The following is a 112809-nucleotide window of genomic DNA, read 5'->3' on the forward strand; positions in this document are numbered from 1 at the left end:
CAAGCCCGCTCCCACATTTAATGGGTGGTGGATTTAATACCCGCGTGAAAAATCCACTTCCCCACGCAACGCTTCGCCCGCCTGATACGCCCGCAGGTTTTCGACGAACAACTTCACCATCATGGGTGGCGAAGTCGGTGCCGAACTGTGCCCCGTCAGCAGCAGGCCCCACGCGGTCCAGAACGGATGGCGTTGCGGCAGCGGTTCCTGACGGCAGACGTCGATCACGGCCCCGGCCAGATGCCCTTCCTTCAAGGCTTCCACCAGATCCGCATCGACCACCGCCACGCCGCGCCCGACGTTGATGAACAACCCGGTCGGCTTGAACTGCTTGAACAGCGCGGCGTCGTACAGGTCATGAGTATTCGGGGTGTTCGGCAGCAGATTGATCACGTAATCCACTTCGCCGACCAGTCGCGGCAAGTCGCTCAGCGTGCCGACTTCTACAAAGGGCGCCTGCTCGCGGGCTTCGCTGGCGATGCCGTACAACTCGACACCAAATGGCACAAGGAACTGCGCCACGGTCTGGCCGATGTCACCGGTGCCGACGATCAACACCTTGCGTCCAGCCAGGCTTTGCCCTTGGCGACTGTCCCACTTTCGCTCGACCTGGCTCACCAACCGCGGCAGTACTTCGCGCTCGTGGCCTAGCATGTAAGTCAGTACGTATTCGGCCATGACCTGACCGAAAATCCCTACCGCGCGAGTCAGGCGATAGTGCCGTGGCAGCCCGTCGGCCAGCAACGGCGTGATGCCGGCCCAGGTCGATTGCAGCCATGCCGGCGTGTGGCCCTGACGCAACAGCGTCGCCAGCAGGTCCGGCTGGCCGAGCCAGACCTGGCACTCGGCCGCCTGACGGGCCAGTTCGGCGGAGTCGCCGCTGGTCAGTACTTCCAGATCAGGCGCTGCCTGACGCAACAGTTGGGCATACACAGGGTGGTCGTGTTCAGCAATCAGAACGCGCATGGTTCAAACCTTTCAAAAACAGTGCAGACGGCCGCCGACGGAGTATCACTCCATCGCCCTGGCCATCGCCAAAATCATTCCAGTGTTTCATAAAGGCTCTGAACAGAGCCTGTCTCGATTACATCGGGTCGTTGCGTCGCAGCAGTTCTTCCGGCAGATGCTCGATGTATTCGTCTTCGGCCGGCGGCATTTGCAGGTGATAGCCCTGCTTCTCGAGGTTTTCCAGCACCACGGTGATGTCTTCGCGCGACAGCTTGCGCTCGGGCGTCAGCACCAGATCGAAAGCGTGGTGCGGTTTGCCGAAGGCCGCCATCAGACTTTCCGGAACGCGCTCCAGTGCATCGCTTTTGAGCACATAGAGGTACATCTCGTTTTTCTTCAGGCTTCGATAGATGGAGCAAATACGTTTCAAGGCTGTTCTCCGGCGGTGGCCAGGCTGTCGAGCAGCGCCTGGCCCATCAATTCGCGGCGCCAGCCACGCAGCGAATCAGGCAATTGGTAAGGACCATTGGGGAAACCGCTCTTGAGCAGCGCTTCCAGGGTTTTCTTGCGCAGCATCAGTTCTGGGGCGATGTTCAGTCGCTCGGCTTCGGCCTGGCCGATCGCGCGCAGCTGTTTGACCAGCGCGGCGGCGTCCACCGGCAACGGCTCCGGCACTGCTGGCGGCCATTGATCAGGCGACACACTGCCAGAGCGCTTGATCAGATCAAGCAGAAATTCGCCGTCCTGACGCACGGTACGCGGGTGCATGTCTTCGATTTTCGCCAACGCGCCGAGGTTGTCCGGCTGCGTGCGCGCCAACGGCCACAGGGAATGTTCACGGATGATGCGGTTGCGCGGCAGATCACGGGCGCGGGCTTCGCGCTCGCGCCAGGCACAGAGCTCACGCAATACGGCGAGTTGCGCGCGGGACAGCTTCCAGGCCAGTTTGGCGTCGCGATAGACCTCATACGGGTCGACCTCGCGACGCAGATTGGCCACCAGCTCGGCACCGTCTTCCAGGACCCAGGCGTATTTATCGTCAGAAAGCTTCGGACGCAGCTGTACGAAAACTTCCGCCAGATGCAAGGCATCCTCGGCGGCGTAGCTGATCTGGGTGTCGGACAGTGGACGTTGCAGCCAGTCGGAACGGGTTTCGCCCTTGGGCAGGTCGATGCCGAGCACTTCCTGCACCAGCCGCGAATAACCCATGGAAAAACCCAGGTTCAGGTAAGCGGCGGCCAGTTGGGTGTCGAACAGCGGCGCTGGCAGGCTGCCGGTCAGACGCAGTAGCACTTCGAGATCTTCGCTGCACGCATGCAGGACTTTGACCACGGCCGGATTTTCCAGCAACGCGGCCAACGGCTGCCAATTGTCGATGGTCAGTGGGTCAATCAGGTAAGCGCGTACGCCATCGCCGATCTGCAGCAGGCCTGCGATCGGGTAAAAGGTGTCGACCCGCATGAATTCGGTGTCGAGGGCAACGAATGGCAGTTGCTGCCACTCGGCGCAAAACTGACCGAGGCTATCGTTGTCGCGAATCCAGTGAATATCGATGGCCACACGGCTCTCCCTTGAAGAATGGCGCGCAGTATATATCGCCCCCGGCAATTTCCGCGCCTCCACTGAACAAGAGCTTTAGCGAAAATACCTGCTGGATCGCAAGAATAGTCTGACAGGAGGAGACTAGCTGCCCTTACGCAGCACGTAGACCCGCATCCGCGCACAACCCGGCAGGAAGTCTTGATGGCTGAGCAAGCGGAAACCCGCCTGCCTGAACTCGGCCTCAAGCTCGGCCTTGCTCGCCTGTGGCTGGGACTGTGCACCGTTCACACCCGATTGGCGCAGTTTGAAATGCGCATCAACCCGCACCGCCACAATCACGGTATCGCGACTGACCCGATGGAACTCGCCCAGCAGGGCCAACCGATGCTCAGGACTGGTGATGTGTTGAAACAGTTGCATGCAAAAAATGCAGTCCACCGCGTTCGCCGACAAACCGATGGTGAAGGCTGAACTCTGAAAGGTCTTGATCCGCTCCAGCAGGTGCTGCGGATGGTGGGTGCGGGCATGATCGAGCATGTCCTGAGACGGATCGCTCGCAAGAATCACCCGATTCGCATGTTCGGCCAGAATCGACCAGAAGCGCCCTACACCGCAGGCAACATCAAGAATCAATCCCGGTTCGCCAGCGACCTGAAGCGCATTACGCACCAGTTGCTCGTCGCGCCAGAACGTCAAACGCCCCGCCAGCCCACGCGGTCGCGACTGAAGGCAGACGCGGGCATGTTCCTGATCGTAGCGCCGGGCGAACTCCAGTTCGATGGCGGATGGGGGCAGCGCGGACATGTGCAAGGGCTCTTGTTGGAATATCGACTGGCGGCAGGTTAACCACTGGCGCGTGAAAAAAAGGTCGACGGACTCATTTTTTGGCCAGCACACCGTCAATCACTGCGCCGCGGCAGCCGGCAAACATGTCCAGTCCCGGGTCATAGACCTTGCTGTTGACCTCCAGCAGGCCAAGCATGGAATGGAACAGGTTGTCCTGGCTCAAGGGCTTTTCGCGACTCAATTGCAGGCAATGAGTGTCCACCGAGAACGATTTTTGATAGCTGTCGGAGAACCACGCCAGCATCGCTACATGCTTCTGTTGTTCCGGCGCCAGCATGTAAGGCGTGCCATGAAGGAACAGGTTGTATTCGCCCAGGGATTCGCCGTGGTCCGACAGATAAAGCATGGCGGTATCGACTTTGTCCTGATTACTGCGCAACAGGTCGATCAGGGTCGACAGCACATGGTCGGTATACACCAACGTGTTGTCGTAGCCATTGACGATACTTTCGCGGCTGCAATTGTTCAGTGCATTGCTTTCACACACCGGGGTGAAGTGTTCGTATTCTTTCGGGTAGCGCTTGAAGTACTCCGGACCGTGACTGCCCATTTGGTGCAGTACCAGCACGGTGTCTTTATCCAGCGTGTCGATGAAGTGCTGCAAACCTTGCAGGAGAATTTCATCGCGGCACTCGCTATTGGCACACAACGCCGGGTCTTTCAGGTTACTCACGTCGTCGACAGTGACCCGATCGCAAGTACCTTTGCAGCCCGACTGATTATCCCGCCAGATCACCTCGAGACCGGCATGCTTGAGCACGTCCAGCAGACCTTCCTCGTTCTTTGCCTTGCTGGCGTTGTAATCCTTGCGGCCCATGTTGGAGAACATGCAGGGCACCGACACGGCCGTTTCCGTGCCGCAAGAATGCACATCGGTGAAGGCAATCAGGCCGGCTTCCTTATCCAGTTGGGGGGTGGTGTCGCGGTTATAACCCAGGATGCCGAAGTTCTCGGCCCGGGCACTTTCGCCCACCACCAGTACCGTCAGGGATTTACGGCCGTGGGTTTGCCAGACCGGGTTTTTCTCGGCATCTTCACCGAGTTTGACAAAGGGTTGCCGGGCAGAAACGACTTGCTCGCGCAGATAACCGAGCGAGGCACCGATGTAGTTGCTTGGCACCACCATCAGGCGCAATTCATGGTGATTGCGAAACAACGACGACAAGCCTTGATAGTTGACCAGGGCGACACCGCCGATCACCGCAACCGATGCGACACTCACCAGCACTTTACTTAATAACTCCCGGTGCCAACGACGGTAGTTGACAGGGATTTTCCACAACAACCACGACGGTAAGATCCCGAGAGCAACAATATAAACAAACAACTTCACGGACAGTAAGTCACGCACTTCTGTGGCATTGGTTTCTGCGAAGTTACGAAACATACCGGCATCGATCAATACACCGTATTGGCTCATAAAATAGGCCACGCCGGCACTGACCAAAAAGATCAGCGTCAACACGGGTTTCATCACAGATTGAAACGCCAGCAAGGTCAGCACAATGTTGAAGGCCGCCAGGATCATTACCCCGAATGCAACACGCATGGCGATGCCTTGACCGTCTGCCACGGTGATAACAAACAAGTGTTGCCAGAGTACTGAATTGAACCCAGCCAATAAAAAGGCACTGGCAATCAACGTCACCCACTCGGGGCGCACGGCTTTGAACTTCAACATGATGATTGGTTGTTCCTGAAAGAAGTGCCCGAGGCAAATGTGAAAATTTCATTTACCGCGACAACACAAATCTTAAGCAGCCAACCATCAATTTTTCGTGAAAAAGAAGCCAACGATTAGTTGGCTCATGGCATAAGGCTCAAACTTTCAATAATGCAGACTCGTTTCAGGCCTGATGCAGATACCAGCGCCAATCCTGCTCACCGACTTCACCCATGAACTGCCGGTACTCGGCACGTTTCACCGCCAGATACACACCAAGAAACTCACTGCCAAATGCTTCCCGCGCCCAGCTCGATGCCTCCAGTGCTCGCAACGTGGTCAACCAGTCGGTCGGCAACAACTCCGTGGCCTGGGCGTACCCATTGCCCTCGACCGGTGCACCAGGATCCATCTGCTCGCGAATGCCGCGATGAATCCCGGCCAGGATCGCCGCAGCCGCCAGGTACGGGTTGGCGTCGGCACCACAGATGCGGTGCTCGATATGCCGGGAGAATGCCGGCCCGCCGGGCACCCGCAAACTCACGGTGCGGTTGTCCACCCCCCAGGTGGCCGCCAATGGTGCGTAGCTGTTGGTCTGGAAACGACGATACGAGTTGGCGTTCGGACAGAACAGCAGCAACGAATCCAGCAACGTGCTGAGCATTCCGCCGACCGCTTGTTTAAGCAGCGGCGTGCCGTCCGGGGCTTCGCTGGCGAACAGATTATTGCCGTCCTTGTCCGCCAGGCTGACGTGCATGTGCATGCCGGTGCCGGCCAGATCATCGAAAGGCTTGGCCATGAAACAGGCCGCCATCCCGTGTTTGTGGGCCACGCCCTTGACCAGCCGTTTGTAGCGCACCGCTTCATCCATCGCCTGCAAAGCATCGGTGCGGTGTTCGAGGGTGATTTCCACCTGCCCCGGCGCGTATTCGGAAATCGCCGTGCGCGCCGGAATGCCCTGCAGTTTACAGGCGCTATAGAGATCGGCCAGAAACGGCTCGATTTGCTCCAGTTCACGTAAGCCATAGACCTGCGTGGCGCGTGGTCGCCCGCCATCAACATCCCGCGCCGGCTGCGGCCGACCGTTGCTGTCGCGCTGCTGATCCAGCAAATAGAACTCCAGCTCCGCCGCCATCACCGGGTAATAACCGTCGGCCTGCAAGCCTTCGATAACCTTGGCCAGCAGGTGCCGTGGGTCGGCGATGGTCGCGGGCATGCCCTCTTTTGGATGCATGCTGACCTGCACCGCCGCCGTGGGAATCAATCGCCACGGCATACGCTGCAAACTGCCGCTGATCGGGTAGGCCCGGCAATCGATATCACCGACGTCCCAGACCAGCCCGGAATTTTCCACGTCATCGCCATTGATGGTCAGGCCCAGAATGGTACTCGGCAGCGGCCGCCCGCTCTCGTACACCGCCAGCAATTCATCGCGATGCAGCAACTTGCCCCGTGGCACACCGTTGTTGTCGAGGATGAACAGCTCGAACATCTCGATATCCGGATTGTGTTCCAGGAAGGACAGGGCTTCTTCTTTCGTGGCGAAGGATGTCGTGGCACAGCTCATGGGAATTCTCGTCTATCCGCGTCAGGCAAACGCACAGGCGCCGCCGGTTTGATCCCGGCGCACGGCGCGGGACCTGTCAGAACAATCAGCGGGACAGGCAAGAATCCGGCGGGCGGGCGTGGCGGCAGTGCCATAACGCCCAGAAGGCCAGTTCGGAAGGGAGTGCGACCGGACAACCGTCCATAGAGAAGACCGCAGTAAACAGATGACCAGCAGCGTCACACGGGTGGTTAAGTCGTTAAATCGGGATTTGAAGAACTTTGGGTGTGGATTGGCTAAACATTCACTAAATACCTTAAGTGAACAAAATCTACCCGAACACTCCATACCCCCTGTGGGAGCGGGCTTGCTCGCGAAGAGGCCGTCACATCCGACATTTCTATTGACTGACACTCCGCTTTCGCGAGCAAGCCCGCTCCCACATTGGACCTGTGTTGCATCAAGCTATTTAATTTCTAAATACCGCTCCAGACTTTCTGATTTGCGGCCTCCGGGGCTCGCGCGCCTAATCGGCTCCTTGTTTTTGAAGGTCCGATTATGGAAAACGTTCGCGCAACCTCCCGCCCTGCCTTCTGGCTGATGTTCGGCATCATTCTTGTCGCCCTGAACCTGCGTCCATCCATGGCCGCTGTCGGTCCTTTGCTATCAGCCATTCGCGGTGATATCCCGTTGAGTTTCAGCCTGGCCTCGCTCCTGACAATGTTGCCAGTCATGGCCATGGGACTGGCGATGTTCTTCGGTATCGGTGTCAGTCAGCGGCTGGGCGAGCAACGCACCGTGGTGCTGTCGCTGCTGATCATCGGCCTGGCCACGGTGTCGCGGCTGTTCCTCGATTCTGCGGCGGAACTGATCTTGAGTGCCGTGTTGGCTGGCATCGGCATTGCGTTGATCCAGGCGATAATGCCCACCCTGATCAAGTCCCGTTTCAGCGACAACGTTTCCGTGTGCATGGGCCTCTACGTGACGTCGATCATGGGCGGCGCGGCAATCGCCGCGTCGTTTGCGCCGCTGGTGATGACCCGCACCGACAGTTGGCGAGTGGGTTTGGCGATCTGGGCGGCGCTGGCGCTGTTGGCATTGCTGTTCTGGTGCGCTCAACGCTCGGGAATGCCGACGCTGGATGCCAGATCATCAGGCAAAGAATCCTTTTTCACCCATTCCCGCGCCTGGTTACTCGCAATCTTCTTCGGCCTCGGCACCGCGTCCTACACCTGTCTGCTGGCCTGGCTGGCGCCGTACTACGTGGAAAAAGGCTGGAGCGAACAACAGGCCGGTTTGTTGCTGGGCTTTTTGACGGCCATGGAAGTGTTGTCAGGGCTATTGGTACCCGCCATCGCCAACCGCAGCCGAGACCGACGCCTGGTGCTGGTGGTGTTACTGACGCTGATCATGGCCGGTTTCTGCGGGCTGATTCTGAGCCCGCAATACCTGAGCCTGCTGTGGCCCTGCCTGCTCGGATTGGGCATCGGCGGGCTGTTCCCGATGAGCCTGATCGTGTCGCTGGATCATCTGGACAATCCCCAACGCGCAGGCGGGCTGACTGCCTTCGTACAGGGCATCGGTTACCTGATTGCCGGCCTCTCGCCGCTGATGGCCGGGATAATTCGCGATCAGTTGGGCAGTTTCGAATGGGCCTGGTGGTCACTGACCGGCGTCATGGCGTTGATGATTCTGATAGCTCTGCGCTTCAATCCGCGGCATTACGCCAAACACATTCACTGACCCGTAAACCCCATCATGAAACGCACAGGTTTTGCTGCGGCTCACGTCGGCATGCTGCTCTGGGCACTGTTGATTGCCGTCTCGTTTTCCGCGGCAGCCCAGGTCAGCCAGGCCATCGACCCGATTCTGCTGACCGGTTTGCGCTTGCTGTTTTGCGCCCTGGTATTTTTGCCCCTGCTAGTGTTCAAGGGCGATACCGCCATGAACATCCAGGGACTGCTCAGCCACGCTGTGCTCGGTATGCTGCTGGCGCTGTATTTCGGCTCATTGTTCGAAGCACTGCGCTACACCTCGGCGATCAACACCGGGACGATGTTCACTCTGGTGCCGTTGCTGACGCTGCTGTTCGAAGCCTTCCTGATGCCCGACAGCAGCCTGAAAAAGCGCGTATTGCCCATGCTGACTGCCGCAGCGGGTGCCGTGCTGCTGGTGTTGAAAGGTGCTGGCCCCGACGAACTGCCGTCGTTGTATGCGCTATCGGTGTACGGGATCGGTTGTTTGGCGATGGCGCTCTACTCGCCCCTGAGTCAACGGCTCAAGACCAATAGCCTCAAGGGTCGCGGCCCGGTGGGCATGACCTTCTGGAATATGCTGTTTGGTGCGCTGTTTCTATTGGCGTTCTGTGGGTTCAGCGGCGGCTGGCGATCGGCTTCGTTGCTGACCGCGAGCGATCTTTGGTGGTTGATGTACCTGGCACTGTTCGCCACGCTGGCGACCTTCTGGCTACTGCATCGAGCCATTGGCGTCATCGCCCCCTCCTCGGTCATTTCCTACATCTACCTGAGCACTCTGTTCATCACGCTATTCCACTGGTTCTGGCTACACGAGTCACCACTAACCCTGGAAATCATCGGCGCATTACTGGTGGGCATCGGCATGTTGGCGCTGCTAATATCCAGCCGCGACGCGATCCCCGCGCAGCCATCAGCGTTAAAGGCCTCTGGCCAGCTTTCAAGAGATTGAATTCATAGGTCGTGTTCGCAACATTTTCTGTCCCACAACTGACCATGAAAAATCCTACAAGGCATTCTCTTGGCACCATCGTTCCGTTAGGATCATTCGCACACGTTTGCGCACAGTCAGCGCAAGGAGCACAGCGAGACAGAACGGATGCTGAACAGTAACTTGCTTAGAAAGCTCGATATGCAGGACCTCATGGTGTTTGTCGCCGTGTATGAGCAAAGCAGCGTCACCGGTGTGTCGGAGGCGCTCTGCGTCAGTCAGTCCACCGTGAGTTACTGCCTGAAAAAACTGCGCACCAGTTTCGAAGACGAGCTATTCATCAATACCCGCATGGGTATGCGCCCCACCTACAAAGCCAGCACCATGCATACCCATGTGCTGAAAATCCTCGAAAGCATCAACCTGTGTCACGCCGGGACACCGACCTTCGACCCGACCTTGCAACCGGTCACCTTCAATATCTGCGCGCCGGAGTACTTCGAGCAGTTGATCCTGCCGCGCCTGTTGAAGAGCTTCGATTTCGCCGACCTGCCAGTAATGGTCAACATGCACAAGTTCGAAACCGACATCCCGGCCGAAGAACTGCGCGACGGCAGCCTCGACCTGGTGATCTGTTTCGGCCCGAATTTTCATCGCAGCCACACCGATTTCAACTCCAGGAGGCTGCTGGAAGATGACTTGGTCTGCGTCTTCGACAAACGCGCCACGCCGCTGGAACCGCGCTTGAGCCTGCAAGCATTCACTCAACGCCGGCATGTGTTCCCGACGCCTTGGACATCTACCACCAATATGGTCGACGGCTGGCTTGCTCAACAGGCCCACAAACGACAGATAGTCGCGCGTTCCAACAGTTATAGCGCGGCGCTGAAGATGATCACCGGCACCGATTTCATCCTGACCTTGCCTCGACGCATCCAGCAATTGCTGGCCAACGAGGCAATCTTCAATCACTGCGAAGCGCCCAACGGCTTGCCGGGCTTCACCCTGGACATGCAGTGGAGTCAAAGCGTCGATCAGGACAGCGCCAACACCTGGCTACGCGAGCAAGTGATCAAAGCCTGCGCCGGGCAGGAAATGGCCTGAAACTCAGTGGCCGATGGCGGTCTTGGTGTAGGACTCTCGATCGATGTCGAGGATTTCAACACACAGCTGGACCTGAACTTCTGCCGGCCACTCACACACATCCTGCACCACGGCCAGCAGGCTTTCAGACAACTGCTTTTTGATCTGCGGCGAGCGACCGCTCAACAGCGCCAGCTTCACATGCACGAACGCCCGCTCGCCCAGTGCAGTGCCCACCCTGAAAGTCTCGACCTTCACTGCACGAGACTTGATATCGAACTCAGCACCAAACTGGCCGGACGCGACCAACGCGTTGTTGAGTCGCATCAACGCCAGATCGGCATTCAACTCGGGCAAGTTGGCGGTGTATTCCATGTGCAGGTGGGGCATAACGGGGCTCCTGAAGATTGGCAGAAAGGTCGTACATATAACACAGAGCCGCCCTACTCACTGGGGCGGCGCAAGAGTCGCACGCTCACTCATGAACGCCTCCAGACGCGAGCGTAGCCAGCGCTCGGCCGGATCGCTGTCGACATGACTGAGCCAGACCATGGACAGGTCCAGTGTCGGCGTCTTGAACGGAAACGGCTCCTTGAACAGTTGGCCGGACGCGGCCATCGCCTCGGCCGTGTAATCCGGCAGGCTGGCGATCAGATCGGTGCCGGCAAGCAAGGCCGGCAACGAGCTATATTGCGGCACCGAGAGCACCACCTGACGAGTGCGGCCTATTTCCGCCAGCCACTCATCAGCGTAGCCACTGACATTCGCGGTATGGGACACCAGCACGTGCGGCCGCGAGCAATATTCATCCAGGGTCAGCGGTGTGTCCGAGGCGTCTGCGCGCAAAATACTGGGCTGGATGTGCCGCAGCAATTTGCGCTTGGCGTTGGCTGGCAGGCCGCGGGTCTGGCTGATACCAACGGTGATATCACCAGACGCCAGCAGGTCGGGAATGCGCCAGTAGTCGACATGCTGAACCACGAACACCACCTTCGGCGCTTCCTGGCGCAAAGCACGCAGCAGCGGCGGTAACAGGCCGAACTCGACATCGTCCGACAGCCCGATGCGAAACGTCATGGTGCTGCTGAGCGGATCAAAATCATGGGTCAGGCTCAAGGCCACCGACAGCGAGTCCAACGCCGGTGACAGGTGCCGAATAATCTCCTCGGCCCGCGCCGTCGGCTCCATGCGATGCCCGACCCGAATGAACAGTGGATCGTTGAACATCGTCCGCAATCGGTTCAGCGCCGCACTGATGGTCGGCTGACCGAGGAACAGCTTCTCCGCCACCCGTGTGACGTTGCGTTCGAGCATCAATGTCTCGAACACCACCATCAGATTGATGTCGGCCTTGCGCAGTTCATTGCGATTCATCCATTGCCCCCCGATCCCAGACGGCGGACAGTTTAGGGAGGTCTTGCGATCGGCGTCTATGCAGGTTGGCAAATGACCCGATCCCTAAAAATCCGGGGCACTTATACGAGCGTTCGGAAAAAAAAGAAGCTGCTCTGACTGAGCAGCTTCACCGCCCTGGAGTCTATATCTCCTTGACCGGGGTCTGATCATGAGTCCCTTTGATCAAACTGATGGCATGCACGCAATCAGACTTGTTGACGTAAGCCTCCCCACTGGCAATCGTTTCATGGTTCCCCGCCCGCAAACGCCAGCGCCATTGGCCCTTGCCAGTTTGTGCGATACCACGGGTTTGCCTGTAAATCTCAAAATACATTGATCGCTCCTTGCGACTGCTGATTACGACAGGTCAGTGACCTGCAGAACCAGAGTAGATGAGGAATTTTTGCGGCAATGTCTTTCAATGTGAGGGGATATTTCGAAGATAACTTCTTGATTCACGAAGCGATCAACAAATACAGGGGGTGGTAATTAAAGCGACTCAGTGGAGGTACTTTTCTTGGGAACAGGCATATTTTTCTTACGCTGTTGAGCTGATTTATCCGACACCAAAAACCTGGGAAAAAGTAGGGACGACCCCGAAAGTGGTCGATCGAAAAAAGCTGCACAAACGAAAAAGCCCCGTAGCTTATTCAGCTACGGGGCTTTTTCTATGTAATGGCGGAGAGATAGGGATTCGAACCCTAGGTACCGGTGAAGGTACAACGGATTTCGAATCCTATGAATTCATACTGCCGCACACAGAAAAAAACAAATTTATCCAATAAAAACAGTCAATTATACAAACATTTGTATAGTGGCGTAGCGCCATTGTATCCTGATGTGGAATGCTTTTGTGGGATCACAGTGGGATCATAGCTCGATCCCACACCCAACATCGATCCCAAGCCACCACGCAGGAGATCCAATGAAAACGCGACAGCAGATCGAGCTTCTTATCCGAAGAGAAAAGCCCAACCCATTAAAAAAGATACGAATAGCCTGCGGTGATGGGTTGTGCCTGGTCATCAACAAAGGTGGCTCGAAGATATTCACCAGCCGATACAGATTACCTAACCAAAAAAATGCAGAGGACTATTCTCACTCACCGCCCTATCCTGAGATAAGCCTCACGGAAGCATTTAAAAAACACTACATCCTAATGGAGAAGGTTAAAGAAGGAATCAACCCTAAACTCGAACAAAAGGAAAAAGCGCTAAAAGAAGCCTCAGAACCAACACTAAACGAGGTAGCAAAGGACTACTTCAGTAAGGCTTTACTCAGAGAGTCGACGTTGAACGACTACAAAACTCGTTACGAAAAATGGGTCTCATCAAAAATCGGCCAATTAAAATTAAAAAATATAGACTCAGCCGACTGCATAAACCACATCCAAATTGTTAAAAATGAGTCTGGGAAAGACTCCTACAACAAGGGCGATGGTACAAGAACTGCCAGCATCATAAAAACCATACTTTCTCAGATATTTATTCATGCAGTGCTAGATGGAAAACTAAAACTTTCCCGCAACCCCATGCTTGGGATAAGCAGTAAAATGCTTGGAATACAGCAGAAACACAACCAGAAAAAGAGGGTGTTGAGTCAATCTGAGATAGTGGAGACATGGAGAAAAATAACATTACACGAACAACTCGGCATGTTGCTACCTGCCTCCGCAGCATCGATTCATATCGCAATACTTACAGGAATGCGGCGCCAAGAAATTGTGGGTATGCAGCACGACGAATTACAGAAGCTAGAAGATGGATCAGCAATTTACCACGTACCCTCAACAAGAATGAAAGGGGGCGTTGACCACCAAGTATTCCTGTCTAAATTCTGCATGAACATTATTAACAGACTGCAAACGAACACCATATATGCCTTTCCATCTTCCAGATACGTAGACAGGCCAATAAACAAAGAAACAATGAACAATTCAATACGTTCCATATTTGGGGTTCGACGACCAAAGCCGCCTATAGAAATGATAATAGACATCCCTTGGTTTTCGCCCCACGATCTTCGGAGATCATTTTCCAGCGGATTAATGAATGTATTCAAAACACCAAAACCAATAATACATTCAATGATTGCACATGGAAATGATGATGACGATGACAGCGAAGGATTAGGCTATGACACAACCTTGGACAAAATCTACGTTATAGCCGATGAATTCAATGAAAAGAAGAGTTACTGGCAACAGTGGTCTGATCACATTGAACGCCTAGTCAGCCAACCCGACGAACGGTAGTCCGTACAAAAAACCAAATAACGTCAATAAAAACCTGACTAACATGCACTTTCACCGAACTTTTATTAAAAATCTCTAATTTTACAACCACATACAAGCCGATATAGGATAGCCCAACAACCTAACAAACAAGGAATACATCATGTCAAATCGTTTACTTAAATTCTCCCAAGTTTCAGAAAAGGTAGGACTATCGCGAAGAACAATTTACACAAGAATCAAAAATGGAACCTTTCCTAAGCAGCGAAAAATAGGGTACGCAAGCAGATGGCTTGAAATAGAAATAGAAACATGGATGGAGAGCCTGTAAATGGAGAATCTTATGAATCTAGAGATGAGACTATTACAGGATCGCTGCGGAACCAGAGCAATCATTGAACATTCAGAGCAAAATGCAGAATGGATATTTGAAAACCTCATTGAAAAAGGTGAGCAGTGGATTATCTCGGGCGCGCCTAAAGCAGGTAAATCAAGACTAGCGTTGCAGTTAGCACTTAGCGCCAGTGAGGGCGCTTCATTCTTGGATTTCAAATGCCCCAGAAAACAGAGAGTTTTATACGTTGACTTTGAGTTGAGCCCTAGAATTTCTGCACATCGAGTTTTGGATTTTTACAAAAACGATAGAGAAAAACTTATCATGAATAAGTCTTTCTACAAATGTAGCGATCACAAGATTATTGATGTGAACTCAACAAACCACTGTAATTTAATAAAAAATATCGTAGAAACTCTAAAACCTGACCTAGTGATCTGGGACGTCTTAGCGAGAATGCATTCCGCCGACGAGAACAACAATATTGCTATGACTCAAGTCATGCAAAATATTCGATTGCTAAGCTGCGGTGCCGCACATATCGTGGTACACCACGCCAGAAAGGAAATCTATGGTAATGGTGGGGCTAAATCTTTAAGAGGAGCATCCAGTATACACGGCGAGGCTGACGGGGTAATGGCTCTTGCACTCGAAAACTCAAAAATGAAAAGTTACAGTTTACTTTTCTCGACCCGAGCAATTGATGACCCAGGGAAGATATGGCTAAAAGGAGACGGATTAGGATTTATCAAGGTAACCAAAATAGCTGCCGATGAAAAAAACAAGAGTCAACTTATACTCGGAGAGATTTTTAAAGATCAGACAACAATCACAAAAGCCGCGCTTAAAAACTTCATCGAGGCATCATTGGAGATAAGGGATAGACAGGCCGAACGAAAAATTGATGAACTGGTTCTAAGTGGAAAATTGTTAAAAACAAAAAAAGGTCGGGAGATGCTATATAGCCATGTTAAATAAACATGGACTCTAAGGCCGACTCTTACACTACCGACATTTGCCATACCCTCATATATATAGTAAATGTCAGGTATGATCCCCCCTCTCAAACTCTCCCCCCTTTACGGGGTACCAAAAAAATTTGAAAAAAGCATACCCGACGCATTGCGTCGGAATATGACCAAGGGGAGAGCGAAGCGAAACCCGGTATAGCCTCTTAAATCTCTGAAGCCAATTATAAGCGACATGTCCCTACAGTCGAAAAACCTCCCGTAGTAGAGAATGCATGTGCCTTTCCATAAGGATACACTTCTCTTCATCGGACATCATCACAATGATTTTCTCGCTAATTGCTTCTGTGAACCCCATGTCAGTAAGAGTAAGGAGTACAGAAGAGTTCAGCAGTTCTTGGCTTGACACGTCTACAACCTTATTATTGCTTTCGTTTTGCATGTTGCTTCCTCGGGCATGGCTTTCGCCGATAGTGTTAAACTTTAGATGTAGTGAGCGTTTAAGCGGGCAAAGGGGAATAGACGTACGCCAACATGATGGACAAACCTTCGGAATTAAAAATTCCTAATTTTTTCCATCTCTCTTTTCGAACCCGATCTATTTAGGTTCCAGGCTGGCTAGATTCGACGGCGTCGGTATTTAGTGTCCTAATGGGTTCTGGCGTGATAACCCATTGTTTAAACTGATGACCATCGCTCTATACTGCCGTCTTGAAATCCAGCGAAGAAAACGCGCCGATGCTCTGGAAAATCATAGCCTTTATTAAAAAATATAATATCTTCCAGATGTGACGCCCCCGAGAGACCAGCTTTTCTTCCTCGCATATATATGGCTATTAGAGGTCGTATCAGGGATTTGCCTTTATTCGTATCGTGCAATCTTACTCTGGGCTTAAAAAGCAGAATTTTTTCTGGCATGAAATATGTCCATTCCTCTCTATATCGGCTGATTCGTCAACTGGACTATAGGATTCGATTTTCGACATGCCAAATAACTTTTTAGCATTAAAAAATGGTTTTTATATAGATTTATCCTATTGTCAATACCATTGACAATAGCGAAAGCCTATCCAGGCATGATTTCATGATATACTGGATATACATCCAGATCAGGACTGGAACAAGGCTACTCACTGCCCGTACTGCGTACGATTCGTGATGCCTCGCTAGGGTTTCACCCTAGAACCCCTACAAATGGGGATTCCCCATACCCCTATAAAAACAATAAAAACGGGTGAACCATGAAAATTGAAAGTCGCAACACGTCTGAGCGGATTGAGATCCGAGTAACGTCAGAGCTAAAGCAAATCCTCAAGAAAAAGGCGGCGGAGGCGTACATGTCCGTCTCTCAGCTACTAATCCAAAGCGCACTGCACTCGAGTATCAGGATTACGGTTTCGTCCAAACCAGAAAAGACGGCCGAGATTCTGAAGTTAACGGCTGCCGTCAATAAGCTTGGCGCTCAGCTCAACACGATTGCCAGGCACTGCAATTATCACAAAGCGGCATCAGACACCGACTTCATACTTCAGGGTCTGACTACAATCGAAGGCGAGATGCTGAAGCTCAGTCGCGCTGTACTGGGGGAGTCTGGCGATGCTGCACGGCTTTAGTAAATACGGCACCGGAGCTGGTGCAGGGCCTGTTGGGTACTTCCTGGACGAACAGGCATACGACAAGCAGCTCGGTCTTTGGTACAAGCGTGACCCGTTGCCTGAGGTCATTGAGGGCGATCCGCAGACGATGATTCAAATGATTGACGCCCTGCCTTACGTTCACAAATACACCAGCGGCGTCTTGTCATTCACTAAGGCGGACACAGAACGCCTTCAGGCTTTGGAGGGAACTCACTTCCACGAAGCTGTCTACGACATCACCTTACGCTTTAAGGACATGCTCTTCGCGGGCATCAAGGAAGAACACCGGCACATTCTGATTGTTGCCCAGATGCACCTCGGTCGACTTGAGATGCACTACGTCACCCCCCGCTGCAATTATGAGGCGGATAGAGCTTGGAACCCTGCACCACCGGGTAAGAAGAAATTCGAACAGATGGATGCCTTCGTTGACTTTGTAAATGTGAAGTACGGTCTTGATGACCCACGAGATCCACAAAGGGCAAGATTGCTCAACCTCCCGGATTGGCTACCAAATGGAGAGAAATATACTCGTGAGAAACTGCACAGCATTTTTATACAAGCGGTAATAGATGGAGTTATTGAAAGCCGTGCTGGATTATTGGAATTATCAAAAAAAGCTGGATTTGAAATTACGCGTGTTGGAAGCAACTACATATCAATGAAGCCGCCTGGAAGCGAGAAAGCATTTAAATTCAAAGGTTCAATATATGACGCAGGATTCACTAGCGATACTCAGTTTAAAAATACAACAAGAAAAAGCATTGATAGAGAAACGTATCTTGCAAAACCTAAAGTTGCTGCAAGATATAAACAGGCAGTCAGCGAACGTCGAGCGTTTGTCGAAAAGCGCTTCAAAAAAATACTCGCAACTGTTAGAGACGAAGAAAACTATAAAGCATTACAGCCAGAACAGCCTACGACACTTACAACTGTCAAAAGTCTGCCTGATTTTGAACGCAGCACTTTCGGCAATTTGCCTCGCAATATTTACATTCACAATGGAGGCAATAAAGTAACCCATGATAAGCGAGATGGTTTACAGCCAACATCTTCAGCAATAGCTTACCCATCGGACTATTTATTTATTCCATCTACACCCGCTGACATTGGAGGTGGTGGAGGAAGTATGGATAGCGGCGATTTTGAGGCCGATAAGATAATTAACACAAAGCGATCTGAGTTCGGGTCACTACACAACAAATTGCGACAAATAGAAGCGGCAAAGAAAAAGGACGGTGATAGCTATTCTCTAAGATGAGCCGTCGAAAATTACGCTATATAATAATAACAATAAGAGGCATGAAAATGATAAATAATTCACTAGAGTTGAATGTTGTTGAGTACGTCAAGACCGTCGAAGATATTTTTGAGCGACAGCTTAAGCTCATGGATGAACTCCGCGAGTCTTTTAGACTCATCGCAGAAGCTGTGCAAAAAAGCTTTCATGGTGAAGAGCTACCCCCACTGGAAGAAATTGGAGTTAACAATAATTACTTCAATGATAAAACTTCAAGTTCGGAAGTTCGAAAAAATAGACCAGACGAGGCCGCTCGCTCACCCCTAACAAGATAGATTTCAAATCTGCCTCTAAAAGCCAAAAGCTAATCATGCCTTGAAATGGTTGATTAGCAAATCGGCGATTATTTCTCGTATGCTCATCCATTATTCCATCGTACAAATAAATAGCCCTATCAAAAGACAGGGCTATGCACTTTACAATATATTTATATATTATCGAGCATGTTCAGCCATCTTGTTACGAAGGTCGGTCGCAACGGCTTTGTTCGCTGGATCAAGTTCATCCGCAACAGCAGAGGCTTGTGCCGCGCTGACCGGGCGACCGGAACAACCAGCCGCAGACAACAGAGTCAAGCTGAGGGAGACGATTAACAGCAGTAACTTAGTTTCTTTCATTTGACTCACCGTTTTCTTTTTTCGGCTCTTGAGCATCCGGTGGAGCTTGATAAAACCCAGGTCAGTTAGCTTGAGGAATTACCAAATGCTAGCCGTGCCTTGAAGTGATCCCTAACCATTAAATACGCCGCGCCGAGGCCAATAAAAATAAACACAAAAAGAGACGTTAATATTGAGTGCGTAGCTTTCAAAATCATGACAAATAAAGGACTCATCAACAATGCGATGGCAAGTCCAAACATGCAAACTATAAAAATCGGCCATGCCCTACTTCTGTTGATGACCTCGCCATTTTCAAGTCGAATTGCATAAAGAATATGCGTTCCGAAAAATCTGCGAACCAGCGCTAATTTTACCTTTACCCCAACCTTTAGAAATGACCTTGTATAGTCATCACAACTTACGTTTCTTATGCGCTCCCCGCTTATTTTCACAAACGATAACATGCGCTCACCTTTAACATACGAGGCGAGCCCAAGCTCCTCGATCATTCCATCCAAAATAACCAACGCCATACTACCTCCAGGCTTTTTAACAATTAGTTTAAATTACAGTGACTTTGTTAGTATCGTGGACTGAGTTTCTGCATCAACAACATCTACTCGCTGGGGGGCAATCAATACATAACGTTGCTCGCCCAGATTCCCGCCTAGTTTTTCCCGCTGAATTTCTTTGACGTATCCATAAATAGTGATACGAATGGAGTCGCGCATTGACTCAACTTTTTTTGCCAATGCCTCATCAGCAACTTCAAAAAAAATACTCGATCCGCCAGCAAAGCCAAGATAATAATTGTTTGGCCCCGGATTCACATAGCAACGAATTTTTTCTGCTTTAGCTAATAACGCAGGGTTGCGCTCTTCCTCTTCTGAATATGCAAGTTTGTCAGAAAGAAGACAGCTATCGATTGAAAAACCCTTTTTGACAAAGTCGTAACTACTAAGTGGCAATTTAACCCACTCATCGGACGTGAACTGAACCAGACTTTTATTTTTGACTTTATCTGCTTCGGCCATTGTTAGTGCATGAAGTTTTTCCGTCAGTTCGCGTTTTTTGAAAGTGTCCTGCGTCGAGATGCGCTCCAGAGCGAGACGGTAGAACTCTGGATTATCGCTCCGAGTTTTAATCGGATCTTGAACTGACTCTCCGAGATCATCAGCGCCTTCATCCCAACTGCGCTTGGCGTTGTAAAAGAGAAAGGGAACCATTGGATCTCTGGCGTTTAGGTACTCGCTCGGTATACCGATACCGGGGTTCTTGAATGTAACAGCTAAAGGTCTATTTTCCTCTTCTATCTGTTTTTTAACCGCTTCATTGGCTGCCGCTTGTTCCTCGGTGGTCTGCTGTCCAGAGTTTCTGACTCCACTGTTCTTAGCTGGCGTTGTATCTGCTTTGCTTCCGTCGGTACACGCGCTCAACGCAGCGAGGCTTAAGGACATTGCAACGGTAACCACAAGGCTTCGCAAGGTCGGGCTGTGATGGGGGGTCATGCAATCGCTCCTTATGCGTCCTACAGCGCGTATGAACGCCAACATTCATGGGATGGCCGACCAGTTCGCACATAGTGGCCATGCGCGATCATCACATAAAAACCCGTTTTGGGATAATCCTTTTTTAGGATTATTAAGAACGTCGGCCCACTAACCGACGACGCCCAGTGACCTCAACTTATTCAACCTCCTATCAGCTATTGCTTACCCAGCTTTTTGACGCACGCAAGAAAGCAGGGCTCACACAAACAATGCTCTCAGAGCGTTTGAGCAAACCCCAGTCATTCGTCTCGAAATACGAGCGAGGAGAACGCAGGCTGGATGTAATTGAGTTTTTAGAGGTCTGCCAGCTACTTGGGGCTGACCCTCACGAGATGATTCGGAATTTGGAGGATTTATCTTAAGCGGTTAGAGCGTGCGAAATTTCACTTCACCTGACCGCCGGATTGCATCGATACTGACCACTTGCTTGCATACTATCTGACCACCGATTGCATCGAATTTGACCAGCACACTTAATAATCATTATCGGCTGAGAGCTGCCATTGTCGCCGGTTGCGACAGGCAGAAATCGGCCGATTTTGTTGAAAAACTCGGATTTTCAGCTGAGCTGAACTCAGGCACGGCTACCCTGGAGAACCCCTTTTGGTCGGCCACTATTGCGTTGATGCAGTCTCTAGACAGCATTCAAGGAACCTAGTGATGGCGATACACGGAAAGTAGAAATAAGGATAGGTTATGCTAGATCTATATTCTGAAGAAATTGATGTGCTTTCGAACAAGCATATTGATGCGGAAGTACGCAACTTAGCACTAAAAAAAATACGGGAAAAGCTACCAACCTCAGAAAAAAAGCGACGTGAAATTCTGAAGTTTGCTACAGCCATTCTCCTCAACAATGTCCGAAACCGCGATTATAACGCTTCATTTGGAATGCTCAGGTTTACATTTTTTACAAACTTAGAAAAGCCTATTGCGGAAGCTCGGAAGCAGGGGGTTTTTAGGGCATCAAAAACAAATTTTAACCCAAAGCTAACTAAAGAACTTTTGGAAGAGCTGTATCGCAGCCAAACTTTAGCTGATGATGAGCTAAATTATATTAGATCCGTTAATGGTTTATTGAAACTCGCCCCTGACGTATTGGATTTCAAGAATAAAATCGCAACGGCGGCAAGCTCAAGGCGGTATTTTCTCAAAACAATACTTTCTATAGCTGAGACCAAGTATAGTGATTTGCTATCTCACTATGATGAGCGCCCCGAAATACCTTATATGGATATTCTTTTCCATAACAACAAAGAAAGCATCCTTACCTCGGCCTCGTACATAGTTCAGATCTATAGAGAAGTCACTTCAGGCTTAAAGCTTAAAGATAGCAACGGCATTGATGAAAACATTAGTCACGACTTTTATCACAATCTTCTCGAAGCCGCATTTGCAATAATAAATTATCTTGAGGCTGAAATTAAAGTCGACTTCTATGGCTATGGGGTTTGGTTTGACGAAGAAACTAGGAGCTTTAGTGTTGATAGCGTTGAATTCGAAACCGCTAAGAGCTATGGGTATGCGAAAGCTGACTTGAGAATGTATTCGCAAAGCCGAATCTATAACGAGGCTGCGAATTCAAAAAGTTACGCGGAGATGCTGAATGAGTTTTGGCTGAAGGATAGCCAAGAGGCGGAAAGTGTCGTACATGCCATTAAGAATGCTCCATTTGAACGAATTGTTTTAAAGACGTTTCATGTTGAATATGGGCATCAAGCAAACATTTTCGGTCACGACCGTCCTTTCAAAGAAGAACAAATGCAGCTTATGGCCTTGATGGATGAAAATTATAATGTAGATGTATTTGATACAAAAATTTACCGAGATTTTGCCTGCTTTGATATATTTAAACTGCAACGTTTTTTCGGATTTATAGCCTTCATTTATAAAAAAGCGTATGAAAAGTTGAGGGCAGAAGGACATTCCAATTCTGATTTAATAAGAAAGCGCTCAGTTCTTCCGGTTTTTGATAAGAAGGATCTAGTAAGGATATTCCAGAATACTACTGGCAAGTCACAAGCAGATTGTGAGGGTTTACTTGAAAAACTAACAAATGATAAAGTTACGGATTATGAGGTAATCGACCTCCAGTACAAGCCCATACTAACCATAGAACACAGGTATCTGGTGATGCCTACATTGTTCGCTTATTCAAATTTGTGTAGATCCTTAGCTATCGATGAGGGTGTACATTTTTCTGTTTCTGGAAAGTATGACTATATGGTCAAAAACGTATCAGACATTCTGAACGATCAAGGGTTTACTGTTCAGCATGACTTTCCGTTTGGTGACGATGAGATAGATATTGCGGCAGTGTACGGCGAGAATTTATTTCTATTCGAATGTAAAAACCCTTATCACCCCGTAAATGATTTTGAACTGCGAAACACATATGCCCATCTAGTGAAAGGTTTTTCGCAGATTGAGAAATTTCAGGAGCGTTTCAAGGATCGCCAAGTGCTTGATCAGTTTTTTAAAAAATCTAAAAGTAAACCCGAAAAACATAAAGAACATCCATTATGGAGTAATTAATGCGAATCGAGCCCTAACTGGACTTTCTAAAAATGGGGTGAAGGTATTTCATGCAAATGAACTAATGAACTTTATATCTACCGGAAAATTGATATCCGCAGGCCATGAATATCATAGTTGGAAATCAGAGACATTCCATGGAGAGGATCTTGTTGCATACATGACCGGAGAGGTAATTAGTGATGATATGGTCCGTCACAAACTGCCACTACCGTTTTCAATTGCGTTCCGAAGCGGAATAATGCATTTCAGAACCTATCAATATGATCTTGAAAAGACAAACGCACTAATTAAGACGAAGTATCGATATATCGGCCCTCACAAGTAGACTTCTAAACCGAAAAAACTCAAAGCAAATAATAACCTTGAGAGCTTTCATTCATGCTTGTATCTTCTGAGTTGCGAAATAGATTGTTGGCGCGGCGTGTAAACATTAAAAAAAGCGGCCGGTAGCCGCTTTTTTGTATTCTTGCTAGATCTAACAAAAATCTGTCTTATCGATAATTATTAACATGCGAAACTAATGTTTGCGCTATAACTTCTCCCAGCCTTACGGGAACTGCATTACCAATAAGCCGCCCCATTTTATTGAATCTGATTGGAGTACCTGAAGGTACAAATTGATAGTTTTGGGGAAAAGTTTGAAGCATTGCTGCCTCTCGAAGTGATATCGCCCGATTTTGTACTGGATGACCAAATCTGCCATTACCATATCCGAAACACTGCGTAGTTATTGTGGGACCTGGCTTATCCCATTCCATCCGACCATAGACGCTAGGATAAGTCGCCCCAGTAGACTTTTTGTGGCAGGCAGCCTGTAACGCTTCAGGCCAATCTCGCCAAGTACCACCCGGTACTGAGGCCTCTATCCTCTGAAGATTCAGTTCACTTAGTGAGGATGCGTAGTGAAGTGCATCGTTAGGATCCTTACCTCCTGCGGTTAATGCAGGCAGCCCCCCAATGACATCTCTCACTGTAACCGCCTTAGCATGAGTAGGTACCAGCTTCAGATCTTGGTCACCTAATCGTGAAGCGAGCAGCACAAGACGCTTACGCGTTTGAGGAATCCCATACAAAGAACAATCTACTACGCCCCACCATGTGTGATATCCAATCAGGCTATCTACAAAATCTTGAAAAACGGGATGATCCGCAAGCTGCGGCACATTTTCCATCGCAACCAAATCCGGCTTCAACTCATTTACCAGATTTCCGAAGGCTAAAGCTAAAGGCCACTGTGCTTCATATTGGCTATTTCGCCCACTTCGGCTGTAAGTCGAAAATGGCTGACAAGGTGCACATCCAGCTAACAGGGTGACCCCAGAGCCATTATAAAACGCTCTAAGGTCGTCTCCTTTTAGCTGACTGATATCACGTTCTAGAAAAACCGCTGAGTTATTTTTTTCGAATGGATATCGGCTATTGGGGTCGATATCAACGCCTGCCGTAACAGAAATACCACCATCAATTAGCCCACGCGTAAGACCGCCCACGCCACAAAATAAATCAATTGCGGTTATAACTGGAGTGCATACAGCGTTAAAATTAACTGACTGGTTCAAGCTGGGCGCCGCTCAGGAATAAGGAATTCATATCTTTCGACATAGCCGCCAAAGCAGACTATTACCTCTTTCAAATAATTAGCTGTCTTATCCTTTAGCTCTATTAGGCGAACAACCGTCTCCGCCTCCGCGCTTTCTGTAAAAGAAATCGATCCATGCGCGAGCATATTTCTAAGTTTTTTGACTAGACCAAGTGGGCCTAAATCGTCTCTAAATTTTCTCTTCACATCACTATAAACCCTTCGACTGACATTCAATCGAAAACCCAAACGAGTGGCCATAGCCTCGATTTCATTATCATCCCAGTTCCCACCACCACCTTTTTCGATGGAAAACTCTGTAAGCGGGCTTGCGGAAACTAACAAGCTGCAAAGAGTTAAAGCATGATCCAATCGATGCTCAGGTGTGAGTTCAGTGTGAGTCCTAGCAGTCAACCGTATCCACTCTCGAAACAGTGTCTGGCTTAAATCATTAGGTCGCCACGTAGCATCTTTGAAAGCGCTTTGAGCTATAAAATCTATGCATCTCGTCATTGTCGACTCGACGAGGTTGTACAGCTGCAAATATACACCTGCATAAAGAATTTTTTGCTGCTGGACATTTATGACCTGATCCGTCCCTGAAAATTTAGGCGGACCTGCTTGCATGCTGGCTTGCAGTAACTTGAGAAACTCCAGGTACTCCTCGACTTCGGCCAATCTCTCTTCGAAAGCAGCTCTCAGTTCTTCCATGATCAGTTGCCCAACAATCGCTGCTGCACAAAACCAATTCGCTCACGCAAACGAGCGACAGCGTTGGCCCCGTCAGACCCAGTGACTCTTTTGAACTCATCGCTATCCAGCCATCTTTGCACGTCGATGTTTTGAGCGTTATGGAGTGTTGGGTCGTCGTTGAGAGCCAATCTTGTTCCGATAGCTATTGCTTCGAATCTCGCTCTAGGAGTCGCCTTCGCGGTCTGAGTTTTCCTAAAACCATAAGGAAATACCCTCTCAACAAAACTCATAACCTGATCGAATTGACGGCGATACTCCTGAATTAGATTAGGGTCAGCAGCCACACGCTCATTCATACCTTTGACGTAACCAAAAAGGAATTCAGCCGGACGATCTTTGTAGCCCTGCAACCCGTCACCGTAAGCAAAAAGTCGGGTAACAAGATCTTCCCGCCCCCTTTCCTTCTCATCTTTGGTTGAAACCGGCGCGAGAGTTTTCAACCTAGGGTCCACGGCGAGTTCAATAATGAGGCTCATAAAATCACCTGCCAGTGCTCCCCTACGCACCTCAGCATGATTTGCGATTTTGCTACCAGTGTTAATCCGCTCAAACAGATCGAAGCGTGCTTGTTCATCAGCATGCTCATTCAAGACAATGCCTCGAATCGACCTATTATTGATTTTCCGTTTGCGAGACTCGGGCAGCTCAGCAAATGTAAAACTTGAAAGCTTCGTCAAGCTCTCAAGCTCTCCTAAGCGAAAATCATCATGCACGAATTCAGCAATGGTCCTCAGTCGCTGTGATCCATCAACGATTTCCAGCTTACCGTTTGGCATTTCCCAAAAAAACAGAAACGGGATTGGTAGGCCCAAAAGCACCGATTCTATAAATCGTGATTTTCGGTCGTCTTCCCATGTGAAGCTACGCTGATAGGGAGGGACTACAAATTCGCCATTCTTGACCTTGGCAGCCAAAAGCTCAATGGAGTATTCAGTAAGATAGAATTCAATTCGCTTCGATAGCTCAACAATCTGAGCCTCCGCACTCGCAATGTCATCCTTGGTTTTCGCAGCATGTTGCTTTGGAGGTCTCATAGGCTTCGTTGTTCTCTTTAGGTTCGCGCCCTGAACGCGCTGCTTTGCAGCTAACTAACTGAAAAATGTTTGGCCTACCGGCAGAGCAATTTGTCCCATCAGATAGGCATTTCCCAACGATACCACAAGGGCCGCAGTGGGTTTGAGAGCCAGCCCATATCTTGGCGCCTGAGCCGTACCGCCAAGACGCGGAGGGCAAGAACCAGCTTGATGTTACCGACCTTCCCGAAAAGCTCACTCACGCGCTCTGAGGACGCTTGCGGCAAACGGGGCGGGAAAGATGGGTAGACAGCAATAGGCAAACCGTCAGGACTAAGGTTCTCTGGTTACCCTTGGCAACGGAAAACAAAAAAGCCCGCAAGACGTTATCACGCCATGCGGGCTTTGTGGGATCACTGTGGGATCACCTTACTGCTGCTAGAAAAACTCTTTACATTACGTTTTCCGTAAGTGCCTGATTTCCTAGCTAAATATGGCGGAGAGATAGGGATTCGAACCCTAGGTACCGGTGAAGGTACAACGGATTTCGAATCCGTCCCATTCGGCCACTCTGGCATCTCTCCAACGGCGCGCATCATAACAACACTTTTGCCGGAAGCGAACCCCCTAAGCGAAATTTTTCCGTGCTATCAGATGCTTGCGTCGATTACAGCGGTACACCCAGACGATTGGCGACTTCTTCGTAAGCTTCGATGACGTCACCGAGGCCCTGACGGAAGCGGTCCTTGTCCATTTTCTTGCCGGTGGCCTTGTCCCACAGACGGCAGCCGTCCGGGCTGAACTCGTCGCCCAGGACGATGGAGCCGTCGGAGAAAACGCCGAACTCAAGCTTGAAGTCGACCAGCAGCAGGCCGGCGTCGTCGAACAGTTTGCTCAGGACTTCGTTGACCTTCAGCGACAGTTCTTTCATGCGAACCAGTTGCTCGGCGGTGCCCCAACCGAATGCCACGACGTGGGATTCGTTGATGAACGGGTCGCCCTTGGCGTCGTCCTTCAGGAACAGTTCGAAGGTGTAAGGGTTGAGCTTCATGCCCTCTTCAACGCCCAGGCGTTTGACCAGGCTGCCGGCGGCGTAGTTACGCACGACGCACTCGACCGGGATCATGTCGAGCTTCTTCACCAGGCATTCGTTGTCGCCCAGCAGTTTGTCGAATTGAGTCGGCACGCCGGCTGCTTCGAGTTTCTGCATGATGAAGGCGTTGAACTTGTTGTTCACCATGCCTTTGCGGTCGAGCTGCTCGATGCGCTTGCCGTCGAACGCCGAGGTGTCGTTGCGAAACAGCAGGATCAAGCGGTCAGCGTCATCGGTCTTGTAAACCGATTTGGCTTTGCCGCGGTAGAGTTCTTCACGTTTTTCCATGATGGGCTCCGCTTGCTAAGTAGGTGGGCTAGGCGATGTGTCGCCAGTCGAGCCCTGAATCTTGATCGGCCAGTTGCAGCCAGTCCGGGTCGCACCCGAGGGTGTCGACAAAACATTGCCGGGCCAGCTGCGGCAGGTTGTTCTTGCTGCTCAGATGGGCCAGGACCAGGTGTTGCAGGCCTTGCCAGCCCAACTCGGCCACCAGGAATGCCGCCTGATGGTTGTTCAAATGTCCCAATTCACCGCCCACCCGTTGCTTGAGAAAGTACGGGTAGTGACCGCGAGCCAGCATGTCACGGCAATGATTGGACTCGATCATCAATGCATCGAGGTCCCGGTAGCCGTCCAGCACCTTGTTGCAATATGAGCCCAGGTCGGTCAACAGGCCGAAACGCCGCTGACCGTCGCTGAAGACATACTGCGTCGGCTCCTGTGCATCATGGGCCACGGCAATGACGCCGATGCTCAGGTTACCGATTTGCAGTTGCTCGCCGCCAGCCAGAAAGCCTGCGGGTTCAATCGGTTTGCGCATCCCGCGCAGGGTCCCGCGACTGAGGTAGACAGGCAGATTGTAACGCCGAGACAGCAAACCCACGCCATGCACGTGGTCGGCATGTTCGTGGGTCACGAGTATCGCGCTCAGCTGCGAAGGGTTCACACCCAGTCGCAGCAGGCGTTTTTCGGTTTCTCGCAGGGAGAAACCACAATCCACCAGTACATACGTGTCGTCGCTGGCTATCAGCGTGCCGTTCCCTTGGCTACCGCTGCCGAGAACGGCAAAACGCATGTGATCAGCCCAGGTTGTCCTGAATCACGCTCAACACTTTGCGCGCCACATCTGCTGGCGCCACGGTGTTGATGTTTTTCTCGACGGTGACTTGCACGTTCTCGCCAACCTTGCTCAGGCGAACCTGATAACGCTCGGCGCGGGCTTCAACTTCTTCCTTGTCCGGCTTGCTGCCGAACAGACCGCTGAAGAAACCTGGCTTCTCGTCCTTTTTCTCGGCTTTTTCGGCGAGGTTGATGTAGTACAGGCCCAGGCTGCGGTTGATGTCTTCAACACGCCATTCGCCCTGTTCCAGCGCACGACCGACACTCGACCAGGCACGATCCAGATCGGAACCGACGTTGAGCACCGGGTTGCCGCTGCCATCTTCGGTCAGGCTGACACGACTTGGCGTATCGAAATCACGAGAGGCCAGCATGGAGACCGAACCGCCCTTCTCCGAGGTGCGGCTCATGCTTGCCAGCATGTCGTCGACCAGTGCTGCGTCCAGGCCGGTGTTAACCGAACGATTGGTGAAATCCACATTGGCGGTGCTGCCGGCAGGACGCTCGGCGCTGACCACGTAGACTTCACTGGTGTTGCGCTGCACGCCTGGCTCGATACGCACCCGCACACGGCTTTCACTGTCGGCGCCGACACCGGCTGCGCTCAAGCGCTTGGCCATTGCAGCGGACAGTTCGTCGGAACGCTGCCAGGTGGTGGTGAATTCGCCGGTTTGCGGGCGTTGCTCGTCCAGACGGAAACCGTTGTCCTGGAAGAACTGCACGGCCACGGGCCAGACTTCGGCCGGTGGGTGCTGGGCCATGACCCAACGCGAATCGCCGCTCTTCTGCAGGGTGTAGTCGCTGGCATCAGCCGCGGCCGACAGCGGCTGCGGACGAGGCACGATGTATTCGCCCTTGGCGGTGTCGTCAGCCACGTTGCGCGGGATCGGCAACAGCGGATCCAGACGCTTGGCGGTGCTGACGTCCGGTGGCAGTTGCATCGGTGCAGTCTGTTGCGCTTCCAGGTAGTCGCTACCACGGTCACGGAAATAACCTTCCGGGCCCCAGATCCATCCGCAGCCACTGGTGCTGGAGATAATCAAGGCAAGTGCGGAAAGTCCGGCCAATCGCTTCATGCGTAGTACTTCCTCAATTAAACCAGGACGCCGGACTGGCGCATGGCCTGCCGCAGCGGTTCGTGACAGGCAGCGCTGAGCCAGGTGAGCGGCAGACGGATACCGTCCGGCATCAAGCCCATTTCATGCAGTGCCCATTTCACGGGGATAGGGTTGGATTCGATAAACAGGGTTTTATTGAGCGGCATCAGCTTTTCGTGGATCGCCCGGGCTTTGACGGCATCACCGGCCATGGCCGCGGCACACAACTCGCTCATGGCGCGCGGTGCGACGTTGGCGGTCACCGAAATATTGCCCTTGCCGCCGAGCAGCATCAGCTCGACCGCGGTCGCGTCGTCACCGGAATACACCAGGAAGTCGCTGCTCACGCCGGCCAGGATGTCCTTGGCGCGCTGCAGGTCGCCCGTGGCTTCCTTGATGCCGATGATGTTCTTCACGGTCGACAGGCGGATCACCGTCTCGGCCTGCATGTCGCAGGCGGTACGGCCCGGCACGTTGTAAAGGATCTGCGGGATGTCGACGGCTTCGGCGATGGCCTTGAAGTGCTGGTACAGGCCTTCTTGCGTCGGCTTGTTGTAATAAGGGGTTACCAGCAGGCACGCGTCGGCGCCGGCGTTCTTCGCGTTGGTGGTCAGTTCGATCGCTTCGCGCGTCGAATTGGCGCCCGTACCGGCGATCACCGGAATACGCCCTGCAACCTGGGCAACCACGCGACGAATCACTTCGATGTGTTCGTTCACGTCAAGCGTGGCCGACTCACCTGTAGTGCCGACCGCCACGATGGCGTTGGTGCCCTCTTGCAGGTGGAAGTCCACCAGTTTGCTCAGGCTGTCCCAGTCGAGACGACCCTGTGCATCCATGGGTGTGACCAGTGCCACCATACTGCCCGCAATCATGCAACCGCTCCTGCCGGAAAAAGAGAGCGGTAATGGTACTGGCGCCAAGATGCTTGTACAAGCGAAGTACTGCGCTGCTGCCATTCCCCTTGGCGCTGCTTTTCGCTACCCTTCAGACTTTGATCGGTACTGATAAGCTCGTACGCCGCGTTCCAGCCTCCATTTTCGGCATCACAAGCCCCGATCCAGCGTTGCCACCCCTCGCTCTCGCCACTCTGGAGCACGTCGCAACCTTCGGCCGGGTTTTCTGAATTCGCATCCGCAGGCTCGTCCCGGTAAAAAAAGCCCATAAAAGTATCGACCGCTCATCGCTTTAGGAATGCTGCATGTCCACCCCCACAGTTCGCGAACAATTCCTTGTCATCAGTGCCCTCGGCGCCAACCCCATGGAGCTGACTAACGTCCTGTGCCGCGCCAGCCATGAAAACCGCTGCGCCGTGGTCACCTCTCGCCTGACGCGTCATGGCGAATGCAGTGCGTTGATCCTTGAAATCTCGGGCAGCTGGGACGCCCTGGCGCGCCTCGAGGGCAGCCTGCCAGTGCTGGCCAAACGGCACGCCTTCACCGTTAACGTGGTCCGCAGCGCAGCCCTGGAGAACCGTCCCCAGGCCCTGCCGTACGTTGCCTACGTCAGCTCGGCTTACCGTCCGGACATCATCAACGAGCTGTGCCAGTTCTTCATGGATCACAACGTCGAACTGGAGAACCTGACCTGCGACACCTATCAGGCCCCGCAGACCGGCGGCACCATGCTCAACGCCACGTTCACCGTGACCTTGCCGGCCGGCACCCAGATCAGCTGGTTGCGTGACCAGTTCCTGGATTTCGCCGACGCCATGAACCTGGACGCACTGATTGAGCCGTGGCGCCCACAAAACCCAATGTAAGGAAGCTTTCATGGCCGTAGCCATCGACCAACCGGTTGCCGACTTCGAAGCACCCGCCACCAGCGGGCAATCCGTCAGCCTCGCGGGCCTCAAAGGCAAGCAAGTGGTGATTTACTTCTATCCGAAGGACAGCACGCCGGGCTGCACCACCCAGGGTCAGGGTTTTCGTGATCAGCTTGACGCCTTTAAAGCCGCCAATACTGAAGTCTTCGGCGTGTCTCGCGATAGCCTGAAATCCCATGAGAACTTCAAGGCCAAGCAGGCGTTCACTTTCGAGCTGATCAGTGACAAAGAAGAAGCGCTATGCCAGCAATTCGACGTGATCAAACTGAAAAAGCTCTACGGCAAGGAATACATGGGCGTTGATCGCAGCACGTTCCTGATCGACAAGAACGGCGTGCTGCGTCAGGAATGGCGCGGTGTGAAGGTACCGGGGCATGTGGATGCGGTTTTGGCTGCTGCTCAGGCGCTGAACAAGGCCTGATTATTTGGGCGTCTGTCCGGACGCCTTCGCGAGCAAGCCCGCTCCCACAGTTGACCGAGTTACCTGGGCAAGCACGGTCTAATGTGGGAGCGGGCTTGCTCGCGAAGAGGCCCTCTGCCCCACCACAACCCCGCACCAACAATTAAAGCAGCGGTGCCACCACCGGTTCTTTGCGCGGCCAGGCATCCAGCACAGCCTTGAACAGCGTCGCCAGGGGAATCGCAAAGAACACCCCCCAAAAGCCCCACAACCCACCAAACAACAGCACCGCGCAAATGATCGCCACCGGGTGCAGGTTGACCGCTTCCGAGAACAGCAGCGGCACCAGCACGTTGCCGTCCAGTGTCTGGATGATCCCGTAGACCGCCATCAAATAGATGAACTGATCGCTCCAGCCCCACTGGAACAGTGCAATCAGCAGCACTGGCACGGTCACCACCACCGCCCCGACGTAAGGCACCACCACCGACACACCCACCAGCAACGCCAGCAGCGCCGAATAGTTGAGCCCCAGCGCCACGAAGGCGATGTAAGTCACGCCACCGCAAATGAAGATTTCGATGACCTTGCCACGAATATAATTGGCGATCTGCCGATTCATTTCCTGGGCGACCCGGGTAATCAGCGCCCGCTCACGCGGCAGATAACCGCGGACCCACTGGCCGATCATCTCCCGGTCCTTGAGAAAGAAGAACACCAGGATCGGCACCAGCACCAGGTAGATCATGATGTTCACCAGCAGCGGCAGGCTCGACAGCGAGAATGTCAGCGCCCACTGGCCGAACTTGCCGATCTCGCCCCGTGCCACTTCGATCGCCTGCAGCACTTGCTCATCCGACACCAGATGCGGATAGCGCTCGGGCAGCAGCAACAGCAGCGACTGCCATTTGGCGAGCATGCCGGGCAATTCGTTGAACAGCGTGATCAATTGGTGCCAGAGCAGTGGTACCACGATGATGATAAAAACCAGCAACAACCCCATGAATAACGCGAAAACCAGCCCCACCGCCGCGCCACCCGGCACGCGCAGGCGCTCGAGGGTCACTACCAGCCCCTGCATCAGATACGCCAGCACCATACCGGCCAGTACGGGCGCGAGCATTCCACCCAGGGTGAGCACCGCGGTAAATGCCAGAAACAGCAGCACCGCCAGCACCACGGCTTCTTCATCCGAGAAGTAGCGCTGAATCCAGTCGCGTAACACCTTGAACATCAATAATCCTTAGAAACGAACGCAGCAGGTTTCAGGCTTTTTTCAACCAATAGCGGTAAACACCCGCCTCATCTTCTTCACGAAGCAGCGTATGACCGGCCAATCGGGCAAAGGTGCGAAAGTCGCGCTGGGAACCTGCATCGGTGGCGATCACCTTGAGTACCGCACCGCTGGCCAGTCGGTTGAGCTCCAGTTTGGCTTTGAGCAACGGCAACGGGCAATTCAGACCACTGGCGTCCAGTTCGGCGTCGTGGGTTACTGTGTCAGTCATTGAATCACTCCGGGGCGGGGGTTAAGCCGCTTAGAATATCTGGTCCCAAGCGTAGTGTCCGGCTACAGTAAGGTCTTTGTCGACTAAGGCTTTGTGCATGACTTTTTTGCGCCCTACCCTGCTGACGCTCGCTTGCCTGCTCGCCTCACCGGGCTTCGCCGACGACTTGCCGTCACTTGGTGACGCCAGTTCTGCCATCGTCTCGCCGCAACAGGAACACCAATTGGGCCGTGCCTGGCTGGCGCTGTTACGCAGCCAGGTATCGCAGCTCAACGATCCGCAACTCAAGGATTACGTCGAATCCAGCGTCTACCGTTTGGTAGAAACCAGCCAGGTCAATGACCGGCGCCTGGAATTCATCCTGATCAACAGCCCGCAGCTCAACGCTTTTGCCGCGCCGGGCGGAATCGTCGGCGTCAACGGTGGCTTGTTCCTCAATGCCCAGACCGAGGGTGAATATGCTTCGGTAATGGCCCACGAACTGGCTCACTTGTCGCAGCGTCACTTCGCCCGCGGTGTCGAAGCGTCGCAACGCATGCAAGTGCCCATGATGGCTGCGCTGCTGGCTGGCATCGTGATTGCCGCGGCCGGTGCAGGTGATGCAGGGATCGCGGCCATTGCCGGTACCCAGGCAGCGGCGATTCAGGAACAACGACGCTTCTCGCGCCAGAATGAACAGGAAGCCGACCGTATCGGCATCATGAATCTGGAAAAGGCCGGTTACGACCCGCGCTCGATGCCGACCATGTTCGAACGGCTGATGCGCCAGTACCGCTTCGACGCCAAGCCACCAGAATTCCTGCTGACTCACCCGGTAACCGAATCGCGGATCGCCGACACCCGCAACCGCGCCGAACAGGCCAAGCCGGGCGGTATCGAAGACAGCATGCGTTACCAGCTGATTCGGGCGCGCGTGCAACTGATCTATGAAGAAACCCCAGGCCTGGGCGCCAAGCGCTTTCGGGCCCAACTCGATGAAAACCCGAAAAACGATGTCGCGCGCTATGGCTTGGCAATCGCCCAGATCAAGGGTGGCCAGCTAAATGAGGCTCGGGAGAACCTCAAGCTGCTGCTGGCCAAATCGCCGAACGAGATCATCTACAACCTGGCGCAGGTCGATCTGGACATCACCAATAATCGTCTGCCCGATGCTCAATCTCGGGTCGACCGAATGCTCACTCAATACCCCGGCAACTACCCGCTGAATCAGGTACGTGTCGACCTGTTGCTCAAGCAGAATCGAGCGGTCGAAGCGGAAAAAGCACTGGAGACCCTGCTCAAGAGCCGACCCGATGATCCGGACGTCTGGTACATGGTGGCCGAGACTCGTGGCCTGTCGGGCAACATCATCGGCCTGCATCAAGCTCGCGCAGAGTACTTTGCGCTGGTCGGCGACTATCGCCAGGCCATCCAGCAACTGGACTTCGCCAAGCGAAAGGCTGGCAGCAACTTCCCGCTGTCGTCGCGGATCGACGCACGGCAACGTGAGTTGATGGAGCAGGAACGCATGGTCAAGGACATGATGGGCTGACCGCTTCAGAAACAGAAAATCCAGGTACAAAAAAACCGCCTCTTTCGAGGCGGTTTTTTATTCAGCCGACAACCGGTTTATTCAGCAAGTTTGAAGGTGATGAAGCTGGCGCGACCTTGACGCAGAACCCGCATCGACACCGAGCGGTTCTTCGGCAGTGCCTTGGCAATGTCCGTGAACTCCTTGGAGGAGCCAATCGCCTGGTTGTTCAGGTGAGTGATCACGTCGCCCGGCTGCAAGCCGATCAGGGCAGCAGGGCCATCCTGAACTTCCTTGATAACCACGCCACCCTTGAGGTCGAGGGTTTTCTTCTGTTCTTCGGTCAACTCGGCCACGGAAACACCCAGGCGATTGCTGCTGCGCTCGACGCTGGATTTAGGCAGGGCTTCCAGCTCTTTGCCTTCCTCAGGGATAGCGCCGACGGTCAGCTCGACGTTCTTGCGCTTGCCTTCGCGGATCACTTCAAGATCGGCTTTCGAGCCAGCCTTCAGCGCGCCTACCAGGTGCGGCAGATCGGCGGACATGACGATCGGTTGACCGTTCATGCTGAGGATCACGTCGCCCACTTGCAGACCACCCTTGGCAGCCGGACCGTCATCCTGGATCTGAGCCACCAGCGCACCGGCCGGCTTCTCGAGACCGAACGACTCGGCCAGATCCTTGTTCACTTCCTGGATCACTACGCCCAACCAGCCACGACTGACTTTACCGCCGCTTTTCAACTGATTGGAAACGTCCATCGCCACATCGATAGGGATCGCGAACGACACGCCCATGAAGCCACCGGAACGGGTATAGATCTGCGAGTTGATGCCGACCACTTCACCGGCCAGGTTGAACAGCGGACCACCGGAGTTGCCCGGGTTGATCGGCACGTCGGTCTGGATGAACGGCACATAGTTTTCGTTCGGCAGGCTACGGCCGATGGCGCTGACGATACCTTGGGTCACCGTGTGATCAAAGCCGAACGGCGAACCGATGGCCACGACCCATTGGCCGGCTTTCAGGTCCTGCGACTTGCCAAGCTTCAGAACCGGCAGGTCCTTGCCTTCGATTTTCAGCAAAGCAACGTCGGAGCGCGGATCGGTACCGATCAGCTTGGCCTTCAACTCACTGCGATCGGCGAGGCGCACGAGAATCTCGTCGGCATCGGCAATCACATGGTTGTTGGTCAGGATGTAACCGTCGGACGAAATGATAAAGCCCGAGCCCAGGGATTGCGCTTCACGCTGACGATCGCCACGGGGGGAACGCGGCTGCTGCGGCATGCCCCGTTCAAAGAACTCGCGCAGCATCGGCGGCAAGCCTTCAAGGTCAGGCATTTGTTCGCTGGACACCTTACGGTCCGGCAACTTCTGGGTAGTACTGATGTTAACCACCGCGGGCGAGGCTTGCTCGACCAACTGCGTGAAGTCAGGCAACTCGACCGCTTGCGCAGCGACCGCCTGACCGAGCACTAGCACGGTGGCAAAAATGGAGAGATAAGACTTCAAGCGTGGTATCGACATACGGCTCCCGTTACGACGAGCATGGTTAAGCGATATGGAGCAAGGAACACCGGAAACGATACGCCGGTATTTTTGTTCCGGGAACAACAAACAAGGCCAGAGCCGAGGGGGCTCTGACCTATAAAAAATTTTCGGGATATTTGCAAATGAAAATGCTCGGCAAAACATTTCGAGACATTAATGGCGCGACAGCCATTACCGATCCCCGCTCCAACCAGCCCCAGATGGGCGAGGCTGATCAGCTCACTGCTTGCTGGTAGCCGCGGCATCGTTGCGCATAGACAGCGCAATCCGTTCGGCGGTGCCAATCGGTATTTCACCGACCACGGTCACCATCATCTCGCCTTGCGGTGTAGTCAATCGCCGGGAGACAGCGACGGTTGGCCCCAGCTGGGTGCGCGTGTCAGTGACTGTTGCGCCATTCAACGGCTCAAGGAACACCGAGAATCGGGCCAGACCGTCGTCGAACATCAGACTGTTGACCTGGGCTTTGGTCTCCGGGTCCTTGTGAGAGGTACTGCTGGTCAGCTCGAAACCTGGCGGTAACCAGTCCGAATGCCAGACCTGCGCAGTTTTGACGGCGGAAGCCTTGTCACTGTCGAGGGTAATGGTTTTGCAATCAGGGCCTGCCTGCAAATCGCTGTCGGAAGGCACCTCGGCAGTATCCAGTCGGGTGAACTGGAACCGCTCCAGCAGTTGCCCTTTGTCATTGAGCAACAATGACTTCAACGGCAAACCGGTTTCCTTGTCCAGATGCAGCTCAAAACCGTAACGATGCTGATCGCGAGGCTTTAACGACACGATCACCGCCGCACGCCCGGCCACACGCGACTTGCCAATGACGGCAAGGTCATACCAATTCTTTAGCTTTTGTGGATCGAGTGCACGAGCGGTGGAGTTGGGTGAGTCCCCCAGCCCTGCTATCAGGGTGCCGCTCACGCATTGAGTATGCCCATCAATGCGCACGACTTCCTGTGCCGAGCCGTCGAGCTGGAGTAAACGCTCGCGGACCTTGCCATCCTGGACGCGATGCCAGATGTTATGGGTAGAGAAACTACCGTTACGCTCGTAGACGAAAGTACCGTGGAAGCTCTGCGTTTGCTCCGCCTGTCCCAGACGCTTCAGCCAGTCCTGGGCTTCATCGGCGTGGGCTGGAACAACAAACCAGCCGCTGAGCAGAAGCGTAAGTAGAGGTATGGCGCGCATGATCCTCCTTAACGGTTTTCCAGACTTGCTGCACGAGCGTAAGGCAGAGCGCTCTCAGTACCTTTCAATGCAGCCTGTTGAGCATGTTGGCGCAAGTAACCTGGCAGACGCTGATCGTGCCAGCCTGGCTGACCTTGCAATACGCCGTTGGCCATAGGGCCAGTGGCTTCCGAACTCTCATTGTAGCCTGCCAATACAGCGGGACCTTTGACCTGAGGAGCGGTCAGACCCGGTTGACTGGATTGCTGGGCCAACTCGACACCGGCGATCTCATCCTGGTTATACAGACGAACACCTGCCAGCACGGCAACGGTCACCGAAGCAGCAACTGCCAGACGACCCAGGCTGCGCCATGGACCGCGAGAAGCTTTTGCCGGTACGGCTTCGTCAGCCAGCGCAGCAGAGACTGCCGCAGCGATGTCCAGACGAGGAAGCAACAAATCTTTGTGCATAACTGCCCGAGCGATCTGGTAACGAGCCCAGGTATCGCGGGTTTCAACATCGTCGAAGGCATTCAACACCCGACGCAATTCCAATTCGTCCGCTTCGTTATCCATCACTGCGGACAGCGATTCCTGCAGGGCTTCACGACTCATGGCGTTCCTCTCTTGGCTGTCGCCGCTGTCTCAGTTTTCCTGCAACAACGGCTGCAGGGCTTTATCGATGGCTTCCCGGGCGCGGAAAATCCGGGAGCGCACGGTACCCACCGGACACTGCATGACGCTGGCAATGTCCTCGTAACTCAGACCATCGAATTCACGTAAAGTTAACGCCGTACGCAAATCTTCTGGCAGTTGCTGAATGGTTCGATGGACGGTGCCTTCGATCTCATCCCGCAGCAATGCACGTTCTGGCGACTCGAGATCCTTGAGGCCATGATCGCCGTCGTAGAACTCTGCATCCTCGGAACTGACATCGCTATCCGGCGGCCGGCGGCCGCGTGAAACCAGATAGTTTTTCGCCGTGTTGATGGCGATGCGGTAAAGCCACGTATAAAACGCGCTGTCTCCGCGAAAATTACCAAGTGCACGGTATGCCTTGATAAAGGCTTCCTGTGCGACATCCTGGGCTTCATGGGTGTCGTGCACGAACCGCACGATCAACCCGAGAATTTTGTGCTGGTATTTCAGCACTAACAGATCGAAAGCTCGCTTGTCGCCGCGTTGAACGCGCTCGACCAGCTGCTGATCCTCTTCCTGGGTTAGCATGAACACTCCTCGATAAGCTCGAAGGAGGCTTGCATTACTGAACGACCAGACTTGCAAACATAGACTCGGGCTTTTCGCAAAAGTTCTCCCCCTTCAAGCAAGTTTCCGGCGCGCTCTGATTTGGCACGCACGAAAAGCGCAGCGCGGGATAACCCGGCTGCGCGAATAATCTTGTCATCGGATTCGTCAGCAAGGACCCAACCGCAAGTCCCGCACCGAAGCCGACACTGTCCCTTGTTTCAGGCAACCGTCTATTGATCTTGGGCCTTTGGCAAAAGTTCCATATTTATAGCTGCCCGAAACCGACATTGTGCAACCGTGAAGAGAAAAAGACTGTTAAATCCGCGATACAGTCCTCTTGTTGCCGAAGCCATCAAAAAAACTTCCGACGAAGCGTCCAGCCTTTTCCGTCACAGTAGTTTCACAATGCCATGTGAGCCCGGCTATTGTGCCGCTCCCCCCCTCTATATACTAGTGGGCTGTATGGCTGTCTTGACTCGCCGATCCAGCTGTCTTGCGCCAACCCCGTCCCGGGTCGCTTTGAGCGGAATCCTGAAATGAGCCAACAGTTTCAACACGATGTTCTGGTAATTGGCAGCGGTGCTGCCGGCTTGAGCCTTGCGCTGACCTTGCCCGGTCATTTGCGCATCGCCGTATTGAGCAAAGGCGACCTCGCCAATGGCTCAACCTTCTGGGCCCAGGGTGGTGTCGCTGCCGTTCTGGATGACACCGACACTGTCGAGTCCCATGTCGATGACACCCTCAACGCCGGTGGTGGCCTGTGCCATGAAGATGCTGTGCGCTTTACGGTCGAGCACAGCAGAGAGGCGATTCAATGGCTGATCGACCAAGGTGTGCCCTTTACCCGCGATGAACAGTCCGGCACCGAAGACGGTGGTTTCGAGTTTCACCTGACCCGCGAAGGCGGTCACAGCCATCGGCGCATCATCCACGCTGCCGATGCGACGGGCGCGGCGATCTTCAGAACCCTGCTCGATCAGGCCAAGCAGCGTCCCAACATCGAACTGCTGGAGCAGCGGGTCGCGGTCGACCTGATCACCGAAAAGCGCCTGGGTCTTGAAGGCGACCGTTGCCTCGGCGCCTATGTGCTCAACCGCGGTACCGGTGAAGTCGATACCTACGGCGCACGCTTCGTGATCCTTGCCTCGGGCGGTGCGGCAAAAGTCTACCTCTATACCAGCAACCCCGACGGTGCTTGCGGTGATGGTATCGCCATGGCCTGGCGTTCGGGCTGTCGGGTGGCGAACCTGGAATTCAACCAGTTCCACCCCACCTGCCTTTATCACCCGCAAGCCAAGAGTTTCCTGATCACCGAAGCCCTGCGCGGCGAAGGTGGCCACCTGAAGCTGCCCAATGGTGAACGCTTCATGCAGCGTTTCGACCCACGGGCCGAGCTGGCACCACGGGACATCGTCGCCCGCGCCATCGACCATGAGATGAAGCGCTTGGGTATCGACTGCGTCTATCTGGATATCAGCCACAAACCCGAAGATTTCATCAAGACGCACTTCCCGACGGTTTATGAACGCTGCCTGGAATTTTCCATCGATATCACCAAGCAACCGATCCCGGTGGTACCGGCGGCGCACTACACCTGCGGCGGCGTGATGGTCGATCAGCGGGGGCGCACCGATGTGCCAGGCCTGTATGCGATTGGCGAAACCAGCTTCACCGGCCTGCATGGCGCCAACCGCATGGCCAGCAACTCGCTGCTGGAGTGTTTCGTTTACGCTCGTTCGGCGGCGGCGGACATTCTTGAGCAGTTGCCAGAAGTATCGATTCCAACCGCCCTGCCCGTTTGGGACGCGAGCCAGGTCACCGATTCGGACGAAGACGTGATCATTGCGCACAACTGGGATGAACTGCGGCGTTTCATGTGGGACTACGTCGGCATCGTGCGCACCAACAAGCGCCTGCAACGGGCTCAGCACCGAGTGCAACTGTTGCTGGACGAAATCGACGAGTTCTACAGCAACTATAAGGTCAGTCGGGATTTGATCGAGCTGCGCAACCTTGCTCAGGTAGCAGACCTGATGATCCGGTCTGCCATGGAACGCAAGGAAAGTCGCGGCCTGCATTACACCCTCGACTATCCGAACATGTTGCCGGTCGCCCTGGATACTATTCTGGTGCCGCCCACCTACGCCGACTGAACTTGAGCCGAACCCGCAGGCGTCGGTGCACATCCGCCGCCTGCGAATCGCGCGGCACACAGATCGCCCTGACCCGTCGCTCATCGCGCAGACGAAAACGCAGTACCACAATCAATGGCACCGCCAGACTGTCCGGCCGCAGCTGCACGGGCTGCCAACCCACCGCCTGATTCCACAACTGCCAGCCATCGGCATCGCGACGCAAGCCGCTAAACGCCTGCGGGTGTGTCAGCAAAATCTGTCGCGGCAATGCCCAGACGCCATGAGCCAGACAGCAAAAAGCGCCGAGCAAACTGGCCCAGACCGGTATGGAAAGAAGAAACAACGAACCCAGCGCGAAAAGCTGGGCCAGAAGATACGCCGCCAGCAACTGCCGTGAGGCATGCCAGCGGCATTCGAACACGTTACTTGGGCTGGACACGATCCAGGATCATGCGAACCATGCGCTGAAGCTCCGGATCTTCCGACTCGGCACGCTCCATGAACCAGCCAAACATGTCCTGATCTTCGCATTCGAGCAGCCTGACATAGCATGCGCGATCAACTTCGTTGAGGTGCGGGTAAACCTCTTTCACAAACGGCACCAGCAACACGTCAAGCTCAAGCATGCCGCGGCGGCTGTGCCAGTAGAGGCGATTCAGTTCAACATCTTCGACCATGGAGCGCTCCTCAAATAGGCGGCAAGTATACAGCCCCGGGCCCGCTCGAACAGTCGGCTTTGGTCGCCCCCATCGATCCTTTGTGAACTACCCATTTCATGGGCGCCCCCTTATGATGTCCCTCGGACTCTTTACCCTGCGATGACCCATGGCCGATTCTGCTTTTTTTTGCACCCTGTCTCACGAAGGCGTTCTCGCGGTACGCGGCGCGGATGCCGGCAAATTCCTGCAAGGCCAATTGACTTGCAACCTTAATTACCTGAGTGACACCCAGGCCAGCCTTGGCGCGCGCTGCACGCAGAAAGGCCGGATGCAGTCGAGTTTCCGCATTCTGCTGGAAGGCGACGGCGTGCTCATGGCGATGGCCAGCGAGCTGCTGGAGCCGCAACTGGCGGACTTGAAAAAGTACGCGGTGTTCTCCAAATCGAAACTGACCGATGAAAGTGCCTGCTGGGTTCGCTTTGGCCTTGAGCATGGCGATGTAGCACTGACCAGTCTGGGCCTGGAACTACCGGCAGAAACCGACAGCGTCGCGCGCAATGACGGCCTGGTTGCCCTTCGCGTCTCGCCGGATCGCGCTGAACTCTGGGTTCGTGCCGATCAAGCCGACACCATCAAGGGCAAGCTGTCCGCTCTGTTGGCCGAAGGTGAACTGAATCAATGGCTGCTGGGCCAGATCCGCGCCGGGATCGGGCAGGTCATGCCGAGCACCCGCGAGCTGTTCATCCCGCAGATGCTCAACCTGCAAGCGGTCGGTGGCGTGAGTTTCAAGAAAGGTTGCTACACCGGCCAGGAAATCGTCGCGCGCATGCAGTACCTGGGCAAGCTCAAGCGCCGGTTGTATCGCCTGCAACTGGAGGCCAGCGAATTACCGGAGCCCGGTACCCAACTGTTCTCCCCGACCCACGGCAGTTCGATCGGTGAAGTGGTGCTGGCCGCCCGCGCCGAGCAAAACATTGAACTCCTGGCCGTGCTGCAAGCCGAAGCTGCAGAAGATGGCAACCTGCACCTTGGCACACTCGAAGGTCCGGGCCTGCATCTGCTCGACCTGCCTTACCAACTGGATCGCGATCGCGAAATCCAGCGTTAACAGCAGTACTTGTCGCAATACCCTAGAGAAAAGAAATGAGCGAGCTGGCGGATAAGGTCCAACAGGATTTGGTTGAGGCCATCGATAACGATGACCTGGTTCTGCCAACGTTACCGGAAGTGGCCCTGCAGATTCGCAAGGCCGCCGAAGACCCGGAAATCAGTGTCAGCACACTGAGCAAAGTGATTGGCCGCGATACCGCGTTGTCGGCGCGCCTGATCAAAGTGGTCAATAGCCCGTTGCTGCGCGCAACCCAGGAAGTGACTGATCTGCACACGGCCATCACCCGGCTGGGCGTCAATTACAGCAGCAACCTGGCCATCGGCCTGGTGATGGAACAGATCTTCAATGCCCGTTCCGAAGTGGTGGAACAGAAAATGCGCGAAGTCTGGCGCAAGAGCCTGGAGATCGCCGGCGTCAGCTATGCGCTGTGCCGCAGTTACACACAGCTCAAGCCTGATCAGGCCGCGCTCGGCGGGCTCGTGCATCAGATTGGTGTACTGCCGATCCTCACCTACGCCGAAGATCACTATGAATTGCTGTCTGACCCGGTCAGCCTCAACCATGTGATCGACCGGATTCACCCGCTGCTCGGCGATAAATTGCTCAGGGTCTGGGAGTTTCCGGAAATGCTGGTGCAATTACCGGGGCTGTATCTGGATTTCAAGCGGCAATCGGAACGGGTCGATTATGTCGATCTGGTGCAAGTGGCCAGCCTGTATTGCCACAAGGACACCGATCATCCACTGGCCCGTATTGATCCATTCAGCGTACCGGCCTTCAAGAAGCTGGGGATCGATCCGGAGAACAAGGCGATGTGCAAGGATCTGGAAGAGTCGCGCTCGATGTTTTATTAGTCGAGACCGCAGCGCCCCCTTCGCGAGCAAGCCCGCTCCCACAGTTGACCGAGTTCTTCATGGAGAATTGCGATCGAATGTGGGAGCGGGCTTGCTCGCGAAGAGGCCAGCCCAGACACAAAAAAAACTATCCTGCGATAAAACTCACCCGCACCTTCAACCCCGCCCGCTCGCCATCATGCAGGCTGATCTGCGCCAGGTGGGCGCGGCAGATCTCGCCGACGATGGCCAATCCCAGTCCCGATCCGGCCACCTGTTCGTTACGCCGATAAAAACGCTCGAACACCCGATCCCGCTCTTCAAGGGGAATTCCCGGGCCATCGTCCTCGACCTCCAGCACCGCTGGCGCCATGACCCGCAGGATCACATTGCCGCCCGGCGGCGTGTGGGCCAGCGCGTTGTCCACCAGGTTACTCAACAGTTCATTCAACAATGTCGGCTCGCCACGCAGCCACACCGGTTCGTCGGCTTCCAGCGCCAGCGCCACGCCACGCGCATGGGCCAGCGGCGCCATGGCCATGCCCAGCTCACGGGCCAACTGACTGAGGTCGAGCAACTGCGCGCCGCCCTCGGCGATTGCCCGGGCACCATTCTCGACCCGTGCCAGCGAAAGCAATTGATTGGCCAGATGGGTCAGGCGATCCGTGCCTTGGGCGGCGGTTTCCAGGGTGCTGCGCCAGGTTTCGGGTTCGTTCGACCGCATACCCAATTCGAGCCGTGCCTTGAGCGCCGCTAACGGAGTACGCAATTCGTGGGCGGCGTCGGCGATGAACTGCGCCTGGCGCTCGAACTGTCCGCGCAAACGCTCGGTAAAATGATTGAGCGCACGCACCAGCGGCCCCAACTCATGTTGCACTTCCACCAGGGGCAAGGGCCGCAAGTCATCGGGCTGACGTTCTTCCACCGCCGTGCGCAAGCGCTCCAGCGGACGCAGCGCCGCACTGACCGCAAACCACACCAGCAGCAGCGCACCGATCGCCAACATGCCCAGACGCAACAAGGTGTCGGCCATCAGGCTGCGAGCCATGCGGACCCGTGCCTCATCGGTTTCCGCCACGCGGATTTCCGCCATGCCGTTCATGTTCGGCTCGCTGACTGCTTTGAGCAGGCTGACCACTCGCACGTTCTGCCCTTGATAGGTGGCGTTATAGAAACGCGCCAGCGCCGGATAATCATCGGTGCGCGGCGTTCCCGGCGGCGGTGCCGGCAGGTTTTCGTAGCCCGAGATCAGTTTCTGGTTGATGTCGTTGACCAGGTAAAAAATTCGCCCGGCACTGTCGTAGGCGAACGTATCGAGGGCCACGTAAGGCACGTTGGCGCTGAGGCTGCCGTCGCGCTGGGACAGGCCGGCGGCGATGGTCCGCGCCGAGGCCAGCAAGGTCCGGTCATAAGCAGTGTCGGCGGCTTCGCGACCGTTCCAGTAAGCGCTCAAACCACTGGCGAGCATCAACACCACCAACAGCAGCGCGAGGTTCCACAGCAGCCGCCAGCGCAGGCTGCTGAGCTTATGCATCGCGGCTTTCCAGCAGATAGCCAAGGCCGCGGAAGGTCACGATGGCTACCGGTTGGCCGTCGAGTTTCTTGCGCAAGCGGTGAACATAGATTTCGATGGCATCGGGACTGGCCTCCTCGTCCAGGCCGAACACCTGGGCGGCCAGTTGTTCCTTGCTCATCACCCGACCGGGACGGGCGATCAGGGCCTCGAGCACCGCCTGCTCGCGGGAGGTCAGGGTCAGCAATTCTTCGCCAAGGGTAAAGCGCCGGGTGTCCAGATCATAGGCCAGCACGCCACAACGCTGCTGGCGTTCACCGCCAAGCACACTGCGGCGCAGCAAGGCTTTGACCCGGGCTTCGAGCTCTGTCAGTTCGAAAGGTTTGGCCAGGTAATCGTCAGCCCCAAGGTTCAGGCCATGGACCCGATCCTTGACGTCGCTGCGGGCGGTCAGCATCAGCACCGGCAGGTTCTTGCCCCGGGCCCGCAAGCGCGCCAGCACTTCGAAGCCATCCATGCGCGGCAGGCCGACATCGAGGATCGCCACGGCGTATTCCTCGCTGCTCAAGGCCAGGTCGGCTGCCACACCGTCGTGCAGCACATCCACGGTCAGGCCGGTGCTCTTGAGCGCCTGGGCGACACTTTCGGCAAGCTGCAGGTGGTCTTCGACGAGCAGAACACGCATGGATCTTTACCTCATTCAGGGATGGTCGACGCCATTCTTTGGCGCGGAGTTTACAGCCGCATCCGTCGCTGTGAAGCCCGAAAACCGTGAAAGTCAGCTGAAAGGTTAGCGAAAGGTTGGCCGGTTAGAGTCCAGCCACGGACAGTTTCGACTGCCGTCGCTGTACGAAAAACGCCTCGAAGCGTTTTCGCCAATAAGAACAATAAACGGAGTACGTCACCATGCTGTCCATGCAGCTTCAGGCTCGCCCGCCTGTTCGTTTTTCCCGTCTCAGCCACACCGCCCTTGCCAGTGCCGCCGCCCTCGCCGGCTTTTCGCCGTTGAGCCAGGCTGCCTTCTTCGAAGACAGTACGGCAACCTTCGAAACCCGCAACATGTATTTCAACCGCGACTTTCGCGACGGCACCAGCGCCCAGCAATCCAAGCGGGACGAATGGGCCCAGGGGTTCATGCTCAATCTGCAATCGGGTTACACCGCCGGCACCGTGGGGTTCGGTGTCGATGCACTGGGCATGCTGGGGGTAAAACTCGATTCGAGTCCGGATCGCACCGGCACCGGCCTGTTGCCGACCCACGACGACGGTCGCGCGGCTGACGAGTATTCCAAGCTCGGACTGACCGGCAAAGTGAAAATCTCCGCCACGGAACTGAAAATCGGCAGCCTGATTCCGGAACTGCCGATCCTCAAACCCAACGACGGGCGCATTCTGCCGCAGACCTTTGAAGGCGGCCTGCTGACCTCCAAAGAGATCAAGAACCTGACCTTCACCGGCGGGCGGCTGGAGAAAGCCAAGGACCGCGACAGCACCGACTTCGAGGACATCGCCCTCAACAACAAGAACAGCCGCTTCGCCGGTACCGTGGCCGGCAAGCACTTTGACTTTGGCGGCGTGGACTACAAGTTCACCGACAAGATCACCGGCAGCTACCACTTCGCCCAACTCGATGAAGTCTACAACCAGCACTTTATCGGCGTTGTCGCGTCGCAACCGTTCGGCCCCGGCACGTTCGGAACCGATCTGCGATTGGCCATCAGTGACGACGAGGGCGCGGCCCGGGGCGGCAATATCGACAACAAATCCCTGAACGGTCTGGTGAGCTATGCCTTGAACGGGCATAAACTCAGCGCCGGCTATCAACACATGTCCGGCGACAGTGCCTTCCCCTACGTCGATGGCAGCGATCCGTACCTGGTCAACTTCGTGCAAATCAACGACTTTGCCGGTGCCGAAGAACGCTCCTGGCAAGCGCGTTACGACTATGACTTCTCCAAACTCGGTATTCCGGGCCTGAGCTTCATGAGCCGTTACCTGAGCGGTGACAACATCAAGCTCAAGAACGGTGATGAAGGCAAAGAGTGGGAACGCAACACCGAGATCAAATACGTCGTACAAAGTGGCGCCCTGAAAGATGTCGCCGTACGCCTGCGCAATGCCACCTACCGTTCCAACTACTCCGCTCGCGATGCCGATGAAGTGCGTCTGCTGGTGAGCTATAGCGTTGCACTTTGGTAATTCAGTACGTCCATAACAAAAATCCCAAGGAGACTTGAATGAACCTGTCACTGCGTAAAGTTGCTCTGGCCGCTGGCGTCATGCTGTTCGCCGGCCAATTGATGGCCGAACCGAAACGCCCGGAATGTATCGCCCCGGCCTCGCCAGGCGGCGGTTTCGACCTGACCTGCAAACTGGCGCAAAGCGCGCTGGTGAACGAAAAACTGCTGACCAAACCGATGCGCGTGACCTACATGCCCGGCGGTGTCGGCGCGGTGGCGTACAACGCGGTGGTCGCCCAGCGTCCTGCCGATGCTGGCACGCTGGTGGCGTGGTCCAGCGGTTCGCTGCTGAACCTGGCGCAAGGCAAGTTCGGTCGTTTCGATGAAACCAACGTTCGTTGGCTGGCCGCTGTTGGCACCAGCTATGGCGCCATCGCGGTGAAAAGCGATTCGCCTTACAAGACCCTGGACGATCTGGTTCAGGCGCTGAAGAAAGATCCGAGCAAAGTGGTGATCGGTTCCGGCGGCACCGTCGGCAGCCAGGACTGGATGCAAACCGCACTGATCGCCAAGGCAGCCGGGATCAACCCGCGCGACCTGCGTTATGTCGCCCTCGAAGGCGGTGGTGAAATCGCCACCGCCCTGCTCGGTGGCCACATCCAGGTCGGCAGCACCGACATCTCCGACTCCATGCCACACATTCAGAGCGGCGACATGCGTCTGCTCGCGGTGTTCTCCGAGAAGCGTCTGGACGAGCCGGAAATGAAAGACATTCCGACGGCTAAAGAGCAGGGCTACGACATCGTCTGGCCGGTGGTTCGCGGCTTCTACCTCGGGCCAAAAGTCAGCGACGAAGACTACGCCTGGTGGAAAGACGCCTTCGACAAACTGCTCGCCTCCGAGGACTTCGCCAAGCTGCGCGATCAGCGTGAACTGTTCCCGTTCGCCATGACCGGCCCGGAGCTCGACACCTACGTGAAGAAGCAGGTCGCGGACTACAAAGTGCTGGCCAAAGAGTTCGGCCTGATCCAGTGATCGCCTCTGTCTAGCGGCTACGACCCTGGTTCTCGGGGTCGTGGCCCAGGAGTTCCTCATGCTCATACAACGCATTTTTGCTTCGGTGCTGTTGCTGGCCTGTATCGGCCTGGCCCTGATGGCATGGCCGTATCAGGCGGCTTTTTCCTACGAACCGGTCGGGCCTCGGGCCTTCCCCCTGCTGATGCTCGGTCTGATGGGCCTGGCGTTGCTGTACATGGTGTTTCGACCGGCGCCGATCGTGCACAGCGACGATGACCCGAAACTGGACCGCGAAACCCTGAGCAAAATCGGCATCTGCGTGCTGCTTTTGCTGGTGTTCGCCGGGACCTTCGAACCTCTTGGCTTCATTGTCGCCAGCATTCTGATCGGCGTCCCGATGGCACGCCTGTATGGCGGCCGCTGGCTGCCCAGTACGGTGATCATCAGCCTGATGGCCATCGGTCTTTATCTGCTGTTCGACAAGTTGATGGACGTGCCACTGCCGCTGGGCGTGCTCGACGTTCTGGAGAACTGATATGGATACTCTTGGCTATTTGGGTCAGGGCTTCGGCGTCGCGCTGAGCCCGTACAACCTGGTGACCGCGCTGTGCGGCACCCTGATCGGCACCGTCGTCGGGCTGTTGCCCGGATTGGGTCCGATCAACGGCGTGGCCTTGCTGATTCCGATCGCATTCGCCCTCGGTCTGCCACCGGAGTCGGCGCTGATCCTGCTGGCGGCGGTGTACCTGGGTTGCGAATACGGCGGCCGGATCAGCTCGATCCTGCTGAACATTCCGGGCGAAGCCTCCACCGTAATGACCACCCTCGACGGTTACCCGATGGCCCGCAAAGGCCTGGCCGGTGTAGCGCTGTCGCTGTCGGCGTGGAGTTCGTTCATCGGTGCGTTCATCGCGACCTGCGGCATGGTGCTGTTCGCCCCGTTGCTGGCGAAGTGGGCAATTGCCTTCGGCCCGGCGGAGTATTTCGTGCTGATGGTGTTTGCGATTGTCTGTCTCGGCGGCATGGCCGGCGACCGACCGCTCAAGACCTTCATTGCGGCGCTGATCGGTCTGTTTCTGTCGAGCGTCGGGATCGATGCCAACAGCGGCGTATACCGTTTCACCGGGGATAACATTCACCTGACGGACGGCATTCAATTCGTTGTGCTGGTATTGGGTCTGTTCTCCATCAGCGAAATCCTCCTTCTGCTGGAAAAAACCCACCGCGGCCAGGAAGCGGTGAAAGCCACCGGACGCATGATGTTCAACTTCAAGGAAGCTTCGGCGGTGTTCGTGGTGAACATCCGTTGCGGTTTACTGGGCTTCATCATGGGCGTGTTGCCGGGTGCCGGTGCGACGCTGGCCAGCGCTGTGGCCTACATGACGGAGAAACGTATTGCCGGCGCCAAGGGCACGTTCGGACAAGGCGACATGCGCGGCCTCGCGGCGCCGGAAACCGCCATTGGTGGCGCCGCCTGCGGTGCACTGGTGCCGATGCTGACCCTCGGCGTTCCGGGTTCGGGTACGACGGCGGTGATGATCGGCGCGTTGTCGCTATACAACATCACTCCTGGCCCGCTGTTGTTCCAGCAGCAACCGGATATCGTCTGGGGCCTGATCGCGTCGTTGTTCATCGCCAACGTGATGCTGGTGATCCTCAACATTCCGATGATCCGCATCTTTACCCGCATCCTCGCTGTGCCGAACTGGGCACTGGTGCCGGTGATCGCGATCATCACCGGGATCGGTGTCTACGCGGTCCATGCCACCACGTTCGACCTGTTCCTGATGATCGGCATCGGCATCTTCGGCTATATCTTGCGCAAGCTAGACTTCCCGTTGTCGCCCGTGCTGCTGGGCTTCATCCTCGGTGGCCTGATGGAACAAAACCTGCGTCGCGCCCTGTCGATTTCCAACGGTGCGCTGGAAATCCTCTGGTCGAGCCCAATCACGTTCGGTTGCTGGGTGTTGACTGCAATCATGTTGCTGATGCCGCTGCTGCGGATCTGGCGCAAACGTGCAGTCGCCCGGCGCGCTATCGCCGATGTCTGATCGCACCCCGTTCAAAAGCTGGTGGGGAACACCGCTGGTCGGTCTGCTGGGCGGTTACCTCGCCAGCCAGATCGGCTGGCCGCTACCGTGGATGGTCGGCTCGTTGCTGGCGATCATCCTGGTGCGCTGCCTGACTCCCTGGCAATTGGCGGAAATCCCTGGCGGGCGCAAGTGCGGCCAGTGGATCGTCGGCATCGGCATCGGCCTGCACTTCACTCCGGTGGTGATGGAGCAGGTGCTGAGCCACTTCGGTCTGATCTTCTTCGGTGCGTTGGTCACCAGCCTGTCCGCGGTGGTCGGGGTCTGGTTGATGCGGCGTACCGGGGAAGATCGCGCCACCGCATTCTTTTCCAGCATGCCCGGCGGCTCCGGGGAGATGGTCAACCTCGGCGCGCGCAACGGCGCGGTGCTCAGCCGTGTTGCGGCGGGGCAGAGTTTGCGGGTGTTGGTGGTGGTGCTGTGTGTGCCGGCGGCGTTCAAATATCTATTGGGCGATGGTGTGCCGATCGCCCATGCCGGCAGCGTCGACTGGCGCTGGCTGGCGATTCTGTTCCCGGCGGGCGCCCTTGCCGCCTGGATCTGGGAGCGGCTGCGACAACCCAATCCCTGGCTGTTCGGACCGTTGCTGGTGAGTGCGGCGGTGAGCATTGGTTGGGACCTGCACATCGGTCTGCCCAATGGCGGCAGTCAGATCGGCCAGTGGCTGATCGGCAGTGGATTGGGTTGCCACTTCAATCGGCAGTTCTTCCGGCGGGCACCGTCCTTCATGGGCCGAACCCTGCTCGGCACGGTGTTGACCATGTTGATCGCAACCCTGGCGGCATTGGGTTTGAGTGCGCTGACTCAGCTGGATCTGCGTTCGCTGACCTTGGGCATGATGCCCGGCGGGATTGCCGAGATGAGTTTGACGGCGGAAACCCTGCAATTGTCGGTACCGTTGGTGACGGCGATGCAGGTGATGCGGTTGTTGTTTGTATTGTTTCTGGCGGAGCCGTTGTTTCGGTATTGGAACCGGGAGCCGGATTCTCCCTGATAGACCGAGTCGCCTGCTTCGCGAGCAAGCCTCGCTCCCACATTAGACCGTGTATGTCTGGACAACTCGGTCTAATGTGGGAGCGGGCTTGCTCGCGAAGGGGCCCTCCCGATCAACGCATCAAACCGACGGCAACCGCCACTCGATCGGCGTCTCGCCATTCTGCTCCAGAAACTTGTTCGCCCGACTGAAGTGCCCGCAGCCGAGGAAGCCGCGATAAGCGGACAGCGGCGACGGATGGACCGAAGTCAGCACCAGGTGTTTGGTGGCATCGATGAGTTTCTGCTTGCTCTGGGCATGGGCGCCCCACAGCAGGAACACCAGATGTGGCTGATGCTCGCTGACCACTTCGATAATCCGGTCGGTAAAATATTGCCAGCCCTTGCCCGCATGGGCGTTGGCATTCGCGCGTTCCACGGTCATGGTGGTGTTGAGCATCAACACGCCCTGCTCTGCCCAACTCTGCAGGTAGCCATGGTTGGGAATGTCGATGTTCAGGTCGCGCTTCAACTCTTTGTAAATGTTCACCAGCGATGGCGGCGCCGGTACGCCTGGTTGCACCGAGAAGCACAACCCATGGGCCTGACCCGGGCCGTGGTAAGGGTCTTGACCGAGAATGACCACTTTGACCTTGTCCAGCGGCGTGGAATTGAGCGCGTTGAAAATCATCGGTCCAGGTGGATAGATCTCTTTGCCCGCCGCGCGTTCCTGTTGCAGGAATGTGCGCAACTCTGCCATGTAAGGCTGGTCGAATTCGGCACGCAGTGCCTCCTTCCAGCTCGGTTCGAGTTTGATACGGTCGTCAGCAGTCATGGTTACATCCGGCAAAAACAATGGGGCGAACCCTAGGAAACCCTATCTCCCTTGTCAATTGATCTGATACAGATCCAGCACTTTCCTATAGAGCGATCATACTAAACGCTCAATTTACCGATCGAGGTCATGATGAATCTGCACTTCGAAGAACTCACCGGCACCGACGGCGCCCGCATCGGCATCGCCAGCCTGGATGCCGAAAAGTCCCTCAACGCCCTCTCCTTGCCGATGATCAACGCCCTGCGCGATCAACTGGACGCCTGGGCCAAGGAGCCACAGATCGTTTGCGTGCTGCTGCGCGGCAATGGCGGCAAGGCTTTTTGCGCCGGCGGGGAAGTACGCAGCCTGGTGGAGGCGTGTCGCGCCCTTCCCGGAGAAGTGCCGCCATTGGCTGCACACTTCTTTGCGGCAGAATATCGCCTCGACTTCAACCTGCACACCTACCCGAAACCGCTGATCTGCTGGGGGCATGGTTACGTGCTGGGCGGGGGCATGGGGCTGCTGCAAGGGGCGAGCATTCGGATCGTCACGCCAAGCAGCCGGCTGGCGATGCCGGAGATCGGCATCGGCTTGTACCCGGACGTCGGCGCCAGCTGGTTTCTGTCGCGGTTGCCCGGCAAGCTCGGATTGTTTCTGGGCCTGACCGGCGCCCAGATGAACGGTCGCGATGCGATCGATCTGGACCTCGCCGACCGCTTCCTGCGCGATGATCAACAGCATGAGCTGATCGAAGGTTTGCTGCAATTGAACTGGCAGGAACAGACAGCCATGCAGCTCAACAGCCTGCTCAAAGCCTTGCAGCAGGAAGCGATCGCGCAGATGCCGCAAGCGCAGTGGTTGCCAAGACGCGAGCTGATCGACGAACTGTTGGATGTCAGCGACGTTCGTTGCGCCTGGAAGGCCATCAGTGCGCTGCGCGATCATTCCGACCCGCTGCTCGGTCGTGCCGCCAAAACCATGGCTGAAGGCTCACCCCTGACCGCTCATCTGGTATGGGAACAGATCGTTCGCGCCCGGCATTTATCGTTGGCTCAAGTCTTTCAGATGGAATACACCATGAGCCTCAATTGCTGCCGTCATCCGGAGTTCAGCGAGGGCGTTCGCGCGCGGTTGATCGACAAGGACCAGAAACCTCACTGGCACTGGCCGGACATCAACAATGTGCCGGAAGCTGCGGTGGACGCGCATTTTCGCAAGGTATGGGAAGGTCGGCACCCTCTGGCCGATCTGTCTGAGTACTGAAATCCAGGCACAAAAAAACGGCGCTTCAAGCGCCGTTTCTTATTGAATGGTTAACGGTGGCTGTCTCGGCCATCGTGATCGCCCCGACCGCGGTGATCGCCTCTTCCATCACGGTGATCCCTGTGGCCTCGATAGCCATCGCCCCGGCCGCTTCGGTTCCGGCCGTCCCAATCGCCCCGGTTACGACCGTCCCAACCGCCGCGGTCATGACGGTCCCATCCACGGTTCTGGTAGACGCGGTAGTCAGCTCGTGGCGCCGGCTGGTAATAGCGCGGTGCCGGTTGATAAACCCGCGGCTGGTAGTAATAACGCGGCGATGGCTGGTAATACCGTGCAGGCGGCGAGTAATACCTGCGCGGGGCCGAGTAGTAACGGCCATCAGAGTAGTAAGACCCGCCACCGGAGTAGTACGGCGCTGGGGATGTGTAGACCTCGGAACGGTAGTAGCTGGATCCTCCATCGGAATAGGGCACGCATGCACCAAGAGACAATCCCGATAAAACAATCAGCAGAATTTGGCGGAGCTTTTTTTGACAGAGCATAGCGGCCTCCTGGACCGCGAGTGAGCCATGCCAGCGACGCTGGCAGGCGACAGTCAATGGTTCGGCGACTGTCGAAATATCAGACAGTGAATTCGGAATCTGGTGCGCTCCTGCAACACGTTGAAACAAGTAGCCGATGAAAGGTTTTTCATCTTTCCCATAAGAAAAACGGCGCGTCCGGGAAGCCGGATGCGCCATGGTATCCAAATGAGCTGATCAGCGGTGCCCGCGATAGTGTCCGCCGCGATGGTGATGACGGGGACCACTGAAATAATAGTAACGATAGCCGCCGTAAAAACGCGGGCCGCCGTAGTAGTAAGGTGAGTAGTAATAGCCAGGATAGTAATAGGGTGTCGGATAAATATCAGCGCCACCTGCATAGTAGTAACAGCCGGATAGGCCCAAACCAAAAAACACGCTGAGGAATATTTGGCGGAGCTTTTTTTGACAGAACATGGAGGCCTCCTGAAAGACCTGCAACAGCAGTCGACTGACACCTGTTTTGACTTTCAAACCTGCACCGAGTGCCAGACGGTATCGACCTTCAGATCAGCGGCCAGCCCGTCCATCTACGGTGCACGGTTGCGCGCCAACGCACCATGACAAGGCAAGGCGCCCCCCCCCTTTATCCGCCCTCCTCCCTGCATGCCCCCACCCAGAGGGTTCAAGCCGACTTGGCACGGCTCTCGCTTAACCAAAGGCGTGCAGGAGTCATCACAGGTTCGCGGCACCACAATTTGCAATGGCTGACTAGGGTTCCGGCTCGCTATCGCGAGTGGCTGGTCCGAGAGTTGGCGACCTCCAGTTGAGGTTACACGGCGGGACAAAAGCCCGGGAGACAAGCCACCGTTCGCGGTGCCGCTGCCTTCCTGTCCGCCCTTGATCAACTGGAGAACCACACCATGTCCCGACTTCGTTTACCCGCCCTGCTCGCCGCTGCTTTTGCAGCCCTCGTGAGCGTCTCGTCCCAAGCCGCACAAAAAGACCATTTCAGCGTCTGCTGGACTATTTATGCCGGCTGGATGCCCTGGGAATACGCCGGCAGCCAAGGCATCGTCGACAAATGGGCGAAAAAGTACGGCATCAAGATCGATGTGGTGCAGCTCAACGATTACGTCGAATCCATCAACCAATATACCGCCGGCCAGTTCGACGGCTGCACCATGACCAACATGGACGCGCTGACCATTCCGGCGGCCGGTGGCGTCGACAGCACAGCGCTGATCGTCAGCGACTTCTCCAACGGCAACGACGGCATCGTGCTCAAAGGCGAAGGCAAGAAAGTCGCCGACCTCAAGGGCATGGACGTCAATCTGGTTGAACTCTCGGTGTCCCACTATCTATTGGCCCGGGCACTCGATTCGGTGGACCTCACCGAGAAAGACCTGAAAGTGGTCAACACTTCCGACGCCGACATTTCGGCCGCCTTCAACACCGATCAGGTCAACGCCGTCACCACCTGGAACCCGATGCTTTCGGACATCAAGGCCAAGCCTGGCGTGACCGAAGTCTTCAACTCCAGCCAGGTTCCCGGCGAAATCATGGACATGATGGTGGTCAACAGCGCCACCCTCAAAGACAACCCGGCGCTGGGCAAAGCGCTGACCGGCGCCTGGTTCGAAGTGGTGGCATTGATGAACGCCAAAAACGCCGCCAGCAAAGCTGCCCTCGAACACATGGCCAAAGCCTCGGGCACCGACCTGGCCGGTTTCCAGGCGCAACTCGACACCACCAAGCTGTTCGCCACCCCCCAGGAAGCCTTGGCGTTTTCCACCAGCAAGCAACTGCCCGACACCATGCGCAAGGTCGCCGAGTTCTCCTTTCAGCACGGCTTGCTGGGTGAAGGCGCCAAGGACACCAGTGCCATCGGCATGGCCTTCGCCAATGGCGTGACCAGCGGCGACAAGACCAACCTCAAGCTGCGCTTCGACCCGAGCTACGTGCAGATGGCTGCCGACTCCACGTTGTAACAACGGAGGACAAGGCCATGCGCCTGATCAATCGCCACCCGGATCGCCCGAGTCGCCTGCTGTTGGTGATCCTGCCGTTCGCCCTGGTGTTGTTCGCCTACTTCATGGGCTCGGCCGATCGGCTGATGGACAACCCCAACGACAAACTGCTGCCCAGTGCCGTGCAGATGACCGACGCGGTGAAACGCCTGGCCTTCACCGCCGACACCCGCACCGGTGAATACCTGCTCTGGCAAGACAGCGCCGCCAGCCTGCGACGGCTGGCCATCGGCCTCGGTATCAGTGCACTGGCCGGGCTCTGCCTGGGGATTGCCGCCGGTACGCTGCCGCTGTTTGGCGCACCGTTATCGCCGGTGCTGACAGTGCTGTCGATGGTGCCGCCGCTGGCGATCCTGCCGATTCTGTTCATCGTGTTCGGGCTGGGGGAGTTGTCGAAAGTGATGCTGATCGTGATCGGCATCACCCCGTGCCTGGCCCGGGATCTGGAACAGCGCGCCCGGGAAATTCCCGTCGAGTTGCTGATCAAGGCACAGACGCTTGGCGCTTCGACCTGGACCTTGATGCTGCGCGTGGTGCTGCCGCAATTACTGCCACGCCTGTTGATCTCGCTGCGACTGATGCTGGGTTCGGCGTGGTTGTTCCTGATCGCTGCCGAAGCCATCGCCTCCACCGATGGTCTCGGCTACCGGATTTTCCTGGTGCGCCGCTACCTGGCGATGGACGTGATTTTGCCCTACGTGGTCTGGATCACCCTCCTCGCCTGGATGATGGACTGGGGTCTGAAACGCCTGACTCAGCGTGCATTTCCTTGGTATGAAGGAGCGCGGGCATGAGCTTCATTACGGTAAAAAACGTCTGGCAGCAATATGCCGATCAGGTGGTACTCGAAGGGCTGAACCTGAGCGTCAACGAGGGTGAGTTCTGCACCCTGGTCGGCGCTTCAGGGTGCGGCAAATCGACCTTCTTGCGCCTGTTGCTGGGCCAGGAGCGCACCAGTCGTGGCGAGATTCTGTTGGACGGCCAGGCCCTGGCCAGCGAACCGGATGCCAGCCGCGGTGTGGTGTTCCAGCGCTACTCAGTGTTCCCGCATTTAACGGTGCTGGACAACGTCGCCCTCGGCCTCGAACTGCCGCGTTCACCGCTACTTGGGCGGTTGTTCAGCAGCGCTAAAAAAGACGCACGCGAACAAGCTTCGGTGCTGCTGCACAAAGTCGGCCTCGGTCACTCGCTGGACAAGTACCCGGCGCAGCTCTCCGGCGGTATGCAACAACGCTTGGCGATTGCCCAGGCGCTGATCATGAAGCCGCGCGTGCTGTTGCTCGACGAACCCTTCGGCGCGCTCGATCCGGGCATCCGCAAGGACATGCACGGTTTGCTGCTGGAACTGTGGCGCGAGACCCAGCTGACAGTGTTCATGGTCACCCATGACCTGTCCGAAGGTTTCAGCCTCGGCACCCGTTTGCTGGTGTTCGACAAGGTCCGCATCGACCCGCACGCCCCCGGCGCCTATGGCGCACGCATCACCTACGACATCCCTTTGAACAGCGACCGCCGCGCCAATCGCGCCGCCGTCGACGCCCTGCCGGCTCAGTTGGCAGGTTCGCTTCGCATCGCTTAGAGGAATTTACACATGACTGATTCGACCCAACTATTTCCGCCCTTCGCCGAAGAAATGCTCCCCGGCGGCGGCCATCGCTCCTTCGTTCTGAAACGTGGCCAATTACTGCGCCTGACCGACCTGCGCGGCGGTGCCAATGTCAGCCTGACGCTACTCAACGCCAACGAAAAAACCGAACGCCTCAACCTGCCCGACAGCCTCAAATGCCAACACACCGCCAAGCTCACCACCGGCCATTGCCTGTATTCGGACATGGGCCGCGTGCTCGCCGCCATTACCGCCGACACCTGCGGCTGGAGCGACAGCCTCGGCGGCGTGCTGTGCGCTGAAGAAGTCGCGCAAAAATACGGCGCGGGGCGCTATCAGGAACTGCGCAACGGTTTCTTCCGCAACGGCACCGACAACCTGTTGGTGGAACTGGGCAAGTGGGGTTTGGGCCTGTCCGATCTGTTGATGACCCTCAACCTGTTCAGCCGTGTGAACGTCGATGAGGCCGGGCATTTCCACTTCGTCAAAGGCCATTCCAAGGCCGGTGACTACATCGAATTGTATGCGCCGATGGACACTCTGGTGGTGCTCACCGCGCTGCAACACCCGATGGATCCGGCGCCTGAGTACGCACCCAAACCGCTGAAGCTCAGCTGGATGAACGCCGATGCGAGTGTCGCCGAACACTGCCGCACCTCGCGCCCGGAAAACGAGCGCGGCTTCATCAACACCGACCGTCTGTTCGCCTGAGGATCGCTGCCATGTCACTCGCTATCGCCACTGCTCAACAGCTACCTGAAACCGCGGTGTACCGCGCCACCATCCCCGCCGGCGAACCCTGGCTGATGGAGGTCAAGGCCGGCCAGACCTTGCGCATCCTCGACCTGGAAGGCAATCAGGCCGTCGACACGTTGTTCTACAGCCTCGCCAATCCCAAGGAGCGCTATGACGTACAGCGCACGTTGCGTCGGCAGGACAGCGTCTACCTGAGTACCGGCAGCGTGCTCTATTCCAACCTCGGCAAACCGATGCTGACCATCGTCGCCGACACTTGCGGGCGTCACGACACCCTCGGCGGTGCCTGCGCCCAAGAGAGCAACACCGTGCGTTATGCGTTGGAGAAACGCTACATGCACAGCTGCCGCGACAACTACCTGCGCGCCTGTGCCCACGATGGTCGGCTGGGCAAGGGAGACATCGGGCCGAACATCAACTTCTTCATGAACGTGCCGGTGACGGCCGACGGCGGGCTGACGTTCGAAGACGGGATTTCGGCGCCGGGCAAATACGTCGACCTGCGGGCCGAGATGGACGTGATCGTGCTGCTCTCCAACTGCCCGCAACTGAACAATCCGTGCAACGCCTACAACCCGACGCCTGCGGAGCTGCTGGTATGGAACTGAAATTTTCGCGTTTGCGGCGGTGGTTGTTTGTCTTGTGTCAGGCCCGTTCCGGCCAGTGCATCAAACAGTAAAAACACCACAACCCAAATGTGGGAGCGGGCTTGCTCGCGAAGGGGCCGTCACATCCAGCGTTGATGTCGACTGACACTACGCTTTCGCGAGCAAGCCCGCTCCCACAGGGGGTCAGTGGTGTTTTGAAGAAAGTTGATTCTGCCGCCTGGGACGACCCCGGCGCCTATCGAAAAACTGCGGGACGGCCCGCATCCCAGGTCGAGGCTGATGCGTTATCGCCTCCGGGGGTTATGTCATGTTCAAAAAAGTCCTCATTGCCAACCGCGGCGCCATTGCCTGTCGCATCTTGCGTACCTTGGGTGAACTGCAGGTCAAAGGCATCGCGGTTTACTCCGAAGCCGACGCCGCCAGCCTGCATATCCTGCAAGCCGATGAAGCCCACAGTCTGGGCGAAGGCGCGGCCGCCGGCACTTATCTGGCGGTCGACAAAATCCTCGCCATCGCCAAAGCCACCGGCGCCACTGCGATTCATCCCGGCTACGGTTTTCTCTCGGAAAACGCCGCATTCGCCCAAGCCTGCGAAGCGGCCGACATCGCCTTCATCGGCCCCACACCGGAGCACCTGCGGGTGTTCGGCCTCAAGCACACCGCCCGTGCGCTGGCCAAGGAACACGGCGTGCCAATGCTCGAAGGTACCGAGCTGCTCGATAGCCTCGATGCAGCGTTGATAGCGGGCGAACAGGTCGGCTACCCGGTGATGCTCAAAAGCACCGCCGGCGGTGGCGGGATCGGTATGCGCGTGTGCCGCAGCGCTGCTGAACTGAGCGAGTCCTTCGAAGCCGTCAAACGCCTCGGTCAGAACAATTTCAGCGACGCCGGCGTGTTCATCGAGAAGTACATCCAGCGTGCCCGGCATCTGGAAGTGCAGGTCTTCGGCGACGGCCAGGGCGAGGTGCTTGCCCTCGGCGTACGCGACTGTTCAGTGCAGCGACGCAACCAGAAAGTCCTCGAAGAAACCCCGGCGCCGAACCTGCCCGAGGGCATGGCCGAGGAACTCTGTGCAGCGGCCATCAAACTGGCCAAAGCGGTGAATTACCGCAGCGCAGGCACTGTTGAGTTCGTCTTCGACAGCGATGCCCAGCGCTTCTATTTTCTTGAAGTGAATACCCGTTTGCAGGTGGAGCACGGCGTCACCGAACAAGTGTGGGGCGTGGATCTGGTGCGCTGGATGGTGGAACTGGCGGCCGGTGATTTGCCGCCGCTGCGCGAGTTGAGCCAGGGATTGAAAGCCGACGGTCATGCGATTCAGGCACGACTCTATGCCGAAGATCCGGGTCGGGATTTCCAGCCGAGTCCCGGTCTGCTCACTGCCGTCAATTTCCCGGTTACCGATGGCAAACACCTGCGCATCGACACTTGGGTCGAGGCCGGTTGCGAGATCCCGCCGTACTTCGATCCGATGATCGCCAAGGTCATCAGCTGGGCACCGACTCGCGAAGCAGCGCGCGTCGATCTGCATCAGGCTCTGGGCGACAGTCTGTTGTACGGGGTGGAAACCAACCGCGATTACTTGCGGCAGATTCTGCTCGATACGCCCTTTGCCAGCGGCCAGCCGTGGACCCGTTGCCTGGAAGGCCTGGTCTATCAAGCCAACACCTTTGAAGTGCTCAGCGCCGGCACGCAGACCAGCGTTCAGGACTATCCGGGACGCCTCGGTTACTGGGCGGTGGGCGTGCCTCCGTCGGGGCCGATGGACAGCCGCGCACTGCGTCTGGGCAATCGCTTGCTGGGTAACGATGAAGGTGCGGCAGCGCTGGAAATCACCATGAGCGGGCCGCTGCTGCGCTTCAATTGTGAGGCGGTGGTGGCCGTTACGGGTGCGGTGATTGCGTTGATGCTGAACGGTGAAGCGGTGCAGATGAATACCGCACTGTTGATTCCTGCCGGTGCCACTTTGAGCCTCGGCACCATTGGCGGTGCAGGCGCGCGCAGCTATCTGTGCCTGCGCGGCGGCGTGCAAGTGCCGGATTATCTGGGTAGCAAAAGTACCTTCACCCTCGGCCAGTTTGGTGGCCATGCCGGTCGTGCATTACGCGCTGGGGACGTATTGCATATTCCCGCCTTGAGCGACCACAGCGCCGGGCAAAACCTGATGACACAACACGTTACCGAGTTGCCCGCGGTGCGGCAGATTCGGGTGATCTACGGCCCTCACGGTGCCCCGGAATATTTCACCGAAAACTACATCGGCACCTTCTTCGCCACGCAGTGGGAAGTGCACTTCAACTCCAGCCGCACCGGCGTGCGGCTGATCGGGCCGAAGCCTGAATGGGTGCGGGCCGATGGGGGTGAAGCCGGGCTGCATCCGTCGAACATTCACGACAATCCGTACGCGATTGGCGCAGTGGATTTCACCGGTGACATGCCGGTGATTCTGGGACCGGATGGCCCGAGCTTGGGCGGGTTTGTCTGCCCGGTGACGGTGATCGAGGCGGACCTTTGGCAACTGGGGCAGCTCAAGGCTGGGGACAAGGTGCAGTTCATCCCGGTTGATCTCAAGACCGCCCGCAATCTCACCTTGAAATGGGATCAATGTGGGAGTGGGCTTGCTCACGAAGAAGTTGATGTGGTGCCTGATCTGGCCCCTTCGCGAGCAAGCCCGCTCCCACAGGGGGTTGTGTCGCCTGTGGTGTTGGATTTTGGTCAGGGGGATACGCGGCTGGTTGCACGTCTGTCGGGCGACACCCATTTGTTATTGGAAATCGGTGCCCCCGAACTGGACCTGGTCCTGCGCTTTCGCGCCCACGCATTAATGCAGGCATTGGAAAGCAAACACCTGCACGGCGTGATCGACCTGACACCGGGCATCCGCTCGCTGCAAGTGCACTACCAACCGGAGCAACTGCCGCTGGCCGATCTGCTGGGGATTGTCGCCGGCGAATGGGACGCCGTGTGCGCCGCCAAAGACCTGCAAGTGCCCTCGCGCATCGTCCATCTGCCACTGTCCTGGGATGACCCGGCCTGTCAGTTGGCGATCGAGAAATACATGACCACCGTACGCAAGGACGCACCCTGGTGCCCGAGCAATCTGGAGTTCATCCGCCGCATCAACGACCTGCCGAACCTCGACGAAGTGCAACGCACAGTGTTCGACGCCAGTTATCTGGTCATGGGCCTGGGCGACGTCTACCTCGGCGCACCGGTCGCCACCCCGCTCGATCCGCGGCATCGCCTGGTGACGACCAAGTACAACCCGGCCCGCACCTGGACCGCGGAAAACTCGGTAGGCATCGGCGGCGCCTACCTGTGCGTGTACGGCATGGAAGGCCCGGGTGGTTATCAGTTCGTCGGCCGCACCTTGCAGATGTGGAACCGCTACCGTGAGGTTGCAGCGTTCGACGGCAAGCCGTGGCTGCTGCGCTTCTTCGATCAGATCCGCTTTTACCCGGTGAACGCCGATGAACTGCTGCGCATTCGTCGGGATTTCCCGCTTGGGCGCTTTGATCTGAACATCGAACACAGTCAGCTGAATCTGGCGGATTACCAGGCGTTTTTGGCGAAAGAAGCCCAGGGCATCGCGGCATTTCGGGATCAGCAAAAAAGCGCGTTCAACGCCGAGCGCGAACGCTGGATCGCCAGCGGCCAAGCGCATTTCGACAGCGAAGAGCTGGCCCCGGAAGTGACCGAAGATGCACCGCTGGCCGACGGTCAGCAGAGCATCGACAGCCACATCGCCGGCAACCTCTGGCAGGTTCAGGTGCAGGCTGGCAGCCGGGTCGCGGCGGGGGATGTGCTGGTGATTCTGGAGTCGATGAAGATGGAAATCCCGCTGCTCGCACCCATGGCGGGCGTGGTGCGCGAGATTCGCGTGCAACCGGGTTCGGGGGTGCGCGCCGGGCAGCGTGTGGTGGTGCTGGAACTCGACTCAAGCCATTAAAAAAGGATTAACGCCATGAACATCAATCTGCAACTCGACGCCCTGCGCAACGCTTACCGTGACGGCAGCACTACGCCTCGGCAACTGCTGCTGAGCCTGCGGGAAAAAGCCGCGGCACTGAACCCGGACTATCACCTGTTCATCCATTTGCTCAGTGCCCTGGAACTGGAACCGTACCTCGCCGCGCTCGACGAGCGTGACCCCGGCAGCCTGCCGCTGTACGGCATACCGTTCGCGATCAAGGACAATATCGATCTGGCGGGCATTCCCACCACGGCAGCGTGCCCGGCGTTTGCCTATGTGCCGGAGCGCTCGGCAACCGTCGTCGAGCAACTGCTGGCGCTGGGTGCGATTCCGTTGGGCAAGACCAATCTCGACCAGTTCGCCACTGGCCTCAATGGCAGCCGCTCGCCGTATGGCGCTTGCCCGAACAGCGTGTTGCCGGAGTATCCGTCGGGCGGTTCCAGCGCCGGATCTTCATTGGCGGTGGCACTCGGCGTGGCGAGTTTTTCCTTGGGCACGGACACGGCTGGCTCCGGTCGCGTGCCGGCGGCATTGAATAATCTGGTCGGTTTGAAAGCCAGCAAAGGGCTGATCTCCACGGCCGGAGCGGTTCCAGCCTGTCGAACGCTCGATTGCGTCACGACCTTCACAGCCACCGCCCGGGAAGCCAGTCAGTTGCTGGCGCTCACCGCTCATCTCGATCCACGGGACGAATACAGCCGCAGTAATCCGCTGTGGAATGACGGCTCGGCCTTCGGGACTCTGTCACCCTTCCGTTTTGGCGTGCCCCGTGCGCAGGATCTGGCGTTCTTCGGCTGTCCTGAAGGCCCGTTGCTCTTCGGTGACGCCATCGACCAGCTCAAAGCCATGGGCGGCGAAGCGGTCGAACTGGATTTGTCGCCGTTTCTCGAAGCGGCGCGGTTGCTCTATGAAGGGCCGTGGGTGGCGGAGCGTTACAGCGTGGCCGGCGAGTTGATGGAGCAACATCCTCAAGCCGTGCTGCCGGTGATTCGCGCCGTATTGGCCAAGGCGCCAGCGGTGACCGGCGTGCAAACCTTCCGTGCCCAATACCGTCTGCAGGCTTTGAAAGCGCTGTGCGACAAAGCTCTGGAAGGCGTTGATTGCGTGGTCACGCCAACCATCGGCCGCCCGGTGACACTGGCGGAGCTTGCTGCCGAACCGGTGCTGCGCAACTCGGAACTGGGCTACTACACCAACTTCATGAACCTGCTCGATTACGCCGCCGTCGCCGTGCCCAGCGGGTTCATGGGCAATGGTTTGCCATGGGGCGTGACGTTGTTCGGACGGGCGTTTACCGATCAGTACCTGTTGAGCGTGGCGGATGCCTTGCAACGTCAGCAAGGGTTGGCCGCGCCTGCGCCGACGAATATTGCGCGCAATGATCGCGCACGGCTGGTGGTGTGCGGCGCGCACCTGGATGGGCTGGCGCTGAACTGGCAACTCAAGCAGCGTGGAGCCCGTCTGCTCGAAGCCACTCACAGTTCCCCCGATTATCAGCTGTATGCCCTGGCCGGTGGCCCACCCTATCGCCCTGGCATGGTCCGAGTGAAGGAAGGTGGCGCGGCGATTGCGGTGGAAGTATGGGAGCTGCCAAGCAGCGAGTTGGGTTCGTTCCTGACCGCCATTCCTGCGCCGCTGGGGTTGGGCAAGGTACAACTGGCGGATGGGCGGTGGGAGAGTGGGTTTATCTGTGAGCCTTATGGGCTGGAGGGGGCGGTGGATATCAGTCATTTGGGCGGGTGGCGTGCGTATCTGAACGATCAGCGTTGATTTCCAGGATCGCCGGCTTGCGCAGGAGTGCTTGCCGGCCGATCATGCGCGGTCTTGGGCCAAGCAAAACGGCCGTAATCGAATGCCCCTTCATGAATAAACCTGACCTCTGCCCGGCTTGCGGCGCCTCCAACGACTGCAGCCTGGCTGACCCGCGAACCGTCGATCGTGCCTGCTGGTGCTACGGCGTCAGCATCGATCCGGCGGTGCTTCAGGCGCTGCCCAGCGAGTTGCGCGACAAGTCCTGCCTGTGCCCGTCCTGCGCCCAGGTCGAGATGCAGTTGCAAGCAGCCGCCTGGCCGATCACCTAAGATGCGCGATCCTTTTCCATCGAACACTCGTCATGCGCGTTGACCGCTTCCTCAGCAACCTGCCCCGCTTCAACCGTAAGCAGGTACGCCTGTTGCTGGTGGAAAAACGCGTCAGGGTCGACGGAGAAGTCGTCAGCGACCCTCACGCCGAGGTACTGGAATTCAGCCGCGTGGAAGTCGACGACGAGGTGCTGCAAGCTGGCAAGCCGGCCCGCTACTTCATGCTGCACAAACCACCCGGCTGCGTCAGTGCCACCCGCGACCCGCAACACCCGACGGTGCTCGACCTGATCGACGAACCGGACAAGGAAGACTTGCACATCGCCGGTCGCCTGGACTTCAACACCACCGGCCTGATGCTGATCACCAACGATGGCACCTGGTCGCGACGCCTGACCCAACCGCAGACCAAACTGCCCAAGGTCTACTACGTTGAGACCGAGCAGGACATCACTGCCGAATACGCGATCACCTTCGCCAAAGGGCTGTATTTCGCCTTCGAAGACCTCACCACACAACCTGCCGAACTGGTCGTACTCGGGCCAACATCTGCGCGCCTGAGCATCGTCGAGGGCCGCTATCATCAGGTTAAACGGATGTTCGGCCACTTCGATAACAAGGTGATACGCCTGCACCGCGAGCGCATGGGGCCACTGGCGCTCGACGCTGTGTTGAAGCCCGGCGAATACCGGCCGTTGAGCAGCGATGAGATCCGAATGATCTAAGCAGGCGACCGCTCAGCAGAAGCCGCTGAAAATTTTACGAAAGATACTTGCGCGATGACGTGACCCCTGCTTGAATCAGGACGTCGGCGCGAAACGTGACCGACGAGTCACAAAACTACTCTAAGAAACTTTTTGCCGGCAGAGAACCCTCAGGTTCCGCCTTCCCCCGGCAAACTGCCCGCTTATAACAATACCCGTCGACCAGCCAGCAATGGATCGACATGGGCCTTCAAAATTCCAGGCGTATGCCTACCTGTCACAAAGCTCGTGCAATCTGATTTGCGCGCATACCCGCTTGCCAGGAGTCTTATGACATGAGGCCAGAAATCGCTGTGCTGGATATACAGGGTCAGTACCGGGTTTACACGGAGTTCTATCGCGCAGACGCCGCAGAGAAGACCATTATTCTGGTCAACGGCTCGATGTCCACGACTGCGTCGTTTGCCCAAACCGTGAAAAACCTTTATCCGCAGTTCAATGTGGTGTGCTACGACCAGCCCTACGCGGGCAAGTCGAAGGCCCACAACCTGCATGAGAAAATGCTGACCAAGGAAATCGAAGGGCAGATCCTCCTTGAGCTGATCGACCACTTCGCCGCCGAACACGTGCTGTCGTTTTCCTTTGGTGGCGCAGCCACGCTCGTTGCCCTGGCCCAACGGCCACGGCGCATCGAAAAGGCCGTGATCAGCTCGTTCTCGCCGGTGGTCAACGAGCACATGCTCGACTACCTTGAGCGCGGTGTCGATTATCTCGGCAGCCGGGACGGTAACCGGGTCGGTGACTTGGTGAACAGCACCATCGGCAAACACCTGCCCTCGCTGTTCAAGCGTTTCAACTACCGTCATGTCAGTTCCTTGGCCGAACATGAATACGGGCAGATGCACTTTCACATCAGCGACGTGCTCAACAGTGATCGCAACTGCTATCTGAATGCGGCAAAGAAAATCAACGTGCCAGTGCTGTTCATGAACGGCGAATGGGACGAGTACACCGCCGCCGCCGATGCCAGGCTGTTCGCCGGCCACGTGCAGCACAGCACCTTCAGCACCCTTCAGGCCACCGGCCACTTTCTCGACATGGAGCACAAAGCCGCCTGCCGAGACAGCCGCAACGCACTGCTGGGCTTCCTGAAACCGGCGCAACACGAAAGCCGACCGCGTTACCATTACGTCCAGGACCAGCATGCATTGGCAATCTGAAACAGAGTCATCGCGAGCAAGCCCCATCCTGTAGGAGCGAGGCTTGCCCGCGAATGACCGCAATGCGGTCTCTGCTTTCGTTTCCCCCGTGCTAAAGCCATCGCGTGCAAAGAAAAACTTCATTTTCACGCCCACATCTGGTACAAAGTCAGCCGCTCTGAGCGGGTGTCGTATAATGGCATTACTCCAGCTTCCCAAGCTGATAACGAGGGTTCGATTCCCTTCACCCGCTCCAATCGAATTTTTGTCTCACGTCAGTTTTTTTGGCGGGGGATGCAGGAACACAAAAAAAACCGGCCTTGATGGCCGGTTTTTTTGTGTCTGGGGTTTGGTGGAATCGGGCTCTGAAACATCCCCCAATTTTCGTCCATTACCCGCTGATCGATGAGCGCGACTACCCAAGTCTGTTAGCGTTTTTTTCGAAAAGCACGGATTTATTATCAAATTTCATCAAACGTTAATGTTTTCATATCTACGGAAATTAGCGTTTTGGATTCCTCTACGAATGGCTGACAGGAGAACGCCTGGATGTGGCACTGCAATGCAGAATTCGTCGGCGCACGCCAAGCCCCAATGCCGCCCTCCAGTCCTTGACGCCTCCCGCCCCGCAAACTAGCGAATGCTATACTTCCTACGAATTGCATCAAGTGTGCAACGTTCCCCACGTGCACAGACATCGACTGCAAATCTCAGTTAACGGCTGCAGGACAAAGGAGGTCTACAGCCAACACGAGATGGGAGGTGTGGCATGAATCGGCACTATTACATCAGTGACAATCTCGACGATCTCGAGGCCGTTGAAAATGAACTGGAAGCCAACGGCATCAATACCGAACAAATTCATGTGCTCAGTGAACAAGTGGCTGATGTTGAAGAACATCACCTCCACGAGGTTAACTCGTTGATGAAACAGGATGTTGTTCACTCTGGCGAGATTGGAGCTGTGGTCGGCGTGCCACTGGCGGCGCTGGTCCTTGGCGGCGCCTATTGGATGGGCTGGACCGAATCCGCCGCAGGCTGGGTGCCTTTTATCTTCCTGGCCATCGTCATATTTGGCTTCTGCATCTGGGAAGGCGGTTTTTTTGGCATCCAGGTGCCGAACGCTCACTTCCGCAGTTTTAAACAGATGGTAGAAGAGGGAAAACATATCTTCTTCGTGGATGTTGAACCGAATCAGGAACCGATATTGGACCGGGTAATCGAACATCATCCAACGCTGACGATCGCCGGCACGGGAACGGCAGCCCCCCACTGGACAGTGGCCTGGCAACACAAATGGCATCAGTTCAAGCGAGTGATATCGGGTTAGCCCTGAAGACTCATGGCCATCTGGAAGCTGCTTACTGGCCGAAGGAAATGACCCGGCTGAGGAAAACATAGTCCGCCTCGGTGGCCATCAGTCCGACTAGCACCAGTAAACACAACGGTGGCACCAATATGGCGTAGACCATGGCCAACCGTTCCCAGGCCATATGCATGAAGATGGAGACAATCAAACCTGCCTTCAACAACATGAAAGTGATAATCAGGGACCACCGAAGGTAGCCATGGAAGTGGAAGTAGTCGACAAGGTACGACAACGTGCTGAGGACGAATAACAGCCCCCAGATTTTAAGGTACAAGCTGATTGGATGTTGCTGACCCTGAGCATGTGCCATCACCCGTGCTCCTCTACCATAAATAGAAGAATGCAAAAATAAACACCCACACCAAATCCACGAAGTGCCAGTAAAGCCCGGCTATCTCGACGTTTTGATAGTTTCCGGAGCGCTCATAATCTCCTCGCATTACTTTCATCGCCACAATGCTGAGGTAGAGGGCGCCGATTGACACATGCAGTCCGTGGAAACCGGTAATCATGAAAAAGCTGGCACCAAATTGCGCCGCCCCCATGGGATTCCCCCAAGGACGCACCCCTTCTGCGATGAGCTTGCTCCATTCAAATGCCTGCATGCCGACGAAGGTCACACCCAAGGCGGCTGTCGCCAGCATCAGGGCAGTGGTTTTCGCGCGATCACGGCGATAGGCGAAATTAACGGCCATGGCCATGGTGCCACTGCTACTGATCAGCACAAAGGTCATGATGGCGATCAGAATAAGCGGGATTTCTCTACCGCCGATCGTCAATGCAAACACTTCGCTGGGGTTCGGCCAGGCGGTGGTGATGGTCATGCGTACCGACATATAGCCGGTTAAAAAACAGGTGAATATGAACGTATCGCTGAGCAGGAATATCCACATCATCGCCTTGCCCCAAGGGACCTGCTTGAAGGCCTCTCTATCCGAGGACCAGTCGCTGGCGATGCCCTGCCATCCCAGTGCAGGCGGTGAGTCTGGTGGATTGGATGAACTGGATTCGACTGGGGCAAGTGGGGGCGATGCCATGGCTTTTCACCTCAGGCCGCAGAATCTGGCGATCGCTTCATAGGTTTGCGGCGTGCTGGCCAGCAAAGCGAATAGCACGAACCAAAGACCCAGTAAGTAGTGCCAATAAGTGGTACAGAGTTCTACGCTGACGCGCAGTTGCGGCAACGGCACGCGACGCAGGAATTTAGCGACGATTATGCTCCAGGCTATCAGCCCGCCCAGCAGGTGGAGCCCATGCAGGCCGGTCAACAGGTAGAAGAAACTGTTGGCCGGATTGCTGGCGACAAAGTAGCCCCAGGCCACAAACTGCTGCCAGACCCAGAGTTGGCCCACCAGAAAAGCAATGGCAAATACGCCCCCCAATGCAAAACCAATGACCGTAGCGTCCAGCCGAGCCTGCCGGGCGGCCATACGCGACCATTGCAGTGCGATGCAACTGAATACCAGAAAAGCCGAATTCAGCCATAGCTGCCAGAGATTGGCTAACGGCGCCAAGGGGTCTGTCAGGGGTAGCCAGTCGGCCATTTGTGAACGGGCAATAAAGGCGAAAAGGAAGAGAAAGAATAACGAACTCACCACGACCAGGAACAAGCGCAGGCCCACTCTTGCGATTTGGCCTCTATCGGCACCCTCGGGGGCCTGGAGACTTTCTGGGTCGCGACTCCAACTGCCGCCGGGGTCAGCACCGTCGGCGTTTCTCAATAGCAGCCTTTTCATGTTTTAACGCCCGCTATCTTGGCTTCGGCACTGAGTTGCCGCATCTGCTCCAGCTCCTCGGCGGAGACCGTTTGCGGAACGAAATCCTGCTCTATCCCCGGCACACTGTAGTCATAGGCCCAGCGATGCACGACCGGCAGCTTCGCTCCCCAGTTACCGTGTATCGGCGGGGTGTTCGGCGTTTGCCATTCCAGACTGGCCGCACCCCAGGGATTACTGCCTGCAGGCTTGCCCTTGAATGCGCTCCAGGCCAGGTTGAACAGAAACAGCAACTGGGAAACGCCGACGGTCAATGCGATCACCGTAATGAAGGCATTCAACTCTTGCGCCGACTGCGGGATGAACGCGTAGTTTTCATAGGCGTAGTAGCGGCGTGGCATACCCTGGAAACCCAGGTAGTGCATGGGGAAGAAGATGGCGTAGGTACCCAGAAAGGTAATCCAGAAATGCAGCTTGCCCAGGGTGTCGTTCAACATGCGCCCGGTGACTTTCGGGAACCAATGATAAATACCGCCGAACACCACCAGTACCGGCGCGACCCCCATGACCATATGAAAATGGGCGACGACGAAATAGGTGTCCGAGAGCGGAATATCCACGATCACATTGCCGAGAAACAACCCGGTCAGACCGCCGACCAGGAAGGTGATGATAAAGGCCAGGGCAAACAGCATCGGCACGGTCAGATGAATGTCGCCGCGCCACAGGGTCAGCACCCAGTTGTAGACTTTCAGTGCGGTCGGCACCGCGATGATCAAGGTGGTAACGGCGAAGAAAAAGCCAAAGTAAGGGTTCATTCCGCTGACATACATATGGTGCGCCCAGACCACAAAGCTGAGTACGCCAATCGCAATAATGGCCCACACCATCATTCGGTAGCCGAAGATATTTTTACGCGCATGCGTGCTGATCAAGTCGGAGACCAGACCAAACGCTGGGAGAGCAACGATGTAGACCTCCGGGTGGCCGAAGAACCAGAACAGGTGCTGAAATAATATCGGGCTGCCACCCTGATGATCGAGCTGCTGCCCCAGCGAGATCATCGCCGGCATAAAGAAGCTGGTGCCCAATAGCTTGTCAAACAGCATCATGACCGCGCTGACGAACAACGCAGGGAAAGCCAGCAAGGCCATAATCGAGGCCATGAAGATTCCCCATACGGAGAGCGGCATGCGAAACAATGTCATGCCGTGCGTGCGCGCCTGCAACACCGTGGTGACGTAGTTCAACCCGCCCATGGTGGCCGCGACAATAAAAATCGCCAGTGAGACGAGCATCAGGACGATGCCCCACTCGACCCCCGGTGTCCCCTGGGAAATGGACTGCGGCGGATAGAGCGTCCAGCCCGAACCGGTGGGGCCGCCAGGAACAAAGAAACTGGAGAGCAACACCACTACCGCTACCAGGTAGAACCAGTAACTCAGCATGTTGACATAGGGGAAGACCATGTCGCGGGCGCCCACCATCAGCGGGATCAGATAGTTACCAAAGCCACCCAGAAACAAGGCCGTCAGCAAGTAAATGACCATGATCATGCCGTGCATGGTCATGGCCTGGTAGTAAGCACTGGCGTCCATGAACTCCAAACTGCCGGGGAAGCCAATCTGTATGCGCATCAAGCCGGACAACACCACGGCGATAACGCCCACGAATAAAGCCGTCAAGGAATATTGAATGGCTATGACCTTGTGGTCCTGACTCCAGATATATTTGGTCAGGAAGCTTTTGGGCTCGTGTAGTGCTTCTGTTTCGGCTTGCTCCGCATAGGCCATCACGTCATCCTCCTGTTCGAAGTTTCGGTGCATTCCTGGCTGCTTTACGGCTACTTCCCTGGCTCCGCCTTGCTCGCATCAGCGTCGGCTTTCGCTTTGGATTTGATAAAAGCGATCAGTGCGTTCAACTCCTGATCACTCAGGGTAAAGGCCGGCATGACGGCTGCGTAGCCTTTGACGATTTTGGCGCCGGGATTAAGAATCGAATCCTTTATATAGCCCTCATCGGCCTTGATACTCGTGCCGTCGGCAAGGGTTACGGTCTCGCCATACAGGCCCTGCCAGCTGGGGCCGACGCCCTTGCTGCCATCGACACTGTGGCAGGCCAGACAGCCGAGCGATTCGGCCAGCCGCTGCCCCTGCGTCGCCAAGTCGTCACCTCTGTCCAGTTTTTCGCTGTCAGAAGGTTCTTGCTGCGCGGCACCCAGCGATTTGATCAGGGCGACGACAGCGCCCAGTTCATCTTCAGTGAGAGTATAGGCCACCATGACTGGCGGGTAGCCCTGTACCAGCCGGGCCTTCGGATCGAGGATCGACTCTTTCAGGTAGGCCTCATCGACCAGCGCACTAGTGCCGTCTGCAAACTGTTCAGTGCGGCCGTACAGCCCCTTCCATCCTGGGCCGAGACGGGTACTGCCATCCTGGCTATGGCAGGCACCGCAGCCGTATTGTTCGACCAACTGGCGACCTTTTTCCAGCACGCTATCCTGACTGGGTTTGGCAGCTGTCGTTAATGTCTGCGCAAAAGTCGGTTGGCTGTTCAGCCATTGATCGAAGGCGCCCTGCTCTTCCACGATCATCTGGCCGCGCATGTTGTAATGACCTAAACCACAATATTCAGCACAAAGGATTTCATATTTCCCGGTTTTAGTTGGTGTAAACCAAAAGTACGACACCATCCCCGGCACCATGTCCATCTTGCTGCGAATTTGCGGGATATAAAAATTGTGCAGCACATCTTTAGAGCGCAGTAAAACTTTAACTGGCTGATCGAGCGGAAGGCGAACTTCATTATTTTTTATAAGCACATCGTCCTGCCCGACAGGGTCCTTGGGATCAAGGCCGAGGGGGTTGGTGAAATCAACAAACTTGATATCCGATTTACCCAGCTTCCCGTCCTGGCCGGCAAAACGAAAGGCCCACTGCCACTGCTGGGCGACCACTTCAAGTTCATAAGCATTTTTCGGCACATTGATGAAATCACTGTAAACAACCAGACCTGGCGCCAACATCGCGGCAATCCCTATCGAGGTCACGATAATCAACCATGTTTCCAGTTTTTTACTTTCTGGCTGGTAGTGCGCCCTGGAACCCTCCTTGTGACGATAACGCATCACGGCTACCGCCATAAATACCGTGATGGCGATGAAAAATATTCCGCTAATGATCAGGGTGATGAACAGGGTGGTATCTATGGACCCCCAGTTGGAGGCTGCCGGTGTCGCATGCCAAGGCGCTAGTACATGGAACAACACTGATGCAATAACGATTAGTATCAAGATAATTGCTATTGCCATTTTCTCTTCATCCTATTCCTGTTGTTCACTGGTTATGCAAGCGCATCGCCACTGACGTCCAAGCAGGGCAGACAAATACCATCCATTCCGACGGTAAAGTCAGCAGGAAGTATAGTGCACGGACGGAACACGCGCTTTTTCTGAAAAACCTGTTGGCCAGATATTCCAATTCGAACATTAAGTTAATCGTTTAAAGCTATTCGCTACATATAACTATGGATATTCAGCATTACGTCTCTCAAGACTAAATGGGCGTAGCGAATTGACGCGGGTACCGCAAGCGAGGCCGGGTTGCCAGCTATACTCAACTCTGATGACGGATGGCAGAACTGGCCAGAAGCGGATGGCTTGAGAAGAGACAAGAGCTACAGAGTCCAGCAGTCCACGACGGAGGTTTCGTCATGAGTAACCTGACGATCGAAGGCTGGTGCAAACCCAGCGGCGCCCCAAAGTCCACCCCGGTGGGTGAGATCAGTTTTGATGTCGATGGCCCCCTCCATCTGCGTCTGGAGGAAGCTGAAGAACGCCTACAGAAGACCCATGAGCCTGAAGCCATGGTCGATGTCGACATGAGCTCAATGGATTTGGTCTTGCCAGAGGGATACGACCCCTTGTCCGACTGCCAAATGCGCGTCTACTTGCAGCACGGGCGCGGTCAGTTCCATTTGGTCGGGCATCGAGCGAGCGATGGAAGCTTGATCTATACCAACGCGGTTTTGATTGATCAGCTGATTTAGAAGCTACTGCGTGTCAGGGAACACAAGAACCGGTCCGAAGTGGCCGGTTTTTTTATACCTGAAATTTGAGCGCCTCTTGCTCTTCAGCACCGTGGCAAAACCCTGCAATACAGAAAGCCGCACCTCCCCAAGCCATCGCCAATTGCCCCCTTAGACTCATTTCACGCCGTTAACACATCAGTGCTCAGGATGCATTGGTGGTTATAGTGTTGATTAGCGGATTTCAGTAGGTATAGTAACCACAAGCACACCACAGGGAGGTGATGTGAATAGCCGTTTTTTGATAAGCCAAATCGTTGCAGATGACTGGTATCTGGTACGAATCAAGGGGAGCCATCACCATTTCAAGCATCCGACCAAGCCGGGACTGGTAACGGTTCCTCATCCGAAAAGGATCTGCTCAAAAAAACGGCCATCAGTATTTTGCAACAGGTGCTGCTATGACAGCGCCTTAGGAGAATGACGAACATGCTTTACCCGATTGCAATCTCCATGGGCGATGATGAACACGCCTGGGGTGTTGAAGTACCGGATATTCCGGGTTGTTTCTCCGCCGGCGAGGATCTGGATGACGCCATGGCCATGGCGCGCGAAGCCATCGAAGGCCATTTCGAAATACTGGCCGAAGACGGATCACCGATTCCACCCGCCAACAAAGTGACCCTGCATGCGGCCAATCCACAGTACGCAGGGTGTACGTGGGCCGTGGTGGACATCGATGTCACCAAATACCTGGGCAAGGCCCAGAAACTCAACATCACCCTGCCCGGCTATTTGCTCAACCGCATCGACGAATACGTACTGCATCATCCGGAAGAGAAAAGTCGCTCCGGGTTTCTGGCTTCGGCGGCGCTCAAGGTTTTGCAGCAGGGCTGATGGTTCGGAGGTTGATCAATCAAAGGGACAAACGACCAGGCATGTCCCTTTGTACGTCAGCGCGTCGCCACCATGAACAACCGTGGAAACGGCAACAGCACCGAACCATCGCTCAGCGCCGGATAGGCCTGCTCGATCGCGGCCTGATACTGCTTGAGATACTGCACTCGCTCCGCTTCATTCAGCGGCTCAAGAAAAGGCCGCAAACCGCTGCCCTTGAACCACTCGACCACGCCCGACGCGCCGTCCGAGAGGGGATGATAGTAAGTGGTGCGCCATACATCGACGCGGGTGCAATGGGCACGCAGCATCGAGTAGTAACCACCCGCATCCTCCATTTCCGTTCGCAGCCCAGCGACTCCCGCCAGTTTGTCTGCCCAAGGACCGTTCGCTGCGACTTTGCGCATCAACCTGTGCGACGGTTCGTTGAGGTTGTCGGGCATCTGAATCGCCAGGCTGCCGCCGGGCGCGAGCCTGGCCACCAATGACGGCAGCAACCGGGCGTGATCGGGCAGCCACTGCAACACGGCGTTGGCGAAAATCACGTCGAACGGGCCGGTCTCGTTCCAGGCATCAATGTCTGCAGTGTCGAAACGCAGGTGAGGCAAGCGCTTGCGAGCGGCCTCGATCATATCGGGTGAACTGTCCACCCCTCGCACCGCGGCATTGGGAAAGCGCTGCACCAGCAGCTCGGTGGAATTACCGGGGCCGCAACCGATGTCGATTGCCGATTGGACGTCCATCGGGGGGATGGCGGCCAGCAAGTCACGCGCCGGGCGCGTGCGCTCATCTTCAAACGCTACGTATTGTTTGGCGGACCAACTCATATCGCTCTCCTGTTGGTGCATGGTTGTCGCCAGCGGCAGACAACCGGTTCGCTACGATACATCGAGCGGTGAACTCTGCCCTAACCCGACTTCGGAGGGCACAGGAATCTGAATGGCCATTTTCTTATCGCCAATTCAGTGAAAGTAATAACCGAAAGGACCGTTCGTCGACAGACAAGCAAAGCGATTTTGACAGTATAAAAATGACATCTATAGTCCTACTCGCGGCCTGTTGGAAGGAACCCAACCCGTCACTTCAAGGCAAGGAGCAAGGCCAGCTCGTATCCCGTGATCGAGTGGGTTCCCCAGTAGTGTGTTCGCAACGGCCGCAAGGCAAAGCGTTGTGCCTGGTAGGTAGCCAGGTAATCACTATCAAAGGAGCTTTACTATGTCTCGAGTCACGGATGTACTTGTTTCCATCGACACCGAAACCATTCTGAAAAACTACCCGAACATCAGCAAAAACCCTGCTTCGCCGACGCTGATCGACTGGAAGCACGTCTACATGGTCACCAATCAGGATAACGTGGTCAGCGGCCAGGCCGGTGGCGAACTGGACCTCAAGGCCCAGGTCGGCGATCTGATTCGCTGGCGTGAAACCAGCCTGTCCCAGAGCTTCGAAACCGCGGTGATTTTCTACAAGTTCATCGGCAACGCAGGCAACGAGCTGATCTCCCCACCTTCACCGCGCCGCGCTACCGCTTGCGTTGCGGTACCCAACACCAGCAATCCGTCAGTGCCTAGCTGCCAGAAAGTCGACAACCATTACTGGTCCTCGGAAACCCTGGCGTGTGGTCGTGTGACCTATCACTTCAACTTCCTGATCGTCGACCGCAACTGCCAGATTATCGGCTGCTGCTCGTGGGACCCGTTCATTTCCATCCATAACTGATGATGGAATCGACCCCTTGGCAACGAGGGGTCACCCCAGTTCGTTGCCGCCTCGGCCGGAACAGGATGTCTTGCTTGAAACCGAAGCGGCTACCGTTTTGCGTCAACATCATGAAAGGAATCCATGATGACTTCCGAACCGATTACCTCCCCTTCGGCGAGTACTGTGACAGCCAATAGCGTGCTGCTGATCGTCGATGCCGAATCGCTGCTTTCCCGCTACCCGCAACCCAGCCTTGAACCGCAAAAGCCGACGGTGATTGAAGATGGTTTCATCTTCCCCGTGACTAGTGGCACGACAACACAAAATGCTGAAAATGACAGCAAAATCACACTGACAGCCAACAACGAAAAAGTCTTCCATATTCGCGGCAGGACCGTCAGCCTGCTGACCGAACATACGGTGGTATTTCACGATCTGACGGTGGACGCCGCCGGGGTTCTTTCGCCGCCCAAACTGATCGTTCACAGCGACCAGACAGTCCCCGCACCCGACCCCGCCAACCCGACCCAGCCTGGCAGCCACAGCGCCGATGATCATTATTGGGAGTGTTCGCAACTGAGCACGGGCGTGACAGCCTGCGAACTGAATTTCATGCTGATCAACCAACGCTGTGAAGCGGTGGGGTACTTCAGATGGAAGACTGAGGTGACGCTGTCGGCGTGAATAGATAGATTCAGGCGCGGAACCTGTGGGAGCGGGCTTGCTCGCGAATGCGGTGTGTCAGGCGACATCAATATTGACTATGCCGACGTCTTCGCGAGCAAGCCCGCTCCCACATGGATTCGCACTTTTCTTGGGGTGCATCGGTAGCAGCGACTTACCGCTATTTACTATCCGCCCCCTTCTCCTGCATCTGCACCGAAGACTTGGTTCCATCGGTGTTGTCTTTAGTCTCGTTATCCGAGTTATCGAAGCAGCCCTGCAACGCAAGCAGGCAGCAGCAAAGGTAAAACGTGCGAGCGAGGTTCATGCTGTTCTCCAGTTTCAGGGGCCTGAAGTAGTGACCCATGTCGGTAGAAATGGTTGCGACCTACTCAACCCCGAGCGACGAGCACTGACAGAGGCTTCAGCCACACCAGCCTTCCATCCCGCAGGCAATATTCAGCAGAATTTTCGTTATGCCCGTGCTGTCTGAAAATCAGGCGCATCCCTATAAGGAGCACGGCAATGAAATTCGCAAATATTGCACAGAAACTCTCCCTGTGGGCCGGCCTGCCCCGGACATTTCTGGGGGCGATCGTTCTGATTATCCTATGGGGTTTGAGCGGGCCGATTTTTCATTTCGACGATACCTGGCAGCTGATCATCAACACCTCGACCACCATCATCACCTTCCTGATGGTGTTCCTGATCCAGAACACCCAGAACCGCGACACGGACATTTTGCACTTGAAGATCGATGAGTTATTGCGAGTAACGAAAGAAGCGCAGAACGCAATGCTGGGGCTCGAATCACTGGATCTCAAACAGTTGGAAGAATTGAGAAAGAAATATCGCAACCTCGGCGAGGGCGAAACGATTCCTCTGGACGGCACTGTCGTCCCTGAAACAAAGAAACAGGATTGAATGAATGTTGATCCAAGCCCCGCGGGTGACCGGCGACGTCACCCGCGCCATTGGTGCTAACGACTGGCTTGCAGCGCCCTGGCCATTTGCAGGTGGTTTTGCAGTTTGGGCAAGGTTTCTTCGGCGAACGCTTTGATTTGCGGTACGTCCGTGGTCTGCGCTTGTTGTTGAAGCTGCTCGATGGATTCTTGTGTGGTTTTCACCTGGTTGGCGGCGTATGCCTGATCGAAGGAGGCGTCGTCCTTCACCTCCGGGATCAACGTTTTGGCCTTGTCCATCACCTCTTCGCGTGGCGCGACCGGTAAATCAAGTTGCTTGGCAATTTTCGCCAGATGCTGGTTGGCGGTGGTGAGGTCGTTGATTACCACGATGGTGTAATCCTTGACCTCTTTGGACTCGGTTTTCTGGTGCGCCAGGCGATTGGCTTCGATGTCAGCCATGCCTTTGGCTGACGCTTCGTTGATGAATTCTGTGGCTGACTGGGCAAAGGCACTGCTGGCAAACAGCCCCAGTAACGTGACAAAACTGGCATTGCGTAAACGGGTGGCCATCCGGCTCATGGTCGCGCCCTCCTTCTTTGAAAATTCCAACGGGGGCTTTCGCCCCCGTCTTTTAATAAAACCAACTTCACTATTACCGGGATTTCTGACCACCTTTGCGGCCCATGCCGCCTTTCGCGGAATCTTTATCAACGGTCGTCGTGGTGGTTTTCCCACCTTTGCGACCGGCTTCAGACGCCTTCGTTCGATCATGGGCACTACCCGGACTCGGATTTTTTGAAGTAGGCATGGTTTTCATCCTCTTGATGATGAGAGCAGCGAGCAGCCGCCCGCATAGAATAAGAATTTCCATCGTCAAAAAGGTTTAGAAAAACTGGCAACGCTGCGACGAACGGTGACGGGCTTTCAGGCCCCGAGACGCAGGTGATGCTGGCGCTTGGCGCTGTACATCGCCTCGTCGGCATGCCTGAACAACTGATTTTCTTCGGTCCCGTGTTCGGGGTAGCGCGCAACGCCAATGCTCGGCTGGATGCTCAGGTTATGCCCGTCCAGGCGCAGGGGCTGAACCAGTACCTGACGGATTTTTCCCGCCACACGCTCGGCATCCTCCGCGGCATGGATGCTGTGCAACAACACCACAAATTCATCACCGCCGATGCGCGCCACGGTGTCGCTTTCACGCACGCAGCCCTTGAGCCGATTGGCGACCGCTTGTAGCAGCATGTCGCCAACCGTATGACCGTGGGTGTCGTTGACATGCTTGAAGCGGTCGAGGTCGACGTAGAGTAAAGCCATTCGGCCGGAGCCTGTTCGGGCCAGCTCCAGCGAGGCTTTGAGGCGTTCGCGCAGCAACTCGCGATTGGGCAACTGAGTCAGTTGGTCGTATTGAGCCATGCGCTGGAGCCGGGCATGCAATTGCTTGCGCTCGATAGCGGTTGCGACCTGTGCGCAAACATACTGCAGCAGTTCCTTGTCTTGCTCGGTATAACGTTCGCCGCCCGGTACGCTTTTAACGATCAACGCGCCAATGGTGCCGTTCTTCGAACTCAATGGCACGCCCAGCCAGCAGGGCGAATCCTGGCCCGCGACCAGTGCCGCAAACCCCGCCGGCGGATTGTCCTGATCCGGAGTCAGCAGGATCGGCAAGCCGCTGCGAATCACTTCACTGCAAAGACGCCCGGTCACAGTCCCGGGCTCTTCGGGTTGCGGTTCATGGTCGTCGACGTGATAGGGGAAATTCAGCTGCGCACAGTGCTCGTCATGCAGCGCCACGGAGAAATTCAACGCCGGAAGCCATTCACCGATGATCGAATGAATGCGTTTGAACAGCGCCAGCAGATCTTCCGCCGCGTGAGCCGCTTCGGAGATTGCATACAGCGCCGCTTGCCGGGATTCGGCCTGTTTACGCTCGGTGATGTCACGCGCCACGGCAATGCGCAACTGATCGACCTCCGACCAGCGCGCCGACCAGAGAATGTGCACCACCCGGCCGTCCTTGCACAGGTAACGATTTTCAAAATTGAGCTTGGGCTCGCCGCCCATGATCTCCCGTGCGGCGTCGAGGGTACGCTGTCGGTCGGCGGGATGTACCAGATCGATCATCGGCTGGCCGATCAGCTCGTCGGGGGTGTAACCGAAAATGCGCTCGCAGGCCGCGCTGACAAATACGAAGCGACCTTGTTTATCCACCGCACAGACGGCGTCCAGCAAGAGGTCAATGTAGCTCGCCAGTGGGGCGGAATTTCTGGTTTCCATAATGCCGAGCGCGTGTCCGGACAATGCAACATTGAACAACCCTCCCTGACCGGTCATACGCCCGAGCGTTGACTGTACGCTGTCGCTTCCCTGCGATCAGCCTCAAGCCTTGTTCGTCACCAGCCCAGGCAGCGCATGCACCAAGGCATTGATGGCAAAACCGATGAACATTACCCCGCACAACCGGGTGATCGCCAGTTCATGACGCTGATACAACGTGCGCACCTGACGCGCCCCGACGATGCCTATGAGAATAGCGTAGGCCAAAAGGCCACCAACGAAGCTCAGGATGATCAACCAGGGCAACATCGACCAATGCAGCAATTCTGCACGGCTGGACAACAGCGCAGTAAAGGTCGCCACTGCCACCGGATAAGCCTTGGGGTTGGTCAGACCGAACAGGATGCCGTGCCAGAATGGCTGCCGCGCCGGCCCCTGAGGCGCCTCGGCACTGCCGCGACGAGCCCGCACCGCGCGCAGGCCCAGCCAGAACAGGTAGAGCCCGCTGAGTACGCCCAGCACATCGAACGCGGTGCTGCCGATTTCCCGCGCGCCTACAATCGCGATCAGCGCCGTGCTGCACCAGACCACGTCGCCCAGCAAATGCCCGCACAGAAACCCCGCTCCGGCACGCCGCCCGCGCGCCGCGCCGATGCCGAACACCGCCAGCACACCCGGGCCCGGCGTGATGCCATAAATGAAGCCCGAGGCGAGAACGGCCATTAGCAGCGATGGAGTCATGGGAATTCCTGTTGAAACGCCGGATGAATGGACGCAAGTCTATCTCAGGACCCCAAGCATCGACTCACTGATCGTCGAAGAACTTCATCCCCGCATACGGCCGTTGCCGACACGCCGCAAGCCGCGACGCCAGATCCCCGACATGCGCCTCAAGCTTGTGCCCGTCCGGGTCAAGAAAATAGAACGACGCGCCTTCGCTGCGGTTATCCCGCCATTCCTGCACGTTGGCCGATCGCAGGCGTTCGACGAACAACGGGAAGTGCGCAGAATCGATACTGAAGGCGTAATGGGTGTAGTCAGCAACGGGCGCGGATTCGCGTAGCGGATCGAGAGAAAGGCACAACCACAGACCGGGTAATGAGAGATAGGCGCCGGCGTCCCACGTGGCGTCTAGCTGAAGTTGCAACAGGTCGCGATAGAACGCCACGCTACGGTTCAGGTCGGTGACGGCGAGGGTCAGGTGGTTGAGGCCGGTTAGCATGGGTTTAGTAACTTATAGGCTGGGTCCGACCGGAGCGTACAACTTAAACGTCCTTGAGCGTAGAACCACTAGTGTTTTGTTGCTGTGAGTCAGTCTTCACGAGCAAGCCTGCTCCCACATTTTGATCTGTGGAGAATCAAATATCGCGTCCAACACAAATCCCTTGTGGGAGCGGGCTTGCTCGCGAAGAGGCCCGGCCAATCCGACAAATAACTATCAGACCACCCCCGCGCCACTGCTCAAACAACATCCGGCTCACCGGCGATAACGTCGCTTCATCGCGCACCACCAGAATCAATGCGCGATCCGACCAGTCATCCGTCAGCGGTACCGCGTGCAAACCGAACCGTGCCCTGGTCAAAACGCGCTGCGGAAAATCTCCTCGATCTGCCGCTGATCCGCCGCCCGTGGATTGGTCAGTCCACAGGCGTCTTTCAAGGCGTTGCTGGCAAGCACCGGGATGTCGTTGAGCCTGGCACCGAGCTCACGTAAGCCGGCGGGAATTTCCACGTCCCTGGCCAGAGTGCGAATGGCCGCGATCGCTGCCTGAGCGCCCTCCTCGGGGCTGAACCCGCGAATGTCGGCGCCCATCGCACGAGCAACATCGGTCAGGCGGTCGGCGCAGACCAGCGCGTTGAAGCTTTGCACATGAGGCAGCAGCACCGCATTGCACACACCATGGGGCAAGTCATAGAAACCGCCTAGCTGGTGAGCCATCGCGTGAACGTAGCCAAGGGACGCATTGTTGAATGCCATACCGGCGAGGAACTGCGCATAAGCCATGTTTTCCCGCGCAATCATGTCACTGCCGTCACGTACGGCCAGGCGCAGGTTATTGCTGATCAAGGTGATGGCTTTCAGCGCACAGGCATCGGTAATCGGGTTGGCTGCCGTGGAGACGTAGGCTTCGATGGCGTGGGTCAGCGCGTCCATGCCGGTGGCGGCAGTCAGGCCCTTGGGCATGGCGACCATCAGCGCCGGGTCGTTGACCGACAGCAGCGGCGTGACGTTGCGATCGACGATGGCCATTTTCACGTGACGGGATTCGTCGGTGATGATGCAAAAACGGGTCATCTCGCTGGCAGTGCCGGCGGTGGTGTTGATCGCGATCAACGGCAACTGCGGTTTGGTTGACTGATCGACGCCTTCGTAGTCACGAATCGTCCCACCGTTTGTGGCGCACAAGGCGATGCCCTTGGCGCAGTCGTGAGGCGAACCGCCGCCCAGAGACACCACGAAATCACAACGACTTTCCTTGAGCAGACCCAGGCCAAGTTCGACGTTGGCAATGCTCGGATTCGGCTTGGCGCCGTCGAAGATCACCGAGTCGATATCCTGCAACGCCAGTTTCTCGGCAATCATCGTCGCCACGCCAGCCTTGGCCAACCCGGTGTCGGTGACGATCAGCGCCTTGCGAAAACCATACTTGCGAATGGCGTCCATGGCTTCGTCAAGGCAACCGGTGCCCATGATGTTCACAGCGGGAATGAAGAACGTACTGCTCATGCGCGAGTCTCCTGGCTGAAGCCGAATCAACAGCACCGATCCGGCGGGTGCGCACAGGATCGACCCATTAGTCGTGCGGTAACTTGATCTGGCTCAAGTCCGGGTCGTGATAAAGTCGCCGTCCATCAGACCTTTTGCTTTGAGACAACGAACGCAATGACCGATTTCCAGGATGTCGATGCCCAACTTGAAGACTGGAACGCCTTGCGCACCACCGCCTCTTTCGGCGGCCTGCTGGTGGGTAACGGTGCCAGTCGTGCGGTATGGGACGACTTCGGCTACGACTCGCTGTTCGAAAACGCCCGCACCGTCGAAGAGAAGCCTCTGAGCCAATCCGAATTAAGCGTGTTCGAGGCGATGCAGACGCGCAGTTTCGAACAGGTGCTTGGGGCGCTGAAAACCACCAGCCGGGTCAACAAGGCCTTGGCCGTCAGCTCAGCGGCACCGCGCAATCGTTATTACGCGATCAAGGAAGCGCTGATCAATACCGTGCATGCGGTGCACATCCCTTGGCGGTTGGTGGTGCCCTCGACGCTGGCGACGATCAATCAGGAGTTGGCCAGCTATCGAACGGTGTTCACCACCAATTACGACTTGCTCAACTACTGGGCGATCCAGCACCGGCCTGACGTTATTAGTGATCTGTTTCAGGGCACCGAGCCGCGCTTTGATTTGAGCCTCACCGCGACAGACAAAACCCGGCTGCTGTACCTGCACGGTGGCCTGCATCTGGTGCGCAACCAGGACGGCACGGCGCGTAAATTGATGTCGACCGAGGGAACATTGCTGGGCAGTTTCGCCATCAACAATACGATCAAGACCCTCGACGACGTGCCGCTGTTCGTCAACGAAGGTCCGACCCAGGACAAGCTCAAGACCATTCGCAGCTCCGATTACCTGTCGTTTTGCTACGACCAGTTACTGGGCCATGGCGATGGGCTGTGCATCTTCGGGCATGCCCTTGGCGAGCAGGACAGTCACATCATTCATGCATTGCGTCAGGCGAAGCCGAAGACAGCGGCGATCTCGATTTACCCGCGCAGCAAGGCGTTCATCCAGCACCAGAAGCGGCATTACACGAAGGTGTTTGAGGGGACGGGAGTGGAGCTGCGGTTTTTTGACTCGAAGACGCATGCGCTGGGTAGTCCGAAGCTGACCGTACCGGTCGAAGTTTAGCGGCGCCGCGGCCGGCCTCTTCGCGGGCAAGCCCGCCCCCACAGGAATTTGTGAACACCGCCGAACCTATGTGGGAGCGGGCTTGCTCGCGAAGGGGGCCGGAACATTCAACGAAGATGCTGAATGTCAGACCGCTTTCGCGAGTAAACCCGCTCCCACACTGGATGTGTATTGGACTTATCAAGCGGTGTGTTTAGAGCACCGGCAAGGTCTTGTCCTTGATCACCGTGGTCGGGCCGTTGGCCTTGACGCTGGCGATGCCTTTATCCCTCGCGGCGTCCGATGAATAGGACTCGCTGCTGCCGATGATCTGATGGTTGGCAGCCTTGAGGTTGAAGTAAGGATGACCATCCTTGGTGGTTTTTTTCTCGTAGCGTTCGTCCAGCGGACTGTTGGCCTGAACCGAAGCGATACCGCTGTCAGCCGCGCCGCGCGTGGTGTACAGCTCACTGGTCAGAATGGTTTCGGCGTTGGCCGCTTTCAATACAAACTTGAACTGACCGTTGCTGGTTTTGCTCACTTCGTACCATCCAGACATGCTTTTTCTCCTTGGCGATTGAGAGGTTTGCGCTTCAGAGTAAAGACCAAGTCAGGATTTCTGTCGCCTGTACCGACCCCTTCGCGAGCAAGCCCGCTCCCACAGGAGAACGCATTTCAATGTGGGAGCGGGCTTGCTCGCGAAGGCCTCGGCACAGTCCCCTCAAAATCTTGCTACTTCACCACCGCACGCACTACCGATAACTCGGGTGCCTGCACCCGGCGCTGGCTCAGATACCGCATACAACTCACTCGCAAGAACGAGGCGAAATTCACCACTTCGCCGCGGTAGTCCATCACTTCTTCATACAGCTTGGCGATCAACTGATTGGTGGTCATGCCGTCGACCTCGGCGATTTCGCTGAGGATGTCCCAGAACTGATTCTCCAGCCGCAGGGTGGTGACCACCCCGCAGATGCGCAGCGAGCGGGAGCGCGACTCGTAGAGAATCGGATCGGCCTTGACGTAGAGCTCGCACATGGACAGGTCCCTCGTTACAGCGTGATTTTGGTGCCCAGCAACCCAAGGAAACCGGCCAGCCAGCTCGGGTGCGCCGGCCAGGCTGGTGCAGTGGCCAGATTGCCTTGAACGTGACCTTGCGTCACCGGGATATCGATGAACGTGCCGCCAGCCAGGCGTACTTCCGGAGCGCACGCCGGGTAGGCGCTGCACTCGCGACCTTCGAGAATCCCTGCGGCGGCCAACAGTTGCGCACCGTGACACACGGCGGCGATCGGTTTGCCAGCTTTGTCGAACGCTCGCACCAGGTCCAGGACTTTTTCGTTCAGGCGCAGGTACTCCGGCGCACGACCGCCCGGCACCAGCAGCGCGTCGTAGTCCGCTGCATCTACCTTGGCGAAATCGAAGTTCAGGGCAAACAGGTGACCGGGTTTTTCGCTGTAGGTCTGGTCGCCTTCGAAGTCATGGATTGCCGTGCGCACGGTCTGGCCGGCAGTTTTGTCCGGGCAAACGGCGTGTACCGTGTGGCCGACCATCAGCAGCGCCTGGAACGGCACCATCACTTCATAGTCTTCGACGTAATCGCCGACCAGCATCAGAATTTTTTTAGCCGCCATGGGGAGGACTCCTCTGGAAAATGCGTGGGCATGCAGGAGTATTCAAGGTAGTCCTTAATCTGCATGGCAGGTAATACCCGACTACTACGCCGATTCACCTGGGGTAGACCATTTGATTTGCGGATGTGCACGGCCGATGTAGGAGCTGGCGAAGCCTGCGATCTTTTGACCTTGATCTTTGGGGACATTGGGTGAAGCGATTAGATCGGTGGCGCGGCCGATAAAAAGATCGCAGCCTTCGGCAGCTCCTACGTAGGGGGCATTACCCCCAACTGTACGGATAACTCTGCGCCTATCTGTAACAGAGCAACGCCTGCGGTTTATGGCTAGATAAAGAAACTTCCCGCCATCCTGAATTCTGGTCACCCATCATGTCCTCGCGCGAAAACACCGGTATGGCCCTCGGCCTGCTCGGCGTTGTTATCTTCAGCCTGACCCTGCCCTTCACCCGGATCGTCGTGCAGGAACTCCATCCGCTGCTCAACGGCCTAGGCCGTGCGCTGTTTGCGGCAATTCCGGCAGCGCTGCTGTTGCTGTGGCAACGTGAAAAGTGGCCCACGTGGAAACAGGTCAAAGGCCTGACGCTGGTGATCGCGGGGGTCATCCTTGGTTTCCCGGTGCTGTCGGCCTGGGCCATGCAGACGTTGCCCGCCTCTCATGGCGCACTGGTCAACGGCTTGCAGCCGCTGTGCGTGGCGCTGTATGCCGCATGGCTGTCCCATGAACGTCCGTCGAAAGCCTTCTGGGCCTGCGCCGCGTTGGGCAGCGCGTTGGTGCTCGGTTATGCGCTGATCAGCGGCGCCGGCAGTATTCAGGCCGGTGATTTGCTAATGCTCGGCGCGATTGCCGTGGGTGGGTTGGGTTATGCCGAAGGCGGCCGGTTGGCCAGGGAGATGGGGGGCTGGCAGGTGATCTGCTGGGCGCTGGTGCTGTCGACGCCGCTACTTATCGGCCCGGTGGTGTATCTGGCGCTGCAACACCAAGGCGAGATTTCGGCCAAGACCTGGTGGGCCTTCGGTTACGTCTCGCTGTTTTCGCAGTTCATCGGGTTCTTTGCCTGGTACGCGGGGCTGGCCATGGGCGGCATTGCCCGGGTCAGCCAGATCCAGTTGCTGCAGATCTTCTTCACCATCGCGTTTTCGGCACTGTTCTTCGGTGAGCACGTCGAGCCGATTACCTGGCTGTTTGCCGCCGGGGTGATCGTGACGGTGATGTTGGGGCGCAAGACGGCGGTGCAACCCGCGCGTGTTGCCACGGCGTAAGGCAAGATCAAAAGATCGCAGCCTTCGGCAGCTCCTACAGGGGGCAGTGTTAACGCTGGATTGCGGATCAATGCGATCGGTGTAGGAGCTGGCGAAGCCTGCGATCTTTTGGCGGTTCTGGAAATGCAAAAGATCAAAAGATCGCAGCCTGCGGCAGCTCCTACAGAGGCTGCGATCAGCTTAGGAAACCATCAGCCCGCAGCAATGTTTCAAGGCAATGTTCGCTGATGTGGTAGAAATCCTTCAGTTCCTGAATCTTCACCAACAGCTGAGCCGGGTCCACTGGCTCGGCGCGTTTGACCGCCAGGATCATCTTGTTCTTGTTGGTGTGGTCCAGTGAGATGAACTCAAAAACCTTGGTCTCATAACCGCAGGCTTCCAGAAACAACGCACGCAAACTGTCGGTGACCATTTCCGCCTGCTGGCCCAGGTGCAGGCCGTATTGCAACATCGGCTTGAGCAGCGCCGGGCTCTGGATCTGCAGGCGGATCTGTTTGTGGCAGCACGGCGAGCACATGATGATCGAAGCGCCTGAACGAATGCCGGTGTGAATCGCATAGTCGGTGGCGATGTCGCAGGCATGCAGCGCGATCATCACGTCCAGCTCGCTCGGCGCGACGCTGCGCACGTCACCGCATTTGAACACCAGCCCCGGATGCTCCAGCTTCGCGGCGGCGGTGTTGCACAGGCTGACCATGTCTTCGCGCAGCTCGACGCCGGTCACCTCGCCCTCGGCCTTCAGGGTGTTGCGCAAGTAGTCGTGGATCGCGAACGTCAGGTAGCCCTTGCCCGAGCCGAAATCCGCCACCCGCACGGGTTTGTCCAGCGCCAGTGGCGACGAAGTCAGCGCATGGCTGAAGACTTCGATGAACTTGTTGATCTGCTTCCACTTGCGCGACATCGCCGGGATCAGCTCATGTTGCGCGTTGGTCACGCCGAGGTCTTTGAGGAACGGCCGGCTCAGGTCGAGGAAACGGTTCTTCTCGCGGTTGTGCTCGGCGGATGGCACTTCGCGCAATTGCTGAGGTTTGCTCTTGAACAGCGAAGATTTGCCCTTTTTGCTGTATTCGAGCTGGGCTTCGTCGGTCAATGACAGTAAATGCGCATTTTTGAACGATTCAGGCAACAGCGCGGCAATGGTTGCCACGCCTTCCGTAATCGGCAGGTTCTTGGTGATGTCGCGGGTCTTATAGCGATAGACGAAGGACAGGCATGGCTGATCCTTGACCGTCAGTTGCTTGATGATCAGTCGCTGCAAGTCCGTTTCGCCACCGACGTACTTGGCCAGCACCAGTTTGATGAAGGCGTTCTGATCGAGGCTGGTTTGCAGCAGATCGATGAACTGGGCGTGATGATCCGGCGCGAGGCTGGCGGGAGTGGCGGTGACAGACATGGGAAAAAACGGCCTCGGGCGGTGCGAATCGGGGAATGGTGGGTATTTTAGGGGGGATGGCCGTTCGGGACACGCAGTTATTTGCCGAACGGTGCAGAATCAAAAGATCGCAGCCTTCGGCAGCTCCTACAGGGCACCGCGATCGGCGTAGGAGCTGCCGAAGGCTGCGATCTTTTGATCTAGCTCAACACCACCAACCGATTCGGCAACTCATTGCGTACATGAGTCACCGGCACATGCACCTTGAGCAACTCGCCGCATGCCTCGATGCACGTCACAAACCCCTGCAAGGTTTGCCCCTGTTTCACCTGCTGCGTAAACGCCGCCACAATCGCGTCCCAGTTCTTGTTGTCCAGCCGTTTGGAAATGCCTTCATCCACCAGAATCTCCACATAGCGCTCGGCCTCGGAGACGAAAATCAGCATGCCGGTGCTGCCCACGGTGTGGTGCAGGTTTTGCTCCAGGAACTGCCGACGCGCCAGGTTCGACGCCCGCCAGTGACGCACCGAGCGCGGGATCAGGCGCGTGGTGACTTTCGGAATACGGAACACCAGGCACAACACGATGAAGCTGAGCCATTGCACCAGCAACAGGCTGTGCATGGTCAGCCAGCCCGTCAGGTAATGCACGATACCCGGCACCACCAGCGCCAGCAGGCTGGCCCAGAGCAGCGGGATATACGCGTAATCGTCGGCGCGGGCCGCAAGCACCGTCACCAGTTCGGCGTCGGTATCGCGCTCGACCCGGGCAATCGCCTCGGCGACTTTGCGTTGTTCGTGTTCAGTCAGTAATGCCATGTTTATGAATGCCTGCTCGCTATTGTTGTTTTTACCTGCAGTATCACCAGCCGCCCGACGAACCACCACCCCCGAAACTGCCCCCGCCGCCGCTGAAGCCCCCGCCGCCGCCACCGCCAAAACCTCCGCCGCCCAAGCCCCCTCCCGAGCCGCCACGGCCTCCTCCGCTTGGCAGAATACCGAACATCTGGCCGATGAAGATCGTCAGGATAAACAGCAACACCAGGAACACGAATAACCCCGGATGCCGCCCAACGAAATCACTCTCCTGATCACCGCGCGATTCATACACTGTCGACGGCTCGTCCAGCGGATTGCCGCCCAGCACCACCAGCATCGCCGCGACGCCGTCGCTGATGCCTTTGCTGAAGTTGCCAGCCTTGAACGCGGGCGTGATCACCTGATGGATGATCACCGAACTCTGCGCATCGGTCAGGCGCCCTTCCAGGCCATAACCGACTTCGATCCGCAGCTTGCGCTCGTCTCGCGCAACGATCAGCAGCGCGCCGTTGTTCTTGTCCTTCTGGCCGATCCCCCAGTAGCGCCCCAATTGATAACCGAAATCCGCGATGTCGGTGCCCTGCAAGTCCGGCAACGTCACCACCACCAACTGCTCGCCGGTGGTTTTTTCGTGGGCGTTGAGCTGTTGCGTCAGTTGCTCGCGCACCGCAGGCTCGATCATCTGGGCGTTGTCCACCACCCGCCCGGTCAATTCCGGGAACTTCAACTCGGCCTGGGCCGTCAGGGCAAACACCCAGAACAGCAGCATCAGGCCCACTTTCAACACGCGCATTGGCAACCTCATCCTTGGTGACGCTTCTAGCCCGTTCCGGCGCTTACTGGAACTTCACTTCTGGCGCTTTCTCCGCGCCGGGGCTGGTGGCCTCGAAGGTTTCGCGGATTGGCAGATCGCTATACATCACGGTGTGCCACAGGCGACCGGGGAAGGTGCGGATCTCGGTATTGTATTTCTGCACCGCCAGGATGAAGTCGCGACGCGCCACGGCGATGCGGTTCTCGGTGCCTTCAAGTTGCGATTGCAGCGCCAGGAAGTTCTGGTTGGCCTTGAGGTCCGGGTAGCGTTCGGACACCACCATCAACCGGCTTAGCGCGCCGGTCAGCTGATTCTGCGCCTGCTCGTACTGTTTGAGTTTTTCCGGATTGTCCAGCGTGCTGGCATCCACCTGAATCGACGTGGCCTTGGCCCGGGCTTCGATCACCGCGGTCAGGGTTTCTTGCTCGTGCCGGGCATAACCCTTGACGGTTTCCACAAGATTGGGAATCAGGTCGGCGCGACGCTGGTACTGGTTCTGCACCTGGCCCCAGGCGCCCTTGGCCTGTTCGTCGAGGGTCGGAATATTGTTGATACCGCAGCCGGCCAGCAGTGTTGTCAGCAACATCAAGGCTGCAACCTGCAGGCTCGACCGATAATGGTGTCGTACATTCATCTGGTTGATGCTCCCTTGCACATTCCGTTGATGAAACAACCTGCGAACTTTGAACCCGGCTCTTGGGGCATAATCTGCGCCGCTGCTGGATTGCAACGAGCCAATGGGCTAAAAGATGGGCCCAGCGCTGACACACTGCACAAGTGTGTCTGCATTTACCTGAACAACAATAGTCGCTCCCTAAATTTTGGCTGACCGGCGCGTATTCACTGCCGTTTAGGCTTTTGAGAAAACAATTCATGAAGAAGCTGTGTTTGCTGGGCCTGTTCGTCAGCCTGGCCAGTCATACCGTATTGGCCGCCACGACGCCCGCACCTATAGAGAACAAGGACGCCTTCATCAGCCACCTGATGAAGCAAATGACCCTCGATGAAAAGATCGGCCAATTGCGCCTGATCAGCATCGGCCCGGAAATGCCGCGGGAGATGATCCGCAAGGAGATCGCCGCCGGCAATATCGGCGGCACCTTCAACTCGATCACCCGCGCCGAAAACCGCCCGATGCAGGACGCGGCCATGCGCAGCCGGTTGAAGATCCCGATGTTCTTCGCCTATGACGTGATCCACGGCCATCGCACCATTTTCCCGATTCCGCTGGCCCTGGCCTCGAGCTGGGACATGGACGCCATTGGTCGCTCCGGACGCATCGCCGCCAAGGAAGCGGCGGCTGACAGCCTCGACATCACCTTCGCGCCGATGGTCGACATCTCCCGCGACCCACGCTGGGGCCGCACGTCCGAAGGCTTCGGCGAAGACACCTACCTGGTTTCGCGGATCGCCGGCGTAATGGTCAAAGCCTTCCAGGGCACCGGTGCGAACGCAGCCGACAGCATCATGGCCAGCGTCAAGCATTTTGCCTTGTACGGCGCGGTCGAGGGCGGTCGCGACTACAACGTCGTCGACATGAGCCCGGTCAAGATGTACCAGGACTACCTGCCACCGTACCGCGCCGCCATCGACGCCGGTGCCGGCGGGGTGATGGTTGCGCTGAACTCGATCAACGGCGTGCCGGCCACCGCCAACACCTGGTTGATGAACGACCTGCTGCGCAAGGAATGGGGCTTCAAAGGCCTGGCGGTCAGCGACCACGGGGCGATTTTCGAACTGATCAAGCACGGCGTCGCCGCTGACGGTCGCGAAGCCGCGAAGCTGGCGATCAAGGCCGGCATCGACATGAGCATGAACGACACCCTCTATGGCAAGGAATTGCCAGGGCTGTTGAAGGCCGGTGAGATCGAACAGAAAGACATCGACAATGCCGTACGTGAAGTGCTCGCCGCCAAGTACGACATGGGCCTGTTCAAAGACCCGTACCTGCGCATCGGCAAGGCCGAGGATGACCCGGCCGACACCTACGCCGAAAGCCGCCTGCACCGCGCCGAAGCCCGTGATGTCGCGCGCCGCAGCCTGGTGTTGCTGAAAAACCAGGGCGAAACCCTGCCGCTGAAGAAAACCGCGAAAATCGCGCTGGTCGGTCCACTGGCCAAGGCGCCGATCGACATGATGGGCAGCTGGGCCGCTGCTGGCCGTCCCGAGCAATCGGTGACTTTGTTCGACGGCATGACCCATGCGCTTGGCGCGCAGTCGACGTTGATCTACGCCCGTGGCGCGAATATCACCAGCGACAAGAAGATCCTCGACTACCTGAACTTCCTCAACTTCGATGCGCCGGAAGTGGTGGATGATCCGCGCCCGGCCAACGTGTTGATCGATGAAGCGGTGAAAGCTGCCAAGGATGCCGATGTCGTGGTTGCCGCGGTTGGCGAGTCCCGAGGCATGTCCCACGAATCGTCGAGCCGTACCGACCTGAACATTCCGGCCAACCAGCGCGAGTTGATCAGGGCTTTGAAAGCCACCGGCAAACCGCTGGTATTGGTGTTGATGAACGGCCGGCCGCTGTCGATTCTCGAAGAGAACGAGCAAGCTGACGCGATTCTGGAAACCTGGTTCAGCGGCACCGAAGGCGGCAACGCCATTGCTGACGTGCTGTTCGGCGACTACAACCCGTCAGGCAAACTGCCGATCAGTGTTCCGCGCTCGGTGGGTCAGATTCCGACCTACTACAACCACCTGAGCATTGGCCGGCCGTTCACGCCGGGCAAACCGGGCAACTACACCTCGCAGTATTTCGAAGACACCACCGGGCCGCTGTTCCCGTTCGGCTTCGGCCTGAGCTACACCCAATTCAGCCTGACCGACATGGCCCTGTCTTCAACCACACTGAACAAGACCGGCAAGCTCGACGCCAGCGTCGTAGTGAAGAACACCGGCAAGCGTGACGGCGAAACCGTGGTGCAGCTGTACATCCAGGACGTGACCGGTTCGATGATCCGCCCGGTCAAGGAGCTGAAGAACTTCCAGAAAGTATTGGTCAAGGCCGGCGAACAGAAAGTCGTGCACTTCACCATCACCGAGGATGACCTGAAGTTCTACAACGCCCAGCTCAAGTACGCCGCGGAACCGGGCAAGTTCAACGTGCAGATCGGCCTGGACTCCCAGGACGTGACGCAACAGAGCTTTGAGTTGCTGTAATCCCCGACACACCGCAAAGCAAATGTGGGAGCGGGCTTGCTCGCGAAGACGGCTTAACATTCAACGCAGATGCTGAATGTCAGACCGCTTTCGCGAGCAAGCCCGCTCCCACATTAGGTTTAGGGTGTTGCACAAATGGGGCTCAACCCCGTCGATCCAACAGATTCACCACCAGCCGATCCACCCATCCCCACACCCTTTGCTTGACCCGCCGCCACAACGGTCGGCGCTTCCATGCTTCGAGGCTGACTTCCTGACTCAGGGCAAAGTCATTCTCGAAACTCGCCGCCACCGCCCGGGTCAGCCCGGGGTCCAGGGCTTCGAGGTTGGCTTCCAGATTGAAACGCAGATTCCAGTGATCGAAGTTGCACGAGCCGATGCTCACCCAGTCATCGATCAACACCATCTTCAGGTGCAGGAAACACGGCTGGTATTCGAAGATCTTCACCCCGGCCCTGAGCAGTCGCGGGTAATAGCGATGCCCGGCGTAGCGCACCGACGGGTGATCGGTGCGCGGCCCGGTCAGCAGCAAACGCACATCGACGCCACGAGCCGCCGCCCGGCGCAGTGAACGGCGGACTTTCCAGGTCGGCAGGAAATACGGCGTGGCCAGCCAGATTCGGCGCTGGCCGCTATTCAGCGCACGAACCAGCGATTGCAGAATATCGCGGTGTTGACGGGCATCGGCATAGGCGACCCGGCCCATGCCCTCGCCCATGGCCGGCACTCGCGGCAGGCGCGGCAAGCCGAAGTGCGCAGTGGGTTTCCAGGCGCGCCGATGGCGGTTGGCGATCCATTGGCGGTCGAACAGCAACTGCCAGTCGATGACCAAGGGACCGGTGATTTCCACCATCACTTCGTGCCATTCGCTGGTGTCTTCGCCCGGGGTCCAGAACTCATCGGTGACCCCGGTGCCGCCGACCACCGCCAGGCATTGATCCACCAGCAGCAACTTGCGGTGATCGCGGTAGAAATTGCCCACCCAGCGTCGCCAACTCAGGCGGTTGTAGAAACGCAACTCGACACCGGCGGCCATCAGTCGCTGACGCAAGGTCAGGGTAAAGGCCAGGCTGCCATAGTCATCGAACAGGCAGCGCACCCGCACACCGCGTTCGGCAGCCTGGACCAGCGCCTGAACCATGGCCTCGGCGCAGGCTCCCGCCTCCACCAGGTACAGTTCCAGTTCGACTTGTTCTTCGGCGCGGGCAATCGCCACCAGCATTCGCGGAAAAAACTGCGGGCCGTCGATCAGCAGTTCAAAGCGATTGCCTTCGCGCCACGGGAAAATTGCGCCGCGCATCTCAGCGCGCCGTGAAAATCAGCACCGCACCCACCGGCACCGACAGACTGATGGCTGACAAACCGGCAACCTTGCGCAAGCTTTCCAGGCCCGGGGCCAGGTCGAAGTCTTCAGCGTTGATCACCAAAGGTTCGAGAGTCACCACTTGAAAGCGCCGGTCATCGAGACGGGTCGCCAGCAGTTCGGCGTTGTATTGGTGTTGTTTGCCATGCAGGTTGACGGTCAGCGGCAAGCGCAACTCCAGTTGCGCACCGGGCGCCAGGTCGTTGATCGGCCGTAGATCGATTTGCGTGCTGATTAGCGCTTCAGGGAACGTCTGGATATCGAACAGTTCCTTGCGCATGCGTTCGTCACGCAGCGGAATGCCGCTGTTGACCGACTCCAGCTCAACCTCCACCTGCGCCAGGCCCTTGGGATCGACCTTGCCGTGCAGCACCAGAAAGCGCTGCACTTCGGAAATATTGGCGTTTTTAGTGCTGATGAACGACAGCCGCGAGGACTCGCCGTCCAAGTACCAATTGGCCTGGGCCGACACGGTGACACCGGCCAGCAGCAGGGAGGCGAGGGTTTTGCAGACAAAGCGGTTGAACATAGAGACTCATGGGCAGATAAACCTGAGCGAACCTTAACTGGCCGTGGGCGCATTGCAAACCGCAAAGATCAAAAGATCAAAAGATCAAAAGATCAAAAGATCAAAAGATCAAAAGATCAAAAGATCGCAGCCTTCGGCAGCTCCTACAGGGTTGCACGCGGTCAATGTAGGAGCTGCCGAAGGCTGCGATCTTTTCAGGGCATCAACCGACAGCCTTGGCGTTCACCAATCCAAACAGCGCTATTGCTGCGCCCCATACCCCCCACCGTCACGCGCTTGTTCGCGGCGTCATCGACGAACCCGTTGGTGGGCAAATACTGCTTCACATAGCCCTGGCAATACCCGGCCGGATTGTTCATCACATAGCGGCACGAGCAGTATTCCTTGGCGGTGTAGGCGCTGATGATGTCCGGGAAGGCCCACAGCGCCACCCGCTCCTGCCAGCCCCAGCCAAGCAAGGCGATCAGCAGCACCAGCAACAGCGCGCTGAACGGCCGACGGCGAATAAGACTGCGGCGGCTCATGGCTGCACCTTCATGGCAAATGCCTTGAACGCGAGTCTTAGCAAATCGTTGTGCCGATAACTTCCATCGCGATCATCGCCGTAGCGCACGATCACCAGCTTCTCGCTGGGAATCACGTACATCGCCTGACCCCAATGGCCCAGCGCGGCAAAGGTGTCGGCGGGCGCATCGGGCCAAGGTTGTGTCGCGCCATCCACTGCGCGATTGAGCCACCAATGCCCGCCGGGCACGGCTTCATCCTGGTTGGCTTGATAGCGGGCGAAAGGCTCACGACTGAAGTCGACCCACTCCTTGGGCAGCAATTGCCGCTTACGCCAACGACCGTCGCGCGCCATCAACAGGCCGACCCGCGCCAGGTCCCGGGCAGTGAGATAGGCGTAGGACGATGCGACAAACGTGCCCGTGGCATCCGCTTCCCACACCGCACTGCGAATCCCCAAGGGTTCGAACAGCGCAGTCCATGGATAATCAGGATAACGGGCCGGGCCGACGATGGTTTTCAGCGCGGCGGACAGCAGGTTGCTGTCGCCGCTGGAGTAGCGGAATGCCTGACCGGGTTGGGCGTACTCGTCGTGCTCAACAGTGAACGCGGCCATGTCGCGGTGTCCACGGGTGTAGAGCATGGCCACCACCGAGGACTTCAACGGTGCGTATTCATAATCCTCCTGCCAGTCCAGGCCCGAGGCCCAGTGCAGCAGGTCGGCCATGGTCATGGCGGGGTGTTTTTCCAGCGGTGGATAGAACCTCACCGCCGGGTCCTGGAGTTTGAACAAGCCTTCGCCATAGGCCACCCCGAGGACTGTGGCCATGAGGCTTTTGCTGATTGACCAGGTCAGGTGCGGCGTTTGTGCAGTGGTCGGGCCGGCGTAGCGTTCGTAGATCAGCTGACCGTCGCGGATCACCAGCAAGGCATCGGTGCGAATGCCTTGGTGAGTGGCATCGTCGCGGGGTGGGAATGCGTAGTTTTCCAGGGCTTGAAGTGCCGGGCCGGTGACTTTCGGGCCCGGCGACCATTGCTCGGCCGGCCAGTTTTCGGCCTGGGCTGTGAGGCTGAGCAGTAGCATGTAAATCAGGGACAAGCCTTTGAACATGAGGGGGGCTCGGAGGGATGAACCTGCAGAGCCTAGTCGAGCTAGATGACAGTTTTGGAATTTGTGTCGTCCAAGAGATCGCCTTCGCGAGCAAGCCCGCTCCCACAGTTGATCTGCGGTGTTCACACATTTTGTGCTCACCACAAATCCCCTGTGGGAGCGGGCTTGCTCGCGAAGGGTCCCTTCAGCCTTATAACAATCCCGCCAACGCCTTGGCCAACCGCTTGCCCCGCGCCCCCGCAGCCAAATCCATCACTGTCTGATCGCGCTGCCACATCGCCGCCCATTGTGGCGGGCCATCGGCCAGAGCCTGATTCACTTCAGCCTTGAGCCCGTCGAACTGCGCAAACAACCCGCCCAGCAACACATGCCCGGCCGGATTGTTCGGCGCCTGGCGGCTGACTTCCGCGCACCCGGCCAGCAGCGCCAGCAAGCGCAGTTGCAAGGTTTGCGGCCAGTCGCTGTCTTGGCCAACGCCGAACAACCACGCAGTCATGGCGCTCAGCACATAGATGTCTTCCAGGGTTCGGAACGGTTTGACGTAAGCATCCCAGCCATCCCCAGCGAGCAATTCACACAGTGCGTTGTCGAGAAACAACCGGCCGTGGCCTATGTCCGGCATCAATGGCATGGGCGCGAGCTTTTCCAGACGCACACCCGGTTCGCCGGGGTAAACCACCGCAAGGTTCAAACGCGGCACTTCGCCGGGTTCTTCACTGCGAGCTGCGACCAATAGCCAGTCGGCGGCATCGCCGGCGGTGACGAAATCCTTGCGCCCGTTCAGGCGCAGATCGCGCAGCCGGGTCTGCATGTCCGCCACTCGCAAACTGCGCTGTTCGGTCGCGCACAACGCGCCGAGGCTCAGCGGCGCGCTCGGCCAGAGCATGCGCAACGCCGCCTGATAACCCACCAGAAACGCCAGCCCCGGCGTCGCCATCAGCCGTCCGCCGGCCACCGCCAATTCGAACGGCGACACCGCGCCCAACTGTTGCAACAAGGTGGCAAAGCCTTCACCCAGGTCAGGGTCGGCGGGCAGGCGATCGCGGCGTTTCAACAGGGTTTGCCAGGGCATAAGAGGCTCCTTGTGGGCTGTCATATAAGCATCACCAAAGCTTCATGGCGATGACACCGGGGCTACATAGCCTGACTTTGCACAACACGGCTGCATAAAGAAAGTCGATCGGCTGCAACCCAAGACGGGTGGCCAGCCCGCACGGAGACTCACAATGACTCAGATCGCCCGCATCAGCGACACCGGCAATGAACGCCGCCTGCAAGCCGAACGCCTAGTGGGCGCCGAGGCGTTGCAGGAAGCCCAGGCCTTGCGCTTCAACGTGTTCAGCGGCGAATTCAACGCCAAGCTGAAAGGCGCGGAGCTGGGTCTGGACATGGATGACTATGATGTTCACTGCGCCCACATCGGCGTGCGTGACTTGAACACCGGGCGCCTGGTGGCGACCACCCGTTTGCTCGACCATACAGCGGCCAGCAGCCTGGGCAAGTTCTACAGCGAAGAAGAATTCAGCCTGCATGGCCTGATCCATCTGAAAGGCCCGATCCTGGAAATCGGTCGCACCTGCGTCGACCCGGCCTACCGCAACGGCGGCACTATCGCTGTGCTCTGGGGTGAACTGGCCGAAGTGCTGAACCAGGGCGGCTACAGCTATTTGATGGGTTGCGCGAGCATCCCAATGCAGGACGGCGGCATTCAAGCTCACGCGATCATGCAGCGTCTGCGCGAACGCTACCTGTGCACCGAACACCTGCGAGCCGAGCCGAAGAAGCCATTGCCGACGCTCGATATTCCGTCCAACGTCATCGCCGAAATGCCGCCGCTGCTCAAGGCCTACATGCGCCTGGGCGCGAAAATCTGCGGCGAGCCGTGCTGGGACGAAGACTTCCAGGTGGCCGACGTGTTCATCCTGCTCAAGCGCGACGAGCTTTGCCCGCGCTACGCCAAGCACTTCAAGGCGGCTGTGTAATGAGCCGCTTGCGGGTGTACGCGCGAATTGCGCGAGTGCTTTTGGTCGTGACGCTGGGCTTGAGCATGGCCAGTGTGTTCGGGTTGTTCGAGCGACTGGGGATTGCCCATTCGATGGTCCGTCGCCAGCGCTGGTCGCGGTTTTTCATGGCGCGGCTGAGCAATGCCCTGCCCTTTCGCGTGACCGTGCATGGTGAATTACCAAAGGCGCCAATGCTCTGGGTGAGCAATCACGTGTCCTGGACCGACATTCCGCTGCTGGGCATGCTCACGCCGCTGTCGTTCCTGTCCAAGGCCGAAGTGCGCACCTGGCCAGTGGCGGGCTGGTTGGCGGCCAAGGCCGGCAGCCTGTTCATTCGCCGTGGTTCAGGCGACAGTCAGTTGATCCGCAAACAGATGACCCGTCATCTGGAGCAGGAACATCCACTGCTGATGTTCCCCGAAGGCACCACCACCGATGGCCGCTCGCTGCGTACGTTTCATGGCCGTTTGCTGTCCGCGGCGATCGATTCCGAAGTGGCGCTGCAACCGGTGGCGATTCGTTATCTGCGCGACGGCGAGCTCGATACCCTGGCACCGTTCATTGGCGATGATGATTTGCTCTCGCACCTGATGCGCTTGTTCGCCAATGATCGGGGTGAGGTGGAGATTCATCTGCTCAAACCGATCGAATGTCAGGACCGGGAACGTGCGGCGCTGGCGTTCGAAGCGCAGCAGGCGGTGCAGAGGGCGTTGTTTGGGGCGATTGCGCAGACACAACAGGAGCCGCTACGCCCTGCGATCGCGGCCTGACACAAATCCCCTGTGGGAGCGGGCTTGCTCGCGAAAGCGGTTTGACAGTCAGCACATGTGTTGAATGTGAAGCAGCCTTCGCGAGCAAGCCCGCTCCCACATTAGATTCGCGGTGTCGCAGCGAATGCCTGCAACTGGGGATAGAACAACCGGAAATCCTCGCTCAACGGTTCATACAACCGCCGCAATTCCTCCATCGCACCCGCCAACTCCTCCGGCCGGGTCAACCTGCGCGAAATCCCCCGCAGCACCTGCTCAAGCACTTCGAATTCCTGATATGAACCCAGCCAATCATTGGCCACCATGTGCGGTGCAATTCGCGCCAGGCGCTCCGGCAGCTGCGGTTCGGCGGACAGCACCCGATAAACGTGCGCGGTGAACTGCTCAAGCGGTTGATCTGCGTAAAGCGTCCAGTCCCGCGCCAGGCAGTGGTCGAAAAACACATCGAGCACAATCCCGGCGTAACGCCGGCGCGTGAGGGAAAACCGCGACAAGGCGATGTCCACCAGCGGATGGCGGTCGGTAAACACGTCGATGCTGCGGTGCAACTGGATGGCCGCTTCGATCTCCGGATCGAACTGCCCTTGCAGCCGTCCTTTGACGAAATCGCCATACAGACTGCCGAGCATTTGACCGGGGCGCTGGCCACCGAGGTGCAGATGTGCGAGATAGTTCATGCGCGCAGCTTAGCACTGCGCCATCCATATCGTTATAACCCGATATACCGATTCATGCGGTCATCAGACCAAAATCATATTGGTATATCGCGAAGTACCGATTTAAAGTTCGCCTCATCGCGATATAGCGTTTTACTCATCACGAGCCCAAACCATGACCATCGACCTCGACGAAATAATAAAAGCGCTGGCACACCCAGTACGCCGAGACATCCTCATCTGGCTGAAAGACCCCAAGGTCCAGTTCCCGGAACAACTCCACAACCACGAGTACGGCATTTGCGCCGGACAGATCGATCAACGCTGCGGCCTGTCGCAGTCGACCGTGTCCGCCCATTTGGCGACCTTGCAACGGGCGGGACTGATCAGCAGCCAGAAAGCCGGTCAATGGCACTTCTTCAAACGCAACGAGGACGTGATTCAGGCGTTCCTCGACGCCATCGACAAGGAGCTCCGCGCTCCGACAAGGAACTGACAATGCCCCTCTCGCTACTCATTCTGGCCTTGAGCGCCTTCGCCATCGGCACCACCGAGTTCGTCATCATGGGCCTGTTGCCCGAGGTGGCGGCCGATCTTGGTGTGTCGATCCCCGGCGCCGGCTGGCTGGTGACCGGTTACGCCCTGGGCGTGGCCATCGGCGCACCGTTCATGGCACTGGCCACCGCCAGGCTGCCGCGCAAGGCCGCATTGGTAGCGTTGATGGGCATCTTCATCATCGGCAATCTGCTCTGCGCCCTGGCCAGTGACTACAACGTTTTGATGTTTGCCCGTGTGGTCACCGCGCTCTGTCACGGCGCCTTCTTCGGCATCGGTTCGGTGGTGGCGGCAGGTCTGGTACCGGCCAACAAACGTGCATTGGCCGTGGCCTTGATGTTCACCGGCCTGACTCTGGCCAACGTTCTCGGCGTGCCGCTGGGCACCGCGCTCGGTCAGGAAGCCGGCTGGCGTTCGACCTTCTGGGCGGTGACCGTGATCGGTGTGATTGCACTGATCGGCCTGATCCGCTTCCTGCCGGCCAAGCGCGACGAAGAGAAACTCGACATGCGCGCCGAACTGCGCGCCCTCAAAGGCGCCGGCATCTGGTTGTCGTTGAGCATGACTGCATTGTTCGCCGCCTCGGTCTTCACCTTGTTCACCTATGTCGCCCCGCTGTTGGGCGAGGTCACTGGAGTCTCGCCACGCGGCGTGACCTGGACCTTGATGCTCATCGGTCTGGGCCTGACGGTCGGCAACATCATCGGCGGCAAGCTGGCTGACAAAAGCCTGGCTGCGACGCTGATCGGTGTGTTCATCACCATGGCGGTCGTATCCACCGTGCTGACCTGGACCAGCATTGCCGTGATTCCGACCGAAATCACCCTGTTCCTGTGGGCCACCGCGTGCTTCGCCGCCGTACCCGCGCTGCAAGTGAATGTTGTGACCTACGGCAAGGCGGCACCCAACCTGGTATCGACCCTGAACATCGGCGCTTTCAACGTCGGCAACGCACTCGGTGCCTGGGTCGGCGGCAGCGTCATCGCCCATGGCTTCGGTCTCACCCGCGTGCCACTCGCGGCAGCCGCACTGGCGGTACTCGCATTGCTGGTGACCCTGATTACTTTCCGTCAGAACGGCGATGCCGAACTGGCCCCCGCTACTAACTGATCGCTAAAAGAGAGCTATTTCATGACGACTATTTTCGATCCGATCAAACTGGGCGACCTCGAGTTGGCCAACCGCATCATCATGGCGCCGCTGACCCGCTGCCGCGCCGACGAAGGCCGTGTGCCGAATGCGTTGATGGCCGAGTACTACGTACAACGCGCCTCTGCCGGTCTGATCCTCAGCGAAGCGACTTCGGTAACACCGATAGGCGTGGGCTACCCGGACACTCCCGGTATCTGGTCCAACGACCAGGTGCGCGGCTGGAGCAACGTGACCAAAGCAATCCACGGCGCGGGCGGCAAAATCTTCCTGCAACTGTGGCACGTGGGCCGGATTTCCCACCCCTTGTACCTGAACGGCGAAGCACCGGTCGCACCGAGTGCCATCCAGCCTAAGGGTCATGTCAGCCTGGTGCGTCCATTGGCCGACTTCCCAACCCCGCGTGCCCTGGAAACCGCTGAAATCGCCGACATCATCGACGCTTACCGCCTGGGTGCCGAGAACGCCAAGGCTGCCGGTTTCGACGGTGTGGAAATCCACGGCGCCAACGGTTACCTGCTCGACCAGTTCCTGCAAAGCAGCACCAACCAGCGCACCGACAACTACGGCGGCTCCCTGGAAAACCGTGCGCGCCTGTTGCTGGAAGTGACCGATGCCGCCATCGAAATCTGGGGCGCGGGCCGCGTGGGTGTGCACCTGTCACCCCGTGCCGATCTCCATGACATGGGCGACGACAACCTGTCCGAGACCTTCACCTACGTCGCTCGCGAACTGGGCAAGCGTGGCATCGCCTTCATTTGCTCGCGCGAGAAAGAAGCTGGTGACAGCCTCGGCCCACAAATGAAGGAAGCCTTCGGCGGCCCGTACATCGCCAACGAACGCTTCACCAAGGACAGCGCCAACGAATGGCTCGCCAGTGGCAAGGCTGACGCAGTGGCATTCGGTGTACCGTTTATCGCCAACCCGGACCTGCCGGCACGTTTGAAGGCCGATGCGCCGTTGAATGAAGCACGTCCGGAACTGTTCTATGCGAAGGGTCCGGTCGGTTACATCGACTACCCGGCGCTGTAAACGTCCGCCGTTGAAATGCAAAAGCCCCGACTCGAAAGAGCCGGGGCTTTTGCATTTTGCATATAGAAGATCAAAAGATCGCAGCCTTCGGCAGCTCCTACAGGGTGTACGCCATTCAAATGCAGGAGTTGCCGAAGGCTGCGATCTTGTCAGCGTTTGCGCTGCCCCCAGGCGACCGCAAGACCGCTGAGGCAAATCACCGTGATCCCGATCACGCCGAAGCTGTCCGGGGTATGGTCGAAGATCAAATACCCGTACATCCCCGCAAACAGGATCTGCCCATAGCTGAAGGGTGCCAGCATCGCCGGCGCTGCATGGCGGAAGGCCTGGGTCAACAACATGTGACCGAGCATGCCACAAGTGCCCAGCCCGATCATGAACAGGCCGTGCAGCAACGTTGGCGTGCTCCAGAAAAACGGCAACAACGCAGTCATGATCAGGCTGTTGAGAATGCCGGTGAGAAAGTTGCTGGTGGTCGGGCTGTCGATACCGCTGAGCAGGCGGGTGAGCAATTGATAGAAGCCAAAACACAAGGCCGAGCACAGTGGCAGCAAGATCGCCGGGGTGAACAGCGCACCACCGGGCCGCACGACGATCAACACGCCGACAAATCCACCCAGTACCGCCAGCCACTGATTGCGGGTTACCCGCTCATGCAGCAACGGTACGGACAATGCGGTCACTAATAAAGGCGCAAGAAAAGTGACGGCTGTGGCTTCAGCCAAGGGGATGTAACGCAGACCGGTAGTGAAAAACAGGCTGGTGCCAATCAGGCACAGGGCGCGTAATAACTGCAAACCCGGACGCTTGGTGCGCACCACCACCGAGAAACCACTGCGTGGCACGAAAATCACCAGCATCAACAAGGTGTGCACCACGTAGCGTGCCCAAACCACCATCACGATCGGATAGAACCCGGACAGGTACTTGGACAAAGTGTCGTGACTGGCGAACAACAAAACCGCCAGGCAGATCAGCGCGATACCCTTTATCGGCTGCTCGGCGCCCTTGTAGCCCGGGTGGTTAACATTCATTCACACACTCGACACAAAATCCCTACAAAATACGTAGCTCGCTACCTATCAACCTGGCAAACGTACGTATATAAAAGCACCCCATTACAGAAAGGCGAGTGAAGCAGGGACATTCCCCGCTTCAATTCTTGACACAAATGGATCCAATTACGCATTTTGTTTCATTTGCGCAGGCTGGGACTCAAGCGCAGCATATCCAACGCTGTATCGACACAGCGCTCGGCTTCGGTGTGCAGTTGAAAGCTGTCGGGAGCCAACAGCCACTGATACAGAATGCCATCGACGTACGCATGCAGACTGATGGCCGCGCGGGCCGTGTCGAGGTCTTCCGGCAACTGCCCGCGATTCACCGCATTACTCAGGGCCAGAGCGATTCGCACATTGCAATCGAGACTGACCGTTCGGCGCTGCTGGCGCAGGTCGCACATTTCATCAGTGAATTCGCACTTATGAAACAGAATCTCATTGATGCGTCGGGTTTTCGGGTCCAGGGCAACTTGATGAAACAAATGAATCAGCAGCTTGCGCATGCAGCCCAGCGGATCGAGTTCATCTTCGCTTTCACTGGCCTTGGCCATTTCATCCAGCGGCTCATGCAAGGTATCGAGCATCGCCTGCACCAGATCCGCCTTATTACTGAAATGCCAGTAGATGGCCCCGCGAGTCACGCCGGCCAGGGTCGCGATATCGGCCAGCGTCGTGCGGGCCACGCCGCGCTCGTAAAAGGCTTTTTCTGCCGCTTCGAGTATCTGGCTTCGGGTTTCTTGAGCTTCCTCTTTGGTACGACGGACCATGGCAGTAAAACCTCAATCAGGGGTGCTTCAGCGATGTCTGAATATCAGCTGAAGAAAAGTGGGGCGAGCGCTCTCGGGCTTCGTCTGCGGCCTACAATTCAAACCTTTGGATGGCTTTTGTAACCGTGTGGATACATCGCCAAGGCCTTTACAAACAACCATGAACGTAAGTATATTCCTTAGCAAGCTACTTATCCACCCGGCAAAAATTTTTTAACCTTCCACATTTCTTGTGCGCAATTGCGCGCCTGACCCGAGGATCTTCATGCAATTCAAGCCAGCTGTTACCGCTCTGGTTACTGCCGTCGCCCTGGCATCGCTGCTCAGCGGATGTAAAAAGGAAGAGGCGGCACCTGCCGCACCAACCCCTCAGGTCGGCGTCGTAACCCTGCAACCTCAAGCCTTCACCCTGACGTCCGAACTTCCGGGGCGCACCAGTGCGTTCCGCATCGCCGAAGTTCGCCCACAGGTCAACGGCATCATTCTCAAGCGACTGTTCAAGGAAGGCGGCGACGTCAAGGCCGGTCAGCAGCTTTATCAGATCGACCCATCGGTCTATGACGCGACCCTGAAAAGCGCCGAAGCCAACCTGCGTTCGACCAAGTCGATCTCCGACCGCTACAAGCAACTGGTCGATGAACAGGCTGTCAGCCGTCAGGAATACGACACCGCGCAGGCCAACCGCCTGCAATCGGAAGCGTCCCTGCAAAGCGCCCAGATCAACGTGCGCTACACCAAGGTTTACGCACCGATCTCCGGTCGCATCGGCCGTTCGTCGGTGACTGAAGGCGCGCTGGTCAGCAATGGCCAAACCGACGCCATGGCCGTCATTCAGCAACTGGACCCGATCTACGTCGACGTCACCCAGTCTTCGGTGGAGCTGCTTGAGCTGCGTCGTGAACTGGAAAGCGGTCGTCTGCAAAAGGCCGGCGATAATGCCGCCGCGGTCAAGCTGACGCTCGAAGACGGCAGCCAGTACAAGCTGGACGGCAAGCTCGAGTTCTCCGAAGTTTCGGTTGACCAGACCACCGGCTCCGTAACTCTGCGTGCCGTGTTCCCGAACCCTGATCACACCCTGCTGCCGGGCATGTTCGTTCACGCTCAGTTGCAGGCTGGTGTGGACAGCGCGGCGATTCTGGCCCCGCAACAAGGCGTGACCCGCGACCTCAAAGGCTCTCCGACCGCGCTGGTCGTCGGTCCGGACAACAAGGTCGAACTGCGTCAGCTCAAGGCCAGCCGCACTGTCGGTAACCAATGGCTGATTGAAGACGGGCTGAAGGCCGGCGATCGCGTGATCACCGAAGGGCTGCAATTCGTCAGACCTGGCGTTGAAGTGAAAGCCACTGAAGCCACTAACGTTGGCGCAAAGAGCCCGGCCACCGCACAGGCAGCTAATACTGCTGCCGGCGGCAAAGGGGAGTAAACCATGTCGAAATTTTTTATCGACCGTCCGATTTTCGCCTGGGTAATTGCCCTGGTGATTATGCTGGTCGGGGCTCTATCGATTCTCAAACTGCCGATCAACCAATACCCGAGCATTGCGCCTCCAGCTATTGCGATCTCGGTGACCTACCCGGGCGCGTCTGCACAAACCGTGCAGGACACCGTGGTGCAAGTGATCGAGCAACAGCTCAACGGTATCGATAACCTGCGTTATGTCTCCTCGGAAAGTAACTCCGACGGCAACATGACCATTACCGCGACCTTCGAGCAGGGCACTAACTCCGATACCGCGCAGGTTCAGGTCCAGAACAAGCTGAACCTGGCCACCCCGCTGCTGCCGCAAGAAGTGCAGCAACAGGGCATCCGCGTGACCAAGTCGGTGAAAAACTTCCTGATGGTCATCGGCGTGGTGTCGCGCGACGGCAGCATGACCAAGGACGACCTGTCCAACTACATCGTGTCGAACATGCAGGACCCGATTTCGCGCACCGCCGGTGTCGGTGACTTCCAGGTCTTCGGTGCCCAGTACGCGATGCGGATCTGGCTGGACCCGGCCAAGTTGAACAACTACAACCTGACCCCGGTGGACGTGAAAACCGCCATCGCGGCGCAGAACGTCCAGGTCTCGTCCGGTCAACTCGGCGGCCTGCCTGCCCTGCCCGGCCAGCAGCTGAACGCGACGATCATCGGCAAGACCCGTCTGCAGACCGCCGAGCAGTTCAAGGCGATTCTGTTGAAGGTCAACAAGGACGGCTCGCAAGTGCGTGTCGGCGACGTTGCGGAAGTCGGTCTGGGTGGCGAAAACTACTCGATCAGCGCCCAGTTCAACGGCGCCCCGGCCTCCGGCCTGGCGGTGAAACTGGCCAACGGCGCCAACGCCCTCGACACCGCAAAAGCCCTGCGCAATACCATCGACACCCTCAAGCCTTTCTTCCCGGAAGGGATGGAAGTGGTGTTCCCGTACGACACCACCCCGGTGGTGACCGAGTCGATCAAGGGCGTGGTTGAAACCCTGGTCGAAGCGATCGTGCTGGTGTTCCTGGTGATGTTCCTGTTCCTGCAAAACTTCCGCGCCACCGTCATCACCACGATGACCGTGCCAGTGGTATTGCTGGGTACGTTCGGGATCCTCGCGGCGTTCGGCTTCAGCATCAACACCCTGACCATGTTCGGCATGGTATTGGCCATCGGCTTGCTGGTGGACGATGCCATCGTCGTGGTGGAAAACGTTGAACGGGTCATGAGCGAAGAAGGCCTGTCACCCAAGGAGGCCACGAAGAAATCCATGGGGCAGATCCAGGGTGCCCTGGTCGGTATCGCCCTGGTGCTGTCGGCGGTACTGCTGCCGATGGCGTTCTTCAGTGGTTCCACCGGTGTGATCTACAAGCAGTTCTCGATCACCATCGTTTCGGCCATGGCCTTGTCGGTATTGGTGGCATTGATCTTCACTCCAGCGCTCTGCGCGACCATGCTCAAGGCGATTCCGAAAGGCGAGCACGGTACGCCGAAACGCGGCTTCTTCGGCTGGTTCAACCGCAGCTTCGACCGTGGCGTCAAAAGCTACGAGCGCGGCGTGGGCAATATACTTACGCACAAGGCTCCCTACCTGCTGGCGTACCTGATCATTGTGGTCGGCATGATCTGGCTGTTCACCCGTATTCCAACGGCGTTCCTGCCCGAAGAAGACCAGGGCGTACTGTTTGCGCAAGTGCAAACCCCGGCCGGTTCCAGCTCCCAGCGCACGCAAGTGGTCGTGGACGAAATGCGCGAATTCCTGCTGCGTCCGAGCTCGGAGGGCGGTGAAGGCGATGCGGTAGCCTCGGTCTTTACCGTGACCGGCTTCAACTTCGCCGGTCGTGGTCAGAGTTCGGGTATGGCGTTCATCATGCTCAAACCGTGGGAAGAACGTAACGCCGACAACAGCGTGTTCAAACTCGCGGCCCGTGCCCAACAGCACTTCTTTACGTTCCGCGACGCCATGGTGTTTGCCTTCGCACCACCGGCGGTACTGGAACTGGGTAACGCCACCGGTTTCGACGTGTTCCTCCAGGACCGCGCCGGTATCGGTCACGAGAAACTGATGGAAGCCCGTAACCAGTTCCTCGGCATGGCGGCGCAAAGCAAGGTCCTGTCGCAAGTCCGTCCTAACGGCCTGAACGACGAGCCGCAATACCAGCTGGAAATCGACGATGAGAAGGCCAGCGCCCTGGGCGTGACCCTCACCGACATCAACAACACCCTGTCGATTGCCCTGGGCAGTAGCTATGTGAACGACTTCATCGACCGCGGTCGAGTGAAGAAGGTTTACATACAAGGCCTGCCTGGCGCTCGCATGAGCCCCGAAGACCTGAAGAAGTGGTACGTGCGCAACAGCGCCGGCACCATGGTTCCGTTCTCGTCGTTTGCCAAGGGTGAGTGGATCTACGGTTCGCCGAAACTGGCCCGTTACAACGGCGTGGAAGCGATGGAAATCCTCGGTGCCCCGGCGCCAGGCCATTCCACTGGTGAAGCGATGGCCGAAGTCGAAGCCCTGGCCAAGAAACTGCCGGCCGGTGTCGGTATTTCCTGGACTGGCCTGTCGTACGAGGAACGTCTGTCCGGCTCGCAAGCGCCCGCGTTGTATGCCTTGTCGCTGCTGATGGTGTTCCTGTGTCTGGCGGCGCTGTATGAAAGCTGGTCGATCCCGATCGCGGTGATGCTGGTGGTACCGCTGGGGATTATCGGTGCGCTGATGGCAACCAGCATGCGTGGCCTGTCCAACGACGTGTACTTCCAGGTGGGGCTGTTAACCACGATCGGCCTGGCGGCGAAAAACGCCATTCTGATCGTCGAGTTCGCCAAGGAACTGCATGAGCAAGGACGTAGCTTGCGCGATGCCGCGATCGAAGCCTGCCGGATGCGTCTGCGACCGATCATCATGACCTCGCTCGCGTTCGTGCTCGGTGTGGTTCCGCTGGCCATTTCCACGGGCGCAGGTTCGGGTAGCCAGCATGCGATCGGTACCGGGGTGATTGGCGGTATGATCACAGCCACTGTGCTGGCGATCTTCTGGGTCCCCTTGTTCTTTGTCACCGTGTCGTCCATGGGCCAGCGCAAAGTCGCCGACCAAGATGATGACGCCATTGAACCATCTAAAGAGGCTGGCTAATGAGCAAGTCGCTACTCTCCATCGCAGTCGCCGCCTTCGTGCTGAGCGGCTGCTCGCTGATACCCGATTATCAGCAGCCTGAAGCACCGGTGGCGGGCCAATACCCGCAAGGCCCGGCGTATTCGCCGGCCCAGGCGCCCAACCAGGCCGCCGCTGAACAAGGCTGGAAGCAGTTTTTCCACGACCCGGCGCTGCAACAGCTGATTCAGACCGCGCTGGAGAACAACCGTGACCTGCGCGTCGCGGCGCTGAACATCGACGCTTATGCGGCTCAATACCGCATTCAGCGTGCCGATCTGTTCCCGGCGGTTTCGGCCACCGGCAGCGGCAGCCGTCAGCGAGTCCCGGCACGGGCCTCGCAAACCGGTGAAGCAGCCATCTCCAGTTCTTACTCGGCCACCGTCGGCATCAGCGCTTATGAACTTGACCTGTTCGGTCGGGTTCGCAGCCTGAGCGAAGAAGCCCTGCAGAAATACTTCGCCACTGAAGAAGCACGCCGCAGCACGCAGATCAGCCTGGTGGCCAGTGTGGCCAATGCCTATCTGACCTGGCAGGCTGATAAAGAGCTGCTGAAACTGACCCAGGAAACCCTCGGCGCCTTCGAGGAGAGCTACAAGCTCACCTCGCGCAGCAACGAAGTGGGTGTCGCCTCGGCGCTGGATCTGGCCCAGTCGCGTACCTCGGTGGAAAACGCCCGTGTGCAACTGGCCAAATACACCCGTCAGGTCGCCCAGGATGAAAACAGCCTGGTGCTGCTGCTCGGCACCGGTATCCCGGCCAATCTGCAAGCGGCCAAGCCACTGTCGGACGACGTGCTGAGCGAAGTTCCGGCCGGCCTGCCGTCGGACTTGCTGCAACGTCGTCCGGACATCCTTCAGGCCGAGTACAACCTCAAGGCTGCCAACGCCAACATCGGCGCGGCACGGGCTGCGTTCTTCCCGAGCATCAGCCTGACCGCCAATGCCGGCTCCCTGAGCCCGGATCTGTCCGGTCTGTTCAAGGGCGGTTCGGGCACCTGGTTGTTCCAGCCACAGATCAACTTGCCGATCTTCAACGCCGGCAGCCTGCGCGCCAGCCTGGATTACTCCAAGATCCAGAAAGACATCGGCGTGGCGAACTACGAGAAGTCCATTCAAACGGCCTTCCAGGAAGTCGCCGATGGCCTGGCTGCACGCCAGACCTACACCGAGCAGTTGCAGGCTCAGCGTGATTTCGTCAGCGCCAACCAGGACTACTACCGTCTGGCCGAGCGTCGCTACCGCATCGGTGTCGACAGCAACCTGACCTTCCTCGACGCCCAGCGCCAGTTGTTCAGCGCCCAACAAGCGCTGATCACCGACCGTCTGGCGCAGCTGACCAGCGCGGTCAATCTGTACAAGGCATTGGGTGGTGGCTGGAATGAACAGACGGCGAAGAACGAGCCGTTGAAAGAAGAAGCGCCGAAGATGAAGTTGTTCTGATAGCGCGGTAAAAACAAAAAGCCCACCGATTGGTGGGCTTTTTGTTGGCGGCGCGAAAGCCAGATCAAAAGATCGCAGCCTTCGGCAGCTCCTACGCAGGTGCGCGATTTCATGTAGTACCGCTGAAGACTGCGATCTTTTGATCTTTTGCCGTTCGATAATCGCCCAAAACCCGCCCTCGCCGATTGAACCGTTTAGTCCCTTTCCCTCACCATCTGTCGCACAAAACCAATAACAACAGGTTCGACATCATGTCCCCGCGCCCTGCCCTGTCCGGCTGACTTCGCCCCCGCTTTTCTGAATTCGAAATCTTATGTCTGCAACCCAAACGTTGCGGCACCACCCTGTTTCACCTCCAAGAATTAGAGAGACCCGAGCCCATGACGCCTTCCACGCAGTATTTCTTTCCCAGCCTGATCGCCATCGCACTGGCCGGTGCGGCCCTGCCCGCCATGGCCGAGGAAGCCGGTTTTGTCGAAGGCGCCAAGGTCAACCTGAACCTGCGCAATTTCTACATCAACCGTAACTTCACCAACCCGACCAAAAGCCAGGGCAAGGCTGAAGAGTGGACGCAAAGTTTCATCCTCGACGCCAAGTCCGGGTTCACCCAGGGCACCGTCGGGTTTGGCATGGACGTGCTGGGCTTGTACTCGGTCAAGCTCGACGGCGGCAAAGGCACCGGCGGTACGCAGTTGTTGCCGCTGGATCAAGATGGTCGTCCGGCAGACAATTTCGGTCGAACCAACGTGGCGTTCAAGGCCAAGCTGTCCCAGACCGAAGTGAAGGTCGGCGAGTGGATGCCGGTGCTGCCGATCCTGCGTTCGGACGACGGTCGCTCGCTGCCGCAAACCTTCCGTGGCGGCCAGATCACCTCGAAGGAAATCGACGGCCTGACGCTCTACGGCGGCCAGTTCCGCGCCAACAGCCCGCGCGATGACAGCAGCATGAATGACATGTCGATGACCGGCAAAGCGGCGTTCACCTCAGACCGCTTCAACTTTCAGGGCGGTGAATATGCCTTCAACGGCAAGCGCACCCAGATCGGCCTGTGGAACGCTGAACTCAAGGACATCTACAACCAGCAATACGTCAACCTGATCCACACCCAACCACTGGGCGACTGGACGCTGGGCGCCAATCTGGGGTTCTTCTACGGCAAGGATGACGGCAGCGCCCGGGCCGGCGAGCTGGACAACAAAACCTGGTCGGGCCTGTTCTCGGCCAAATATGGCGGCAACACCTTCTATGTCGGCCTGCAAAAACTCACCGGTGACAGTGCCTGGATGCGGGTCAACGGCACCAGCGGCGGCACCTTGGCCAACGACAGCTACAACGCCAGCTATGACAATGCGAAGGAAAGATCCTGGCAATTGCGCCACGACTACAACTTCGCCGCCCTTGGCGTGCCAGGCCTGACCCTGATGAACCGCTACATCAGCGGCGACAACGTACACACTGCAACCACCAGCGACGGCAAGGAATGGGGCCGTGAAAGCGAACTGGGCTACACCGTGCAGAGCGGTACGCTCAAAGACCTCAACGTCAAATGGCGCAACTCGACCATCCGCCGCGACTTCAGCAACAATGAGTTCGACGAGAACCGGTTGATCGTCAGCTATCCGATCAGCCTGCTGTAAACACAGACCAAATGTGGGAGCGGGCTTGCTCGCGAAAGCGGTGCATCAGCTTGCATCAATGCTGAATGTTAAACCGCTTTCGCGAGCAAGCCCGCTCCCACAGGTGGGTGGTGGACAGTTACTCCCGCGATTCAACCCCCAACTCATCCCACACCGATTCAGCCAGGTGGAACGTCGCGTTGGCCGCCGGGATGCCGCAGTAGATCGCACTCTGCATGATCACTTCCTTGATCTCGCCGCGGGTCACGCCGTTGTTGGCGGCGGCGCGCAGGTGCAGTTTGAGTTCTTCGTTGCGGTTCATGCCGATCAGCATCGCGATGGTGATCAGGC

The 112809-nt window shown here is 57.1% G+C and carries 112 protein-coding genes, 2 tRNA genes, 2 pseudogenes and 1 riboswitch (1 of these 117 only partly in view); of the genes and pseudogenes, 53 read left to right on the forward strand and 63 right to left on the reverse strand.

Features of this window, described 5'->3' with window-relative positions:
- Positions 1-33 precede the first annotated feature (33 nt).
- The 6 genes from PMI36_RS06940 to PMI36_RS06915 form a co-directional block, all read right to left on the reverse strand.
- A complete protein-coding gene (locus tag PMI36_RS06940; protein WP_008074415.1) occupies positions 34-966 on the reverse strand; it encodes a D-2-hydroxyacid dehydrogenase in 933 nt (310 codons plus the stop codon).
- A 118-nt stretch (positions 967-1084) separates the two neighbouring features.
- A complete protein-coding gene (locus tag PMI36_RS06935; RefSeq protein WP_007898694.1) occupies positions 1085-1378 on the reverse strand; it encodes a YcgL domain-containing protein in 294 nt (97 codons plus the stop codon).
- Positions 1375-2508 (reverse strand): ribonuclease D, encoded by a 1134-nt coding sequence (gene rnd / locus PMI36_RS06930; RefSeq protein ID WP_008074416.1) that lies wholly within the window; start codon positions 2506-2508, stop codon positions 1375-1377. The genes PMI36_RS06935 and rnd overlap by 4 nt, the downstream gene beginning before the upstream one ends.
- A 123-nt stretch (positions 2509-2631) precedes the next feature.
- Positions 2632-3294, reverse strand: a complete 663-nt coding sequence (locus PMI36_RS06925; RefSeq protein ID WP_007898692.1) for a class I SAM-dependent methyltransferase — start codon at positions 3292-3294, stop codon at positions 2632-2634.
- A gap of 73 nt (positions 3295-3367) precedes the next feature.
- Entirely contained in the window at positions 3368-5017 is a 1650-nt protein-coding gene (locus PMI36_RS06920) for a phosphoethanolamine transferase (protein WP_008074428.1), read from the reverse strand.
- 166 nt (positions 5018-5183) lie between these two features.
- On the reverse strand, positions 5184-6566 hold the full coding sequence (locus PMI36_RS06915) for a glutamine synthetase family protein (protein ID WP_008074429.1): 1383 nt from the start codon (positions 6564-6566) through the stop codon (positions 5184-5186).
- Positions 6567-7103: 537 nt separating this feature from the next.
- Here PMI36_RS06915 and PMI36_RS06910 point away from each other — a divergent pair.
- The 3 genes from PMI36_RS06910 (at position 7104) to PMI36_RS06900 (ending at position 10334) form a co-directional block, all read left to right on the forward strand.
- Positions 7104-8288, forward strand: a complete 1185-nt coding sequence (locus tag PMI36_RS06910) for a cyanate transporter (protein WP_008074430.1) — start codon at positions 7104-7106, stop codon at positions 8286-8288.
- Between the two features lie 15 nt (positions 8289-8303).
- Positions 8304-9251, forward strand: coding sequence for a DMT family transporter (locus tag PMI36_RS06905; protein WP_008074431.1), 948 nt, complete (start codon positions 8304-8306; stop codon positions 9249-9251).
- Between the two features lie 147 nt (positions 9252-9398).
- Positions 9399-10334: a LysR family transcriptional regulator gene (locus tag PMI36_RS06900; protein WP_008074432.1), complete on the forward strand. Its 936-nt coding sequence runs from the start codon at positions 9399-9401 to the stop codon at positions 10332-10334.
- A gap of 3 nt (positions 10335-10337) precedes the next feature.
- Here the strand turns inward: PMI36_RS06900 and PMI36_RS06895 are convergent, their stop codons facing one another.
- The 3 genes from PMI36_RS06895 to PMI36_RS06885 form a co-directional block, all read right to left on the reverse strand.
- The gene (locus PMI36_RS06895) at positions 10338-10703 is read right to left on the reverse strand and encodes a 5-carboxymethyl-2-hydroxymuconate Delta-isomerase (RefSeq protein WP_008074433.1); all 366 of its coding nucleotides are present in this window, start codon (positions 10701-10703) and stop codon (positions 10338-10340) included.
- Positions 10704-10760: 57 nt separating this feature from the next.
- Positions 10761-11687, reverse strand: coding sequence for a LysR family transcriptional regulator (locus PMI36_RS06890; protein ID WP_008074434.1), 927 nt, complete (start codon positions 11685-11687; stop codon positions 10761-10763).
- 163 nt (positions 11688-11850) lie between these two features.
- A complete protein-coding gene (locus PMI36_RS06885; RefSeq protein ID WP_008074435.1) occupies positions 11851-12042 on the reverse strand; it encodes a YegP family protein in 192 nt (63 codons plus the stop codon).
- A 591-nt stretch (positions 12043-12633) separates the two neighbouring features.
- Between PMI36_RS06885 and PMI36_RS06880 the strand changes: the two genes are divergently transcribed.
- From PMI36_RS06880 to PMI36_RS06860, 6 genes are all read left to right on the forward strand, one after another.
- On the forward strand, positions 12634-13962 hold the full coding sequence (locus PMI36_RS06880; RefSeq protein ID WP_008074436.1) for a tyrosine-type recombinase/integrase: 1329 nt from the start codon (positions 12634-12636) through the stop codon (positions 13960-13962).
- A gap of 142 nt (positions 13963-14104) precedes the next feature.
- Positions 14105-14272, forward strand: a complete 168-nt coding sequence (locus tag PMI36_RS30900) for a helix-turn-helix transcriptional regulator (protein ID WP_081499294.1) — start codon at positions 14105-14107, stop codon at positions 14270-14272.
- A 12-nt stretch (positions 14273-14284) separates the two neighbouring features.
- A complete protein-coding gene (locus PMI36_RS06875) occupies positions 14285-15253 on the forward strand; it encodes an AAA family ATPase (protein WP_157214971.1) in 969 nt (322 codons plus the stop codon).
- 1231 nt (positions 15254-16484) lie between these two features.
- Positions 16485-16856 carry a plasmid mobilization protein gene (locus PMI36_RS0129815; protein WP_032830585.1) on the forward strand — a complete coding sequence of 124 codons (372 nt, stop codon included), beginning with the start codon at positions 16485-16487 and terminating at the stop codon, positions 16854-16856.
- Entirely contained in the window at positions 16840-18141 is a 1302-nt protein-coding gene (locus PMI36_RS06865) for a hypothetical protein (RefSeq protein WP_008074440.1), read from the forward strand. Before PMI36_RS0129815 ends, PMI36_RS06865 begins: the two co-directional genes overlap by 17 nt.
- 41 nt (positions 18142-18182) lie before the next feature.
- Positions 18183-18455 carry a hypothetical protein gene (locus PMI36_RS06860; protein ID WP_157214972.1) on the forward strand — a complete coding sequence of 91 codons (273 nt, stop codon included), beginning with the start codon at positions 18183-18185 and terminating at the stop codon, positions 18453-18455.
- Positions 18456-18614: 159 nt separating this feature from the next.
- Here PMI36_RS06860 and PMI36_RS31545 read toward each other — a convergent pair whose 3' ends face one another.
- The 3 genes from PMI36_RS31545 to PMI36_RS06850 all read right to left on the reverse strand — a co-directional run bounded on the left by PMI36_RS31545 (position 18615) and on the right by PMI36_RS06850 (position 20287).
- Positions 18615-18797 (reverse strand): hypothetical protein, encoded by a 183-nt coding sequence (locus PMI36_RS31545; RefSeq protein ID WP_157214973.1) that lies wholly within the window; start codon positions 18795-18797, stop codon positions 18615-18617.
- 65 nt (positions 18798-18862) lie between these two features.
- Entirely contained in the window at positions 18863-19312 is a 450-nt protein-coding gene (locus PMI36_RS06855; RefSeq protein ID WP_008074442.1) for a hypothetical protein, read from the reverse strand.
- A 33-nt stretch (positions 19313-19345) separates the two neighbouring features.
- Positions 19346-20287, reverse strand: a complete 942-nt coding sequence (locus PMI36_RS06850) for a hypothetical protein (RefSeq protein WP_008074443.1) — start codon at positions 20285-20287, stop codon at positions 19346-19348.
- Between the two features lie 167 nt (positions 20288-20454).
- Between PMI36_RS06850 and PMI36_RS30905 the strand changes: the two genes are divergently transcribed.
- Together PMI36_RS30905 and PMI36_RS06845 are read left to right on the forward strand one after the other, a co-directional pair.
- Positions 20455-20691 carry a helix-turn-helix domain-containing protein gene (locus PMI36_RS30905; RefSeq protein ID WP_081499295.1) on the forward strand — a complete coding sequence of 79 codons (237 nt, stop codon included), beginning with the start codon at positions 20455-20457 and terminating at the stop codon, positions 20689-20691.
- A gap of 334 nt (positions 20692-21025) precedes the next feature.
- On the forward strand, positions 21026-22864 hold the full coding sequence (locus tag PMI36_RS06845) for a hypothetical protein (protein ID WP_008074444.1): 1839 nt from the start codon (positions 21026-21028) through the stop codon (positions 22862-22864).
- Positions 22865-23358: 494 nt separating this feature from the next.
- On the opposite strand, the gene PMI36_RS30910 is transcribed toward PMI36_RS06845, so the two are convergent.
- The 8 genes from PMI36_RS30910 to dapA all read right to left on the reverse strand — a co-directional run bounded on the left by PMI36_RS30910 (position 23359) and on the right by dapA (position 30396).
- Complete coding sequence (locus PMI36_RS30910) at positions 23359-24426, reverse strand: DNA cytosine methyltransferase (RefSeq protein ID WP_008074453.1); 1068 nt, start codon at positions 24424-24426, stop codon at positions 23359-23361.
- A complete protein-coding gene (locus PMI36_RS06840; protein WP_008074455.1) occupies positions 24423-25157 on the reverse strand; it encodes an MAE_28990/MAE_18760 family HEPN-like nuclease in 735 nt (244 codons plus the stop codon). Before PMI36_RS06840 ends, PMI36_RS30910 begins: the two co-directional genes overlap by 4 nt.
- Before the next feature lie 2 nt (positions 25158-25159).
- Positions 25160-26233 (reverse strand): DUF262 domain-containing protein, encoded by a 1074-nt coding sequence (locus tag PMI36_RS0129820; protein ID WP_032830587.1) that lies wholly within the window; start codon positions 26231-26233, stop codon positions 25160-25162.
- A 473-nt stretch (positions 26234-26706) separates the two neighbouring features.
- Positions 26707-26796 (reverse strand) — tRNA-Ser (locus PMI36_RS06835).
- Positions 26797-26879: 83 nt separating this feature from the next.
- Complete coding sequence (gene purC / locus PMI36_RS06830) at positions 26880-27593, reverse strand: phosphoribosylaminoimidazolesuccinocarboxamide synthase (protein ID WP_007898671.1); 714 nt, start codon at positions 27591-27593, stop codon at positions 26880-26882.
- Between the two features lie 28 nt (positions 27594-27621).
- Positions 27622-28380 (reverse strand): MBL fold metallo-hydrolase, encoded by a 759-nt coding sequence (locus PMI36_RS06825; protein WP_007898669.1) that lies wholly within the window; start codon positions 28378-28380, stop codon positions 27622-27624.
- 4 nt (positions 28381-28384) lie between these two features.
- Positions 28385-29500: an outer membrane protein assembly factor BamC gene (bamC, locus tag PMI36_RS06820; RefSeq protein ID WP_008074465.1), complete on the reverse strand. Its 1116-nt coding sequence runs from the start codon at positions 29498-29500 to the stop codon at positions 28385-28387.
- Positions 29501-29517: 17 nt separating this feature from the next.
- A complete protein-coding gene (dapA, locus tag PMI36_RS06815; RefSeq protein ID WP_007898664.1) occupies positions 29518-30396 on the reverse strand; it encodes a 4-hydroxy-tetrahydrodipicolinate synthase in 879 nt (292 codons plus the stop codon).
- Between the two features lie 326 nt (positions 30397-30722).
- Here dapA and PMI36_RS06810 point away from each other — a divergent pair, with 326 nt between their 5' ends.
- Positions 30723-31283 carry a glycine cleavage system protein R gene (locus PMI36_RS06810; protein WP_007898662.1) on the forward strand — a complete coding sequence of 187 codons (561 nt, stop codon included), beginning with the start codon at positions 30723-30725 and terminating at the stop codon, positions 31281-31283.
- A 10-nt stretch (positions 31284-31293) separates the two neighbouring features.
- A complete protein-coding gene (locus PMI36_RS06805; RefSeq protein WP_008074467.1) occupies positions 31294-31767 on the forward strand; it encodes a peroxiredoxin in 474 nt (157 codons plus the stop codon).
- A gap of 142 nt (positions 31768-31909) precedes the next feature.
- On the opposite strand, the gene PMI36_RS06800 is transcribed toward PMI36_RS06805, so the two are convergent.
- On the reverse strand, positions 31910-32980 hold the full coding sequence (locus tag PMI36_RS06800; protein ID WP_008074469.1) for an AI-2E family transporter: 1071 nt from the start codon (positions 32978-32980) through the stop codon (positions 31910-31912).
- 31 nt (positions 32981-33011) lie between these two features.
- Positions 33012-33251, reverse strand: coding sequence for a sulfurtransferase TusA family protein (locus tag PMI36_RS06795; protein ID WP_008074470.1), 240 nt, complete (start codon positions 33249-33251; stop codon positions 33012-33014).
- A gap of 97 nt (positions 33252-33348) precedes the next feature.
- On the opposite strand from PMI36_RS06795, the gene PMI36_RS06790 reads away from it, so the two are divergent.
- Entirely contained in the window at positions 33349-34782 is a 1434-nt protein-coding gene (locus PMI36_RS06790; RefSeq protein WP_008074471.1) for a M48 family metalloprotease, read from the forward strand.
- A gap of 77 nt (positions 34783-34859) precedes the next feature.
- On the opposite strand, the gene PMI36_RS06785 is transcribed toward PMI36_RS06790, so the two are convergent.
- The 4 genes from PMI36_RS06785 to rpoE form a co-directional block, all read right to left on the reverse strand.
- The gene (locus tag PMI36_RS06785; protein WP_008014849.1) at positions 34860-36290 is read right to left on the reverse strand and encodes a DegQ family serine endoprotease; all 1431 of its coding nucleotides are present in this window, start codon (positions 36288-36290) and stop codon (positions 34860-34862) included.
- Positions 36291-36533: 243 nt separating this feature from the next.
- The gene (locus PMI36_RS06780; protein ID WP_008014848.1) at positions 36534-37496 is read right to left on the reverse strand and encodes a MucB/RseB C-terminal domain-containing protein; all 963 of its coding nucleotides are present in this window, start codon (positions 37494-37496) and stop codon (positions 36534-36536) included.
- 8 nt (positions 37497-37504) lie between these two features.
- Positions 37505-38092: a sigma-E factor negative regulatory protein gene (locus PMI36_RS06775; protein WP_007898648.1), complete on the reverse strand. Its 588-nt coding sequence runs from the start codon at positions 38090-38092 to the stop codon at positions 37505-37507.
- A 30-nt stretch (positions 38093-38122) separates the two neighbouring features.
- Positions 38123-38704: an RNA polymerase sigma factor RpoE gene (rpoE, locus tag PMI36_RS06770; RefSeq protein ID WP_003172477.1), complete on the reverse strand. Its 582-nt coding sequence runs from the start codon at positions 38702-38704 to the stop codon at positions 38123-38125.
- Between the two features lie 557 nt (positions 38705-39261).
- On the opposite strand from rpoE, the gene nadB reads away from it, so the two are divergent.
- On the forward strand, positions 39262-40878 hold the full coding sequence (nadB, locus tag PMI36_RS06765) for an L-aspartate oxidase (RefSeq protein ID WP_008074472.1): 1617 nt from the start codon (positions 39262-39264) through the stop codon (positions 40876-40878).
- On the opposite strand, the gene PMI36_RS0129830 is transcribed toward nadB, so the two are convergent.
- Positions 40847-41299 (reverse strand): protein YgfX, encoded by a 453-nt coding sequence (locus tag PMI36_RS0129830; protein ID WP_032830588.1) that lies wholly within the window; start codon positions 41297-41299, stop codon positions 40847-40849. The two genes, nadB and PMI36_RS0129830, sit on opposite strands and share 32 nt — an antisense overlap.
- Entirely contained in the window at positions 41283-41537 is a 255-nt protein-coding gene (locus PMI36_RS06760) for an FAD assembly factor SdhE (protein WP_007898624.1), read from the reverse strand. The genes PMI36_RS0129830 and PMI36_RS06760 overlap by 17 nt, the downstream gene beginning before the upstream one ends.
- A gap of 148 nt (positions 41538-41685) precedes the next feature.
- Between PMI36_RS06760 and ygfZ the strand changes: the two genes are divergently transcribed.
- Entirely contained in the window at positions 41686-42627 is a 942-nt protein-coding gene (ygfZ, locus tag PMI36_RS06755; RefSeq protein WP_008074473.1) for a CAF17-like 4Fe-4S cluster assembly/insertion protein YgfZ, read from the forward strand.
- 35 nt (positions 42628-42662) lie between these two features.
- Positions 42663-43484, forward strand: a complete 822-nt coding sequence (locus PMI36_RS06750; protein WP_008014843.1) for an HDOD domain-containing protein — start codon at positions 42663-42665, stop codon at positions 43482-43484.
- A gap of 127 nt (positions 43485-43611) precedes the next feature.
- Here PMI36_RS06750 and PMI36_RS06745 read toward each other — a convergent pair whose 3' ends face one another.
- Entirely contained in the window at positions 43612-44997 is a 1386-nt protein-coding gene (locus tag PMI36_RS06745) for a sensor histidine kinase (protein WP_008074474.1), read from the reverse strand.
- Positions 44990-45661: a response regulator gene (locus tag PMI36_RS06740; protein WP_007898613.1), complete on the reverse strand. Its 672-nt coding sequence runs from the start codon at positions 45659-45661 to the stop codon at positions 44990-44992. The genes PMI36_RS06745 and PMI36_RS06740 overlap by 8 nt, the downstream gene beginning before the upstream one ends.
- A gap of 221 nt (positions 45662-45882) precedes the next feature.
- Here PMI36_RS06740 and PMI36_RS06735 point away from each other — a divergent pair, with 221 nt between their 5' ends.
- Genes PMI36_RS06735 through PMI36_RS06715 form a run of 5 tightly spaced genes read left to right on the forward strand, consistent with a single transcriptional unit; the run spans position 45883 to position 51257 of the window.
- A complete protein-coding gene (locus PMI36_RS06735) occupies positions 45883-47175 on the forward strand; it encodes an OprD family porin (protein WP_008074477.1) in 1293 nt (430 codons plus the stop codon).
- 38 nt (positions 47176-47213) lie between these two features.
- On the forward strand, positions 47214-48191 hold the full coding sequence (locus tag PMI36_RS06730) for a Bug family tripartite tricarboxylate transporter substrate binding protein (RefSeq protein ID WP_008074479.1): 978 nt from the start codon (positions 47214-47216) through the stop codon (positions 48189-48191).
- Between the two features lie 58 nt (positions 48192-48249).
- Positions 48250-48708, forward strand: coding sequence for a tripartite tricarboxylate transporter TctB family protein (locus PMI36_RS06725; RefSeq protein WP_008074480.1), 459 nt, complete (start codon positions 48250-48252; stop codon positions 48706-48708).
- Between the two features lies 1 nt (position 48709).
- A complete protein-coding gene (locus tag PMI36_RS06720) occupies positions 48710-50224 on the forward strand; it encodes a tripartite tricarboxylate transporter permease (protein WP_008074482.1) in 1515 nt (504 codons plus the stop codon).
- Positions 50217-51257: an AbrB family transcriptional regulator gene (locus PMI36_RS06715; RefSeq protein ID WP_032830589.1), complete on the forward strand. Its 1041-nt coding sequence runs from the start codon at positions 50217-50219 to the stop codon at positions 51255-51257. The genes PMI36_RS06720 and PMI36_RS06715 overlap by 8 nt, the downstream gene beginning before the upstream one ends.
- Positions 51258-51377: 120 nt before the next feature.
- Here the strand turns inward: PMI36_RS06715 and ung are convergent, their stop codons facing one another.
- Positions 51378-52070: a uracil-DNA glycosylase gene (ung, locus tag PMI36_RS06710; RefSeq protein ID WP_008074486.1), complete on the reverse strand. Its 693-nt coding sequence runs from the start codon at positions 52068-52070 to the stop codon at positions 51378-51380.
- Between the two features lie 132 nt (positions 52071-52202).
- On the opposite strand from ung, the gene PMI36_RS06705 reads away from it, so the two are divergent.
- A complete protein-coding gene (locus PMI36_RS06705) occupies positions 52203-53315 on the forward strand; it encodes an enoyl-CoA hydratase/isomerase family protein (RefSeq protein WP_008074487.1) in 1113 nt (370 codons plus the stop codon).
- Between the two features lie 50 nt (positions 53316-53365).
- Here PMI36_RS06705 and PMI36_RS30915 read toward each other — a convergent pair whose 3' ends face one another.
- Together PMI36_RS30915 and PMI36_RS06695 are read right to left on the reverse strand one after the other, a co-directional pair.
- Entirely contained in the window at positions 53366-53857 is a 492-nt protein-coding gene (locus PMI36_RS30915) for a hypothetical protein (protein ID WP_081499296.1), read from the reverse strand.
- 216 nt (positions 53858-54073) lie between these two features.
- The gene (locus PMI36_RS06695; RefSeq protein WP_008074491.1) at positions 54074-54313 is read right to left on the reverse strand and encodes a hypothetical protein; all 240 of its coding nucleotides are present in this window, start codon (positions 54311-54313) and stop codon (positions 54074-54076) included.
- A gap of 283 nt (positions 54314-54596) precedes the next feature.
- Positions 54597-54697: riboswitch (guanidine-I (ykkC/yxkD leader) on the forward strand.
- Between the two features lie 62 nt (positions 54698-54759).
- On the opposite strand from PMI36_RS06695, the gene PMI36_RS06690 reads away from it, so the two are divergent.
- From PMI36_RS06690 to PMI36_RS06640, 12 genes are all read left to right on the forward strand, one after another.
- Positions 54760-55827 (forward strand): putative urea ABC transporter substrate-binding protein, encoded by a 1068-nt coding sequence (locus PMI36_RS06690; protein ID WP_008014821.1) that lies wholly within the window; start codon positions 54760-54762, stop codon positions 55825-55827.
- Between the two features lie 17 nt (positions 55828-55844).
- Entirely contained in the window at positions 55845-56660 is an 816-nt protein-coding gene (locus PMI36_RS06685; RefSeq protein ID WP_008074493.1) for an ABC transporter permease, read from the forward strand.
- Positions 56657-57445 carry an ABC transporter ATP-binding protein gene (locus PMI36_RS06680; RefSeq protein ID WP_008074495.1) on the forward strand — a complete coding sequence of 263 codons (789 nt, stop codon included), beginning with the start codon at positions 56657-56659 and terminating at the stop codon, positions 57443-57445. Before PMI36_RS06685 ends, PMI36_RS06680 begins: the two co-directional genes overlap by 4 nt.
- A 12-nt stretch (positions 57446-57457) precedes the next feature.
- A complete protein-coding gene (locus PMI36_RS06675; RefSeq protein WP_008074497.1) occupies positions 57458-58183 on the forward strand; it encodes an urea amidolyase associated protein UAAP1 in 726 nt (241 codons plus the stop codon).
- Positions 58184-58194: 11 nt separating this feature from the next.
- Positions 58195-58836 (forward strand): urea amidolyase associated protein UAAP2, encoded by a 642-nt coding sequence (locus PMI36_RS06670; protein ID WP_008074498.1) that lies wholly within the window; start codon positions 58195-58197, stop codon positions 58834-58836.
- 307 nt (positions 58837-59143) lie between these two features.
- On the forward strand, positions 59144-62785 hold the full coding sequence (gene uca / locus PMI36_RS06665; RefSeq protein WP_008074500.1) for an urea carboxylase: 3642 nt from the start codon (positions 59144-59146) through the stop codon (positions 62783-62785).
- A 15-nt stretch (positions 62786-62800) separates the two neighbouring features.
- A complete protein-coding gene (atzF, locus tag PMI36_RS06660; protein ID WP_008074502.1) occupies positions 62801-64579 on the forward strand; it encodes an allophanate hydrolase in 1779 nt (592 codons plus the stop codon).
- A 92-nt stretch (positions 64580-64671) separates the two neighbouring features.
- Positions 64672-64890 (forward strand): cysteine-rich CWC family protein, encoded by a 219-nt coding sequence (locus PMI36_RS06655; RefSeq protein WP_008074505.1) that lies wholly within the window; start codon positions 64672-64674, stop codon positions 64888-64890.
- A 32-nt stretch (positions 64891-64922) separates the two neighbouring features.
- Positions 64923-65615, forward strand: coding sequence for a pseudouridine synthase (locus PMI36_RS06650; RefSeq protein WP_008074507.1), 693 nt, complete (start codon positions 64923-64925; stop codon positions 65613-65615).
- 314 nt (positions 65616-65929) lie between these two features.
- Positions 65930-66814: an alpha/beta fold hydrolase gene (locus PMI36_RS06645; RefSeq protein WP_007898567.1), complete on the forward strand. Its 885-nt coding sequence runs from the start codon at positions 65930-65932 to the stop codon at positions 66812-66814.
- A gap of 161 nt (positions 66815-66975) precedes the next feature.
- Positions 66976-67049 (forward strand) — tRNA-Gly (locus PMI36_RS0129835).
- 513 nt (positions 67050-67562) lie between these two features.
- Positions 67563-68123 (forward strand): hypothetical protein, encoded by a 561-nt coding sequence (locus PMI36_RS06640; RefSeq protein WP_008074509.1) that lies wholly within the window; start codon positions 67563-67565, stop codon positions 68121-68123.
- Positions 68124-68154: 31 nt separating this feature from the next.
- Here the strand turns inward: PMI36_RS06640 and PMI36_RS06635 are convergent, their stop codons facing one another.
- Genes PMI36_RS06635 through PMI36_RS06615 form a run of 5 tightly spaced genes read right to left on the reverse strand, consistent with a single transcriptional unit; the run spans position 68155 to position 73187 of the window.
- Positions 68155-68472, reverse strand: a complete 318-nt coding sequence (locus PMI36_RS06635) for a cytochrome C oxidase subunit IV family protein (protein ID WP_008074510.1) — start codon at positions 68470-68472, stop codon at positions 68155-68157.
- A 13-nt stretch (positions 68473-68485) separates the two neighbouring features.
- On the reverse strand, positions 68486-69199 hold the full coding sequence (locus PMI36_RS06630; protein ID WP_008074511.1) for a heme-copper oxidase subunit III family protein: 714 nt from the start codon (positions 69197-69199) through the stop codon (positions 68486-68488).
- Between the two features lie 6 nt (positions 69200-69205).
- Positions 69206-69898, reverse strand: a complete 693-nt coding sequence (locus tag PMI36_RS06625) for a cytochrome c oxidase subunit 3 (RefSeq protein ID WP_008074512.1) — start codon at positions 69896-69898, stop codon at positions 69206-69208.
- On the reverse strand, positions 69895-71670 hold the full coding sequence (gene ctaD / locus PMI36_RS06620) for a cytochrome c oxidase subunit I (protein ID WP_008074513.1): 1776 nt from the start codon (positions 71668-71670) through the stop codon (positions 69895-69897). Before ctaD ends, PMI36_RS06625 begins: the two co-directional genes overlap by 4 nt.
- Before the next feature lie 50 nt (positions 71671-71720).
- A complete protein-coding gene (locus tag PMI36_RS06615; protein ID WP_008074514.1) occupies positions 71721-73187 on the reverse strand; it encodes a cytochrome c oxidase subunit II in 1467 nt (488 codons plus the stop codon).
- A gap of 401 nt (positions 73188-73588) precedes the next feature.
- Here PMI36_RS06615 and PMI36_RS06610 point away from each other — a divergent pair, with 401 nt between their 5' ends.
- From PMI36_RS06610 to PMI36_RS06605, 3 genes and pseudogenes are all read left to right on the forward strand, one after another.
- Positions 73589-73924, forward strand: a complete 336-nt coding sequence (locus tag PMI36_RS06610) for a hypothetical protein (RefSeq protein WP_008074515.1) — start codon at positions 73589-73591, stop codon at positions 73922-73924.
- A gap of 265 nt (positions 73925-74189) precedes the next feature.
- A pseudogene (locus PMI36_RS30920) lies at positions 74190-74368 on the forward strand (type II toxin-antitoxin system HicA family toxin).
- A gap of 24 nt (positions 74369-74392) precedes the next feature.
- The gene (locus PMI36_RS06605) at positions 74393-74800 is read left to right on the forward strand and encodes a type II toxin-antitoxin system HicB family antitoxin (RefSeq protein WP_008074516.1); all 408 of its coding nucleotides are present in this window, start codon (positions 74393-74395) and stop codon (positions 74798-74800) included.
- A 56-nt stretch (positions 74801-74856) separates the two neighbouring features.
- Here the strand turns inward: PMI36_RS06605 and tam are convergent, their stop codons facing one another.
- Positions 74857-75627 carry a trans-aconitate 2-methyltransferase gene (gene tam / locus PMI36_RS06600; protein WP_008074517.1) on the reverse strand — a complete coding sequence of 257 codons (771 nt, stop codon included), beginning with the start codon at positions 75625-75627 and terminating at the stop codon, positions 74857-74859.
- A gap of 388 nt (positions 75628-76015) precedes the next feature.
- Here tam and PMI36_RS06595 point away from each other — a divergent pair, with 388 nt between their 5' ends.
- Positions 76016-76519 carry an inclusion body family protein gene (locus tag PMI36_RS06595; RefSeq protein WP_008074518.1) on the forward strand — a complete coding sequence of 168 codons (504 nt, stop codon included), beginning with the start codon at positions 76016-76018 and terminating at the stop codon, positions 76517-76519.
- A gap of 126 nt (positions 76520-76645) precedes the next feature.
- Entirely contained in the window at positions 76646-77185 is a 540-nt protein-coding gene (locus PMI36_RS06590; protein ID WP_008074519.1) for an AidA/PixA family protein, read from the forward strand.
- Between the two features lie 160 nt (positions 77186-77345).
- Here the strand turns inward: PMI36_RS06590 and PMI36_RS31755 are convergent, their stop codons facing one another.
- Positions 77346-77492, reverse strand: coding sequence for a hypothetical protein (locus PMI36_RS31755; protein ID WP_008074520.1), 147 nt, complete (start codon positions 77490-77492; stop codon positions 77346-77348).
- A gap of 197 nt (positions 77493-77689) precedes the next feature.
- On the opposite strand from PMI36_RS31755, the gene PMI36_RS06585 reads away from it, so the two are divergent.
- A complete protein-coding gene (locus PMI36_RS06585) occupies positions 77690-78088 on the forward strand; it encodes a low affinity iron permease family protein (RefSeq protein WP_008074521.1) in 399 nt (132 codons plus the stop codon).
- Positions 78089-78144: 56 nt separating this feature from the next.
- Here PMI36_RS06585 and PMI36_RS06580 read toward each other — a convergent pair whose 3' ends face one another.
- From PMI36_RS06580 to yiaY, 7 genes and pseudogenes are all read right to left on the reverse strand, one after another.
- A complete protein-coding gene (locus PMI36_RS06580; protein ID WP_008074522.1) occupies positions 78145-78648 on the reverse strand; it encodes a DUF4142 domain-containing protein in 504 nt (167 codons plus the stop codon).
- Positions 78649-78721: 73 nt separating this feature from the next.
- Complete coding sequence (locus tag PMI36_RS32330; protein WP_008014777.1) at positions 78722-78877, reverse strand: KGG domain-containing protein; 156 nt, start codon at positions 78875-78877, stop codon at positions 78722-78724.
- A 116-nt stretch (positions 78878-78993) separates the two neighbouring features.
- Positions 78994-80343, reverse strand: coding sequence for a sensor domain-containing protein (locus tag PMI36_RS06575; protein WP_032830594.1), 1350 nt, complete (start codon positions 80341-80343; stop codon positions 78994-78996).
- Between the two features lie 102 nt (positions 80344-80445).
- The gene (locus PMI36_RS06570) at positions 80446-81084 is read right to left on the reverse strand and encodes a LysE family translocator (protein ID WP_007903290.1); all 639 of its coding nucleotides are present in this window, start codon (positions 81082-81084) and stop codon (positions 80446-80448) included.
- A gap of 64 nt (positions 81085-81148) precedes the next feature.
- Positions 81149-81565, reverse strand: a complete 417-nt coding sequence (fos, locus tag PMI36_RS06565; protein ID WP_008074524.1) for a fosfomycin resistance glutathione transferase — start codon at positions 81563-81565, stop codon at positions 81149-81151.
- 226 nt (positions 81566-81791) lie between these two features.
- Positions 81792-81911, reverse strand: a pseudogene (locus PMI36_RS32135) (LysR family transcriptional regulator); the annotation flags it as partial.
- Between the two features lie 11 nt (positions 81912-81922).
- Entirely contained in the window at positions 81923-83071 is a 1149-nt protein-coding gene (gene yiaY, locus PMI36_RS06560) for an L-threonine dehydrogenase (RefSeq protein ID WP_008074525.1), read from the reverse strand.
- 156 nt (positions 83072-83227) lie between these two features.
- Between yiaY and PMI36_RS06555 the strand changes: the two genes are divergently transcribed.
- A complete protein-coding gene (locus PMI36_RS06555; protein ID WP_008074526.1) occupies positions 83228-84247 on the forward strand; it encodes a DUF4917 family protein in 1020 nt (339 codons plus the stop codon).
- Between the two features lie 193 nt (positions 84248-84440).
- Here PMI36_RS06555 and PMI36_RS06550 read toward each other — a convergent pair whose 3' ends face one another.
- The 3 genes from PMI36_RS06550 to PMI36_RS06540 all read right to left on the reverse strand — a co-directional run bounded on the left by PMI36_RS06550 (position 84441) and on the right by PMI36_RS06540 (position 85860).
- Positions 84441-84785: a YegP family protein gene (locus PMI36_RS06550; RefSeq protein ID WP_008010829.1), complete on the reverse strand. Its 345-nt coding sequence runs from the start codon at positions 84783-84785 to the stop codon at positions 84441-84443.
- 173 nt (positions 84786-84958) lie between these two features.
- On the reverse strand, positions 84959-85264 hold the full coding sequence (locus tag PMI36_RS06545) for a ribbon-helix-helix domain-containing protein (RefSeq protein WP_007935755.1): 306 nt from the start codon (positions 85262-85264) through the stop codon (positions 84959-84961).
- 14 nt (positions 85265-85278) lie between these two features.
- Positions 85279-85860, reverse strand: coding sequence for a DJ-1/PfpI family protein (locus PMI36_RS06540; protein ID WP_008010833.1), 582 nt, complete (start codon positions 85858-85860; stop codon positions 85279-85281).
- Positions 85861-86231: 371 nt separating this feature from the next.
- Between PMI36_RS06540 and PMI36_RS06535 the strand changes: the two genes are divergently transcribed.
- Positions 86232-87122: a DMT family transporter gene (locus tag PMI36_RS06535; protein ID WP_008074527.1), complete on the forward strand. Its 891-nt coding sequence runs from the start codon at positions 86232-86234 to the stop codon at positions 87120-87122.
- Positions 87123-87297: 175 nt separating this feature from the next.
- On the opposite strand, the gene PMI36_RS06530 is transcribed toward PMI36_RS06535, so the two are convergent.
- From PMI36_RS06530 to PMI36_RS06515, 4 genes are all read right to left on the reverse strand, one after another.
- Positions 87298-88515, reverse strand: coding sequence for a class I SAM-dependent methyltransferase (locus tag PMI36_RS06530; RefSeq protein ID WP_008074528.1), 1218 nt, complete (start codon positions 88513-88515; stop codon positions 87298-87300).
- A 179-nt stretch (positions 88516-88694) separates the two neighbouring features.
- Entirely contained in the window at positions 88695-89312 is a 618-nt protein-coding gene (locus PMI36_RS06525) for a TPM domain-containing protein (RefSeq protein ID WP_007903764.1), read from the reverse strand.
- 43 nt (positions 89313-89355) lie between these two features.
- Positions 89356-90105, reverse strand: a complete 750-nt coding sequence (locus PMI36_RS06520; protein ID WP_008074529.1) for a TPM domain-containing protein — start codon at positions 90103-90105, stop codon at positions 89356-89358.
- 43 nt (positions 90106-90148) lie between these two features.
- Entirely contained in the window at positions 90149-90760 is a 612-nt protein-coding gene (locus tag PMI36_RS06515; protein ID WP_008074530.1) for a LemA family protein, read from the reverse strand.
- A gap of 239 nt (positions 90761-90999) precedes the next feature.
- Here PMI36_RS06515 and bglX point away from each other — a divergent pair, with 239 nt between their 5' ends.
- On the forward strand, positions 91000-93291 hold the full coding sequence (gene bglX / locus PMI36_RS06510) for a beta-glucosidase BglX (RefSeq protein ID WP_008074531.1): 2292 nt from the start codon (positions 91000-91002) through the stop codon (positions 93289-93291).
- 142 nt (positions 93292-93433) lie between these two features.
- On the opposite strand, the gene PMI36_RS06505 is transcribed toward bglX, so the two are convergent.
- The 5 genes from PMI36_RS06505 to PMI36_RS06485 form a co-directional block, all read right to left on the reverse strand.
- Positions 93434-94591: a phospholipase D-like domain-containing protein gene (locus tag PMI36_RS06505; RefSeq protein ID WP_008010850.1), complete on the reverse strand. Its 1158-nt coding sequence runs from the start codon at positions 94589-94591 to the stop codon at positions 93434-93436.
- Position 94592: 1 nt separating this feature from the next.
- Positions 94593-95183, reverse strand: coding sequence for a YceI family protein (locus PMI36_RS06500; protein WP_008074532.1), 591 nt, complete (start codon positions 95181-95183; stop codon positions 94593-94595).
- Between the two features lie 194 nt (positions 95184-95377).
- Positions 95378-95707: a hypothetical protein gene (locus PMI36_RS06495; RefSeq protein WP_008074534.1), complete on the reverse strand. Its 330-nt coding sequence runs from the start codon at positions 95705-95707 to the stop codon at positions 95378-95380.
- A complete protein-coding gene (locus PMI36_RS06490; RefSeq protein WP_008074535.1) occupies positions 95704-96798 on the reverse strand; it encodes a serine hydrolase domain-containing protein in 1095 nt (364 codons plus the stop codon). Before PMI36_RS06490 ends, PMI36_RS06495 begins: the two co-directional genes overlap by 4 nt.
- A 190-nt stretch (positions 96799-96988) precedes the next feature.
- Positions 96989-97870: an acyl-CoA dehydrogenase family protein gene (locus PMI36_RS06485; RefSeq protein WP_008074539.1), complete on the reverse strand. Its 882-nt coding sequence runs from the start codon at positions 97868-97870 to the stop codon at positions 96989-96991.
- A gap of 154 nt (positions 97871-98024) precedes the next feature.
- On the opposite strand from PMI36_RS06485, the gene olsB reads away from it, so the two are divergent.
- Positions 98025-98780, forward strand: a complete 756-nt coding sequence (gene olsB / locus PMI36_RS06480; RefSeq protein WP_008074540.1) for an L-ornithine N(alpha)-acyltransferase — start codon at positions 98025-98027, stop codon at positions 98778-98780.
- On the forward strand, positions 98780-99571 hold the full coding sequence (locus PMI36_RS06475; protein ID WP_008074541.1) for a lysophospholipid acyltransferase family protein: 792 nt from the start codon (positions 98780-98782) through the stop codon (positions 99569-99571). The genes olsB and PMI36_RS06475 overlap by 1 nt, the downstream gene beginning before the upstream one ends.
- 101 nt (positions 99572-99672) lie before the next feature.
- Here PMI36_RS06475 and PMI36_RS06470 read toward each other — a convergent pair whose 3' ends face one another.
- Positions 99673-100248, reverse strand: coding sequence for an acyl carrier protein phosphodiesterase (locus PMI36_RS06470; protein ID WP_008074542.1), 576 nt, complete (start codon positions 100246-100248; stop codon positions 99673-99675).
- 154 nt (positions 100249-100402) lie between these two features.
- Here PMI36_RS06470 and PMI36_RS06465 point away from each other — a divergent pair, with 154 nt between their 5' ends.
- From PMI36_RS06465 to PMI36_RS06455, 3 genes are read left to right on the forward strand one after another with little or no spacing between them, the layout of a single operon-like run.
- Positions 100403-100723 (forward strand): ArsR/SmtB family transcription factor, encoded by a 321-nt coding sequence (locus tag PMI36_RS06465; RefSeq protein ID WP_007903797.1) that lies wholly within the window; start codon positions 100403-100405, stop codon positions 100721-100723.
- Positions 100724-100725: 2 nt separating this feature from the next.
- A complete protein-coding gene (locus PMI36_RS06460; protein ID WP_008074543.1) occupies positions 100726-101892 on the forward strand; it encodes an MFS transporter in 1167 nt (388 codons plus the stop codon).
- Between the two features lie 21 nt (positions 101893-101913).
- Positions 101914-102963, forward strand: coding sequence for an alkene reductase (locus PMI36_RS06455; protein WP_008074545.1), 1050 nt, complete (start codon positions 101914-101916; stop codon positions 102961-102963).
- Between the two features lie 149 nt (positions 102964-103112).
- On the opposite strand, the gene PMI36_RS06450 is transcribed toward PMI36_RS06455, so the two are convergent.
- Together PMI36_RS06450 and emhR are read right to left on the reverse strand one after the other, a co-directional pair.
- Complete coding sequence (locus tag PMI36_RS06450; RefSeq protein ID WP_008074548.1) at positions 103113-103997, reverse strand: DMT family transporter; 885 nt, start codon at positions 103995-103997, stop codon at positions 103113-103115.
- Positions 103998-104158: 161 nt separating this feature from the next.
- Complete coding sequence (gene emhR, locus PMI36_RS06445; RefSeq protein ID WP_008074550.1) at positions 104159-104791, reverse strand: efflux system transcriptional repressor EmhR; 633 nt, start codon at positions 104789-104791, stop codon at positions 104159-104161.
- A 265-nt stretch (positions 104792-105056) separates the two neighbouring features.
- Between emhR and emhA the strand changes: the two genes are divergently transcribed.
- From emhA to PMI36_RS06425, 4 genes are all read left to right on the forward strand, one after another.
- Entirely contained in the window at positions 105057-106214 is a 1158-nt protein-coding gene (gene emhA / locus PMI36_RS06440; RefSeq protein ID WP_008074553.1) for an efflux RND transporter periplasmic adaptor subunit EmhA, read from the forward strand.
- 3 nt (positions 106215-106217) lie between these two features.
- Positions 106218-109382 carry an efflux RND transporter permease subunit EmhB gene (gene emhB, locus PMI36_RS06435; protein ID WP_008074554.1) on the forward strand — a complete coding sequence of 1055 codons (3165 nt, stop codon included), beginning with the start codon at positions 106218-106220 and terminating at the stop codon, positions 109380-109382.
- Positions 109382-110842 (forward strand): efflux RND transporter outer membrane subunit EmhC, encoded by a 1461-nt coding sequence (emhC, locus tag PMI36_RS06430; protein ID WP_008074555.1) that lies wholly within the window; start codon positions 109382-109384, stop codon positions 110840-110842. The genes emhB and emhC overlap by 1 nt, the downstream gene beginning before the upstream one ends.
- A 380-nt stretch (positions 110843-111222) precedes the next feature.
- A complete protein-coding gene (locus tag PMI36_RS06425) occupies positions 111223-112479 on the forward strand; it encodes an OprD family porin (RefSeq protein WP_008074556.1) in 1257 nt (418 codons plus the stop codon).
- Positions 112480-112597: 118 nt separating this feature from the next.
- Here the strand turns inward: PMI36_RS06425 and pcaC are convergent, their stop codons facing one another.
- Positions 112598-112809: the 3' portion of a 4-carboxymuconolactone decarboxylase gene (gene pcaC / locus PMI36_RS06420; protein ID WP_008005892.1), read on the reverse strand. The gene runs 181 nt beyond the window's last position; the window shows 212 of its 393 coding nt (coding positions 182-393); its start codon lies off the right edge, out of view — the gene reads right to left on this strand; the stop codon is at positions 112598-112600.

This window comes from Pseudomonas sp. GM79 (assembly GCF_000282495.1).
In the GTDB taxonomy this organism is placed as follows: Bacteria; Pseudomonadota; Gammaproteobacteria; order Pseudomonadales; family Pseudomonadaceae; genus Aquipseudomonas.

Excerpts from the sequence above, each read along its gene's own strand:
- PMI36_RS06910 (WP_008074430.1), top strand. The coding sequence starts at position 7,104 with ATGGAAAACGTTCGCGCAACCTCCCGCCCTGCCTTCTGGCTGATGTTC.
- PMI36_RS06900 (WP_008074432.1), top strand. The coding sequence starts at position 9,399 with ATGCTGAACAGTAACTTGCTTAGAAAGCTCGATATGCAGGACCTCATG.
- PMI36_RS06775 (WP_007898648.1), bottom strand. The coding sequence starts at position 38,092 with ATGAGTCGTGAAGCCCTGCAGGAATCGCTGTCCGCAGTGATGGATAAC.
- PMI36_RS06470 (WP_008074542.1), bottom strand. The coding sequence starts at position 100,248 with ATGAACTATCTCGCACATCTGCACCTCGGTGGCCAGCGCCCCGGTCAA.
- PMI36_RS06890 (WP_008074434.1), bottom strand. The coding sequence starts at position 11,687 with ATGAATCGCAATGAACTGCGCAAGGCCGACATCAATCTGATGGTGGTG.
- PMI36_RS06905 (WP_008074431.1), top strand. The coding sequence starts at position 8,304 with ATGAAACGCACAGGTTTTGCTGCGGCTCACGTCGGCATGCTGCTCTGG.
- emhB (WP_008074554.1), top strand. The coding sequence starts at position 106,218 with ATGTCGAAATTTTTTATCGACCGTCCGATTTTCGCCTGGGTAATTGCC.
- PMI36_RS06605 (WP_008074516.1), top strand. The coding sequence starts at position 74,393 with ATGCTTTACCCGATTGCAATCTCCATGGGCGATGATGAACACGCCTGG.
- PMI36_RS06920 (WP_008074428.1), bottom strand. The coding sequence starts at position 5,017 with ATGTTGAAGTTCAAAGCCGTGCGCCCCGAGTGGGTGACGTTGATTGCC.
- PMI36_RS06460 (WP_008074543.1), top strand. The coding sequence starts at position 100,726 with ATGCCCCTCTCGCTACTCATTCTGGCCTTGAGCGCCTTCGCCATCGGC.
- PMI36_RS06540 (WP_008010833.1), bottom strand. The coding sequence starts at position 85,860 with ATGGCGGCTAAAAAAATTCTGATGCTGGTCGGCGATTACGTCGAAGAC.
- PMI36_RS06530 (WP_008074528.1), bottom strand. The coding sequence starts at position 88,515 with ATGTCTGTCACCGCCACTCCCGCCAGCCTCGCGCCGGATCATCACGCC.
- yiaY (WP_008074525.1), bottom strand. The coding sequence starts at position 83,071 with ATGAGCAGTACGTTCTTCATTCCCGCTGTGAACATCATGGGCACCGGT.
- PMI36_RS06525 (WP_007903764.1), bottom strand. The coding sequence starts at position 89,312 with ATGGCATTACTGACTGAACACGAACAACGCAAAGTCGCCGAGGCGATT.
- PMI36_RS06850 (WP_008074443.1), bottom strand. The coding sequence starts at position 20,287 with ATGACCCCCCATCACAGCCCGACCTTGCGAAGCCTTGTGGTTACCGTT.
- PMI36_RS06705 (WP_008074487.1), top strand. The coding sequence starts at position 52,203 with ATGAATCTGCACTTCGAAGAACTCACCGGCACCGACGGCGCCCGCATC.
- PMI36_RS06750 (WP_008014843.1), top strand. The coding sequence starts at position 42,663 with ATGAGCGAGCTGGCGGATAAGGTCCAACAGGATTTGGTTGAGGCCATC.
- PMI36_RS06490 (WP_008074535.1), bottom strand. The coding sequence starts at position 96,798 with ATGTTCAAAGGCTTGTCCCTGATTTACATGCTACTGCTCAGCCTCACA.
- purC (WP_007898671.1), bottom strand. The coding sequence starts at position 27,593 with ATGGAAAAACGTGAAGAACTCTACCGCGGCAAAGCCAAATCGGTTTAC.
- PMI36_RS06615 (WP_008074514.1), bottom strand. The coding sequence starts at position 73,187 with ATGGCAATAGCAATTATCTTGATACTAATCGTTATTGCATCAGTGTTG.
- PMI36_RS06795 (WP_008074470.1), bottom strand. The coding sequence starts at position 33,251 with ATGACTGACACAGTAACCCACGACGCCGAACTGGACGCCAGTGGTCTG.
- PMI36_RS06610 (WP_008074515.1), top strand. The coding sequence starts at position 73,589 with ATGAGTAACCTGACGATCGAAGGCTGGTGCAAACCCAGCGGCGCCCCA.
- tam (WP_008074517.1), bottom strand. The coding sequence starts at position 75,627 with ATGAGTTGGTCCGCCAAACAATACGTAGCGTTTGAAGATGAGCGCACG.
- PMI36_RS06860 (WP_157214972.1), top strand. The coding sequence starts at position 18,183 with ATGAAAATGATAAATAATTCACTAGAGTTGAATGTTGTTGAGTACGTC.
- nadB (WP_008074472.1), top strand. The coding sequence starts at position 39,262 with ATGAGCCAACAGTTTCAACACGATGTTCTGGTAATTGGCAGCGGTGCT.
- emhA (WP_008074553.1), top strand. The coding sequence starts at position 105,057 with ATGCAATTCAAGCCAGCTGTTACCGCTCTGGTTACTGCCGTCGCCCTG.
- PMI36_RS06475 (WP_008074541.1), top strand. The coding sequence starts at position 98,780 with ATGAGCCGCTTGCGGGTGTACGCGCGAATTGCGCGAGTGCTTTTGGTC.
- PMI36_RS06655 (WP_008074505.1), top strand. The coding sequence starts at position 64,672 with ATGAATAAACCTGACCTCTGCCCGGCTTGCGGCGCCTCCAACGACTGC.
- PMI36_RS06745 (WP_008074474.1), bottom strand. The coding sequence starts at position 44,997 with ATGCATAAGCTCAGCAGCCTGCGCTGGCGGCTGCTGTGGAACCTCGCG.
- olsB (WP_008074540.1), top strand. The coding sequence starts at position 98,025 with ATGACTCAGATCGCCCGCATCAGCGACACCGGCAATGAACGCCGCCTG.
- PMI36_RS06725 (WP_008074480.1), top strand. The coding sequence starts at position 48,250 with ATGCTCATACAACGCATTTTTGCTTCGGTGCTGTTGCTGGCCTGTATC.
- emhC (WP_008074555.1), top strand. The coding sequence starts at position 109,382 with ATGAGCAAGTCGCTACTCTCCATCGCAGTCGCCGCCTTCGTGCTGAGC.
- PMI36_RS06810 (WP_007898662.1), top strand. The coding sequence starts at position 30,723 with ATGTCCACCCCCACAGTTCGCGAACAATTCCTTGTCATCAGTGCCCTC.
- PMI36_RS06855 (WP_008074442.1), bottom strand. The coding sequence starts at position 19,312 with ATGGCGTTGGTTATTTTGGATGGAATGATCGAGGAGCTTGGGCTCGCC.
- PMI36_RS06455 (WP_008074545.1), top strand. The coding sequence starts at position 101,914 with ATGACGACTATTTTCGATCCGATCAAACTGGGCGACCTCGAGTTGGCC.
- PMI36_RS06720 (WP_008074482.1), top strand. The coding sequence starts at position 48,710 with ATGGATACTCTTGGCTATTTGGGTCAGGGCTTCGGCGTCGCGCTGAGC.
- PMI36_RS06865 (WP_008074440.1), top strand. The coding sequence starts at position 16,840 with ATGCTGCACGGCTTTAGTAAATACGGCACCGGAGCTGGTGCAGGGCCT.
- PMI36_RS06840 (WP_008074455.1), bottom strand. The coding sequence starts at position 25,157 with ATGGAAGAACTGAGAGCTGCTTTCGAAGAGAGATTGGCCGAAGTCGAG.
- PMI36_RS06575 (WP_032830594.1), bottom strand. The coding sequence starts at position 80,343 with ATGGAAACCAGAAATTCCGCCCCACTGGCGAGCTACATTGACCTCTTG.
- PMI36_RS06925 (WP_007898692.1), bottom strand. The coding sequence starts at position 3,294 with ATGTCCGCGCTGCCCCCATCCGCCATCGAACTGGAGTTCGCCCGGCGC.
- PMI36_RS06895 (WP_008074433.1), bottom strand. The coding sequence starts at position 10,703 with ATGCCCCACCTGCACATGGAATACACCGCCAACTTGCCCGAGTTGAAT.
- PMI36_RS32330 (WP_008014777.1), bottom strand. The coding sequence starts at position 78,877 with ATGCCTACTTCAAAAAATCCGAGTCCGGGTAGTGCCCATGATCGAACG.
- bglX (WP_008074531.1), top strand. The coding sequence starts at position 91,000 with ATGAAGAAGCTGTGTTTGCTGGGCCTGTTCGTCAGCCTGGCCAGTCAT.
- PMI36_RS06785 (WP_008014849.1), bottom strand. The coding sequence starts at position 36,290 with ATGTCGATACCACGCTTGAAGTCTTATCTCTCCATTTTTGCCACCGTG.
- PMI36_RS30915 (WP_081499296.1), bottom strand. The coding sequence starts at position 53,857 with ATGCTCTGTCAAAAAAAGCTCCGCCAAATTCTGCTGATTGTTTTATCG.
- rpoE (WP_003172477.1), bottom strand. The coding sequence starts at position 38,704 with ATGCTAACCCAGGAAGAGGATCAGCAGCTGGTCGAGCGCGTTCAACGC.
- PMI36_RS06780 (WP_008014848.1), bottom strand. The coding sequence starts at position 37,496 with ATGCGCGCCATACCTCTACTTACGCTTCTGCTCAGCGGCTGGTTTGTT.
- PMI36_RS06790 (WP_008074471.1), top strand. The coding sequence starts at position 33,349 with ATGACTTTTTTGCGCCCTACCCTGCTGACGCTCGCTTGCCTGCTCGCC.
- PMI36_RS06690 (WP_008014821.1), top strand. The coding sequence starts at position 54,760 with ATGTCCCGACTTCGTTTACCCGCCCTGCTCGCCGCTGCTTTTGCAGCC.
- PMI36_RS06695 (WP_008074491.1), bottom strand. The coding sequence starts at position 54,313 with ATGTTCTGTCAAAAAAAGCTCCGCCAAATATTCCTCAGCGTGTTTTTT.
- PMI36_RS06885 (WP_008074435.1), bottom strand. The coding sequence starts at position 12,042 with ATGTATTTTGAGATTTACAGGCAAACCCGTGGTATCGCACAAACTGGC.
- PMI36_RS06675 (WP_008074497.1), top strand. The coding sequence starts at position 57,458 with ATGACTGATTCGACCCAACTATTTCCGCCCTTCGCCGAAGAAATGCTC.
- PMI36_RS31545 (WP_157214973.1), bottom strand. The coding sequence starts at position 18,797 with ATGAAAGAAACTAAGTTACTGCTGTTAATCGTCTCCCTCAGCTTGACT.
- ygfZ (WP_008074473.1), top strand. The coding sequence starts at position 41,686 with ATGGCCGATTCTGCTTTTTTTTGCACCCTGTCTCACGAAGGCGTTCTC.
- PMI36_RS06580 (WP_008074522.1), bottom strand. The coding sequence starts at position 78,648 with ATGAGCCGGATGGCCACCCGTTTACGCAATGCCAGTTTTGTCACGTTA.
- PMI36_RS06425 (WP_008074556.1), top strand. The coding sequence starts at position 111,223 with ATGACGCCTTCCACGCAGTATTTCTTTCCCAGCCTGATCGCCATCGCA.
- PMI36_RS06595 (WP_008074518.1), top strand. The coding sequence starts at position 76,016 with ATGTCTCGAGTCACGGATGTACTTGTTTCCATCGACACCGAAACCATT.
- PMI36_RS06760 (WP_007898624.1), bottom strand. The coding sequence starts at position 41,537 with ATGGTCGAAGATGTTGAACTGAATCGCCTCTACTGGCACAGCCGCCGC.
- PMI36_RS06670 (WP_008074498.1), top strand. The coding sequence starts at position 58,195 with ATGTCACTCGCTATCGCCACTGCTCAACAGCTACCTGAAACCGCGGTG.
- PMI36_RS06535 (WP_008074527.1), top strand. The coding sequence starts at position 86,232 with ATGTCCTCGCGCGAAAACACCGGTATGGCCCTCGGCCTGCTCGGCGTT.
- PMI36_RS06735 (WP_008074477.1), top strand. The coding sequence starts at position 45,883 with ATGCTGTCCATGCAGCTTCAGGCTCGCCCGCCTGTTCGTTTTTCCCGT.
- PMI36_RS06715 (WP_032830589.1), top strand. The coding sequence starts at position 50,217 with ATGTCTGATCGCACCCCGTTCAAAAGCTGGTGGGGAACACCGCTGGTC.
- PMI36_RS06880 (WP_008074436.1), top strand. The coding sequence starts at position 12,634 with ATGAAAACGCGACAGCAGATCGAGCTTCTTATCCGAAGAGAAAAGCCC.
- PMI36_RS06505 (WP_008010850.1), bottom strand. The coding sequence starts at position 94,591 with ATGCGCGGCGCAATTTTCCCGTGGCGCGAAGGCAATCGCTTTGAACTG.
- PMI36_RS06640 (WP_008074509.1), top strand. The coding sequence starts at position 67,563 with ATGAATCGGCACTATTACATCAGTGACAATCTCGACGATCTCGAGGCC.
- PMI36_RS06590 (WP_008074519.1), top strand. The coding sequence starts at position 76,646 with ATGACTTCCGAACCGATTACCTCCCCTTCGGCGAGTACTGTGACAGCC.
- PMI36_RS06585 (WP_008074521.1), top strand. The coding sequence starts at position 77,690 with ATGAAATTCGCAAATATTGCACAGAAACTCTCCCTGTGGGCCGGCCTG.
- bamC (WP_008074465.1), bottom strand. The coding sequence starts at position 29,500 with ATGAAGCGATTGGCCGGACTTTCCGCACTTGCCTTGATTATCTCCAGC.
- PMI36_RS06875 (WP_157214971.1), top strand. The coding sequence starts at position 14,285 with ATGAATCTAGAGATGAGACTATTACAGGATCGCTGCGGAACCAGAGCA.
- PMI36_RS06940 (WP_008074415.1), bottom strand. The coding sequence starts at position 966 with ATGCGCGTTCTGATTGCTGAACACGACCACCCTGTGTATGCCCAACTG.
- fos (WP_008074524.1), bottom strand. The coding sequence starts at position 81,565 with ATGCTAACCGGCCTCAACCACCTGACCCTCGCCGTCACCGACCTGAAC.
- PMI36_RS06650 (WP_008074507.1), top strand. The coding sequence starts at position 64,923 with ATGCGCGTTGACCGCTTCCTCAGCAACCTGCCCCGCTTCAACCGTAAG.
- uca (WP_008074500.1), top strand. The coding sequence starts at position 59,144 with ATGTTCAAAAAAGTCCTCATTGCCAACCGCGGCGCCATTGCCTGTCGC.
- PMI36_RS06570 (WP_007903290.1), bottom strand. The coding sequence starts at position 81,084 with ATGACTCCATCGCTGCTAATGGCCGTTCTCGCCTCGGGCTTCATTTAT.
- PMI36_RS06635 (WP_008074510.1), bottom strand. The coding sequence starts at position 68,472 with ATGGCACATGCTCAGGGTCAGCAACATCCAATCAGCTTGTACCTTAAA.
- PMI36_RS06465 (WP_007903797.1), top strand. The coding sequence starts at position 100,403 with ATGACCATCGACCTCGACGAAATAATAAAAGCGCTGGCACACCCAGTA.
- PMI36_RS30900 (WP_081499294.1), top strand. The coding sequence starts at position 14,105 with ATGTCAAATCGTTTACTTAAATTCTCCCAAGTTTCAGAAAAGGTAGGA.
- atzF (WP_008074502.1), top strand. The coding sequence starts at position 62,801 with ATGAACATCAATCTGCAACTCGACGCCCTGCGCAACGCTTACCGTGAC.
- PMI36_RS06845 (WP_008074444.1), top strand. The coding sequence starts at position 21,026 with ATGCTAGATCTATATTCTGAAGAAATTGATGTGCTTTCGAACAAGCAT.
- PMI36_RS06485 (WP_008074539.1), bottom strand. The coding sequence starts at position 97,870 with ATGCCCTGGCAAACCCTGTTGAAACGCCGCGATCGCCTGCCCGCCGAC.
- PMI36_RS31755 (WP_008074520.1), bottom strand. The coding sequence starts at position 77,492 with ATGAACCTCGCTCGCACGTTTTACCTTTGCTGCTGCCTGCTTGCGTTG.
- ung (WP_008074486.1), bottom strand. The coding sequence starts at position 52,070 with ATGACTGCTGACGACCGTATCAAACTCGAACCGAGCTGGAAGGAGGCA.
- PMI36_RS06680 (WP_008074495.1), top strand. The coding sequence starts at position 56,657 with ATGAGCTTCATTACGGTAAAAAACGTCTGGCAGCAATATGCCGATCAG.
- PMI36_RS06630 (WP_008074511.1), bottom strand. The coding sequence starts at position 69,199 with ATGGCATCGCCCCCACTTGCCCCAGTCGAATCCAGTTCATCCAATCCA.
- PMI36_RS06805 (WP_008074467.1), top strand. The coding sequence starts at position 31,294 with ATGGCCGTAGCCATCGACCAACCGGTTGCCGACTTCGAAGCACCCGCC.
- PMI36_RS06685 (WP_008074493.1), top strand. The coding sequence starts at position 55,845 with ATGCGCCTGATCAATCGCCACCCGGATCGCCCGAGTCGCCTGCTGTTG.
- PMI36_RS0129820 (WP_032830587.1), bottom strand. The coding sequence starts at position 26,233 with ATGAGACCTCCAAAGCAACATGCTGCGAAAACCAAGGATGACATTGCG.
- PMI36_RS06495 (WP_008074534.1), bottom strand. The coding sequence starts at position 95,707 with ATGAGCCGCCGCAGTCTTATTCGCCGTCGGCCGTTCAGCGCGCTGTTG.
- PMI36_RS06740 (WP_007898613.1), bottom strand. The coding sequence starts at position 45,661 with ATGCGTGTTCTGCTCGTCGAAGACCACCTGCAGCTTGCCGAAAGTGTC.
- PMI36_RS06500 (WP_008074532.1), bottom strand. The coding sequence starts at position 95,183 with ATGTTCAACCGCTTTGTCTGCAAAACCCTCGCCTCCCTGCTGCTGGCC.
- PMI36_RS06825 (WP_007898669.1), bottom strand. The coding sequence starts at position 28,380 with ATGCGTTTTGCCGTTCTCGGCAGCGGTAGCCAAGGGAACGGCACGCTG.
- PMI36_RS06545 (WP_007935755.1), bottom strand. The coding sequence starts at position 85,264 with ATGTGCGAGCTCTACGTCAAGGCCGATCCGATTCTCTACGAGTCGCGC.
- PMI36_RS06915 (WP_008074429.1), bottom strand. The coding sequence starts at position 6,566 with ATGAGCTGTGCCACGACATCCTTCGCCACGAAAGAAGAAGCCCTGTCC.
- dapA (WP_007898664.1), bottom strand. The coding sequence starts at position 30,396 with ATGATTGCGGGCAGTATGGTGGCACTGGTCACACCCATGGATGCACAG.
- PMI36_RS06515 (WP_008074530.1), bottom strand. The coding sequence starts at position 90,760 with ATGAATGTACGACACCATTATCGGTCGAGCCTGCAGGTTGCAGCCTTG.
- PMI36_RS06625 (WP_008074512.1), bottom strand. The coding sequence starts at position 69,898 with ATGAAAAGGCTGCTATTGAGAAACGCCGACGGTGCTGACCCCGGCGGC.
- PMI36_RS06555 (WP_008074526.1), top strand. The coding sequence starts at position 83,228 with ATGACCGATTTCCAGGATGTCGATGCCCAACTTGAAGACTGGAACGCC.
- ctaD (WP_008074513.1), bottom strand. The coding sequence starts at position 71,670 with ATGGCCTATGCGGAGCAAGCCGAAACAGAAGCACTACACGAGCCCAAA.
- PMI36_RS06800 (WP_008074469.1), bottom strand. The coding sequence starts at position 32,980 with ATGTTCAAGGTGTTACGCGACTGGATTCAGCGCTACTTCTCGGATGAA.
- PMI36_RS06645 (WP_007898567.1), top strand. The coding sequence starts at position 65,930 with ATGAGGCCAGAAATCGCTGTGCTGGATATACAGGGTCAGTACCGGGTT.
- emhR (WP_008074550.1), bottom strand. The coding sequence starts at position 104,791 with ATGGTCCGTCGTACCAAAGAGGAAGCTCAAGAAACCCGAAGCCAGATA.
- PMI36_RS06730 (WP_008074479.1), top strand. The coding sequence starts at position 47,214 with ATGAACCTGTCACTGCGTAAAGTTGCTCTGGCCGCTGGCGTCATGCTG.
- PMI36_RS06520 (WP_008074529.1), bottom strand. The coding sequence starts at position 90,105 with ATGCGCGTGTTGAAAGTGGGCCTGATGCTGCTGTTCTGGGTGTTTGCC.
- PMI36_RS06450 (WP_008074548.1), bottom strand. The coding sequence starts at position 103,997 with ATGAATGTTAACCACCCGGGCTACAAGGGCGCCGAGCAGCCGATAAAG.
- PMI36_RS06550 (WP_008010829.1), bottom strand. The coding sequence starts at position 84,785 with ATGTCTGGATGGTACGAAGTGAGCAAAACCAGCAACGGTCAGTTCAAG.
- PMI36_RS0129815 (WP_032830585.1), top strand. The coding sequence starts at position 16,485 with ATGAAAATTGAAAGTCGCAACACGTCTGAGCGGATTGAGATCCGAGTA.